Here is a 112,801-nt window from a genome sequence, read left to right on the forward strand (position 1 = left end):
GCGCAGCCGACCACCAACAAGAAGATCATGGTGCTGGGCGGCGGCCCGAACCGGATCGGCCAGGGTATCGAGTTCGACTACTGCTGCGTGCACGCGGCCCTCGCGATGCGCGAGGACGGTTACGAAACGATCATGGTCAACTGCAACCCGGAAACGGTGTCGACCGACTATGACACGTCCGACCGCCTGTACTTCGAGCCGCTGACGCTCGAAGACGTGCTCGAGATCGTCGACAAGGAAAAGCCGGTCGGCGTGATCGTCCAGTACGGCGGCCAGACGCCGCTGAAGCTCGCGCTCGACCTCGAGGCGCACGGCGTGCCGATCGTCGGCACGTCGCCGGACATGATCGACGCGGCGGAAGACCGCGAACGCTTCCAGAAGCTGCTGCAGGACCTCGGCCTGCGCCAGCCGCCGAACCGCACGGCGCGCGCCGAAGAAGAAGCGCTCGCGCTCGCGGCCGAAATCGGCTATCCGCTCGTCGTGCGTCCGTCGTACGTGCTGGGCGGCCGCGCGATGGAAATCGTCCACGAGCCGCGCGACCTCGAGCGCTACATGCGCGAGGCCGTGAAGGTGTCGAACGATTCGCCGGTGCTGCTCGACCGCTTCCTGAACGACGCGATCGAATGCGACGTCGACTGCATCTGCGACGGCGAAGCGGTGTTCATCGGCGGCGTGATGGAGCACATCGAGCAGGCAGGCGTCCACTCGGGCGACTCGGCGTGCTCGCTGCCGCCGTACTCCCTGTCGAAGGAAACCGTGGCCGAGCTGAAGCGCCAGACGGGCGCGATGGCGAAGGCGCTGAACGTGGTCGGCCTGATGAACGTGCAGTTCGCGATCCAGCAGGTGCCGCAGGCGGACGGTTCGAAGCAGGACATCATCTACGTGCTCGAAGTGAACCCGCGCGCGTCGCGCACGGTGCCGTACGTGTCGAAGGCGACCAGCCTGCCGCTCGCGAAGATCGCGGCGCGTGCGATGGTCGGCCAGAAGCTCGCGCAGCAAGGCGTGACGAAGGAAATCGACCCGCCGTACTTCAGCGTGAAGGAAGCGGTGTTCCCGTTCGTCAAGTTCCCGAGCGTCGATCCGGTCCTCGGGCCCGAGATGCGTTCGACTGGCGAAGTGATGGGGGTCGGCCAGACGTTCGGCGAAGCGCTGTTCAAGTCGCAGCTCGCGGCCGGTTCGCGCCTGCCGGAGTCGGGCACGGTGCTGCTGACCGTGATGGACGCGGATAAACCGAAGGCCGTCGAAGTCGCGCGCATGCTGCACGACCTCGGCTATCCGATCGTCGCGACCAAGGGCACGGCTGCCGCGATCGAGGCGGCCGGCGTGCCGGTGAAGGTCGTCAACAAGGTGAAGGACGGCCGTCCGCACATCGTCGACATGATCAAGAACGGCGAGATCGCACTCGTGTTCACGACGGTCGACGAGACGCGGCAGGCGATCGCCGATTCGCGTTCGATCCGCATGAGCGCGCAGGCGCACAAGGTCACGTACTACACGACGATGTCGGGCGCGCGCGCGGCCGTCGAAGGCTTGCGCTACCTGAAGGATCTGGAAGTCTATGATTTACAAGGTCTTCACGCTCGCCTAAACTAAGCAGTCAGTTTCCTGTCGAAGCAACACGTGCCGCGGTTAAGCGGTGTTTCCGGTTCGCCGGAAACGCGCTTAATCGCGGTGATTTTTTTTAAAGCCGTTTTTAGCGATTGAGCCGTTTATGAGCACCATTCCGTTGACAAAGCGTGGCGCAGGGCAACTGCGCGATGAATTGCAGCGCCTCAAGTCCGTCGAGCGGCCGGCCGTGATCAACGCGATCGCGGAGGCCCGCGCACAGGGCGATCTGTCCGAAAACGCCGAATACGATGCCGCGAAGGAAAAGCAGGGCTTCATCGAGGGTCGCATCGCGGAACTCGAATCGAAGCTGTCCGCCGCGCAGGTCATCGATCCGACCGTGCTCGACGCCGATGGCCGCGTGGTGTTTGCCGCGACGGTCGAACTCGAGGATCTCGAGTCGGGCGACACCGTCAAGTACCAGATCGTCGGCGACGACGAAGCCGATATCGATCACGGCCTGATCTCGGTCAGCTCGCCGATCGCCCGCGCGCTGATCGGCAAGTCCGAAGGCGACGTCGCGGCGGTGCAGGCACCGAGCGGCGTGCGCGAATACGAAATCATCTCGGTCAGCTACATCTGAAGCGGAGCGACGTGATGCCGCATCGCGTGTTCCGTCTGCTGTCGGCCGTATGGGTCGGCAGCCTGCTGACGATCGGGTATGCGGTCGCGCCGGTGCTGTTCAGGACGCTGGAGCGGATGACGGCCGGTACGGTCGCCGCCCAGCTGTTTCGCATCGAGGCGATCGTCGGTGCCGTGTGCGGCGTGCTGCTGCTCGCGTTGTCGAACCAGCAGGTGCGGCGCGGCAGCGCCGATTACCGGCGCGTGCGCTGGATCGTCGCGGCGATGGTCGCGTGCGTGCTGGTCGGGTATTTTGCGCTGCAGCCGTTCATGAACGCGCTGCGGGTGGCCGCGATGGAAGCGGGCACCAATATCGCGAACTCGCCGTATGCGAGCCGCTTCGGGATGCTGCACGGCGTCTCGAGCCTGTTCTACCTCGTCGAGAGCGTGCTGGGGCTGATGCTGATCTGGCGTCTGCCGACGCAGGACGCCTGAACGGGCTGAATGGCGTGACTACCGCACCGGCACGGCGGCACGGGCTGCCCCGTGCCGCGCGGCAGGATTACTTGCCCTGATGCGGGCGCTTCGTGCTGGCCTGGCGCTTTTTCGCCCGCTTCACGGTGCCGCCCGCCGTCACGCGCTCGTTGCCGCGCACGACGACCTTGGTCGGCTTCGGGCGACGCACCGGGCTCGCGTTCGGCGAGACCTTGATGACCTTGACGGTGCGCGGTGCACGGCCTTTCTTGTCGTCGATGGCTTCGGCCGCGCTCGGCAGAGCGCCGGCACGGCGGCCACGCGCCGGGGCGGCGGCATCAGCCTCGGGCTTCCAGATCACCAGCAGCTTGCCGATGTGCTGGATCGGCGCCGCGTTCAGGCGGTCGCAGATCTCGTCGTAAATGGCGACGCGCTCGTCGCGCTCGTCACCGAACACACGGATCTTGATCAGCTGGTGCGCGGCGAGGTGCACCTTGATTTCCTTCAGCACGGCGTCGGTGAGCCCTTCGGCGCCGATGAGCACGACGGGCTTGAGCGCATGGGCCTGGGAGCGCAGCGCGGAGCGCTCGGCGGGGGAAAGCGAAAGGGCGGGCATGGAAATGTCGAAATCTAAATAAGGGCGCACTGCGTCAGAAGCGAATCAGAAGCGAATCGCGGGAAGTTACCGCATCAGCCGCGCGCCGAAACCACGTAAAATCGCGGCTTGGGCCTCGAAAGGGGCCGCAGCCGCGCGAAGAAGACGCGTATTATCCGCCAAAAGCACGGCTTCACGAAGCAAATAGCAGCAATCTCTCTCTCGAATGGCAAAAAACCGCTTCAACCAGCACTGGCTGCACGACCACATCAACGACCCGTACGTCAAAATGGCGCAGCGGGAGGGCTATCGCGCGCGCGCCGCGTACAAGCTGAAGGAAATCGACGAACAGGACAAGCTGATCCGTCCCGGCCAGGTGATCGTCGACCTCGGCGCGACGCCGGGCAGCTGGAGCCAGTATGCCCGCAACAAGCTCGCGCAGGGCAAGAAGCGCGACGCGGAACGCGAAGGCGGCATCGACGGTACGATCGTCGCACTCGACATCCTGCCGATGGAGCCGATCGCCGACGTCCACTTCCTGCAAGGCGACTTCCGCGAGGACGCCGTCCTCCACCAGCTCGAAGAAGTGCTCGAGGGGCGCGCGGTGGACCTTGTTATTTCCGACATGGCCCCCAACCTCTCTGGCGTGGCCTCGGCGGACGCGGCGCGCATCGAGCATCTGTGCGATCTGGCGCTCGAATTCGCGCAGAACCATTTGAAGCCGGAAGGTGCGCTGCTCGTGAAATGTTTCCACGGCAGCGGCTACAGCCAGATCGTCGAGAAATTCAAGCAGCAGTTTAAGGTCGTCGCACCACGCAAGCCCAAGGCGTCCCGCGACAAATCGTCCGAAACGTTCATTTTGGGTCGGCAACTGAAGCATCCGCGGTGACGCGGAGCGAGATGCCGCAAACGGGCTCCGGCCCTTGCCAGACAAGCGAAGCGCTATCGCGGCGGTTGTCAATGCTTATGGCGGGGGTGGTCGGACTGGATTAGAATGACCGAGGAGCGCCGCAAGGAAAATGTAGGCGCTCGTCTACGAGTGAAGGAGTGGTGCTTTGAACAACAATATGTTTTCGAAGGCAGCAGTGTGGCTGGTGATCGCACTGGTGCTGTTTACGGTGTTCAAGCAGTTCGACAAGCCCCGCGTTCAGGAAGGTGTGTCCTATTCGCAGTTCATGGACGACGCCAAGAACGGCAAGGTCAAGAACGTCATCGTGCAGGGGCGCAACCTCACCGTCACTCCGGCTGATGGCCAGAAATACCAGATCGTGTCGCCCGGCGACATCTGGATGGTCGGCGATCTGATGAAGTATGGCGTGCAGGTCAGCGGCAAGGCCGACGACGAGCCGAACGCGCTGATGTCCGCGCTTTACTACCTCGGGCCGACGATCCTGATCATCGTGTTCTGGTTCTACATGATGAGGCAGATGCAGGGGGGCGGCAAAGGCGGCGCATTCTCGTTCGGGAAATCGCGCGCGCGGCTGATCGACGAGAACAACAACGCGGTGAACTTCTCCGACGTCGCGGGCTGCGACGAAGCGAAGGAAGAAGTGTCCGAGCTCGTCGACTTCCTGCGCGACCCGCAGAAATTCCAGAAGCTGGGCGGTCGCATTCCGCGCGGCGTGCTGCTCGTCGGCCCTCCGGGTACCGGCAAGACGCTGCTCGCCCGCGCGATCGCCGGTGAAGCGAAGGTGCCGTTCTTCAGCATCTCGGGTTCCGACTTCGTCGAAATGTTCGTCGGCGTCGGTGCGGCCCGTGTGCGCGACATGTTCGAGCAGGCGAAGAAGCACGCACCGTGCATCGTGTTCATCGACGAAATCGACGCGGTCGGTCGCCATCGCGGCGCCGGCATGGGCGGCGGCAACGACGAGCGCGAACAGACGCTGAACCAGATGCTGGTCGAGATGGACGGCTTCGAAGCGAACTCGGGCGTGATCGTGATCGCCGCGACCAACCGTTCCGACGTTCTCGACAAGGCGCTGCTGCGTCCGGGCCGTTTCGACCGTCAGGTCTATGTCGGCCTGCCGGACATCCGCGGCCGCGAGCAGATCATGCGCGTCCACCTGCGCAAGGTGCCGATCGCGAACGATGTCGATGCGGCAGTCATCGCACGCGGCACGCCGGGCTTCTCGGGCGCAGACCTCGCGAACCTCGTGAACGAAGCGGCGCTGTTCGCCGCCCGCCGCGGCAAGCGCATCGTCGAGATGCAGGATTTCGAGGACGCGAAGGACAAGATCTTCATGGGTCCGGAGCGCAAGTCGGCGGTGATCCGCGAAGAAGCGAAGCGCGCGACGGCGTACCACGAGTCGGGCCACGCGGTGATCGCGAAGCTGCTGCCGAAGGCCGATCCGGTGCACAAGGTCACGATCATCCCGCGCGGTCGCGCACTGGGTGTCACGTGGCAGCTGCCGGAGCATGACAACGAGACGTATTCGAAGGACTACCTGCTCGATCGCCTGGCGATCCTGTTCGGCGGCCGCGTGGCCGAGGAACTGTTCCTGAACCTGATCAGCACCGGCGCATCGGACGACTTCAACAAGGCGACGCAGACGGCGCGCGCGATGGTGGCCCGTTTCGGCATGACGGACGCGCTCGGGCCGATGGTCTACGTCGACGACGAGAGCGACAACGGTCCGTTCGGCCGCGGCTTCACGCGCACGATCTCGGAAGCGACGCAGCAGAAGGTCGACGGCGAGATCCGCCGCGTGCTCGACGAACAGTACGGCCTTGCGCGCCGGCTGCTCGAGGAGAACCGCGACAAGGTCGAAGCGATGACGGCCGCGCTGATGGAGTGGGAAACGATCGACGCCGATCAGATCAACGACATCATGGAAGGGCGCCCGCCGCGCTCGCCGAAGAGCTCGCCGGCTGTCGGCGGCGACTCGTCGGGCGGTGGCACGACCGCCGAAGTGAAGCCCGGCAACGCGCCGGCGCCTGCTTCGCCGGCCGCCTGACCTCCGCTGTAGCTCAGTTCACGGGCTGGTGTGGCTTCACACCGGCCCGTTTTGCATTCCGTTTTTGCATTCATCGACGCCTCCCGCCCGTGTCCGATTCCGCTGCTTTCGCGTACACTCCCGCGCCGCTCCAGTGCGGCCGCTTCTCGCTGACGTTCGAGCGCCCGCTCGTGATGGGCATCCTCAACGCCACCCCCGATTCGTTTTCCGATGGCGGCCGCTTTCTCGCGCGCGACGATGCGCTGCGCCAGGCCGAGCGGATGATCGCCGAAGGCGTCGACCTGATCGACATCGGCGGCGAGTCGACGCGCCCGGGCGCGCCACCCGTGCCGCTCGACGAGGAGCTCGCGCGCGTGATTCCGCTGGTCGAAGCACTGCGGCCGTTGAACGTGCCGCTGTCGATCGATACCTACAAGCCGGCCGTGATGCGCGCGGCGCTCGCCGCCGGCGCGGACCTGATCAACGACATCTGGGGGTTTCGTCAGCCGGGCGCGATTGATGCTATCCGTGAAGGCAACAGCGGGCTTTGCGCGATGCACATGCTCGGCGAGCCGCAGACGATGCAGGTCGGCGAGCCCGACTACGGCGACGTCGTGACCGACGTGCGCGACTTTCTTGCCGGGCGCGTGCATGCGCTGCTCGACGCGGGCGTCGCGCCGGAACGGATCTGCGTCGATCCGGGTTTCGGGTTCGGCAAGGCGGTGGTCGACGACAACTACGCGCTGCTGGCCGCGTTGCCGGACACGGCGCCCGCGCGACCCGGCGGGCGTGCGTATCCGATTCTCGCGGGCATGTCGCGCAAGTCGATGCTGGGCGCGGTGATCGGCGGCAAGCCACCGATGGAGCGCGTCGCGGCGAGCGTGGCGGCCGCGTTGTGCGCGGTCGGCCGGGGTGCTGCGATCGTGCGCGTGCACGACGTCGCGGCGACGGTCGATGCGTTGAAGGTCTGGAATGCCGTGCGCGAAGCCGCGCGGCAACGATAAGTCAGAAGTCAGAAAGACGAAGGAGGAAGGTTCGCCATGGGACGTCGATATTTCGGCACGGACGGTATTCGCGGCACGGTGGGCGAGGGGCCCATCACGCCTGATTTCGTGTTGCGTCTCGGCTATGCGGCCGGCAAGGTACTGGCCGGTGCGGCCGACGGCGGGGCCGGTGCGCGTCCGACGGTGTTGATCGGCAAGGACACGCGCGTGTCGGGCTACATGCTCGAGGCCGCGCTCGAAGCCGGCTTCTCAGCGGCAGGCGTCGACGTGATGCTGGCCGGTCCGATGCCGACACCAGGCGTCGCGTACCTGACGCGTGCGCTGCGCCTGTCGGCCGGCGTCGTGATCAGCGCGTCGCACAACCCGTATCAGGACAACGGCATCAAGTTCTTCTCCGCGGACGGCAACAAGCTGCCCGACGAGACGGAAGCCGAGATCGAAGCGTGGCTCGACAAGCCGCTCGAATGCGCGTCGTCCGACCGGCTCGGCAAGGCGCGCCGCCTCGACGACGCGGCCGGCCGCTACATCGAGTTCTGCAAGAGCACGTTCCCGGCCGCATACGACCTGCGCGGGCTGAAGCTCGTAATCGACTGCGCGCACGGTGCCGCGTACCAGATCGCGCCGCACGTGTTCCACGAGCTCGGCGCGGAGGTGGTCTCGATCGGCGTCGCGCCGAACGGCTTCAACATCAATGACGGGGTGGGCGCGACGGCGCCCGATGCGCTGGTGCGCGCGGTGCGTGCGAACCATGCGGACCTCGGCATCGCGCTCGACGGCGATGCGGACCGCCTGCAGGTCGTCGATTCGACCGGCCGGCTGTTCAACGGCGACGAACTTCTATACGTGCTCGTGAAGGACCGGATCGCGACCGCCGGCAAGGTCGACGGCGCGGTCGGCACGCTGATGACGAACCTGGCGGTCGAGGTCGCGCTTCAGCGCGAAGGCGTGGCGTTCGTCCGCGCGGCGGTCGGCGACCGCTACGTGCTCGAACAGCTGCGCGAGCGCGGCTGGCAGCTCGGCGCGGAAGGCTCGGGCCATATCCTGTCGCTCGATCGCCATTCGACCGGCGACGGCATCGTGTCGGCGCTGCTCGTGCTCGCCGCGCTCAAGCGCAGCGGCCGCACGCTCGCGCAGATACTCGACGGCGTCACGCTGTTCCCGCAGAAGCTGATCAACGTGCGGATGAAGCCCGGCGCCGACTGGAAGGCCAACGCATCGATTCGTGCGGCAATCGACGCGGCTGAAGGCGCGCTGGCCGGCCACGGCCGCGTGCTGATCCGCGCGTCGGGCACCGAGCCCGTGCTGCGCGTGATGGTCGAGGCGCGGCATGCGGCCGACGCGACGCGTCATGCGGAAGCGATTGCCGACGCGGTACGCGTGGCGACGGCCTGAGCCGGATCGGCGACGGCGCACGACGGTCCTGTCGTGCACGCGCCGCCTTTCGGGGAAGACCACACGCGGCGCCTTCGGGCGCCGCAATTCGTCAGACGCAAAGGTTTGCGCTATTAAATAGAGCTGATCTTCGACGCAGATTTCGCCTGACCAAAGTGGCCGCCCGACGCTGAATCGCCGCGGCATGCGGAGCAGGCCTTTCGCGCCCGTTCTCGCTGAGGCACACTCACCAGCACACCCCGTCATGGGGCGCCGGGCCGCCACTCCGTACCGGCAATTCTTGCCGACATCCGCCCGGGCAGCGCCTGCGCCGGCCGCCCGCAGCGGGCCCGATATACCCTTTCAACCAGTCATGTTACTGTCACGCCAGTTTCATCGATTGTCACATTATCGTCATGAGGAGCCCCTAACCTTCGCGGTGCCGTAGTCATCCGCTCACACACTGGAGGTCTCATGAAATTGATGCAAACCGCGATTGCCGGCCTGGCTGGCGCGCTTTTCGCCGTCGCCGCTCACGCAGCCGACATCACGGGCGCAGGCAGCACGTTCGCTATGCCGATCTATACGAAATGGGCCGCTGACTACCAGCAGGCCGGCGGCGCGAAGGTGAACTATCAAGGTATCGGTTCGTCGGGCGGCCTGAAGCAGATCAATGCGAAGACGGTCGATTTTGCCGGTTCGGACGCTCCGCTGAAGGACGACGAACTCGCGAAGGAAGGCCTGTTCCAGTTCCCGACGGTCGTCGGCGGCGTGGTGCCGGTCGTCAACGTGCCGGGCGTGAAGGCCGGCGAACTGACGCTGTCGGGCCCGGTGCTCGGCGACATCTACCTCGGCAAGATCAAGAAGTGGAACGACCCGGCGATCGCCGCGCTGAACCCGAAGGTCAAGCTGCCGGATACGGACATCGCGGTCGTTCGCCGCGCTGACGGCTCGGGCACGAGCTTCATCTGGACGAACTACCTGTCGAAGGTCAGCGACGAGTGGAAGTCGAAGATCGGCGAAGGCACGACGGTCAACTGGCCGACGGGCACGGGCGGCAAGGGCAACGACGGCGTCGCGGCCTTCGTGCAGCGCCTGCCGGGCGCGATCGGCTACGTCGAATGGGCGTACGCCAAGAAGAACAACATGGTCTACACGGCCCTGAAGAACTCGACGGGCACGGTGGTCGAGCCGAAGACCGAAACGTTCAAGGCCGCTGCCGCGGGCGCGAACTGGTCGAAGTCGTTCTACCAGATCCTGACGAACCAGCCGGGCAAGGAAGCATGGCCGGTCGTCGGCGCGACGTTCGTGCTGCTGCACGCGAAGCAGGACAAGCCGGAGCAGGGCGCCGAAACGCTGAAGTTCTTCAGCTGGGCGTTCAAGAACGGCGAAAAGGCTGCCGACAGCCTCGACTACATCTCGCTGCCGCCGGCAGTCGAGGCGGAAATCCGCAAGCAGTGGAAGGTCAAGGTGACGGACGCATCGGGCAAGCCGGTCGCCGCGGAGTAAGCAACACAGCGGTTCGCTGCCCGGCCGTGCCGGTCGGGCAGTGTGTGCGGTAAGGCCGGGCGTCACGGCGCCCGGCGATCCAGAACAGGCACCCATGTCTGAAATTTCCTATACGTCCTCCCGGTCCGACGCCGCGTCGCAACGCGCGCCGAGCCGCATCGGCGACGTTGTCTTCGGCGGCCTCGCACGGCTTGCCGCGATCGTGACCCTGCTGCTGCTGGGCGGGATCATCGTTTCCCTGATCATTGCGTCGCTGCCGACCATCCAGAAGTTCGGCCTCGGCTTTTTCTGGCAATCCGAGTGGGATCCGAACTCGGATGTCTACGGCGCACTCGTGCCGATCTACGGCACGCTCGTGACGTCGATCATCGCACTCGCCATCGCGGTGCCGGTCAGCTTCGGCATCGCACTGTTTCTCACCGAGCTGTCGCCCGTGTGGCTGCGCCGCCCGCTCGGCATCGCGATCGAACTGCTCGCCGCGATTCCGTCGATCGTCTACGGGATGTGGGGCCTGCTCGTGTTCGCGCCGATCTTCGCCGAATACTTCCAGAAACCGATCGGCCGCCTGCTCAAGGACGTATGGGTGCTCGGTCCGCTGACGTCCGGCCCGCCGATCGGTATCGGCATCCTCGCCGCCGGCGTGATCCTCGCGATCATGATCATTCCGTACATCGCATCGGTGATGCGCGACGTGTTCGAAGTCACGCCCGTGCTGCTGAAGGAATCGGCGTACGGGATCGGCTGCACGACGTGGGAAGTGATGTGGAAGGTCGTGCTCCCCTATACCAAGACCGGCGTGATCGGCGGCGTGATGCTCGGCCTCGGCCGCGCGCTCGGCGAAACGATGGCCGTGACCTTCGTGATCGGCAACACGAACCTGCTCGACAGCGTGTCGCTGTTCGCATCGGGCAACAGCATCACGTCGGCGCTCGCGAACGAATTCGCGGAAGCGCAACCGGGCCTGCATACGTCCGCGCTGATGGAACTCGGCCTGATCCTGTTCGTGATCACGTTCATCGTGCTGTCCATCTCCAAACTGCTGCTGCTTCGTCTCGAGAAGGGAGAGGGCAAGAAATGAGCGAGCCCATCATGAATTTCCCGGGGCCGAGCGGCGCCGTCCTCGAAGCGATGCGCAACCGCCTGCAGCGCAAGCGCAAGGTGACCAACGCGATCGCGCTGACCGCATCGCTCGCCGCCATGGCATTCGGCCTGCTGTGGCTCGTGTGGATCCTGTACACGACGGTGCATCTCGGTGTCGGCGGCCTGTCGGTGCAGTTGTTCACCGAATCGACGCCGGCGCCGAACACGGAAGGCGGCGGTCTCGCGAACGCGATCGTCGGCAGCCTGCTGCTGTGCGGTTTCGGCACGCTGATCGGCACGCCGATCGGCATCCTCGCGGGCGTCTATCTCGCCGAATACGGCCAGAAGAACCTGCTGGCGAGCACGATCCGCTTCATCAACGACATCCTGCTGTCGGCACCGTCGATCGTGATCGGCCTGTTCGTGTACGCGATCGTCGTCGCGAAGTCGGGGCGCTTTTCGGGCTGGGCCGGCGTGATCGCACTCGCGCTGCTGCAGATCCCGATCGTGATCCGCACGACCGAAAACATGCTGAAGCTCGTGCCGAACGCGCTGCGCGAAGCGGCCGTCGCGCTCGGCACGCCGAAGTGGCGCATGGTGCTGAAGATCACGCTGCGCGCGTCGATCGGCGGGATCGTGACGGGCGTGCTGCTCGCGGTCGCGCGGATCGCCGGCGAAACGGCGCCGCTGCTGTTCACGGCCCTGTCGAACCAGTTCTTCTCGTGGGACATGAGCCAGCCGATGGCCAACCTGCCCGTCACGATCTACAAGTTCGCGATGAGCCCGTTTGCCGAATGGCAGTCGCTCGCATGGGCGGGCGTGTTCCTGATTACGCTCGGGGTGCTCGGACTCAACGTCCTGGCGCGCTCGATCTTCTCGAAAAAGTAACGGCGGAGCGATCCGATGAATATGGCAGAAAGCCACCTGAATCCCGTCGAGCGCGCCGCTGCGCCCGCCGGCACGCAAGACGCGGCACCTGGCCGTCCGCTGGCGCCGCTGAACGCGAAGATCGAGGTCAACAACCTCAACTTCTTCTACAACAAGTTCCACGCGCTGAAGAACATCAACCTGCGCATTCCCGAAGGCAAGGTGACGGCGTTCATCGGCCCGTCGGGCTGCGGCAAGTCGACGCTGCTGCGCACGTTCAACAAGATGTACGCGCTCTATCCGGAGCAGCGCGCCGAAGGCGAAATCCTGATGGACGGCGAGAACCTGCTGACCACCAAGCGCGACATCTCGCTGCTGCGCGCGCGAATCGGCATGGTGTTCCAGAAGCCGACTCCGTTCCCGATGTCGATCTACGACAACATCGCGTTCGGCGTGAAGATGTTCGAAAAGCTCACGCGCTCGGAGATGGACGATCGCGTCGAGTGGGCGCTGACGAAGGCCGCGCTGTGGAACGAAGTGAAGGACAAGCTGAACCAGAGCGGCTACGGGCTGTCCGGCGGCCAGCAGCAGCGTCTGTGCATCGCGCGCGGCATCGCGATCCGTCCGGAAGTGCTGCTGCTCGACGAGCCGTGCTCTGCGCTCGACCCGATCTCGACGGGCCGCATCGAAGAGCTGATCGCGGAGCTGAAGAGCGACTACACGGTCGTGATCGTCACGCACAACATGCAGCAGGCCGCGCGCTGCTCGGACTTCACGGCCTACATGTACCTGGGCGAGTTGATCGAATTCGGCGAAACCGAAAAGATCTTCATCAAGCCGGTGCGCAAGGAAACGGAAGACTACATCACCGGCCGTTTCGGCTGATGACGGAGAACAACAACCATGTCGGATAAACATCTGTCGAGCCAGTTCGATGCGGATCTCAACGCCGTGTCGTCGAAGGTGCTGGAAATGGGCGGCCTCGTCGAGTCGCAGATCGTCGGTGCGATGTACGCGCTCAACGAATTCGACCGCGAAGCGGCCGAGCGCGTGATCACGGCCGAGGAAACGCTGAACGCGATGGAAGTCGAGATCGACCAGGAGTGCGGCAACATCATCGCGCGGAGACAGCCTGCCGCGCGTGACCTGCGCCTTCTGATGTCGATTTCGAAAACGATTACGAACCTCGAGCGCGCCGGCGACGAGGCCGAGAAGATCGCGAAGCGCGTGCGCCGCCTGGTCGACGAACCGGCCGCGCGTGCGGTGAACATCGCCGAGATCAAGGTGTCGGGCGAGATGGCCGTGACGATCCTGCGCCGCGCGCTCGACGCATTCGCGCGCCTCGATACGGTGGCGGCCGCGCAGATCGTCAAGGACGACAAGGAAATCGACCTGGAATTCCGTGCGTTCGTGCGCAAGCTCGTGTCGTACATGCAGGAAGATCCGCGCACGATCTCGGTCGGCCTCGAGTACCTGTTCATCGCGAAGGCGATCGAACGGATCGGCGACCACGCGAAGAACATCGCCGAATTCATCATCTACATCGTGAAGGGCACCGACGTGCGGCATCAGCCGCGCGACACGCTCGATCGCGAAGCCAACAGTTAATCGACTCCGTAAGGAAGAACAGAGGTGCCGATGCCCAGCAACATTCTCGTCGTTGAAGACGAGCCCGCGATTTCCGAACTGATTTCGGTGAATCTCCAGCACGCCGGTCACTGCCCGATCCGCGCGTACAACGCGGAACAGGCGCAGAACCTGATCAGCGACGTGCTGCCCGATCTCGTACTGCTCGACTGGATGCTGCCGGGCAAGTCCGGCATCGCGTTCGCGCGCGACCTGCGCAACAACGAACGGACCAAGCACATCCCGATCATCATGCTGACCGCGCGCGGCGACGAGCAGGACAAGGTGCTCGGCCTCGAGATCGGCGCGGACGACTACGTGACGAAACCGTTCTCGCCGAAGGAACTGATGGCGCGCATCAAGGCCGTGCTGCGCCGTCGTGCGCCGCAGCTGACCGAGGACGTCGTGTCGATCAACGGGCTGCGCCTCGATCCGGCCACGCATCGGGTCGCCGCACACGGCGACGGCAGCGAGATCAAGCTCGATCTCGGCCCGACCGAGTTCCGCCTGCTGCATTTCTTCATGACGCATCCGGAGCGCGTGCACAGCCGCACGCAACTGCTCGACCAGGTGTGGGGCGATCACGTGTTCGTCGAAGAGCGGACCGTCGACGTGCACATCAAACGATTGCGCGCGGCCTTGAAACCGGCCGGTTGCGATGCGATGATCGAGACCGTGCGCGGCAGCGGCTATCGGCTCGCCAAGCACGCGTAACGTATCCGGGCGTGCCGTGTGCCATGGCATGCCGTTCATTCTTTCGGGCGCTGAATCATGAACATCATCTGGGCGCGCTTTCTCGTGTCGCTCATGCTGCTCGTGCTGATCAGCGTATTGGTCGGCGTGTTCGCCGGCCCGATCGCGGCCCTCGGGTTCGCGGTCGTGATGCTGGTCGCGCAGGGCTTCTTCAGCACCTTCCATACGCAACGCCTGTGGCGTCTGCTCGATGCGCCCGTCTACGGCGAGGTGCCGAGCGCACCGGGCATCTGGGGTGAAATCTACTATCGACTGCACAAGCTCGCGAAGCAGTGGCATGCGCAGGTGCGGCAGGTCGAGCAGCAGCATTCGCGCTTCATCCAGGCGATCCAGGCGTCGCCGAACGGTGTCGCGATGCTCGACGATCATGACCAGATCGAGTGGTGCAACGCGATCGCCGAGGTGCACTTCGGCCTCGATGCGAAGCGCGACCTGCGCCAGCACATCACGAACCTCGTGCGTCATCCGGATTTCGTCCGCTACCTGAACGCGCAGCATTACGACGAAACGCTCGTGATGCGCGGGATGGGCGACTCGCGGCAGAACGTTCTGGAAGTTCAGGTGTTTCCGTACGGCGAAAACCGCAAGCTGCTGCTCACGCAGGATATCACCGAGCTCGAGCGGACCGACGCGATGCGGCGCGACTTCGTCGCGAACGTGTCGCACGAACTGAAGACGCCGCTCACCGTGCTGTCGGGCTTTCTCGAGACGATGCGCGAGCTGCCTTTGAACGAGGAGGATCGCGCGCGCTATCTCGAGATGATGGAGCAGCAGGCGTCGCGGATGCGGCACATCGTCACCGACCTGCTGGTGCTCGCGAAGCTCGAAGGCGAAAGCAAGCCGCCGACGGACCACGCGGTCGACATGCGCGCGTTGTTCGACCATCTGAAGGAAGATGCGCACACGCTGTCGAACGGGCATCACGAGATCACGTTCACGATCGACGAGACGCTGGGCGTCACCGGTGCGCAGACCGAAGTGTTCAGTGCGTTCGCGAACCTTGTCACCAACGCGATCCGCTATACGCCGGACGGCGGCAAGATCGCCGTGTCGTGGCGGCGCGAGGGTGCGCAGGGCGTGTTTTCCGTCACCGACAGCGGTTTCGGGATTCCGGCCGCCGACTTGCCGCGGCTGACCGAGCGCTTTTATCGCGTCGATCGCAGCCGCTCGCGCGATACGGGCGGCACGGGGCTCGGCCTCGCGATCGTCAAGCACGTGCTGCAGCGGCACGACTCGCACCTGTACGTGCAGAGCGAGGAAGGGCGCGGCAGTACGTTTACCGCGCGTTTCCCGGCGTCGCGAGTCATCGCGATCCGGCCGGCTACGTTCGAAGCGTGATTACGTGATTGCGTGATTCGGGTCGTGTGCGCCGTTCGAGCGCACGACCTGAAATGAAAAAGCACAGCCCGCGGGCTGTGCTTTTTCATTTGCTGCACACGGCGCATGGAGACGCGTGCAGCTTGCTTTGGGCGCCTACGAACAGAACTTCGCCATCAACCCGAGCTGCGCGTTGCGAATCGTCTTGCCCGAGCGACGCCGGCGGTAGTGGCCGTCGCTGTGCATCAGCCATGCCGACTGGTTGTCGCCGAGACAGACCGACAGCCCTTCGGCGATCACGCGGCGCTTCAGCTTGCGCTCCCGGATCGGGAACGCGACTTCGACGCGGCGGAACAGGTTGCGGTCCATCCAGTCGGCGCTCGACAGATAGACGTCCTCGGCGCCGCCCGCATGGAAATAGTAGATGCGGTGGTGTTCGAGGAAGCGGCCGACGATCGAGCGCACCGTGATGTTCTCCGACAGCCCCGGCACACCGGGCTTCAGCGCGCACACGCCGCGCACGATCAGGTCGACCTTGACGCCGGCCTGCGATGCTTCGTACAACGCAGCGATCACGGACGGCTCCAGCAGCGCGTTCATCTTCGCGACCACGCGCGCGCGCTTGCCGGCGCGCGCATTGTCGATCTCCGCGCGGATCGATTCGATGATGCGCGGATGCAGCGTGAACGGCGACTGCCACAGCTCGTGCAGCGTGAGCTCGCCGCCGATCCCGGTCAGTTGCTGGAACACGTGGTGGACGTCCTCGCAGATCTTCTGGTCGGCCGTCATCAGCCCGAAGTCGGTGTAGAGGCGCGCGGTGCGCGGGTGATAGTTGCCGGTGCCGAGGTGCACGTAGCGGCGCAGTGTCGCCTTGCCGCCCTGCACGACGCGCCGCACGATCAGCATCATCTTCGCGTGGCACTTGTGGCCGACCACGCCGTACACGACGTGCGCGCCTACCGCTTCGAGCTGCGACGCCCAGTTGATGTTGGTTTCCTCGTCGAAGCGCGCGAGCAGTTCGACGACGACGGTCACTTCCTTGCCGTTGCGCGCGGCTTCCATCAGCGCGTCCATCAGCGGCGAATCGGTGCCGGTGCGGTAGATCGTCTGCTTGATCGCGACGACGCTCGGGTCCTTCGCGGCCTGCTGCAGCAGCTCGAGCACCGGCTGGAAGCTCTCGTACGGATGGTGCAGCAGGATGTCGCCGTCGTCGATCGCGTCGAACATCGTCGGCGCGTTCGCGATCGCGGGCGGGATCGAGGCGGTAAACGGGGCGAACTTCAGATCGGGGCGATCGACGAGATCGGGGATCTGCATCAGCCGCACGAGGTTCACCGAGCCGGCCACGCGATAGCAGTCCTTGTCGCCGAGCAGGCTTTCCTCGAGCAGGCGACGCACGATATGCGCCGGCGTGTCGGCCGACACTTCGAGCCGCACCGCGTTGCCGAGATGGCGCGCGGGCAGTTCGCCCTGCAGCGCGACGCGCAGGTTGGTGATTTCGTCTTCGTCGACGAACAGCTCGCTGTTGCGCGTGATGCGGAACTGGTTGCAGCTCTTCACGACCAGCTGCGGGAACAGCTCGCCGACGAAGCGCTGCATGAACGAGCTGAGCAGCACGAACCCGTGCTCGAAGCCCGACAGCGCCTGCGGCATGCGCACGACGCGCGGCAGCGCGCGCGGCGCCTGCACGATGCCCATCACCGCCTGGCGGCCGAATGCGTCGCGGCCTTCGAGCTCGACGACGAAGTTCAGGCTCTTGTTCAGCACGCGCGGGAATGGGTGCGCGGGATCGAGGCCGATCGGCGTCAGCACCGGCAGCAGTTCGTCGAGGAAGTAGCGGCGCGCCCATTCGAGCTGCTCGTCGTTCCACGATTCGCTCGCGTGGAAGTAGATGCCTTCCTGCTCGAGCGCGGGCAGCACGGTTTCGTGCAGCATCGTGTACTGGCGGTGCACGAGCCGCTGCGCGCGCTCGACGACGAGATCGTACGCGTGCTGCAGCGACATGCCGTCGGGTGTCAGCGCGCCGGGGTTGTCGCGGATCTGTTCCTGGAGCCCCGCCATCCGGACTTCGAAGAATTCGTCGAGGTTGCTGCTCGTGATGCAGATGAAGCGCAGTCGCTCGAGCAACGGAACCTGCGGGTCGGCCGCCTGGGCCAGCACGCGCTCGTTGAAATCGAGGATGCCGAGTTCACGATTGAGAAGCGGATAACGGACGGACATCGGCAGAGTAGGCGGTAATTCGGGCGGTGATTCGAAAGGACGCTCGGAAACTCTCACGGTACGATGACGTGTTGATGACAACGGTTTAGTTATATCGGGAAATTCTACGCCGGAACCGATTCGTCTCATAAATGTTTCGGCCATATACAATCTACCCGGGTACATGCCCGTGAAGCGTGGCAATGGCAAGCGTTCCACGCTTAAAATGTCGCCTTTGATTCATCGTCCAGCGCGGCCGGAGCGGTCGCCGCGGGCGAACGCGCACGGAGCCCCCTTCTGATGGTTACATCTCCCCACTTGCTGGCTGCCGTCGATCTCGGCTCGAACAGCTTCCGGCTGATCGTCGGGCGCGTCGAGGAAACGCCGGCGGGCAGCCAGATCTATCCCGTCGATGCGCTGCGCGAGCCCGTCCGACTGGCCGCGGGCCTGTCGAGCGACAAGATGCTCGATCGCGCGTCGCAGGAGCGTGGCTGGGAGGCGCTCAAGCGATTCGGCGAGCGGTTGCGCGATTTCCATCCCGATCACGTGCGCGCGGTGGCGACCAACACGCTGCGCGTCGCGAAGAACGCCGGGGAATTTCTCGGCGAAGCCGAAGCGGCGCTCGGTTTCCCGATCGAAGTGATCGCGGGCCGCGAAGAGGCGCGCCTCATCTATGCCGGTGCAGCACATTCGGTGCCTGCGAGTGCCGGCAAGCGGCTCGTCGTCGATATCGGCGGCGGCTCGACCGAATTCATCATCGGCTCGCACTACACGCCGATCGTGATGGAGAGTCTCTACATCGGTTGCGTGAGCCATAGCCGGGCGTTCTTTCCCGCCGGCAACGTCGACGAATACACGATGCGGCAGGCCGAACTCGCGGCCAAGCGCGAGATCCAGATCATTTCCAGCGAGTACAAGAAGGCCGGATGGGACCAGGCGATCGGTTCGTCGGGCACCGCACGCGCGCTCGCTGAACTCGTCGAGGCGAACGGCTTCAACGACGCGGGCATCACGCACGGCATTTCGCGCGGCGGGCTCGAGCGGTTGAAGCGCGCACTGATCAAGGCCGAGAACGTGAACCGGCTGAAGCTGATCGCGCTGAAGCCCGATCGCGTGCCGGTGCTCGCCGGCGGTCTCGCGATCATGCTCGCGGTATTCGAGGAACTCGGGGTCGACTATGTCGATACGACCGATGGCGCGCTGCGTCTCGGCGTGCTGTACGACCTGCTCGGCCGGACCCAGCACGAGGACATGCGCGCGGTGACGGTCGAGGGCTTCACGCGCCGCTACGGCGTCGATCGCGCGCAGGCCGAGCGCATCGGTGCGCTCGCCGGGCGCTTCTACGACGAACTCGGGGAAGCCGACGACGAAGAACGCGAGGAAGGCCGGATGTTCCTCGGCTGGGCCGCCGCGTTGCACGAGATCGGCCTGTCGATCTCGCACAGCTCGTATCACAAGCATTCCGCGTACATCGCGAGCAATGCCGACATGCCGGGTTTCTCACGCACCGACCAGGCGCGCCTCGCCGCGCTCGTGCTCGGGCATGCGGGCAAGCTCGGCAAGCTGTCGCAGGCACGCGACGTCGAATGGCCGCTGCTGTTCTGCCTGCGGCTCGCGTCGCTGCTGTGCCGGCGCCGGACCGATGCCGGGCTGCCGGACATTTCCGTCTCGCAGATGAAGAAGGGCGGGTATGAAGTGCGCCTGCCGGGCGCATGGGTCGAGCAGAACCCGCTGACCGACTACAGCCTCAGCCAGGAAGCGGCCGAGTGGGAGAAGGTCGGCATTCCGTATCGCGTCGTTTATACGGGCGCGTAACCGTAACGAGTCGGCACTCGCAGGGGCCGGCACTGGCGCGGCGCACTCGCGTCGCACGGCCGTTTTAAGGCGGGCTCAGTCCGAGCACACGATCGCGGTCAGGAACGGGAACGCCTGCTTGACGGTCGCGTCGCTGCCGGCATTGCGCACGGCCTGCTCGACGGCACTCTTCGTGCCGCGCACCACGACGCCGTACGCCCATTTGCCGATCGGCGTGCCGTCGCCCGGCTGGAAGATCGGGTCGTTCGCCTGGTAGCCGAGCACGACGTAGACGCCGAAGCCGTACGCCGTCAGCGGACGCTTCGTGTGGAACGCATTCACCGAATTCGCTTCGACGTGCATGGGCTCCGACTGGATGTCGCCGGCCGCGAGCAGCGGCGCGACGAACTTGTGGCCGTTCGAATGGCAGTCGAGCGCGTCGTCGAGTGACTTGGCCGAGGCTGTGCCGGAGGCGGCGAGTGCGCCGAATGCGAACAGCGCGCCGAGCAGGGCGGTCTTGAAAACGTGGTTCTTCATGCGCGGTTGCGGGTTGGTCGCGGATATTATCGCGTGGAACCGCAATTTTCGTGCGCGGGGCGCGGGCTACCGGGCGCGTCGGGGGTGACGGGGCGGCGGGTAAAGCTGAAAAGGGGCGCAAGCATAATGGTTTGTAACCCTTGTCGTGTAAGCCGTGGTCGCAGGGTAGGGACTCGAATCTTCGACCGTCTAACCCGAAATCCCAAATCCCAAATCCGGTACGCGTCCCGTTCTCTACGTCGATGACCGACAGTGAACTTGTAAGCTATCGCTTCAAATTCTTTCTCACCGCGCTTTTATTTGACCCGTATACCAAGAGCGCCCGCTGGTCTGGAATATCTTGGGCGAACTGCGGGCGCCTCATCTCGCTGGTCAATTCCGTCGTGCTGCCGCACCGGGGGGAAGTTGCGCCGCACTTGAACGCGCGTCTCTGTTCCCCTAAACGACCGGGTGTCAATTTCTGTCAAGCCGAACTATATTCCTCAGACTTTAGATAAAATCGCGCGAGCGACTTGGCTGTCGCAATGGCTGACCGTCGTCTTTGTGCCACTGCATTGACGGTCGAACCTGAGAGAAATAACAAAATGGATATCAGACCGTCCGCACTCGGGGACCTGAAGTTGCGCGACCTCTATGAGGCGATCAGCAAGGGCATTTTGCAGCAGGGGCGACTGCTGGTGCTGAATACGCCGCTCGGCAAGAATGCGCTGGTGCCATTACGGGCTCGCGGATCGGCCAGAATCGGGCGCGACTATTCGTACACGATTGACGTCGCGTCGACGCGCGATGACACTGCGCTGCTGTCGTTGATGCACCAACCCGTTACCCTGCGGATTCAGCAGGTCACGGCTCCCTTTGCGGTTCCCGTCTATCGTCCGGTCCACGGCTTCGTGCATCGGGTTGCCTATTTGGGCGGAAACGGTGGCCTTTCGACATACCAGATCGAGTTTTCATCGGCGCTGGTCTTCCTTGAGAAAACCCATAACGAAGAAGGCTGGCTCGAGAAAGACGCTCGCGAAATCATTTCCGACGTGCTCGATCGGTATCCGCAGCTACGCGGACAGTACCGTTTCACGCTGTCATCCGATCCTGCCAAGCGTTCGTGGTGCAGGCAAAGCGAATCCGATCTGCACTTTGTGAACCGCTTGGCTGAGGCCGAGGGCTGGTATTTCCACTGGATCCACGAAAACGTTAGCGAAGGCGACGCCCCAAAGACGACGCTCGTCATCGTTGACCGCGTCTCGACACTTCCCGACGCGAAGTCGGTCGAATTTATCCGGGCGAACGACAGCAACGAATCTGATGGTTTCGCCCATTGGGCAGCGGTGCAGACGATGCAGAGCACGCGGTACATGTCGCGTGCGTTTGATTACAAGCGGCCCGCGTCCGATTTTCAGGTTGAGAGTGGACTTGCCGCGACGAGCTATGTCACGGAGGAACGCCGCGAGAAAGTCGAGCATAGCGTTCCCGATGCGCCGATGACGGTCTACGAATCGACGGCTTACGGCTATTCCGGCTCAGACACTGGGGAAGCGCGAGCGCGACGGCGCGTGGAGATATGGGATGCGCGAGCAAGGCGATATTTTGGCGTCGGAGGCGTGCGGTGGCTCGATGCCGGTTCGCGATTTGTATTGAACGGACATCCCCGCCACGATGGCGGTGATGCGAAGAAGCGAGAGTTTTTAGTGGTCGAGGCGCGTTGGTTCATCGAGAACAACGTCCCGATCGGCCAGCAGACGGCCGAGTTTCCGCAAAGTCTTCGTGCAACGCTGGCCGAGCAGCAGGCGATTCACCGTGAGCGGTTCAAGACGCCTGGACATGAGGCGGATGGTTCGGCCGGATTTTTCGTGCTCGAAGTCGAAGCGCAGCCCACGGCTGTTGAATATCGGAGCCCGCTGGATCATCCGAAGCCGGTCATGTCGATCGAACACGCGCTTGTCGTGACGCCGGATGGCGCGGAAGCGTGGACGAACGACCGAAACCAGATCAGGGTGCATTTCGCATGGGATCGCAAGAATCCACCGGACGCCTTCAATTCTTCACCGTTGCTGTCGTCGCTTCAATCCGATACCGGGAACGGTTATGGAGCGGTTCACGTTCCGAGGGCGCGGGAATGGGTCATCGTCGGTTACTGGAACGGCGACTGTGACAAGCCGTTCGTGTTGGGACGTATCAATGGAGGCGCGACTCCGTCTCCATGGCATTCAAACGCGTTGTTGTCCGGGTTCAAGTCGGACGGATTCGGCAAGACCGGAGCATACAACTCGTTCGTCCACGACGATTCCACGAATCAAGGCGGAACGCGGCTGGTCAGCTATACCGGCAAGAGCTATGCGGCGCTGACGCAGGGCTACCTGATCAAGCATGACGGGAACACGCGCGGCCAGTATCTGGGTGCCGGTTTCATCCTGCACGCCGACGAGTTCGGTGCAGTTCGTGCCAGCAAGGGCCTGTCCATCAGTGCGCATTCGAAATCCTACGACGATGAGCAGATGGGCGTGGACGAGGCACGCTCGCAGTTGCAGCAGGCGGGAATGCTGGTCGAGTCGCTGTCCAGCGCAAGCACCACCGCTCAGGCGGAATCGCTGCAAACCGGCCAGGACGCGCTCAAGACGCTGTCGAAGGACATCCAGCATCCGGTGTCGGGCGATACGTCGGGCGGCGTGACGGCGGGTGGCGGTACTGGGAGTGCCAACGGATTTTCGCAGCCGAACATATTGGTATCGACGCCGAAGGACATTGCACTGGTCGCGGACAACTCGACGCATATCGTGGCCGAGAAAGAGGTCAACGTCGTCAGTAACGAGAACACTTACGTTGCGACCGGCAAGTCGTTTGTCGTGGCGGCCGCGGAAAAGGTGAGCTTCTTCGCGCAGAAACTCGGCGCGTTCTTTGTGACGGCGAAAGGTCCGATCAAGCTGTCGGCCAACACGGATGACGTGAACATCAATGCGGGTAAAGACGTGACCGTGAAGGCCAAGCGCATTGTGCTCGACGCCGATGAAATCATCATCAAGGCGGGCGGCTCGTACACCCGTTGGGTGGCGGCTGGCATTGAAGACGGTACGCAAGGCCCGCGCACGATCAAATCGGCATCGCTCAGTCGTCAGGGGCCGAGTTCGATTGCGCAGCATATGAACAGCCTGCCGCAGGCCAAGTTTAACGATCCGTATGTGCTGCGCGATCGCGTCACGGGCGAGGTGCTGAAAAACCACCCGTACGAACTCATCCGCGGGGACGGCACACGCCTGACCGGGATGACGAACGAGCTGGGGCACGTGGCCGAGCAGAAGAGCGAGGATATCGAGAAGCTGGCGGTGCGTGCATTGCGGCCGAAGCCGAACGGTCCTGCGGCATGAACCCGATAATCGATGGTCGAATCTGAAGAACGACAATGAGCGAAAACACAGATCAATCGGGCGGCGGATCGCCGTTCAGTGACGATGCCGAGAACGAAGTCGTCCGGCAAGTCGGTCGCACGGACAAGGATGGGGCGTCGGTCGGGCATTTTACGTTGACGCCGGCGAGCGACACGCGCTCCAAAGAATTGCTGTGCGACGTGCGGCCAATCATTCCGGTAATCTTCCTGCCAGGCGTGATGGGCTCGCCGTTGGTGAACGCCGAAACCGGTGACGAGATATTTTTTGCACCGGAGACGGATGGCCTATTGGGGAAGGCGGGCGCGTTACCAGCGCTGATCGGCATGTGGTTCAAGGGCGCGTCCTCGCGGGAAACGCTGTTCGACCCGACCCGGGCGGCCGTCACCCCGTTCGGGCCAGTCAGTGCCGGCAAGCACGAAAAGGATGCCGAAGCAGATCAGTACGTGGACGAGAAGGAGGCCATTCGGCGGGGGTGGGGCTCAGTGTATCGGTCGAGCTATCAGCCGATGTTGGCGTGGCTGCAGGAGCAATTGAACGAGCCCATGCATTTGGGGAAACATAAAGGGCCCTGGATTGAAGGCGACCCTGACGGCAAGAAATGGGCGCTCAAGCCACTGCTGGACACCTCGCCTTCGGACTATGGCGCGATCGATGCGGGCGCGCTAGGCCGCGGGCAGCCGATCACGAAAGACTCCGAAGTGTTCAAGCACTTCATGAAATACCAGTACCGAGTGTACGCAATCGGCTACAACTGGCTGCAATCGAATGAAAAATCGGCGAAACAGGTGATCGAAGGCTCGGATTTCGAGGACAAGAAGACCGGCAAGATTACGCGCCTGATGGGCATCAAGGAGATCATCGAGGAGAACCATAGCGGCAAGGCGATCATCCTCACGCACTCGATGGGCGGGCTAGTCGCACGGATGGCGATCGCGATGCACGGTGGAGCGGACCTGATGCATGGTGTATTCCACAACGTGCTGCCGGCGACCGGGGCGCCGATCGCGGCGAAGCGGTTCCGCACTGGTGGCGGCAGCGAGGGCGGAGTGAACGGGTTCATCAATGGCGCGCTGCTCGGGAGCGATGCCGACGAGTTCGTGGCGGTGGCCGCGAATGCGCCGGGGCCGCTCGAATTGCTGCCCATGCCGGATTACCACAACGGGGAGGCATGGTGGATCTTTTCGCGGCTCGACGGCACTCCGGTGATGAAGTTTCCGAAGGAAGGGAGTGCTTACAAGGAGATTTATGCCAATACCAAATGGTATGGATTGGTACCTGAGGAATCGGTATCGCTGCTCGATCCGACAGGAGCTGTAAAGAGGCGACTGGACGATTTAGGGCGTGGGGACACAGTTCTTAGTAATTTCCAAGCATTGATGGGGGACGTCGTTACGGTAAATCAAAACAAGATAAAAAATAAATACCATGATAAGACTTACATTTCCTATGGCGACGGGGCTTTGCTGCCTAAAGGGCAGGCTGCCTCAAGCAATGAGCCGAGCAAATCTGCGATCGAGAAGGGCAAGGACCTCGATGAGCTGTTGGCATGGGGTACGGTGATCTGGAAGGGCAACGTGCCGGCCGGCGTAACGGAGGAAGAACTGCGCGCTGCTCGGTTCCTCGGTGAGAAAAACGACGATTCCCACACAGGGACGCTGCGCGTGCACCTGGACTCGCGTAATGTCACTGTCGAGTTCGAAGTGCAGAAAGTGGCGAAGCTGCCACCGGGCTGTAAGACGCCCGATCCTGAGAAGAACGGCATCATCGCAGGCGACGGTACTGTGCCGGCCTGGTCGGCCGAAGCGCCCGCGTATGGCTTGAACGGGGGCGCAGCCCACGGTGTACAAATGGTGTTCGACCAAGGAGGGTATGTGCATCAGGAAAGCTATAACCATCCATGGGCGCGCTGGGCGCTCCTCTACAGCATTGTGCAAATCGCGCACGATGCCCCGGAGCCGAAATGCTGACCAGAATTGGCCGACTCCTATTTTTAGTGATGGGCGTGTGCGCCTGTTCGATGACCTTTTCCGTGGAATCGACGATGACGAATCCTTTGTTATCCAAGCCGCGCCCGTGGTGTATCGGGCGCTTTGTGTTCCAACGACCTGCGACCAGCGAAATCACGAATCAGCGGTACGCGTTTCGAGGAGAAAAGCTGGAGACACAACACAATGCGTCGATTGCCGCATATCGGGCAAAAGTAAGTGATTTGGAGAAGACCCTAAAGACAAATATACGCATCGATCCGAGTGACAACAACAAGCCAACGAATCGGGCCTGGCTGGAAAGAGAGGTCTCACCAAGAAGCGATTCCAAGGCTTTTGCTTATCAGATGTCATACACTGACGGGATAAGGCTGCCATTTAAATCTGAGGGATTTGTTTTTGACGGCGATGAAATATTTCATACGACGGGATCATTTGGTCCAGATGCGTTGAGCAGATTTGAAGGGTTTTATACTGATCTATATCGCCGCCTCAAGGCGCGCGATAACTGGTCCGTGCCGACCGAAGCGGGATTTTGTTTCGATGGCGGGATCGTCACGGGTTCTTCGACCTATCCCGAAGAAGCCAGCCAGTCGTTCGCTCTCATGCCGGGGCGGCCGGCGCTACTCGCCATTCAGACGCGCAAGTCGATGAGCGAGGACCAAGGGCAACCATTGACCAAAACCCTTCCCGATCTGCGCGCGAAAATGGATAAGGTTTCGAGCGGCAGCTACCGCATCCTGCGACAAGGCAAGCGCACGGTGGCCGGAATGGATGCCGAGGAAGTGTTGTTCGCGCTGAAGGAAGGCGAGATCACGTCCTATCGCTTCTACCTGCTTGCGCCGGGCGATCCGAGCACGCTGGCGAAACCACATACCGCTATTCAGTTGCTGCTCGGGGCGAGCAGTCCCGATTTGAAGCCTGACGAGGCAACGTCACCGGTGGACGAGGCCGGCGCCCTGCAAACGTGGGACACACTGCTGAACAGCCTGCGACTGCGGCCTGGCGCAGTCTGAGCGGGGGCGACATGCGACGCTACGACATCGTGAAGGGTGACACGACGACAGTCGGAGGCATCGTGCAGGGTGGCGACGGACAAGACATTCTGCACGACCGCGAACAAGCGTATGAGCACGATCCGGTGTGGTGCCCGGTGTGCAAGACACTCGGCGTGATCGAGTGCGACGGCCCACGTCATTCGAGCACCGGACCGGACGGTCGGCAGGCAGCGTTGAGTGACGACCTCTGTCGGTGCGCATGTCCCATGCCGCCGAAACTGGTGGCGTCCCAGTCGGTATCGTATATCGAGGTCTGAGCGACCGAGAACGACACGCTCCGAACGATCGCCGGTCGGGGTAGACGGCGAGTCCGCTTGCCGTACGGATGCATTATGACAGGGGATGTACCCTGACGACATATCAATGCACCGCCGATGGCAGTTGGGAAGTTTGCGCTGATATGCCGCCAGAACAGGATGCTGAATATGATCTTTACAATCGAGCGCTGCAGTTAAACGGAAAATACTCTCAAGGAACACCTCCGTCAACCAGCGTAATCTTCGAGGTTTTACGTTTCGGGCGATGTATCAATGAACAAGCTAATGCGAATTTTAACCATTGGCGAAAGGTGAATACTCCTGCCGGTCAGGGATGGGTCAACCTGTCTGGCCAGGCCGTTCAGGCATATAGTGACGCTGATTTTCCAGAATGGGCGGGATGGAATTTTATTCAAGACGATTCGACGAAAACTAATCTCTGTGACTCGTCAACGTTAAAGAAATGGCTGCTGGATGCTTCTGGTGAGACGCAAATTGATCATGCCGGAATGGTAGGCGCACTGCAGAACGCAGCTCTCAGAAAACGTCTTGCACAGGTGGTGTGCCGATTTTCTACAGAATGGTCTGCTAGCAATTTGGATGAGCTCTATGGTTGGTTAAAGACCGAACATGAGGCATTAAGCGCTCCGCTCTCCGATGATGATTTCAAGTTGTTTGAAGGGCATGTGCGGGCTTTGGCATTTTGGGAGAAAATTCAAGGCGAGAAGCCAGCGGCTGATGATTGCTGGCATTGGCCGCCTACAGCATTTATTCGACACTTTATGAAGTGTAAGTGGTTTAGTGAGGATGAGTTTAAGCAAATTTATCCATCTGCTTCTGCGAGTTCGGTCCAGAAATATCGAACAAGCATCAACAAGACGGTAAATAAATATTGCTTGACCACAACCCTCAGGCTGTCGCATTTTTTTGGTCAAGCCTCCGTCGAGTCGGGTCAACTTCGCTGGATGGCCGAGCTTTACAATGGTGATCCATACGAATATTTTAGAAAGTACGAGAAGGCTAAGAACTATGCAGGATGGCTCGGGAATGTAGAGTGGAATGATGGCGGAAAATTCCGGGGTAGAGGTTTCAAGCAGCTAACTGGACGGGCAAATTATTCAAAATATTTTGTCTATCGGGGTTGGTTGCAAAAATCTTCCTTCGCAGAGGTGTGGTGGAACGATGCGCGCTGGTGGGGTTTTACTCCTCCCTATCATTCGGCCCAGCATAAGGATTTGACACCGATTCAAAATTCAACAACTGTTGCTCAACTCATTTCGACCTTGAGACCGCCAATTATTTCGAATCCTGATATTGTGTCAGACGATGCCTATGTGTCTATTGATACGGCAGGATTTTTCTGGGCGAAGAATTTGCTGCTTGGTATTGCTGATAGGGACGATGCAATAAATTTGACAAATAAGATCAGAGGGGATCATGCTTCTACGGCGGCGGATTTTCCTGCCGATGCTCATTTCCCTCAGAGATTGTCGGAGGCGGGAAGAATTAAGGGGATTTTATCTTGAGATCGAAATTTTGGTTTTTCGCTATTCTTTTTTTTGCGGGATTGCGCGGGGTTTGGGCTGCGAGTCCATCTGATGTTACTTTTTTGGCTAAGTCGGGTGGTAAGTCTTTCACATTTGTTTGCGAAGTCGGTCAGCCCGAAATTAAGGTGTTTGCAGGTGATAAGACCGGCGGGGAGGCGGGTGTATTAATTGATCAGAAGTTGGACGACTCGGACAATTGTGTTGAGGCGGAATGGATCGTAAATCAGCTGACTGAATCAGATGTCACGCTGGTTATGATAAATCCTGGAAGATTGGGAGCCAATGTCCAAATGAATGTATACGCGTTGCATGGCGGTAAGGCGACATTTGCCGGATATTTGCCCGTCGGAGCAGATTATGTTGGGAAAGCACGGTACTTCTATGATTTCGACCAGGCCGACGGATTGTGGAGAAGGGTTTATGAGGTGGTTGGCGGGAAAATAATTTTGGATAGAGAAATTCAGCTTATGCAATCTGGGAGCGTGTGTGTTGATAAGGGTGGGATCGTAGGTGCTGATTCTGCGTGTGGCGGCAGGAGATTAAAGGCCAGTGCAAAGAAGCCACTGTGTATAGTATATGAGGGGCGCGTTGGGAAGATTTCGCCGACCAAGAATTGTTCTGGATTGACTGGCCGTTCTGGGTAATTGCATCGAAATAAGGCTGTGTTATGGATGTTTTTTGATTGCCTCAATTGTGATGTTTTTTAGGCCGAGGTGTGATGGTATGCTGAACGCTATTCGAATGGGCGATTCGACTGATCACGGTGGTGAGGTTGTTGAGGCGTCACGAATTATGAAGATAAATGGGCGAGGGGTTGCGAGAAAAGGGGATAAAATAAAGTGTCCAATTCACCCAAATGTTAATCCGAATGTGATCGAAGAGGGTGATCCGAATATCAAGGATCACGGTGTTCCGATTGCACGGCAAGGCCATCTTGGCACATGTGGTTGTCGTTTAATTTCTAGCCTTGCATGACATGGCGCGAGGCATGCTGCCGTGGTTTGGATTCCCGTTAAGTGCATCACGTTGACCCGCAATAAATCATCTTGGTGCATGTGGTGCTTCATTATCGTTGAATGGAAGCTGGAAACGATCGTATCTTAAATATTTGCGAGTACCTTGCAGTTGCAGGGTTCACGCTGTCAACTCGTGCGTGACAGGGTGCGCTTAATCAGTACCGGTTCCCCTGCAAGAACAATCACGTCTCCTCTCGGTCACGAGCGAGTCTTTGGTGTTCCATCCGCCTTCCGCTCGGGTTCTGGTGGGCCGGACTTCGGAATAGGAAAGCGCGGGGTCGACAGGGGAATTGAGCTCCCAGTGCACACGCAGATGGTCATTGATGGAACGAATGGAGTGGTGGGGCGCTTCCTGGAAATGCTCTTCGTATGCGGTATGACGCCCGGAAGCGGGTGCACAGGTAACTGATCAGATGCGCCATCGGCGTGAGCGGGGGGAGTCTGTGAAGGCCCGACGTCACCGGTCGAAGTCAAGTTGGTAGGCGTGGTTACGTCGCAGGAAATTCCCAAGCCCATGCCGACGCGCCGGTCATGTCGTCGGGCGGATAATTGCTATCGCCTCTCCATTACAGCGCGGCCGACGAATTCGGGTGGTGGGCGGCCGAGTCGCGAGGGACTGCCATCTCGCGATTCCTTATGGAAGTCGCGCAGATGGTAGCAGTAGCAATAGCTCTACGGCGCACCAAAGAAAAAGGGGTTAGCATCAGCTAACCCCTTGATTCCTTTGGTCGGAGCGATAGGATTCGAACCTACGACCCTCTGATCCCAAATCAGATGCGCTACCAGGCTGCGCTACGCTCCGACGAGCCAAAGATTCTATCGCGCAATCGGTGTCGGGGTCAATCACGTTATTCATACGGCGCATGTCATCACGAATCGCTCACGATTGGCGACAATTCGGATCATGACCGTCCGGCACGCAAGATGCGCGTTCGGATCGTTCGCCCACGCATGGAGAGACATCATGATGAACCTGATCCTGTGGCGCCACGCCGAAGCCGAAGACCACGCGGCAAACGACCTCGCGCGCCAACTGACGACCCGCGGGCGCAAGGAGGCGCAGGCGATGGCCAAATGGCTGCGCGGCCGGCTCGAATCGAGCAGCGTGATCCTCGCGAGCCCGGCGGCGCGCACCGTGCAGACCGTCGAGGCGCTGACGGACCAATACCGGACGATCGATGCGCTCGCGCCGGGCGGCAGCGTCGACGACGTACTCACGGCGGCCGGCTGGCCCGATGGCATTGCCCCCACGGTCATGATCGTCGGGCACCAGCCGACGCTCGGCAGCGTCGCCGCGCAATTGATTGCCGGCAACGGCGACAGCTGGAGCATCAAGAAGGGCGGCATCGTGTGGCTTGCAAGCCGCACGCGAGACGGCAGCCGTCAGGCTGTGCTGCGCGCGCTATTGCCGCCGGACCTTGTGTAAAAAGGGTTGAAGGCATTGGTCATACGTTTTTGCAGGCTTTCTGCTAAAGTCAATTCGGCGACACGTCATTGAAAGGACACGGTCGTGCCACAGAATGGTAACGGCCGGTTACTACATTGGCTGGCATGTCGTCCTATTCCTTACGACCAGGAAAGCCTAATGCGAGAACTGCCGACGCCTACGCTCCCTTTTGCCTCGCTGCCCCTCGACACCACGCGGCGTCATCTGCCGCGCGCTGCTGAAACCGTCACATCCGAGTACCGTCTGCGTGCCGCGTGGGCGCGCACGGAAGACGAACTGCGCGAGGCCCAGCGCCTGCGTTACACCGTATTCGCCGAAGAGATGGGCGCGCAGGTCAGCGGCCCGTCCGGTCTCGACGTCGATCCGTTCGATGCCTACTGCGACCACCTGCTGGTGCGCGATCTCGATACGCTGAAGGTGGTCGGCACGTACCGCGTGCTGCCGCCGCACCAGGCAGCGCGAGTCGGCCGTCTGTATGCGGAAGGCGAATTCGACCTGTCGCGCCTCACGCACCTGCGCGGCAAGATGGTCGAAGTCGGCCGCTCGTGTGTACACAGCGACTACCGCAGCGGCGCCGTGATCATGGCGCTGTGGGGCGGTCTCGGCGCCTACATGACGCAGAACGGCTACGAGACGATGCTCGGCTGCGCGAGCGTGTCGATGGCCGACGGCGGCCACTATGCGGCGAACCTGTATCAGTCGCTGTCGGCCAATTCGCTGACGGCGCCGGAATACCGCGCGTTCCCGCACACGGCGCTGCCGGTCGACGAACTGCAGACGGGCACCGTCGTTGCGCCGCCGCCGCTGATCAAGGGTTATTTGCGCCTCGGCGCGAAGATTTGCGGTGCGCCGGCGTGGGATCCCGACTTCAACTGCGCGGATTTCCTGACCCTGTTCCGACTGTCGGACATCAACGCCCGCTACGCTCGCCACTTCCTGGGCTGAGCCCACGCGATAACTGCGCGGCCCACACGGCGCGCACGCGTGCGAACGCCGTCGCGCGGCAACTGCCACGCGACGGCGTTCGGTCATTCGGACTATGCTGGTCTATCCGGCCCTGTTAATTCGAACGGTACGCAACGACCACCGTGCGGTACGCACGTCATGCTGGACCGCGCGTGCAGCGGCCCGGCGTCAGGGCGGCTTGCCTGGTGTGCTTGCTAGTGCTTGCGCCGCCAGTCGAGCAGGTGGTGTTCCGCCATCCAGTGATGGATCATCCCTTCGCCGCTATGGCTGCGCTTGTATTCGCGCGCCTCGAAATAGGAGAGGGCGACGAGCACCATCAAACCGATGACCAGGCCGATCAAGCCGGCGATCTCTTCAGACGTCATGGCAGCCTCCTTTCAACGGCACAACGCCATGCGTACATAGTAGAACATGCGCGGGACGACCCCTAACCCGGAATTCCGCTAGACTCGGCGCGGTCCTGGCGCGCGATGGGCGCGCCGCTTTCCGGAGCCTTCCCGATGACGCGTTTCATGCTGGCCGTACTGGCCGCATCCATTCTTGCCGGCTGTTCCGGCGATCCCCGCGCGGCCCGTCGCGGCCATCCGCCGCAAGATCCGGCCGATTACCACGGCGTGCCGACCGACATGACGCCGCCGTCGATGCTCGGCCAGCCGGCGCCGTCGGCGCCCCCCGCGCAGTAACCGAAACGACGGTTAGCGTCGGCCCGCGCGACGCTCAAGCGCCGGCCGCGGGCGCGTCGGCGCCGATCCGCCGGATCAGCGCCGGCAGGTAGCGTGCGAGAGTCGCGCCGCGCGCGACCATGAACAGCAGCAGCGCGAACCACAGCCCGTGATTGCCGAACGGGCCGACGACGGCGAGCGTCGCGGCAATGAAGATCGCGAACGATGCGATCATCGCGCGCATCAGCGATTGCGTCTGCGTCGCGCCGATGAACACGCCATCGAGCAGGAATCCCCACACCGACACGATCGGCGAGACCGCCGCCCACGGCAGGTAGCGCAGCGCGAGCGCGCGGATCTCGGCCTGGTCGGTCAGCCGCGCGACGATCCAGCCGCCGGCTGCCCAATAGACGAGCGTGAACAGCAGCGCGCCGAGCGCGGACCACAGCAGCGTGACGCGCACGGCCTGCCGGAAGGCGCTGCGGTCGCGCGCGCCGGCTGCCGCGCCGACGAGCGCCTCGGCCGCATGCGCGAAGCCGTCGAGCCCGTACGCCATGAAAGTCTGGAAATTCAGCAGCAACGCATTGGCCGCAAGTGTCGCGTCGCCTTGTTTCGCGCCGAGATGCGCGAACCAGCCGAATGCGCCGAGCAGGCACAGCGTGCGCAGGAAAATGTCGCGATTGAGCGCGATCAGCCGCTTGAGTGCTGCACGGTCGGCCAGCGCACGCGCGGCGAGCGGCGCCAGGCCGCGCGGTCGCAGCCGCCACAGCATCCACGCGCCGAGAGCGAAGCCGCACGCGTCGGCGGTTGCCGTCGCGGCGCCGATTCCCGCGATGCCCCAGCCGAAGCCGTACACGTACAGCAGCACGGCGCCGATGTTCACCGCGTTGATGAAGATCTGCGCGACCAGCGCGAGCCGCACGCGCTGCACGCCGAGCAGGTAGCCGAGCACGACGTAGTTCGCGAGCGCGAACGGCGCGCTCCAGATCCGGGCATGGCCGTAGGAGAGGGCCGTCGCACGGACGGCGTCGCTGCCGCCCAGCGCGCTCAGCGTGAACGACAGCAGCGGCACTTGCAGCGCAAGCACGGCGGCGCCGAGCGCGAACGCGACGATCAGCGCACGCAGCACGTTCAGGCGGATGCCGGCGGCGTCGCCGGCGCCGTGCGCCTGCGCGACGAGGCCGGTCGTGCCCATGCGCAGGAAGCCGAAGCCCCAGAACACGAAGTTGAAGAACAGTCCACCGAGCGCGACGCCGCCGAGATACTGCGCACCGTCGAGGTGGCCGGCGACGGCGGTGTCGACCGCACCGAGGATCGGCTGGGTCAGGTTCGCGAGGACGATCGGGAACGCGAGCGCGAGGACGCGCCGGTGCGTGACGGTGGCCAACCCGGCGGCCGACCCGGCGGCCGACCCCGCGCCGTCCGCGTGCGGTAATGCGGATTCGGACATGGCGGACGCGTCAGGCGCGTTCCTGCACGCAGACCCACGGCGACACGACGACCGCCCACAGCTCCGGATTGCGTGCCGCGAAGTCGGCGGCCGTTTCGGCCGGCATGCGTGCGACGAGGCCGGACGACAGCCAGCGCGTGACCTGTTCCGCATCGTCGCCGGCGATCGCTTCCGCGACGCTGACGAGATCGAGATCGCGCGCGACCGACAGCAGCTTGCCCTGCGCGAAGAAGCGTTCGAGGTCGCACCAGTCGATCTTGGCGGTTTCGCCGAGGAGTTTGGCGTAGAGCGGGCTGTGCGACGCGCCCGTGGCGGATTCGTGTTGGTCGGAGGACATCGTTGGTGTACTGAAAAGACTACGTGGGCGCCACTATAAACCATCCGGGTGCGCGGCCGGCCGCCCGCGCCCGGGTCACGCGTTGCGCAACGCGCGGCGCACGATCTTGCCGGTGGCCGTCATCGGCAGGCCGTCGACGAACGCGATCGCGCGCGGGTACTCGTGCGCGGCGAGGCGCGTGCGCACGTGCGCTTGCAGCGCCTGGACGAGCGCATCGTCGCCGGCGTGGCCGGGGTTCAGCACGACGAACGCCTTCACGATCTCGGTGCGCGTCGGGTCCGGCACGCCGACCACGGCGGCCATCCGCACCGCCGGATGCGTGAGCAGGCAGTCCTCGATCGGCCCCGGGCCGATCCGGTAGCCGGCGCTCGTGATCACGTCGTCGTCGCGGCCGACGAAGCGCACGAAGCCGTCGGCGTCGATCGTGCCGGTGTCGCCCGTGAGCAGGTAGTCGCCCGCGAACTTCTCGCGCGTCGCTTCAGGATCGCGCCAGTATTCGATGAACATCACCGGATCGGGGCGGCGCACCGCAATGCGGCCTTCGACGCCGGGCGGCAGCGGCGTGCCGTGCGCGTCGACGATCGCGACCGTGTGGCCGGGCACGGCCTTGCCGATCGCGCCGGGCTGCGCATCGAAGAGCGCCGCGCACGACGACAGCACCATGTTGCATTCGGTCTGCCCGTAGAACTCGTTGATCGTCACGCCCAGTGCGTCGCGCCCCCAGGCCGTGAGTTCGGTGCCGAGAGATTCCCCGCCGCTCGCGACCGACTTCAGCGCCAGCTTGTGGCGCTCGCGCGGTGCCGGCACCGTGCGCATCAGCTTCAGCGCGGTGGGCGGCAGAAACGCATGGGTCACGCCGTGCCGCGCCATCAGCGCGAACGCGGCCTCGCCGTCGAACTTCTCGAAGCGGCGCGCGAGCACCGGCACACCGTGATGCCACGACGGCAGCAACACGTCGAGCAGGCCGCCGATCCACGCCCAGTCGGCCGGTGTCCAGAACAGACGCGCATCGCGTGGAAAGCACTGCTGCGACATCTCGACGCCGGGCAGATGGCCGGGCAGCACGCGATGGGCATGCAGCGCGCCTTTCGGCTTGCCGGTCGTGCCGGACGTATAGATGATCACGGCGGGATCGTCGGCGGCGGTGTCGGCCGGCACGAACTCCGGCGATTCGCCGGCGAGCGCGGCGTCGTAGCCCAGTACACCGCGCGCGTCGGGCACCTCGTCGCCGATGCAGTAGCACGTACGCAGCGTCGGCAGTCGGGAGCGCAGCGGCGCGATCTTCGCATAGCCGGCCGCGTCGGTGACGAGCGCGGCGGCTTCGCTGTTCGCGAGCCGGTATGTGAGCGCGTCGGCGCCGAACAGGGTGAACAGCGGCACCGCGATCGCGCCGAGCTTGTACGCGGCGAGATGCGCGATCGCCGTTTCGGGGCCCTGCGCGAGGAAGATCGCGATCCGGTCGCCGCGTTGCAAACCGGCACGCGCGAAGCTGTTCGCGAGCCGGTTAGAAGCATTCTTCAAGTCGTCGAACGTGATGCGCGACACGTCGCCTTGCGCGGTTTCGTGGATCAACGCGAGGCGTCCGCTGCCGTCGGCCCACTTGTCGCAGACGTCCACGCCGATGTTGTAGCGAGCCGGAACGTCCCACGCGAAGCGGGAGAGCAGGTCATCGTAGCGATCGCCGGCGGGTAGCATCGCGTGTCTCCTTGGCGTCGATCGTCGCTGCGGTCGATGGATTACATCGGTATTTCACGCGACCAAAACCACAATAGCGTCTGATGGATAAGGGAATGTTCGAACTCGTCTAATCGCGACGGCTCAGTGCACGATTCCATAATGACGCATAAGATCACGACAAAACAGTGATGTGACCATGGATTTGCTTTTGATAGCTGCGGGGTTCAGCCTGTTCGGAATCGGGGCGTTGGTGGCGTTTGCCAGCCGCGTCGATCCGTTGTCCGGCCGGTTCACCGGCCGTCTGCGCAAGCGCTGACACGACCTTCCCGATATTTCTCGCGACGACATGCGATGCATGCCGGCATCGCGTGTCGTCTGTCGTCACCCGTGGCGCGTTCAGCGCGCCGGCAGGTAGCGAGCCGGATCGATCGAGCGGCCGCCGTAGCGCAGCTCGAAGTGCAGCGCGACGCGATCGCTGTCGCTGTTGCCCATCTCCGCGATCGTTTGCCCCTGCGTGACCGACTGGCCTTCCTTCACGAGCAGCGCGCGATTGTGCGCGTAGGCCGTCAGGTAATCGGCGTTGTGCTTCAGGATGATCAGGTTGCCGTAGCCGCGCAAACCGTTACCCGCATAGACGACCGTGCCGGGCGCAGCGGCCAGCACCGGCGTGCCCGACGCGTTCGCGATGTCGATGCCCTTGGATTTCGAACCGTCGAACGTGCGCACCACGTTGCCGGCCGCCGGCCAGATCAAAGCGATGCTGCTGGCCGGCTTGACGGCCGACTCGACCGGCGCGGAAGGCGCCGGACGGCTGCGGCCGGCGGTGCCCGTGCCGGTGGTTGATGCGGTCGTCGTGCCGGGCGGCGGCGCGATGCGCAGCACCTGGCCGACCTCGATCGCGTCGGGGTTCGTGATCTGGTTCCAGCGCACGATGTTCGCCGTCGACGTGCGATTCTCGCGCGCGATCTTGTAGAGCGTGTCCCCACGCTCGACGCGGTAGTAACCGGGGCCGACGGGTGCGGAGCCGCACGCGACCAGCAGTGCGGCGCAGGCGGCCGCGAAGAGCCGCTTCGTTGTTGTTCCGAACATTGAACCTCGCAAAACCCTGCCGCGGGTGACGCGGCAGGCAATACAAAACGTCAGATTTTAACGGGTTCGACCTGAGCACCGCAGTTTCGAGCCGCAAGCGCGGCTGGCGCGCACCGGTTCGATGCGTTCGATATCAGCCTGCGAGCGGCAGCACGCGGATCCGCAGCGTGGCCGTTTCGGTCGCGCCCGGTGCGAGCGTGCGCAGCCCGAGACCGTTGTGGATCGCGTCCGGCAGGCCCAGCCACGGCTCGACGCAGTAGAAGTCCGATTCCGGCTTCTCGGTCCACGTCGTGACTGCATACCACGGGATCGAGCCCGGGACGTCGAGCGCGATCTCGATCGTGCGGCCGCGGCCCGGCATCACGATGCGGACCGGCGTGGGCGGCACGCCGTCGAGGCAGTGGAAGCGGTCGAGGATGTCCGCGTCGCCGAGGCTGTACGTCGCTTCGCCGGGTTCGGGCGTGCTGATCGAGCCGTCGGCGAGTTGCATGCAGCGGCGCGTCGGAGGCAGTTCGAGCGTGGTCTGCGCGCGTTCGCCGTGCGGCAGCGCGAAGTAGAAGTGGTGGCCCGCGTAGTAGGGCAGCGGCGTGTCGCCGCGATTGGTCGTGACGAACGCGACGTCGAGCGTGTGCGCGTCGGCGAGCCGGTAAGTCGTTTCGAAGCGGAAATCGAACGGGTAGCTGTCGCGCAGCGCGTCAGTCGCGTCGAGCGTCATCGACAGCGCGGCGCCGTCGGCCGAAGGCTGGGCGGCGAACGGCAGGTCGCGCGCGAAACCGTGCATCGGCAGGTCGCGGACCACGCCGGCGGCATCGCGCCAGCGACCCAGTTCGCCGTCGACGCGATGGCGACCGAGGAACGGGAACAGCAGCGGATTGCCGCCGCGCACGCGCGCGAGGTTGCTCCAGTCGGCCGATTCCGGCCAGAAGATGACCGGTTCGCCGTCGACATGCCACGACAGCAGGCGACCGCCGAATTGCGGGGCGACCCGAACGAGCGACGGGCCGGCGTGAAGTTCATGAATATCGTGCTGCTGGAAGATCGGCATGGCGAATCGGTATGAACGGGTGGGTGGGGTGCACGGTGGCGCGCTCCATTATCGGGCCGCGCGGCGCTCGGGGAAAACCCTTCTCGGGAAATTGCGAGTTTTTCAGATTGCCGACGGTCCGGATAATGCATCCAAACCGGTGATGTTGCCGGGTCATGACACTTTGTGGAGAGGCCATGGATCTGGCAATGGCAATGGGAATCGCACTGTTCGGCATGTTCACCGGCAGCACGGTACTATTTTTCTACCAGCTCGGCCGCTGACTGCAATTTGTGCCGGATTCGAAAGGCCCGCCATGCAAATGGCGGGCTTTTTGCTTTCTGACGGCTTACATATTGCAAGCGTTTGTGTGCATTGCCGCAATAACCAGTCAAATGCCTTGGCGCCGTAATCCTGGCTGTGCATAATCGGGGCGCGTTTTTTCGGACGCGCGCTGCGTCGTCCGCTTTCCTTCCCGATTGATCACCACTAAAAGGACCGACGCGTGAGTCTCTGGTTTCTGGTATTCCTGAGCGTCCTGCAGGGCGTCACCGAACTCTTCCCCGTCAGCAGTCTTGGCCACACGCTGCTCGTTCCCGCGCTGTTCGGCATGCATATCGACAAGCATGCGCCGCAGTTGCTGCCGTTCCTCGTCGCGCTGCACCTCGGCACCGCGCTCGCGCTGCTGTGGTATTTCCGCGCGCGCTGGATCGCGCTGATCAGCGGCTTCTTCGCGCAGCTCGGCGGCCGCAAGAACGATGACGGGCATCTGATGTGGGCGCTTATCATCGGCACGATTCCGACCGGGATCGTTGGCCTGCTGCTCGAGAAGCGCATCGAGCGCGTGTTTCACGACCTGCGGATCGTCGCGATCGCGCTGATCATCAACGGCGTGCTGCTGTGGGTCGGCGATCGGATTCAGCGCAGCCGTGCGCACCAGCCGCCCGAGAAGATGACGTTCAAGCAGGCGTTCTTCGTCGGTCTCGCGCAGATCGGGGCGCTGATTCCGGGTTTCTCGCGCAGCGGGCTGACGATGATCGCCGGTAACGTAGCGGGCCTGACCGCGGAGAAGGCGGCGGAGTTTTCGTTCCTGCTCGGCACGCCGATCATTTTTGCGGCGGGCGTGCTCGAGCTGCCGAAGCTGTTCCATGCGCGGGATCAGCTCGCGGACGCGCTGCTCGGCGGTGTGTTGACGGCGATTGCGGCTTATCTGAGCGTGCGGTTTTTGATGCGCTATTTCGAAGGGCGCGGGCGGCTGGCTTCGTTCGGCGTGTATTGCGTGATTGCCGGGGTGTTCTGTCTCGGGTGGTTCATGCTGCATCCGCAGCCGGTTTGATGGCTGTGGCGCCGGTCGCGCGTCGCGCGTGATGTGACGCGATGATCGGGTATAATTTCGGGCTCGGCTTCATGCCGGGCCCGTTTTGTTTTCGGGGCTTTGCGTTTCGCGATCTTGGTCGCGTTGCTCGAAGCCTCGTGTGGCGAATCGCGGTCCGGGTCGTGTGGCCGTGTCTCTTCTCCGCGACCGCCCTTAGCTCAGTTGGATAGAGCAACGGCCTTCTAAGCCGTAGGCCGCAGGTTCGAATCCTGCAGGGCGGGCCAACAATCTCCCTTGTGCACCAAGCCATAGGCGGCTTTCGAAAGCTTCCGACGTCTGATGCTGATCCACCAATATTGACCAAACCTTGACCGCATCCAGCATGCGCGGCCAGGTGGCTTGCCGAGCGGTGGTTCGGCGGTCGTGCGCGGGGCCAGGTGAGTGGCCAAGTGAGTGGCCCGGCGTGTGCACCGGTTTCCGGCACCCCCGCACGATGTCGCACGTGATCGGCTGCGTCCGACACCGAATGGCGGCGATCCGCGCGATCACAGCATTCGAAGCATTTGAGAGCATTGTCGTTTGCGAACGACCGTGCTAAATTCCCCGCCAGCACTTGCAGTCACCGACCGAATTATCCGGTTCCGAAAACCGGAGCCAACCGGCGCACCGACGCGCGGCCGGACAGGAGACAGACGTGATGGAGCATGCATCGATCGAGCAACCGTGGATCGACCGGACCGCGCATGAGCGGCAGCCGGTGATGCGGCAAAGGCCCGCCACGCGGAGGGCGTCCCGATGAGCCTGTTGATGTCGCGACGGGATCTCGCGTTCCTGCTGTACGACTGGCTCGATGCCGATGCGCTCGCGACCTTGCCGCGTTATGCGGAGCACAGCCGCGAGACGTTCGATGCAGTGCTCGACACCAGCGAGCGGATCGCGGCCGACCTGTTCGCGCCGCATGCGGCGCGCGCCGATCGCGAGGAGCCGCAGTTCGACGGCGAGCGCGTGACACTGATCCCCGAAGTCGAGCCAGCCGTGCGCGCCTTCGCGGAAGCCGGCCTGATCGCCGCAGGCCAGGACGAAGCGTTCGGCGGGATGCAACTGCCGAAACTGATCGAAGCCGCGTCGTTCCTGTTCTTCCAGGCCGCCAACATCGCGACGGCCGCGTATCCGTTCCTGACCGTCGCGAACGCGAACCTGCTGCTCGCGCACGGCAGCCCCGCGCAGATCGATGCGTTCGCGCGTCCCGAGCTCGAAGGGCGCTTCTTCGGCACGATGTGCCTGTCCGAGCCGCAAGCCGGGTCATCGCTGTCCGACATCGTCACGCGCGCCGATTTCGACGGCGAATCGCAGTTCGGCCTGCGCTACCGGATCACCGGCAACAAGATGTGGATTTCCGGCGGCGAGCACGAACTGACGGAGAACATCGTTCACCTCGTGCTCGCGAAAATTCCCGACGAACACGGGAGGCTTCAGCCCGGCACGCGCGGCATCTCGCTGTTCATCGTCCCCAAGTATTTGCCATCCGACGACGGCACTCCTCGCGGCGAGCACAACGACGTGGTGCTCGCGGGCCTGAACCACAAGATGGGCTATCGCGGCACGACCAACTGCCTGCTGAACTTCGGCGAAGGCACGCGCCATCGTCCGCATGGACGCGCCGGCGCGATCGGCTATTTGGTCGGCAAGCCGAATCATGGCCTCGCGTACATGTTCCACATGATGAACGAGGCCCGCATCGGCGTCGGCGCGGGTGCGGTGGCGCTCGGCTACACCGGTTACCTGCACGCGCTCGACTATGCACGCAACCGGCCGCAGGGCCGTCCGCTCGGGCCGACCGGCAAGGACGCCGCCGCGCCGCAGGCGCCGATCGTCGCGCATCCGGACGTGCGGCGCATGCTGCTCGCGCAGAAGGCGTACGTCGAGGGCGGGCTCGCGCTGATCCTGTACTGCGCGAAGCTGGTCGACGAAGCGCGCGCGCACGTCGATGCAGCGGTGCGCGCCGAATCCGCGCAATTGCTCGACATCCTGACGCCGATCGCGAAGAGCTGGCCGTCGCAGTGGTGTCTCGCGGCCAACGATCTCGCGATCCAGGTGCATGGCGGCTACGGCTACACGCGCGACTATCCGGTCGAGCGGCTCTATCGCGACAATCGTCTCAACCCGATTCACGAAGGCACGCACGGCATTCAGGCGCTCGACCTGCTGGGCCGCAAGGTCGGGCAGGACGACGGCGCGCTGCTGAGAACGCTCGATGCGCGCGTCGGCGCAACGGTCGAACGCGCGCGCGCCACGGACGGCGACACACGCACGCAGGCCGACGCGCTCGCGCAGCGCTGGGCGCGGCTCGTCGACGTCACGCGCGCACTGGCCGCGCTCGGCGATCCGCAGGTGCGGCTCGCGAACGCGAGCGTCTACCTGGAGGCGTTCGGGCATCTGGTGGTCGCGTGGCTGTGGCTCGACGTGACGCTCGCCGCGCACGGGCGCGACGACGATTTCCACGACGGCAAGCGTGCGGCCGCGCGTTATTTCTTTCGCTGGGAGCTGCCGAAGGTGGATGCGCAGCTCGATCTGCTGGCGAGCGTCGATACGACGACGCTCGAGATGCGCGACGCATGGTTCTGAGCGTCGCGTTGCACGGATGAAGGGCGGTGCGCGAGCAGGCCGGTACGTGTCTGCATCGTGCACCGATCGCGCGGGCGAGTCCCGCTGCGGTATCGATGCGCGGCGATGTCGCGCAAGGAGAGACGAGAACATGAAAGCCCTGCTGTGTACCGCATTCGGTCCGATCGACAGCTTGCGTATCGAGGACGTCGCGATTCCCGAACCGGCTGCCGGACAGGTGCGGATTCGCGTGAAGGCGGCCTCGCTCAATTTCCCCGATGCATTGATCGTCCAAGGGTTGTATCAGGTGAAGCCGGCGCTGCCGTTCTCGCCCGGCGCGGAATTCGCCGGCGTGATCGACGCGGTCGGTGATGGCGTGAGCGCGTGGCAGCCGGGCGACGAGGTGGTCGCGTTCACCGGCCACGGCGGTTTCGCCGAGCACTGCGTGGCCGACGCGCAGCAGATCGCGGCGCTGCCGCCGGGGATGACGTTCGAGCAGGGCGCGGCCCTCGTGCTGGCCTACGGCACGTCGCTGCACGCGCTGCAGCAGCGCGCGCGCCTGCAGCAGGGTGAGACGCTGCTGGTGCTGGGGGCGGCAGGCGGCGTCGGGCTGGCGGCGATCGAGATCGCGAAGGCGTTGGGCGCGCGGGTGATCGCGGCCGCGTCGAGTGCCGAGAAACTCGCGCTGTGCCGCGAAGCCGGCGCCGACGACACCATCGACTATGCGACCGAAGACCTGCGGCGCCGTATCGACGAACTGACCGGCGGACGCGGCGCGGACGTCGTCTACGATCCGGTCGGCGGTGCATACACCGAGGCGGCGCTGCGCGCGACCGCGTGGCGCGGCCGCTTCCTCGTGGTCGGCTTCGCGGCCGGCGAGATTCCGAAGATCGCGCTGAACCTCGCGCTGCTCAAGGAGCGCGACATCCTCGGCGTGTTCTGGGGCGACGCGGTGCGGCGCGATCCCGCGCAGCATGCGGCGAACATGCGCCAGCTCGCGCAGTGGTTCGCAGCCGGCAAGGTGCGGCCCGCGATCACCGAGCGCGTGCCGCTGTCGGGTGCGGCCGACGCGATCGCGCGGATGGCGAACCGGCAGGTCAAGGGCAAGGTCGTGATCCTGCCGGACGCGTGATTATGCCGGCGCTGGACGACGCGGCAGCGGGCCAACCGGGCGCCGGTCTTCGATCGTCGAGCGCCGTTTCCATGACGTTATCGGAGTCGTTGAGCATGCAACCTTTGTCGAATCTGAACCCCGCCGTCGCGACATCGCTCGATGCGTGGCACACGATGCTCGCGCGCAAGGATTTCAGCGAGCTCGACACGATCGTCCACCCGGACGCCGTGTTCCGCTCGCCGATGGCGTTCAAGCCGTACGGCCCGGCGCCCGCGCTGCTGCTCGCGCTGCGCACGGTCGTCACGATCCTCGAGAACTTCGAATATCACCGCCAGTTCGCGGACGACGACGGCACGAGCGTCGTGCTCGAATTCAGCGCGACGATCGGCGACAAGCGGCTGAAGGGAATCGACATGATCCGCTTCGACGTGGAGGGGCGGATCGTCGAATTCGAGGTGATGATCCGGCCGTTCAACGCGCTGCAGGCGCTCGGCGCGGAAATGGGCGCGCGACTCGGACAGCAGTTGCCGGCGTTCAAGGTGGGTGGGTGAGCGATGGCGGCGCGGACGATGCCGTCTGCGCGCGTCGGTCAGTGTTCCTAATCCTGACGTTGTAGGCTGCATCCTGGAATGGTGCCGGCGAAGCGGCGGAAAAGTGAAGCGCATCGCCTCGAGTACCGGGCCCGCGTATTGCATTGTCGGCGGACTCCGGGAGCAAACACCGTTCCGCCCGGCAAACCCGAGGCCGCGAGCCGTCGCGCATCAGACATTCATCCGAGCGGCGTGACCGCGACCGTGCGGTCGCTCCGATCATGCATCATGTGAGCCGGCGCGTCGCCAAGAAAGTCCGGCAACGTACGCGCCGGCAGCGACATCACGAAGCGGGCGCCGCCGAGCGGCGAATCCTCGAGCCGCACGTTGCCGCCATGCACGAGTGCGACGCGCCGCACGATCGCGAGCCCCAGGCCGAAGCCGCCGGTCTGCCGGTCGCGGCTCGAGTCGAGCCGCTGGAACGGTTCGAACACGCGCGCACGGTCGGCCGCCGGAATGCCGGGCCCGTCGTCGTCGACGCTCAGCACCAGCGCGCCGGCCGCATCGCGCGTCGCCGCCAGCAGCACCGTGCGCGACGCATAGCGCGTGCCGTTGCGGATCAGGTTCAGCAGCGCGCGGGCAACCAGCTTCGGATCGCATACGTGAGCGGCGGGCGCGCCGGTCGTCGACACGTCGAGCGTGAGGCCGCGATCGGCGATATCGTTCGCGACATTGCCGGCCACGCTGTCGATCAGCGCATCGACGACGACGTCCATCGGCGCGAGTTCGCTGGCACCTTGTTCCAGCCGCCCGATGGTCAGCAACTCGGTCACCAGCTCGTCGAGTTCGCGCACATCGCGCCGCAGTTCGTCGCGGCGTTCACGCATCCGGCCGCTGTCGTCGGCGTCGGCGAGCAGCGCGAGCCCGAACTCCAGGCGCGCGAGCGGCGTCTTCAGCTCGTGCGAGATGCCGTGCATCATCTCGCGCTGCTGCTTGATCGACGCCTCGATTCGCTCGGCCATGTCGTTGAATTGCTGCGACAGCTCGTAGATGTTCGAGCGCCCGGACAGCTTCACGCGCGTCGATAGCCTGCCCGCGCCGAACGAGTGGGCTGCGGCCTGCAGCTTGCGCAGGTCGCGCCAGTGATACGAGATCCACAACACGACCGCTAGCAGCGCGGCAAGCGCGAGCAGGAGATACGCGTAGATCTTGATGTCGAGGTCGAACGGCTGGTTCGGGCGCGCGTGCAGCACGGAGCCATCCGCGAGCGGCATGTAGTAATCCTTGCCGTCGTGGCTGATCGCGATCCTGCCGCCTTCGAGGTCGCGCAGCGGCGCACCGCTCAACTGGGCGCGCGCATTTGCCATCGACATGAAGTCCAAGCGTTCGTAGCCGTGCTTCGCGAGTTCGCGCAGCGCGAGCGTGCGCTGCGGACCGGGATGGCGTTCGAGATAGTCGTTCAGCACGAATGCATAGGTCGTCAGCGAGTCGCGCTGCGCCTGCGCCGCGCGCTCGTAGAAGATCCGGTCGAACGAGATCTGGATGAACGCGATCGATCCGGCCACGCACAGGATCACGATGAGGTACAGCCTGATCAACGGGCGCAGCATTTATTCGTCCCACGCGGAAGGGCTGAACAGGTAACCGCGGCCCCAGATCGTCTTGATCTTGTGCGGCTCCGACGACGCGTCCTCGAAGCGGCGGCGCAGCTTCGAGATGCCGGAATCGACCGAGCGGTCGAGCCCGTCGAACTCGATTCCGCGCAACTGCTTCAGGATGTCGTCGCGGCTCAGCACCGTGCCGGCCGCGCGCGCGAGGATCAGCAGCAGGTTGAATTCGGCCGTCTTCAGGTCGACCGGCTCGCCGCGCCACGTGACGGTGCGGTTCGGCGGCGAAATAGTCAGTTCACCGAACACCAGCGCTTCGGCCGGGGCGGCGGCCGCTACCGGCACGGCCGGCTGCGCGCGGCGCAGCAGTGCGCGGGCGCGTGCCACCAGCACGCGCGGCTCGATCGGTTTCGTCACGTAGTCGTCGGCGCCGGTTTCGAGGCCGGCGACCTGGTCGTACACGTCCGCACGCGCGGTGAGAATCAGCACCGGGACGTTGGTGAACGCGCGAATGCGGCGGCACACTTCCATCCCGTCGAGATTCGGCAGCATCAGGTCGAGTATCACCAGCGCGGGCTGGTGCTCGCGCACTGCCGCGACGGCCAGGTCGCCGCGCCGCACGACGGTCACCGCAAATTCATAGCTGTCGAGGTATTCGCGCACGAGCTGCGCGAGACGGTCGTCGTCCTCGATCAGCAGCACGCGGTATTTGAGCGGATTGTCGTTCATGGTCTCTTCGAAACGCGCGCGTCGTCCCACACCCGGACAAGCGGGCGCGCGGCGCGGCACGCGAATTTTATCCGGCGTTCCGGCGGCCCGGCCAGCAGCACGACAATCGCGAACAATCGAACACAATTGAGCACAGATTCTCCGCAGATTCGGGACAGTCTCCGCGCACGGCGGCACCTAGACTTCGGGCTTCCGTCACTCTTATCTCACTATTGTGCGCTCAACCCTTCGCCGCTCCCGTTATTGCGTGCCACTCGCCGGCCTGACTCTCGCCGCCGCCGCTCACGCGGAAAACCAGTATTCGATTTCGCTTGGCGGCGGGGTTGCGCCGCGTTACCCGGGGAGCAGCCAGTATCGCGGCGTCGTCGCGCCGGGGCTTGCCGCGAAGTTCGGCAACGGCTTCTTCATCGACAGCACCGAGGGCGCCGGCTACCGGCTGGACCTGCCGCACGGCGTGTTCGTGTCGGCGGCGGTGAACTACGATCCGGGCCGCGCGGACGAGAACCGTTTCGACCTGCCCGGTTCCGACTACCTGAAGGGGATGGGCCGGATTCCCGGCTCGGTGCTCGTCGGCGTGCGGGCAGGGGTCACGCTGTTCAATGCGGCCGAACTGAGCGTCGCGGTCGATACGCCGGTCACGCATACGTCGCGCGGCGTGTCGGGCCATGTCGACCTCGCGGTGCCCGTGTTCAAGACGGCGCAGCACGAGATCATCGTGACCGGCAGCGTGCATGCGGGCACCGGACGCTATACGCAGACCTTCTACGGCGTGACCGACGCACAGTCGATGACGAGCCGCTTCCGGCCCTATTCGACGAGCGGCGGGATCGACAGCGCGACGATGTCGGTCGCGTGGAACTGGAACGTATCGCGGCACTGGTCGGTGCTCGCGACGGGCGGCGTCACGCGCTTGCTCGGTCGCTATGGCGACAGCCCGATCGTCCAGACGCGCAGCAACTACTACGGGATGGCCGGCGCGACGTACAAGTTTTGAGCGGGTTGCCGGCGCACGGATGTCGCGCGCTTCGCTGCACGCTTTGCTCCGCGATCGCAGCCGTCGCGGCGAATCGTGTGCGGTAACATGCAGGCGGGCCCGGCAGCACGCCGGGCCGCGACCGGGAGAATTCGATGAAGAACACGATCGCGCTGCTCGCCGTACTCGTTGCGAGCGCAACCTTTGCGGGATGTGCGGACATGAACACGAAACACCCGAACGCCACTGCCGGCGGAGCCGCGCCGATCGGCGTTCCGCCGGGTGCCGCGAATGCGTGCAAGGCGGACGCCGCGCCGGACGACGCGCTGATCGGCAAGACCGAGGCCGTGCGGCCGCGCTGCTCGACGGCTGCCTGTGGCGCGTGCTCGAGCGCGACGGCCAGTCGCTGCCGGGCACGATGGACTATCGCATGGAGCGCCGCGACCTCGGTATTCGCGACGGGAAGGTGATCTGGGTGCGGCGCGGGTGAGGGGTGGTGGGTGCGGACGAGTAATGGATGACGTTGCGGCCGTCACGGCCGCAATTGCCGGGGTGGCGCACAAGCGGGTTTGCATGCCGGGCGCGCATCGGCCCGCGCGTTACTTCGAGATGTACCAGAGCGCGTCGGTGCTGACGCGTGCGGCCGGCTTCGTCGCGGCCGGGGTCTGAGACGTCTGAGGCGTCTGTGGCGTCGCAACGGCCGGCGGCGTATTCGACGTCACCGCGGTGGGCCACGTTGCCGGCGCGGTCGATGCCGTCGAGGCATTCGACGTGCTCGAGGTCGCTGCCGAACCCGACGTCGATGCCGTGTCGATATACCAGAGCGCATCGGACGATGCGGTGCGCTTGGCCGACGCATTCGCCGCCGGTTGTTTCGTTGCGGGCGCCGTGGCCGCGGCTGCCGCCGTCGCGCCCGAACGCGACGTTCCCGCTGCCGCTCCAGCGCCTGCCTGCGCGCTCGTCCCGGCGCCGCCTCGCTGCGCGCGCGCTTCGAACGGCCCGAGCTGGAAGATCAACGTTTGCGCGGGACGCGTCAGAACGGCATACGGGAATTGCAGCTCCCATGACATCAGCACGCGCCCCGACGACGTTTCGGTGAAGATCGCCGGCACGTGCTTCATGTCGCTGAACTGCACGTAGATCCGCGCGCCATCGTCGAACACCTGGGTCGGCTTGGCCTGGTCGGCGCCGGTGACGGTCCAGCCGAAGTTGTACGTGCCGGCCGGCCCGGCGGGCCCGCCTTGCGGTTGCGGCGGCGGCGCGGCGGGTGCGAGCGTGCGCGCCCGCGCGACCGGCGGCGCCGACACGCTCAGGCTCGCGAACGGGTTGTACGCCTGCGCCTGCTGCGGCGGCGTGAAGGAGGGCGGAAGGATGGGCATGGGAGTATCCGGCGAATCCGGCATGGTCCGGATTGCATCATAGACCTTGCGGGCATACGCGAGGCGCTTGTCGGGCGACGCGGCGTTGTACGCGCCGATCGCGTTCCAGTTGGCGCCCAGCTGGCGGATGTTCTGCGACAGGATCCACGCGCCGACGTACGCGTTGGTGCATGCATCGAACAGGCTTTCCCGTGTGATGCCTTCGCGTGCGAGCGTCGGCAGCCAGGTGCTGTTGATCTGCATCAGGCCGATGTCGACGGTGCCGTTCGTGTTGGTGTTGACGGCGTTCGGATTCATCCCCGACTCGACTTGCGCGATGCCGCGCAGCAGGCTCACGCTCACCTTCTGGAACGTGGCCGCGTCGTCGAGGCAGTCGGCCCGCGCGAACCCGTGCAGCGCGCACGACAGTGCGATCGTCGCGGCGATTTTCGGCGTGGCGTGGCTGATCGAACGGGCAGTCTGACGCGGCATGGCAGGATGGGGCGGAATCCGGGCGCCCGGTGCAAGGAAATTACGCAGACGCGAAGTGTGCCATAGCGCGCGGTCAAATGGCTCGCGTCAAGCTTTCCTTTGCATTTGCCGGCGCGTTTACGGCCGATTTTCGGGGTTTTTTGGGGCGCGGGCAGCGCTGTACGGCGCAATGAAATCGGTAAAAAGGCCGCAATTGCGCGCAGGCCGGCGGGCGGCTGCTATCGCAATCCTGACGCAACGCGTCAGTTGCGCCGCAAATACGGTATTGAATAGCGCGGCGATTCGGACGGAAAACGGCGAGGGCGCTTTGGAGGGCAGATTGGAAATGTACACGGCGGCCGTAGCCGCCGTGTCGCTGCAATCGCAACATGCGATCCGCGATCCGCGATCCGCGGTCAGCGGTCAGCGATCAGCGATCAGCAATCGGCGATCCGATTCCATCGACCCGCCGACCGCGCGCCACCTAACGCAGCCGGCCGCTCGTCGATCAGAAGCGGTGACGCAGCCCGAGATTGACCATCGTCTGCGAGCTCGTGCCCGCATAGCCGTACGACCCGATCGATGCCTGCGCGGCCATCGACCCGCCGTTGCCGTCGCCGGTCTGGCCGCTCGCGTGCTGATATGCAGCGGTCAGATACACGTCGGTGCGCTTCGACAGCGTGTAGTCCGCGCCGGCCGATACCTGGTGATAGGTCGCCGACGTATCGCCGCCCGAGCGCGTATAGCTGTAGCCGACGCCGACGAGCAGCGCATTGGTCGCCTGGTAGTTCACGAAGCCTTGCCCGGTGTTGTAGTGTTCGTTCGAGTTGAACACCGAGCTCGCGTCGCGGCGGTACTGCGCGTTGCTGTAGCCGACGCCGAACGTGAACGGCCCGGCGACGTACTGACCGGCGACGCGCGCGATGCCGATCGAATGCGCGCTCGCATAGCCGTTGTTGATCGGGCCGTCGAAGGTGCCATCCGACGAGCTGGTCCAGCCGTTGCGCAGCCCGTTCGACGCCGGGCTGTTGGTCGCGTGGAAGTAGCCGCCCGCGACGCTGAACGGCCCGTTGTTGTACGACACGGCGGCCGAATACGACTGCGCGGCGCCGGTGCTGCCGGCGATCCCGCCGAACGAGTACATCGCCGAGAACTGCAGGCCCGAATAGACGGCCGACGTGTACTTCACCGCGTTGTCGACGCGGAAGCTGTTGTCGTAGTTGTCGACGTCGCCCGGCGTCGCGAACACGCTCCCCAGATAGTTGTCGGCGGTGATGCCTTGCACGAGGTCGACGAGCGGATCGTACTGGCGGCCGAACGTCAGCGTGCCGTAACGGTCGCTGGACAGCCCGACGAACGCCTGCCGGCCGAACAGGCGGCCGCCCTGGCCCTGGCGGCCGTTGCTCGGGTCGAAGCCGTTCTCGAGCTGGAACAGCGCCTTCAGCCCGCCGCCGAGATCCTCGGTGCCTTTCACACCCCAGCGGCTGCCGGCGAGGTTGCCCGCGCTGCTGTTGCCGAGCATCCACGCGTTGTCCTTGCCCTGTGCATGATTCACGTACGTGATCGACGTGTCGACCACGCCGTACAGCGTGACGCTCGACTGCGCGTGCGCCGCGGGCATCGCCGCGAACCACGCGAGCGAAATCAGCGAGAGGGTCGTGCGTTTCATGTCATCTCCTTGCGTATTGGCTGTATTGGCTTGCTTGAATCGGAATGGCAGGAGACTACCGAGCCGCCGTCGAACGGCAAAAATGAAATTCTTCGATGTGACCTAAAGCAGACAGGCGCATGCTGCGGCAAGGTCCATTGAGAGATTCGAATTATTGAGAATCGCGCAGCAATCGATTTGAATTTTGAGATTGCGGGAGGCGCGCATTGCCGGATTCGTGATAATTCCACGCGGTTTTCCGTCGAAATTCGATGACGACACCTTCATCGTCGATTCATCAATGGACTATTTAACGGATTGAATCGCGCGATGTGGCGCGACTGTGGTATTGCGCGCGTCGCGCGGGTGTCGTGCGTGTCGTCTATCGTCTATCGACGACTGAGCGCCGCCGAGGTCACGATGCACCGATATCGCAGCGGCCGCGAGCGCGCAGCACGTGACGGCGATCGCGCGGCGCCGGCCGCGCGACCGCCGCACCGTCAGCAGCGCTCGGCATTGAGTGCGAGAATGCGGGCTCCGGCCGGCGCGCGCCGCGCCGCTCATCAGGGAATCCGCATGGACAGTCATATCGCTCCGGTCGAGCTGAAGAAAGCCTACCGTCTCCTCAACCACGGCCCGACCGTGCTGGTGTCGGCCCGCCATGACGGCGTCGACAACGTGATGGCTGCGGCGTGGGCCTGCGCACTCGATTTCCTGCCGCCGAAGTTGACGGTCGTGCTCGACAAGTCCGCGAAGACGCGCGAGCTCGTCGAGCGCAGCGGGTCGTTCGTGATCCAGGTGCCGACGGCCGCCCAACTGCAGCTCACGCATGCGGTCGGCAGCCACAGCTTGGCCGACCGGCCCGACAAGCTGCGCGACGCGGGCGTCACGTTGTTCGAGTTCGACGGTCATGACGTGCCGTTCGTTGCCGGCTGCTCGGGCTGGCTCGCGTGCAAGCTGATTCCGGAGCCGCACAACCAGCAGACCTATGACCTGTTCATCGGCGAAGTGGTCGGCGCATGGTCCGACACGCGGGTGTTCCGCGACGGTCACTGGTATTTCGAATCGGCCGATCCGGCGCTGCGCAGCCTGCACTACATCGCGGGCGGCAACTTCTATGCGATCGGCGAATCGCTGCACGTCGATCCGGGCCAGCCGGATCCGCAGTAAGGGCAGCGCCGGCCACCGGCCTGCCATTCCAGCGCGCGGCTCACGCGCGCTTTTTCAATTCCGCGAGCATCAGGTCGGCGAACGCCTGCGCGACGCGCGGCAACGTGCGCCCGCGCTTCGCGACGAGCGCGATCGGCCGCACGAATGCCGGGATCGTCGATCGGCTTCACGACGAGCTCGGGTTCGGCGCGCACCTCGCGCGCGGTTGCCGGCAGGATCGTCACGCCGAGCCCGCCGCGCACCATCGCGACGGCCGTCATCATGTAGGTCGGTTCGCACGCGATGTCCGGGGTGCAGCCGGCTGCCTCGAGCGCGGCATCGACGACGCTGCGCACGCTCGTGCCCTGCGCGGTCAGCACGAGCGGCACGGCGGCGACGTCCGCGGTGCGCACGCGCCGCTTGCGTGCAAGCGGATGATCCTTCGGGCACACGGCGACGAGCCGGTCGGCGCCCGCATACAGCACGTCCAGCGACGCGTCGAACGCATCGCCGCCGGTCAGCCCGAGATCGGCTTCCTCGTTGCGCACCAGCGCGGTGACGAGGCTCGCGACGCCGTCGCGAATGTCGAAGCCCGCGCGCGGCACGTCGCGCCGGAACGACTGGATCAGCTCCGGCAGCACGCTCGATGCGAAGGTCGGCAGGCACGCGAGCCGCACCGTGCCGCTCGTGCCTTCGCCGAGCGCACGCGCATCGCGCAGCACGCGCTCCATGTCGTCGAGCGAGCGCTGCAGCAACGGCAGCAGTTCGCGCCCGGTCTGCGTGAGCGCGACGCTTCGGCTGTTGCGGTCGAACAGCCGCGCGCCGACGATTTCCTCGAGCCGCCGGATCTGCACGGTCAGCGCCGGCTGCGACAGATGCAGCCGCGCGGCGGCGCGCGTGAAGTTGCCGGCGTGCGCGACGGTGACGAATGCGCGGATGTCGCGAAGGTTCAGATCCATAACGATTCGTGATTACTGCGATCAAATCATTTCAATTGTGCTATCGCTGCGCCGACCTTACGCTCGACTCCAATAAAAGACAAGGTAGGAGACACCGATGCTGCCGTTACTCGGGCTGGGCACGATCGTCGTGCTGCTGGCCGCGATTCTGTCCAAACGCATGTCGCCGCTCGTCGCGCTGATCGTCGTGCCGATCGCGGCGTCGCTGCTCGGCGGCTTCGGGCTGCATACCAGCAAATTCGTGATCGACGGGTTGAAGGGCCTCGCGCCCGTGGTCGGGATGTTCGTGTTCGCGATTCTCTATTTCGGGACGATCACCGACGCCGGCACGCTCGATCCGATCATCGACCGCATCCTGCGCGCGGTCGGCACGCGACCCACGCGGATCGTGATGGGCACGACGTTGCTCGCGCTGCTGATCCACCTCGACGGCTCGGGCGCCGTGTGCTTTCTCGTGACGATTCCCGCGGTGCTGCCGCTGTACGACCGGCTGAAGATGGACCGGCGCGTGCTGGCCGCCGCGGTGTCGATGGCCGCCGGGATCAACTTCCTGCCGTGGACGGGGCCGATGATCCGCGCGTCGGCGTCGTTGCACCTGCCGGTGTCGGCGCTGTTCAATCCGCTGATTCCGGTGCAGGCGATCGGGCTCGTGTTCGTGTTCGGCGTCGCGTACTGGCTCGGCCGGCGCGAGGAGAAGCGGCTCGGGCTGTCGCGCGACGATGCGTCGATCCCGCTGCCCAAGCGCGAGCTGACCGCCGACGAGCAGGCGCTGCGCCGCCCGCATCTGTTCTGGTTCAACCTGGTGCTGACGCTCGTCGTGCTCGGCACGATGGTCGTGATGGGCGAGAAGATCCCGCCCGCGATCATGTTCATGGTCGGGTTGTGCGTCGCGCTGATGGTGAACTATCCGGACGTCGACATGCAGAGAAAGCGCATCGACGCGCATGCGCGCGCGGCGCTAATGATGGCCGGCATCCTGCTCGCGGCCGGCGTGTTCACCGGGATCATGCAGGGCAGCGGGATGCTGAAGGCGATGGCGCAGGCGGCTGTCGGCTTCGTGCCGCCGTCGATGGCCGGCCACATCCCGGTCGCGCTTGGCCTTGCGTCGATGCCGCTCAGCATGCTGTTCGATCCCGATTCGTTCTACTTCGGCGTGCTGCCGGTGATCGCGGAAGTGGCCGGCCAGCTCGGCGTTCCGGCCGTGCATGTCGGGCAGGCCGCGTTGCTCGGCCAGATGACGACCGGCTTTCCGGTCAGCCCGCTGACGCCCGCGACGTTCCTCGTCGTCGGGTTGTGCGGGATCGAGCTGGCCGAGCACCAGAAGTTCACGTTCCCGCTGCTGTTCGGCGCGTCGATCGTGATGACGATCGCGTGCGTCGTGCTCGGCGTTTTCTGATTCTTGCCGGCGATGCGCTCGCCGGATGACGGTACGGACATGACAGCAAAGCCATCACACGAACGGCGCGTGCGCATCGGCGCGGGCGCGGGCTACTCCGGCGACCGGATCGAGCCTGCGGTCGAACTGGCCGAGCACGGGCAGCTCGACTATCTCGTCTTCGAATGCCTGGCCGAGCGCACGATCGCGATCGCGCAGCAGGCGCGGCGCAACGATCCGTCGCTCGGCTACGATCCGCTGCTCGACGCGCGCATGCATGCCGTGCTGCCGGTGGCGGCGGCAAAACGCGTGCGCATCGTGTCGAACATGGGCGCGGCGAACCCGCGCGCGGCCGCGCGGCGCACCGCGCAGATCGCGCAGTCGCTCGGCCTCGCGGGGCTGAAGGTCGCGGCGGTCGAAGGCGACGACGTGCTCGACGTCGTGCTGCGCGGCGCGTTCCGCTTCGAGGAGTCGGGCGACGAAGTGGCCGCGTATCGCGAGCGCATCGTGTCCGCGAACGCGTATCTCGGCGCCGCGCCGATCGTCGATGCGCTCGCGGCCGGTGCGGACGTCGTGCTGACCGGGCGCGTTGCCGATCCGTCGCTGTTCGCCGCGCCGCTGATCCACGCGTTCGGCTGGCGGATGGACGACTGGAACACGCTTGGGGCTGCGACGGTCGTCGGCCATCTGCTCGAATGCGCGGGGCAAGTGACGGGCGGCTATTTCGCGGATCCCGGCTACAAGGACGTGCCGAATCTCGCGCGGCTCGGTTTTCCGATCGGCGAGGTCGCGGCCGACGGCTCGGTCGTGATCACCAAGGTGCCGCACGCGGGCGGCCGCGTGAGCGCGGCGACCTGCAAGGAGCAGCTGCTGTATGAGATCCACGATCCGGCGCGCTATCTGCAACCCGACGTGGTCGCGGATTTCACGCGCGTGGCCGTCACCGAGGAAGCGCCGGACCGCGTGCGCGTGACGGGCGGGTGCGGCACCGAGCGCACCGGGACGCTCAAGGTGTCGGTCGCGTACGTCGACGGATATATCGGCGAAGGGCAGATCTCGTACGGCGGGCCCGGCGCGCTGGCGCGCGCGCGCCTTGCGCTCGACATCGTCCGCGAGCGGCTCGCGCTGACCGGCGTGGCCGCGACCGAATTGCGCTTCGACCTGATCGGCGTTGATGCTCTGTACGGCGACGCGACGCCCGCCGTGCGCGGCGAGCCGGCTGAAGTCCGCGTGCGGGTGGCCGGTCGTGCGGCGAGCGCGGCCGAGGCCGCGCGGATCGGCAACGAAGTCGAGACGCTCTATACGAACGGGCCGGCCGGCGGCGGCGGCGCGTTCAAGTCGACGCGCGAGGTGATCGCGGTGCAGTCGGTGCTGCTGCCGCGTGCGGCCGTGACGCCGTCGTTTTCATTCGTGGAGGCGTGATGCAACTGCGTGAACTGGCGCATGCGCGCACCGGCGACAAGGGCAATACGCTGAACGTGTCGGTCATCTGCCGCGATCCGCGGCACTACGAACACCTGCGCGCGCATCTCGATGCGCCGGCGGTGAAGGCGTGGCTGGCGGGCATCGTGCACGGCGACGTCGTGCGCTACGAGCTGCCGGCGCTGGCCGCGTTCAACTTCGTGCTGCGCGATGCGCTCGGCGGCGGCGTCACGCGCTCGCTCGCGCTCGATGCGCACGGCAAGTCGGTCAGCTCGGCGCTGCTGGCGATCGACGTGCCCGACCCGGCGTGACGACGTGGCCTCGTGCGCTGCCGCTCCGGACGCGCGCTCATGGCCACGTTCTCGCTCACGGAATCAGCAGCTCACGGCGCCCGTCCGCGTGCTCGATGCGCTCGCCCGCGATGTGCAGCCGCTGATCCGAACGATAGTCGTAGACCGCGCGCGACGCGGCGACCTGGTCGAGATCGAGTGCGACCGTGTGGCGCGATTCGCCGTTGCCGGCTTCGAAGATCAGGTTGCCGAACGGATCGGCCGCGAGGCTGCCGCCCGCGAACACGACGCCGTGCGTGCCACTGCCGACGCGGTTCGCGACGACCGCGAACACCTGGTTTTCCATCGCGCGCGCCGACACCGACGTGCGGTGCACCGGACGGTACGGTTCCATGTTGCCGTCGGTGACGAGGATCAACTCCGCGCCGAGCGCCGCGAGCGCGCGGCCGCTTTCCGGGAACTCGCTGTCGTAGCAGATCAGCAGGCCGATCCGCACGCCGCGCCATTCGACCGTCGCGTAGCGATCGCCGGGCAGTACGACGCCACGCTCGGACACCCACAGATGCGTCTTGCGATAGCGCAGCGCGATGCCGTCCGGCGTGACGAACACGGTCGTGTTGTAGAAGCGGCCGCCATCGTTCTCGATCAGTCCGACCGCCACGGCCACATTGCGCGCGCGGGCGGCCGCGATCACCGCGCCGACGCTCGGGCCGTCGAGCGGCTCGGCCACGCGCTCGAGCTCGGACGCGTCGAGAAAGCCGGTGAGCTGCACCTCGGGAAACATCACGATGTCGGTGCCGGGCGCGCAGGTCGCGATGGCGTCGAGCGTGCGTTGCAGGTTGTACGGCGTGTCGCCGTCGCGACCGGCGAGCTGGATGATGTCGAGCTTCAGTTTCATGGGCGGAGTCGGTGGCAGTGGCCCGTCGCAGGACGCGGCGCACGAGTGGGGATGAGCGCCAGTATGCGCCGAATGTACGGGTTTCCGATCCCGACTGCCTGGTTCGAACGGCCGCTCAGGATCAGCCGGATCGCGCGATCTGGCTGCCGCTCGGCGACGCGCTGGTGCTGGCGGCGCCGCGCATCAACGAGGCACTCGACAACAAGGAGTCGAACGAATGCGCGAACGCGCCCGTGCGGTGCGAGGAGCGTCGCTTCGACATCGTGCCGGACACGACCGATGCCGGCCCCGTCTATCCATTGATCGTGACTGAAACCGGCACGCGCGGCGATCGCGCGATTCATGTGCGCCATACGGTGAAGTTCGACGCGTCGCGCGCACGCTACATCGTGCCGAAGGCATTGCGCGACGCGTACTGAGCCGCCGGGCGCAGCAACGGGCGGCATGGCGCCGTCCTCATGTCGCGCAGCCGGATTACACGTACAGGTACCGCACGAGGTGGAAGAACACCGGCGCCGCGAAGCAGACCGAGTCGACGCGATCGAGCATCCCGCCGTGGCCGGCGATCATCGAACCCCAGTCCTTGGTGCCGAGCGAGCGCTTCACGGCCGACAGCACGAGGCCGCCGACGAAGCCCGCGATCACGATCGCGAGCGAGATCCCGAACGCGGCGCCGAAGCTGAACGGAGTCACGCGATACAGCGAGGCGCCGCACAGCGTCGCGAGCAGCCCGCCGCCGACGAAGCCTTCGACCGTCTTCGACGGCGACAGGCGCGGCGCGATCTTGCGGCGCCCGCACAGCTTGCCGACCACGTACTGCAGCACGTCGCTGATCTGCACGACGAACAGGAAGAAGAACAGCAGCAGCGCGTTCTGCCCCGCGTAGCGCGGAATGTCGAGGATCAGCACGGCAGGCGCGTGGCTCAATCCGTACACGCACACCATCAGCGCCCAGTTGATCTTCGCGTTGCGGCTCAGGAATTCGCGCGTGTCCTGCGTGAGCGCCGATACCAGCGACATCGCGAAGAACAGATGCACCGGCACGAAGATCGAGTACATCCCGTACCAGTTGATCCCGAGCAGCAGGTACTGCACCGGAATCGCGACGAAGAACGCGATGAAGAGCGTCGTATGGTCGCTCGCGGTGGTCGGCGTGAGCGTGATGAACTCGCGTAGCGTCAGGTACGACAGCAGCGCGAACACCAGATACGTGACGTTGTTGCCCAGGCCGATCGCGATGACCATGATCGCGATCATCGCCCACCACGCGCGGATGCGCTGGTTCAGGTTGACGACGGTCGCGCTGGTGCCGCCGCTGCGCGCGCCGAGGATCGCGCCGATCACGGTCGCGAGCACCAGCACGCCGGTGACGCCCGCGACCAGTTCCCAGAAGAGAGTTCGCATGAAGAAGTCCGGAAAAGGAAAAGGAGGGCGCCGCGTTCAGCCGGCCGGCCGCTGCGGCGGCGCGAGCGCGACGATCGCGTCGCGCATGCGGGTGAGGAAGGTCGGCTTGTCTTCGCCGGCGCCGAGCGCGTCGTTCGCGCCGAAGTGCACCTTGCAGATCAGCGGCACGGGCCAGATCGCACCCTTCGGCATGATGCGCTGCAGGTTCTCGAGATAGACCGGCGCGAGCGCGACGTCCGGGAATTCGGTCGCGAGATGGAACAGGCCGCTCTTGAACGGCTGCGGCAACACGTCGGCGCCGCGCGTGCCTTCCGGGAAAATGATGATCGAGTGGCCTTGCCGCAGTGCGTCGCGCACGGGTTCCAACGGGTCGCCGCCGTTTTCGCGGTGACGGTCGATCAGCACGACGTTCAGCAGCTTCTGCGCGATGTGGCGCTTCAGGTCGCTGCTGTCCCAGTAGTCGCGCGCCGCGACGGGCCGCACGACCGCGCGCACGTCGCGCGGCAGCGCGGCGAGGATCGCGAGCGTGTCGATATGGCTCGTGTGGTTGGAGAAGTAGATCTTCTGCGTCGGCGACGGCGGCGCCTGATGCCAGACCGGATACGCGCCGGCGACGAGCCGCACGATCGACAGCAGGAAGTCGCGCTGCCACACGTTGAGAATGTTCATCGGCGCGGCGCCTCCTGCATGCAGCCCCACGCGGCCGCGCAGGCGCGGCGGGCGGGATCCCGGAATGCCGGCGCGACAGGATGCGCGCCGGACGGCCATTGTTTAAGTTTTTTCAAATTCGTGGCTGCCTGTCGCAGGGCCGCGATAATCGGACGCTGCGCCGCGTACGTTGCGTCGCGGCGCATCGCCGGTCGACGGCGTGATAATCGGCTGTTGCACGAGCGCCCGTTTGCAGTTCGAATGGATTGCTGCGCTCGCGGGCCAGCGGATTATCGCGAGTTTCCTCCGAAAACGCCAGATTGCCCGGCGCTGCCGACGCGCGGCGCGGCTTGACGCGTTGGGGCCGCTCGGCGACGATTACGGCCACCTGTCGACCGCCGCTGCCGGCGGTTGCGCCGCCCGGGGCATGGCGGCTGGAAACGTGTCCGAACGTGCCGAACCAATAAAACGATGAGCCTCTACGCACTCAAACCGAAATTCCAGAACTATCTGCGCCCGTTCGCGGATTCGCTGGCCGAACGCGGCGTCACCGCCAACCAGGTCACGCTGTTCGCGGCCGGCGGCTCGATCGTCGTGGGCGCGCTCGCGGGGCTCGGCGTGTTCGCCCGCGTGCTGTTCCTGCTGATCCCGATCTGGCTGTTTGCACGGATGGCGCTCAACGCGATCGACGGGATGCTCGCGCGCGAGCACGGGCAGAAGAGCACGCTCGGCGCGTACCTGAACGAGCTCGGCGACGTCGTGTCCGATATCGCGCTCGTGCTGCCGTTCCTCGCGATTCCCGCGTTCGCTCCGGCAGAAGTCTGGCTGTTCGCGCTGACGGCGGCCATCGTCGAATGTGCGGGACTGATCGGCCCGCTCGCCGGTGCGACGCGCCGCTACGACGGTCCGTTCGGCAAGAGCGACCGCGCGCTCGCGCTCGGTGCATTCGCGCTGTGGATCGGCTTGGGCCTGCCGGTCGGCAGCGTCGCCGCATGGCTGTGGCGCGTGCTGATCGTGCTGTCGATCGTGACGGCGGTGCGGCGCGTGCAGGCCGGTGTCGCCGAAGCGGGCGGCTGACGGTCTGACGATGGCGCAGACCTAGCAGGACCGGTGCCGGAGGGCGGCGCCGCATGATTCGAATAACGAAACGAGAGAGATCGCATGAGCACACGCACGGGCCGTGAGGCCGACTTCGCCACGCACGACGGCGAGACACTGTTCTATCGTCACTGGCCCGCGACGGCACCGCGTTGCCGCGGCGCGATCGTGCTGCTGCACCGCGGCCATGAACATTCGGCGCGTGTCGCGCACCTCGTCGACGAGCTCGACCTGCCGGACTTCGCGTTCTTCGCATGGGATGCGCGCGGCCACGGCCGCTCGCCCGGCGCACGGGGCTACAGCCCGAGCGCGGCCGCGTCGGTGCGCGACCTGCAGTGCTTCGTCGAGCATATCCGCGACACGCACGGCATCGCGATCGAGGACATGGCCGTGGTCGGGCAGAGCGTCGGCGCGGTGCTCGCCGCGACTTGGGTGCACGATTACGCACCGCCGATCCGCTGCCTCGTGGTCGCGTCGCCCGCGTTCCACATCAAGCTCTACGTGCCGTTCGCGCGGCCGGGGCTGCGGCTGATGCACAAGCTGCGCGGGCTGTTCTACGTGAACAGCTACGTGAAGCCGAAATTCCTCACGCACGATCCCGAGCGGATCGCGAGCTATGCGGCCGATCCGCTGATCACGCGGCCGATCGCCGTCAACATGCTGCTCGACCTGCACGACACCGCGCAGCGGATCGTCGCCGATGCGGCCGCGATCACCGTGCCGACGCAGCTGTTGATCTCCGGCGCCGACTGGGTCGTGCATCGCGGCCCGCAGGACCGTTTCTTCGAGCGGCTCGGGTCGGCGCGCAAGGAGCGCATCGTGCTGCCGGGCTTCTATCACGACACGCTTGGCGAGCGCGATCGCGCGCAGGCGCTCGCACCGCTGCGCACCTTCGTGCTGCGCGAGTTCGATGCGCCGAGCCCGCGCGTGTCGCTGGCCGACGCCGACCGGCGCGGCCCGTTCCATGACGAATACGCGGCGCTCGGCCGGCCGCCCGCGAACCCGCTCACCCGCGCGTACTGGGCGATCACGCGCGCCGGCCTGAAGGCCGGCGGCGCGCTGTCCGACGGCATCGCGCTCGGGCTGCGGCTCGGCTTCGATTCGGGATCGACGCTCGACTACGTGTACCGCAACCGCGCGCAGGGCCGGCTCGGCATCGGTGGGCTGATCGACCGCACCTATCTCGATTCGCCGGGCTGGGTCGGCATCCGTCAGCGCAAGATCCATCTGCAGGAGCTGATCGGTGCGGCAATCGGCCGGCTGCGCAGCCGCGACGAACCGGTGCGGATCGTCGACATCGCGGCCGGGCACGGGCGCTACGTGCTCGATGCGATCGCGACGGCCGCCGAGCGCGACGGCGCGGCGCCCGACGACATCACGCTGCGCGACTACAGCCCGCCGAACGTCGAGGCCGGGCGCGTGCTGATCGCGCAGCGCGGCCTCGAGCCGATCGCGCGCTTCGAGCGCGGCGACGCATTCGACGAGGCGTCGCTCGCGACGCTCGAGCCGCGCCCGACGCTCGCGATCGTGTCGGGGCTGTACGAGCTGTTCGGCGAGAACGCGCTGATCGAGCGTTCGCTGCGCGGGCTCGCGCAGGCGGTGCCGCCCGGCGGCTATCTCGTCTATACGGGGCAGCCGTGGCATCCGCAGCTCGAATTCATCGCTCGGGCGCTGAACAACCATCGCGGCGATGCGACCTGGGTGATGCGGCGCCGCTCGCAGGCCGAGATGGACGAACTCGTCGCGCGGGCCGGGTTCCGCAAGCTCGAGCAGCGGATCGACGAGATGGGCATCTTCACGGTGAGTCTCGCGCAGCGGGTGGACGCGTCATGAGCGCGTTGGGCGGCGGCGCGGGCACGGGCGGCAGTGTCGCGGAGCCGGCGGCCGGCGGCGCGTGCGACGCTTCGTTCGCGTTGCGCGTCGGCTCGCTCGCGGCGATGGGCGCGGTGTTCTTTTCCACCTACGGCTTCGCGAACTGGCTCGCCGCGCGCCGCGCCGCGGTGCCGACCTTCGCGTTCGGCTGGGAGCACGCGATTCCGTTCGTGCCGTGGACCATCGTGCCGTACTGGTCGATCGACCTGCTGTATGCGCTGTCGTTCTTCTTCTGGACCCGCCGCGACGATCTGCTCGATCACGTGAAGCGGCTGCTGACCGTGCAGTTGATCTCGGTCGCGTGCTTCATCGCGTGGCCGCTGCGCTTCGGCTTCGAGCGGCCCGACGCGGGCGGCGTGGCCGGCGCGCTGTTCACGCTGCTGATGGGGTTCGACAAGCCGTTCAACCAGGCGCCGTCGCTGCACATCGGCCTGCTCGTCGTGCTGTGGGCCGTCTATGCGAAGCATCTGCGCGGCACGCTCGCGCGCGTCGTGCTGCATCTGTGGTTCGCGGCGATCGGCGTGTCGGTGCTGACGACCTACCAGCATCATGCGATCGACGTGCCGACCGGCGCGGCGGTCGGCTGTCTGGCGCTGTTCCTGTTTCCGTTGCGCGACGCCGCGGGCCGGCTGCCGGGGGCGACCGGCTCGCCGTCCGCCGCCGGCCGCGCACTGGCGCGCCGCTATGCGCTCGGCGCGGCGCTGGGTGCGCTCGTCGCGCTGGCCTGGGTGTCGCGTGCGCCGGGCTGGGCGCTGGCGGCCGGATGGGGCGCGCTGGCGCTCGCGTGCGTCGCATGGATCTATTGGCGCGGCGCCCCCGGTGCGTTCCAGAAGGAAGACGCGGGGCGCTTTCCGGTGGTCATCCGCTGGCTGCTCGCGCCGACCATTGCCGGCGCGTTCGTCAATTCACGGCTATGGACGTTCCGGCAGCCGGCGCCGGTTCGGATCGACGAACGCGTGTCGATCGGCCGCACGCCGACCACGCGCGACGTGCGGCGCCACGGCTTCACCGCGCTCGTCGACCTGACCGCCGAAATGCCGCGCTGGGTCGCGGCCGACGCATCGCTCGCGTATGTGGCGGTGCCGCAGCTCGACCTCGTCGCGCCGACAGCCGCGCAACTCGCAGAGGCGGTCGCGGCGCTCGAACGCCTGCACGCCGACGGGCGCGATGTGCTGGTCTGCTGCGCGCTCGGCTACGGGCGCAGCGTGTTGTGCGCGGCCGCGTGGCTCGCCGCGCGACGCGGGCTCGATGACGCGCGCGACGCGCTCGCGGCGGTGCGCGCCATGCGGCCGCGCGCGGTCTGGTCCGACGACGGCGTGGCCGTGCTGCAGGCGTGGATCGACCGCCGACGCGCGACGGGCGCCGCATGATGCGCGATCCGTCCGCACCGTTTCGGATTGCCGCCGCGCGCGGTGCGCTCGATGCGGGCGCATGGGCGATCGCGGCCGCGCTGGCCGCGGCCGGTGCGGGCTGGTGGATTGCCGCCGGTTGGGCGCCCGCGACGATCGCGCGCGTGCTGCTGGCCGCGATCAGCACGGGGGCGGGGATCGCCGCGCTGTGGTACGCGGTGCGCATCGAGATCGACCGGCGGCTGTTCGCCGCATTGGCACGCACGGCATCGCACGACGCGTCGGTCGACGACGCGCTCGCCGCGCTCGATCGCGCGCTCGCCGATCTCGGCTGGATCGATGAAGGGAAGGCTGGCCGCGCGCTCGATGCGCGCGTGCGCGGCGCGATAGGGCTGTGCCGGGCCGGTGTGCTGGTCGCGATCGTCCAGTGGATCGTGGTCGGGATCGCGATCGCGGTGCCGCGGATCGGTTAGTCGTGCGGTGGTGTTCGGGTGTGAGCGGGTGTGCGCATCCGCTTCGCGATCTGGGTCTGCAAGGCAATGATGCGCAGCAGCGTAGCGGGGGACAGGGTGGTGGGGTCGGAGAATTGATCCAAATCAGTTTTCCGTGAAGAAAGCGCGGCGCGCGGCGCCGGCTTGCGGTACGATACGCGCCGCCCACGCGGCAGCGTTGCCTCGGGCGGCCCGCAATGGGCCGCAGCCGGTATCCGGTCCATTTCCGGTACGACGCGCCGGTCAGGCAGCGCCGGCAGTACGCCGGTGGACCCGGCCGGCAGCAACGGCGTAATTCTTGCCATTCGATCGTCGCGCGCGGCATTTCCGACGGAATTGAGTTGTTTTTCGCTTCGTCAGGGCGAATCAGGGCGAGTTTTGTCCTGATTTTGAGATAGTGTGACGAATGTGCGAGCGCCGCTGCCGTGCGCGCGCAACCTGTCCGCCGGCGACAGCAAATTTTGCCGCGTCGTTTCGATAAATGCTTTCAGGCCAGACTTTGAGGGGAAGCAGTGGGGATGTGCATTCACGGGCATGACTGCTTTGCGCGCGCCGGTTGCGGCGCGCTGGATCACCGGATGACCACGACGATGCGGAGCCGCGCATGAAGCCGGCCATGTCGTTGTTCGTTTTGTCCATCGCCACGTTCGGCGCGTTGCATGCGGCCGCGCTGTCGGCCGCGCCGATCCCGGCCGTGCCGGCGACCGCCAGCGCTACGGCCGTGCCGCCGTTCGCCGCCGCGCCCAGCGCCGCCAGCGCGACATCGGGCGGCTTGCCGGCGACGACCGTGCGCCTGCCGTTCGCGTCGCTCGGCGCGTTCGATCCGGTGCGCCTGCGCGGCGCCGACGACGCGCGCACGATCAATGCGGGCGTGCGGCTCGATCGCGTGATCACCGGCGCGCGGCTGCGCCTGACCTACGCGTATTCGCCGTCGCTGGTGTTTCCGATGTCGCACCTGAAGGTGTCGATGAACGGCGAGGTGGTCGCGACCGTCCCGTTCGACGCGGCGCACGCGGGCCGCACGGTCACGCAGGACATCCCGATCGATCCCCGCTATTTCTCCGATTTCAACCAGATCGGCCTGCGCCTGATCGCGCATTACACGCTCGATCACTGCGAGGACCCGTCGAATTCGGCGCTGTGGGCCGACGTGAGCCCGACGAGCGAGCTGATTCTCGACGAATCGCCGGTGCGGCTGCCGAACGATCTCGCACTGCTGCCCGCGCCGTTCTTCGACCGGCGCGACAACGGGCTGCTGCGGCTGCCGTTCGTGCTGCCGGCGTCGCCCGACTCGGCGACGCTGCGCAGCGCCGGCGTGCTCGCGTCGTGGTTCGGCGCGCAGGCCGACTACCGGCAGGCGCGCTTCCCGGTCGCCGCGACGCTGCCGACCGACGACCAGGCCGTCGTGGTCGGCACCGCGGCGACGCTGCCGGCCGGTCTTGCGCTGCCGTCGGTGAACGGTCCGCTGCTCGCCGTGGCCGACAACCCGGCCGCCCCCGGCCGCAAGCTGCTGGTCGTCACGGGCCGCACGGCGGCGGAGGTCGACGACGCGGTCGCCGCGCTCGTGCTCGGCCGCGCCGCGCTGTCCGGCCCGGCGACGACGGTCGCGCACGTCGATCTCGGCGCGCCGCGCCAACCGTACGACGCGCCGCGCTGGCTGCCGGTGAACCGGCCGATCACGTTCCGCGAGCTGGTGCCGGACCCGCGCGACCTCGAAGTGCGCGGCACGTCGCCGGACGCGATCCGGCTGAACCTGCGCGTGCCGGCCGATCTCCATTCGTGGAACGGCTCAGGCGTGCCGATCACGCTGCGCTACCGCTATACGGCGCCGACCGTGCAGGACAACTCGACGCTCGCCGTCGAAATCAACGACCAGCTCGTGAAGTCGTACCGGCTCGGGCCGGCCCATGCGGAAGACGCGCGCGGACGCATGCAGCTGCCGCTGCTGGCGGTGCCGGAAGGGCGCGTGACGAGCGATGTCGACATCCCGGCGTTCCGCGTCGGCAGCGGCAACCAGCTGCAGTTCCGCTTCACGCTCGACTCGCAGAAGACGGGGCTCTGCTCGAGCACCGCGACCGAGCCGCAGCGCGCGGCGATCGATCCCGATTCGACGATCGACTTCTCGCACTTCGTCCACTACGCGCAATTGCCGAATCTCGCGTTCTTCGCGAACAGTGGCTTCCCGTTCACGCGCTTCGCGGACCTGTCGCAGACGGCCGTCGTGATCCCCGACCGGCCGTCGCCGCAGGAGCTCGAGGCGTACCTGACGATGCTCGGCCACATGGGCCAGTGGACCGGCTTCCCGGCGCTGCGCGTGCAGATCGCGCGACCCGGCGAGGTCGCCGCGCTCGCGGGCCGCAAGGACCTGCTCGTGATCGACGGCTCGCCCGCGTCGCCGCTGCTGTCGCGCTGGCGCGCGGCGCTGCCGCTGACGATCGACCAGCAGGGCGGCACCGGCGCGACGCGGGTCGCGTTCTCGGTGAAGGAGCGCTGGCGCAACGGCGTCGGCATGGCCGACGGCGGCGCGCACCTGGAGCAGACGGGTTCGCTCGCCGCGCTCGCCGGGTTCGAACTGCCGGGCAGCCATGGCCGCAGCGTCGTCGCGTTGACTGCGACCGATCAGTCGCGCCTGGCCGACCTGCTCGACGTGTTCCAGAAACCCGGTCTCGTGTCGCAACTGCAGGGCGACCTCGCGCTGGTGCGGCCGGGGCAGGTCGACAGCCTGCGGGTCGGCGATCCGTACGTGGTCGGTTTCGTGCCGTGGTATGCGCGCGTCTGGACGCACGCGGCGCGGCACCCGGTCGCGCTCGGCGTGGTCGGCGTCGTCGCGGGGCTGTTGCTCGCGCTCGGCGTGTTCAGCGTGCTGCAGAGAATCGCCGCGCGCCGACGGGGGATGTAACGGATGGCGTGGGCATTCGGAAGGCGACGGGCAACGCAGCCGGCGCGGCGCGTCGGCGCGACGCTCGTGCTGGCCGCCGCGGCGGCCTGCGTGTCGCTCGGGGCGGCCGGCCCCGCGCAGGCCGCGCAGGCTGCTCAGGGCGGCGGGGCCGATAGGGCCGACGGGCAGTGCGGCGCGGCGTGGCCGCGCTGGGACGCGTTCAAGCGCGATTTCGTGTCGGGCGACGGCCGGGTGATCGACGTCGGCTCGGCCGATTCGCGCACGGTATCGGAGGGGCAGGCCTATGGACTGTTCTTCGCGCTCGTCGCGAACGATCGGCGCACGTTCGACACGATCCTCGCATGGACCGAGAACAACCTCGCGCAGGGCGACCTGAGCGCCCGTCTGCCCGCGTGGCTGTGGGGCCGCGCGCCGGACGGCGCATGGCGCGTGCTCGACGCGAACGCGGCGTCGGATGCCGACCTGTGGATCGCGTACACGCTCGTCGAGGCCGGACGGCTGTGGCACGAGCGCAGCTATACCGCGCGTGGCGCGCTGCTGGCGAAGCGCGTGCTCGACGACGAGACGGCCAGCGTGCCGGGCCTCGGCCTCACGCTGCTGCCCGGGCCGACCGGCTTCAAGCTGGCCGGCGACGTGTATCGCGTGAACCCGAGCTATTCGCCGCCGCAGGTGATCCGCGGGCTCGCCGCGCGCCTGCCCGACGATCGCCGCTGGGCCGCGCTCGCGGCCAGCATGGGCCGCGTGCTGCTCGACACCGCACCGAAGGGCTTCTCGCCGGACTGGGCGCTGTATCGCGCGGGCGCCGGCTTCGGGCCCGATCCGCAGACCCACGCGGAAAGCGCGTACAACGCGATCCGCGTGTACCTGTGGGCCGGCATGCTCGATCGCGCCGACCCGCTCGCCGCGCCGCTGCTCGCACGCTTCGCGCCGTTCGCCGAATACATCGCCGCGCATGGTGCGCCGCCGGAAAAGATCGACACGACGACCGGCGTGGCCGGGCCGAACGACGGCAACGGCGGCTTCTCCGCCGCGGCCGTGCCGTTCCTCGACGCACGCGGCCAGCATGCGCTCGCCGACGCACAGGCGGCCCGGGTCGATACGCTCGCGCGCCAGTCGGCGCCTGGCTATTACTCGAGCGTGCTGACGCTGTTCGGCCTCGGCTGGCGCGACGGCCGCTACCGGTTCGCCGCGGACGGGACGCTCGACGCGCGCTGGGAGGGCCGTTCATGCGCGGCCCGATGAAGCGCACCGCACCGCGCGTCGCGGGGGTCGCGTGGCTCGCGTCGTCGGTCTGTGCGGCGGCGCCGGCCGCCGCCGCTGCCGCTGCCGTTGCGGTGGCCCCGGGCGCGCCGTCGGAAACCGTCGTGCCGAAGGCCGTGGCGGCATCGCCATCGTCACCGGTCACCGCCACGGCCGATCTGTCCGACGCGCGGCGCCAGCTTGCGACGGCCCGCATGTGGGGCGCGAAGCATCGCGACGACCTCGCGCGCGACGCGTTGCGCAAGGGGCTGCTGATCGCGCCGGACGATCCCGCACTGCTCGCCGAACAGATGCGCGTGCTGCTGCGGGTCGGCGATGCGCAAGGCGCGCAGGCCGCGCTGGCCCGCCTGCAGGCACGCGCGCCCGCGGCGCCCGACACGCGGCGCGCGGCCGACGAATACCGCGTGGCGACGAGCGGGCGCGGCGACATGGCGCAGATCCGCCTGCTCGCACGCAGCGGCCGCGCCGACGAAGCGGCCCGCCGGATCGTCGCGCTGTTTCCGAACGGCGCGCCGTCCGGCGCACTCGGCGCCGAGTACTACCAGATTGTCGCGAATGCGCCGGGCAGCCGCGAGCCGGCGATCGCCGCGCTGCGCCGCTCGGTCGCGGCCGACCCGCAGGACTCGAGCGCGGCGCTGGCGCTCGCGCGGCTCCTGAACCAGCGCGACGACACGCGCGCGGAAGCGAACCGCATCGCGTGGTCGCTCGCGAAGCGCGCCGACGCCGACCACACGGAAGCGATGGCCGTGTGGCGCCGCGTGCTGCAGTCCGCCGGCAGCAATCCCGCGTATCTCGATGCGCTGCAAGCGTATCTCGAGCTCGTACCGGACGACACCGAATTCCGCGATCGCATTGCCGAACTCGACCGGCAGCGCGACGCGCAGCGCCGGCTCGAGCGCAATCCCGCTTACATCGCGCAGCAGCGCGGCCTGCAGGCCCTCGCGCGCGGCGACCTCACCGGCGCCGATCCGCTGCTCGCGCGCGCCGCGCAGGCACGCGCCGACGACGCCGATGCGGTCGGCGGCCTCGGCCTGCTGCGCCTGCGCGAAGGCCGGCACGACGAGGCGCGCGCGCTGTTTGCACGCGCCGCGGCGCTGTCGAGCGATCAGCGCGGCAAATGGCAAAGCCTCGCGCGCACCGCGCAGTTCTGGGGGCTGGTCGCGCAGGGTCGCGCGGCGGCATCGGCCGGACGGCCGCAGGAGGCCGAGCGCGCGGCACGTGCCGCGCTCGCGATGCAGCCCGACAGCCCGGATGCGAAGCTGCAACTCGCCGACGCATTGCTCGCGCAGCACGACTGGGCGCGCGCGGAACCGTTGCTGCGCGAACTGCTGGCCGCGCGTGCGCCGAACGTGTCGGCGGTGCGCGACACGGCGCTGCTGTATGAAAACACCGGCCGCGCGGATCGCATCGGCCCGCTGCTCGACGCGCTGCAAGGCCGCGTGACGGGCCGCGACGATCGCCGCGCGCTCGACGGGCTGCGCGCCGACCTGCTTGCGAACCAGGCGCGCGCGCTCGCGGACAAGGGCGAACGCGGGCCGGCCGCGCAACGCTACGAGGCGGCCGTTCGCGCGGCGCCCGATGCGCCGTGGACGCGCTTCGCGCTCGCGCGGCTGTACCGCGACATGGGGCTGCCGCAGCTCGGCCGCACGGTGATGGACGAAGGGCTCGCGCAGAGCGACACGCCCGAGATGCGTTACGCGACCGCGCTGTATCGCAACTCGCTGGACGATATCGCCGGCGCGCAGACCGCACTTGCCGGTGTCGACGATGCGCATCGTTCGGACGGCATGCGCGCGCTCGCCCGCAAACTCGACGCGGAAAGTTCGCTCGCCGATGCGCGCGGCGCACTCGGCCGCGGCGATCGCGCGGCGTTCGAAGCGTCGCTCGCGCATGCGCAGGCGAGCGCACCGGACGATCCCGACATGCTGGCCGCGATCGGCGCGCAGTGGATCGACGCAGGGCAAGCCGAACGCGGCCTCGCGCCGTTGCGCGACTGGATCGCCGCCCATCCGCGCGAGGCTGACACCGATGTGCGGCTGCGCTACGGCGACCTCCTCGGCAGCGCCGGGCGCGACGACGCGCTCGCCGCGTGGCTCGACACGCTGCGCGGCGAACCGGCGCTGACGCCGGCCCAGACGGCGCGCATCGAGGATCAGTCGCTGCGGCTCGTGCTGCGGCAGACGGACGACGCGATCGCGCAGCAGGACTATGCGCGGGCCCGCGCACTGCTCGATCGGGCGAGCCCGGCCGGCCGCGCGGACAAGCGCCATGCGCTCGAACTGGCCGATCTCGAACGCGTGCAAGGGCACTACGACGCCGCACGCGACGCGCTGGCGCCGGTCGTCGCGCGTGCGCCCGACGACGCCGATACGCAGCTCGCGCTCGCGCGCATCGACGAGGACAGCGGCCATCGCGCGGCGGCGCTCGCGCGCGTGCAGGCCGTGCTCGCGCGCACGCCGGCCGACGACGTCGATACGCGGCTGTCGATCGTGCGCCGCCTCAACGCGCTGCGCCGCCCGGACGAGGCGGCACAGGTGACGGATCCGCTGCAGGCCGCGTATCCGGCCCGCGCCGACGTGACGGTCGCGGCCGGACGCGTGGCCGAGGCGCAGGGCCGCTACGACGATGCCGCGTCGCTGTACCGGCTGTCGCGGTCGCAGGAACGCACGGCCGGCGTGAGCCCGGGCCGCGACGGCCGCACGCCTGCGCAGGCCGCGTTCGCGGATCTCGAACAGCGGCGCGATCCGGAGATCGAGACCGGCTGGCTGCCCGCGTACAAGTCGGGCGACGAAGGGATTTCCGCATACCGCGCGCAGCAGGTGCCGATCTACATGCAGGTGCCGGTGCGCTACGACGGGCATGCGTTCCTGCAGCTCGACACCGTGCATCTGGATGCGGGCACGCTCGATACGAGCGATCCGAACGCGTATTCGCTGAAGACCTTCGGGACCTACGGCGCGCTCAACGCGCTGGCCGGATCGTCGCTGTTTCCGCTGAATCAGCAGGCCGCTGCGTTGATCGCGCATCCGCAGGGCGACCTGCACCAGCCGATGACGGGCGTGGCGCTCGGCGCCGGCTATCGCACGGACGCGTGGCGCGTCGATCTCGGCACGTCGCCGCTCGGCTTCCCGGTGCATTACCTGGTCGGCGGCGTGCGCTATCGCTTCGACGCGGGCCCGGCGAGCTTCACCATGAACGCGTCGCGCCGGCCGGAAACGAGCAGCGTGCTGTCGTATGCGGGGATGCGCGACCCGTGGACGGGCGCGGTATGGGGCGGCGTGCGCCGCGACGGCGTGAACCTGCGCGCGGCGGTCGATGTCGGCCGCGTGAACCTGTTCGCCGAACTCGGCGCGGGCGTGCTGTCGGGCCGCAACGTCGAGCGCAACGCGGAAGTCACGCTGCGTTCGGGCTTCACCGTGCCCGTGTACGAACGCGCGACGATGAAGGTGAGCACCGGGCTCGTCGGCAATGCGTGGCACTACGCGCAGAACCTGCGCTACTACACGTACGGGCAGGGCGGTTACTACAGCCCGCAGCGCTACCTGTCGCTCGGCGTGCCGATCGAATGGGCGGGGCGGCGCGACGCGCTGTCGTGGGACCTGACCGTCACGGGCGGAATCTCGAACAGCTACGAGAAGGATTCGCTGTTCTATCCGACCTTCGCCGGCCAGCGTGCCGCGCAGGAAGCGGCGGGGCTCGTCTACACGGGCAGTTCGACGCGCGGCGTGTCGTTCTCGTACGGCGTGAACGGCATCGTCGAGTATCGCGTGAATCCGCACCTGAGCGTCGGCGCGCAATTGCACGTCGACCGGTCGCACGACTACGCGCCGAGCTCGGCGCTCGTATACCTGCGCTATGCGTTCGACGCACGCGCGGAGCGCAGCTGGCTCGTCACGCCGACGCCGGTGCGGCTTTATTCGGATTACTAGGGGAACGCGTGAATACGGAATTCGATGCCACCCGTCCCGCGTTCGGCGCCGCCGGCCTGCTCGGCCGCCTGCGCGCGCTGCGGCGCACGGGGCCGACCGGCGGCCGCGCCGGCCCGCTGAGCCGGCTCGCGATCGACGGGCTGCCCGATACGTGGACGCAACTGGAAGCGGGTGGCCTGTACGCCGTCTATGCGGCCACCGGTACGCCGGCATGCGACGCGCTCCTCTGGGAAAGCGCGCGGCAGTCGCGCACGCGCGACGTGACGGTCGTGCTGTCGCGCGACGCGGCGCGCGTTGCCGCGCAGATGCAGGCGCGCGGTTTCGCGGGCGGCGCGCAGCCGGCCGGCTGGCCGCGCAACCTGAACGTGCTGGCGATGCCGCCGGCATCGGCAGCGGTCGACGCCGCCGCCGCCGCCGAGCTGACGTCGGATGCGCCGCACCGCGCGGCGCCCGCCGCGTTCGCGCGGCTCACCGGCGGCCTGCGCGCGATGAAGCGCTACGGCTTTCGCGCGCGTTCTGTGTATTTCATCGAAGGCGCGCAGCGCTGGTTCAGCTGGGACGATCCGGCCGCGCTGTCGGAAGAAGGGCATGCGCTCGTCGACTGGTGCCGCACGCACCGGATCGCGCTGGTGCTGCTGCTCGATCCGGAAGTCGCCCGGTCCGGCACCGACCTGCGGACCGACGATCCGCCGTTCGTGCGCGACGCCAATCGCGCGCCGCGCGCCGGCTTCCACGGCGTGTGCGCGGGCGTCGCCCAGTTGCAGCGCACGCACGGCGAACTGCTGTGGGTCGTCGATTTCTGGCGCGCGGGCGACACGCTCGCGGCCGGCGAAGTGCGGCCGCTGCGCTTCGCGCCCGGAGGCCGGCTTGCGGCGATCGTCGACGGCGACGCAACCGAGCCCGCACGCCGGATGAAGCTCGCCACCGACGAGGATCGCGTGGTCGTCAGCCGCGCGGCGCTCGAGGAAGGCGCCCGCGTGCCCGCCGGCTGGGAAATGGTCGACGACAACGCGGCGGTCGTCGCGGCCTGCACGCATGCGCAGGCCGCGACCGCCGTGCTGGCGTTCCGGTCGCACGCGCAACTGGAGGCGCTGTGCGCGGCGGTCCACTCGCTGCGCCGGCAGTGCGGCGGCGCGCTGAAGATCGCCGTCGTCGAACGCGGCGAGGTGCTGCGCCAGCAGTTCGAGATGCTGGTGCTGAGCGTCGGCGCGAACCGCGTCGTCGCCCGCGACCTGCCGGTGTCGCGGATGCAGGCCGCCGTGAGCGCGCTGCGCGGCCAGCTCTATGCACGGCCCGTCGCGCCCGACTATCGCGCGGCGCTCGCGGCCGCGCTCGGTGATGCGGTGCTCGGCTACCTGCCGGTCGGCGCGTTCTGCCTGCGGATTCGCGCGGTGCTCGACCGCGGCGCCGTGCTCGCGCTGCCGCACACGCTCGCGAAGATCGCGCTGCTGCCCGGCGTGTCGCACGTCGATGCGCTGCGACACTGCCGGCCGCGCCGCGCGGGCGACGTCGTGACGGCCGATGCCGGGCACCTGTACGTATTCCTGTTCGCATGCGAGCCGGTCGATGCCGACGATGCGCTCGCGCGGATCTTCGACGTGCCGGTCGATACGTTGTCCGACCGCGTCGTGTGTCTCGGGCAGGGCAGCATCGCGACGGAACTCGACGTGCTGAAGGCCGAGAACCGGCGCGCGCCGATTGCCGACTACAGCGACCTGTTCGCGAGCACGCCGCCGACGGTCGCGGCGCGCGCGCCGGCCGGCGGCGCGGTGGATGTCGCGGCGCTCGCCGAACCGGGCAGCGCACGCGTGCCGGCCGGTGCGACCGATGGGCATGCCGATGCGGCGACGCGTCATGCCGACACCCACGCCGACGACGCAACGCCCGCTGCCGATGCACGCGCGCAGCTTCCCGAATTTCCCGCCGCGCAAGCGCGCGGCGCCATCCGCAGCGCGATGCCGTTGCGCAAGCAGGAGGGCGCATGATCGCCGAACTCGTCATCGGTTTCATCGGCGGCATCGCGATCGCGGTGCCGGTGTGGATCGTCGCGCAGCATCTCGGCATCGGCCGCGGCTTTCAGGCGCCGCGCGGGCTGCATCGACGGGACGCAGTGCCGTGCGAGCTGGTGCCGGTCGCGCTGCGCGGGCGCTTGCTGCCCGAAGCCGCACCCACCGGCGAGGCGCCGCAATGAAGACGATCGCCATCACGTCGACGACGGGCGGCGCGGGCCGCACGACGCTCGCCGCCGCGCTCGCGGTGCTGCTTGCCCGGCGCGGCCGATCGGTCGTGGCCGTCGAGTTCGACGCGCAGAACCTGATGGGCGCGATGCTCGGCCTCGACACGCTGGCCGAACACGGGCTCGCGCACAGCCTGCTCGGTGGCGCGGGTGACGCCGAACCATGGCACGCGCATACGTGGCGCAATGCCGACGGCGTACTGTTCGTGCCGTACGGGCAGGTCGATGCGGCCGGCGCCGCCGCGTGCGACGCGCGGCTCGCGGCCGATCCGGCGTGGCTGTCGCGTGCGCTCGACGAGATCGCGCTGCCGGCCGGCGGCGTCGTGCTGGTCGACACCGCGCGCTATCCGTCTCCGCAGGCCGAGCAGGCGATTCGCCGCGCGGACCTGACGCTCGTCGTCGTGCCGCCCGAACCGGCCGCGTGCGCGACCGTCGCTGCACGCCTCGCCGCATTGCGCGCCGGCGGCGGCGATCTGCAGATCGTCGTGAACCGGCTGAATCCGGCGCGCGACATGCAGCGCGATGCGCTCGGCATGCTGCGCGAGGTCGCGGGGCCGGGCTCGATGCTCGAGCAGCGCATCCACATCGACGCGGCCGTGCCCGAAACGCTCGCGCGCGGCAGCTGGATCTTCGACGACGCGCCGTATTCGCAGGCATCGCACGACCTGAACGGCGTCGCGAACTGGGTCGATACGTGGCTCGCGGCGGCCACTGCAGGCCGCGCGGGAGCGCGGCGATGAAGGCCGCATTCGCGTCGCGCTGGCGCGCCGCGACCCGTCGCGCGACCGACTGGTGCGCGCGCGGGATCGGGCTGCCGGCCGAGCGCACGCTGCTCGACTGGCTCGTGCGGGTGTTCTTCCATGCGCCGCCCGCCGGCAGGCCGGACCGCGTGCGTCGCTGGGCGCGTGTCGCATTCCTGGGCCTCGCGCGGGAGTGGGGCGTGCTGCAGCCGCTGAGCGTGCGCGAATGGCTGTGGCGCGCGATCGTGCGTGCGCCGCGCGCGGCCGACAGCCGGCCCGCGCGCGATCCGCTCGCATGGTTCGACACGTTCGTCGTGCCGGTCTACGTCGTGCTGCGCGCGCTCGGCGCACGCGTGAACGCGCAGCTCGAGCGCCTGCCGTGGATGCGCTGGGGCGGCTGGCTCGACGCACGCGCGAACGGCGTCGGCCGGCATCGCTGGCTGGCGCCGCTGCTGCTGGTCGGCGGCGGGCTGTTGTGGGCCGCCGCCGGGATGTCGCCGCTGATGCCCGGCGCACAGTTCGCGTTCTTTGCGATCGTCGCAGTGCTGGCGCTCCTGCTGCGCCGCCTGCCGGGCCATCTGCCGACGCTTGCGCTCGCGTCGCTCGCGCTGCTCGCCACGGTTCGCTACGTGTGGTGGCGCACGACCCAGACACTCGATTTCCGCAGCCCCGTCGAGACGGTCGCGGGCTACCTGCTGTACGGCGCCGAAGCCTATACGTGGATGATCCTGCTGCTAGGCTTCGTGCAGACCGCGTGGCCGCTCGACCGGCCGATCGTGCCGCTGCCCGACGATCCCGACAACTGGCCGAGCGTCGACATCTACATCCCGACCTACAACGAACCGCTGTCGGTCGTGAAGCCGACCGTGTTCGCGTCGCAGAGCATCGACTGGCCGACGGCCAAGCTGCGCGTGTACCTGCTCGACGACGGCCGGCGCCCCGAGTTCGAGGCGTTCGCACGGGAAGCCGGCATCGGCTACCTGACGCGCGACGACAACCGCCACGCGAAGGCCGGCAACATCAACCGTGCGCTGCCGAAGACGCACGGTGAATACATCGCGATCTTCGACTGCGATCACGTGCCGACGCGCTCGTTCTTGCAGACCACGATGGGCGTGTTCCTGCGCGATCCGAAATGCGCGCTGGTGCAGACGCCGCACCATTTCTTCTCGCCTGATCCGTTCGAGCGCAACCTCGGCACGTTTCGCGAGATCCCGAACGAGGGCAACCTGTTCTACGGGCTCGTGCAGTCGGGCAACGACCTGTGGAACGCGACGTTCTTCTGCGGATCGTGCGCGGTGCTCAAGCGCACCGCACTCGAGGAAGTGGGCGGCGTCGCGGTCGAGACCGTGACCGAGGACGCGCACACCGCGCTCAAGCTGCATCGGCGCGGCTATACGTCGGCGTACCTGCCGACCGTGCAGGCGGCCGGCCTCGCGACCGAAAGCCTCGCGGGCCACGTGAAGCAGCGCACGCGCTGGGCACGCGGGATGGCGCAGATCTTCCGCATCGACAACCCGTTCCTCGGGCGCGGGCTCGGCTTCATCCAGCGGATCTGCTACGGCAACGCGATGCTGCACTTCTTTTACGGGATCCCAAGGCTCGTGTTCCTCACGATTCCGCTCGCGTACCTGTTCTTCCATCTGTATTTCATCAACGCATCGTCGGTCGCACTGGCCAGCTACGTGATCCCGTACCTGGTGCTCGCGAACGTCGCGAACTCGCGGATGCAGGGGCGCTACCGCCACTCGTTCTGGGCCGAGGTCTACGAGTCGGTGCTCGCGTGGTACATCGCGCTGCCGACCACCGTCGCGTTCTTCAGCCCGAAGCACGGCAAGTTCAACGTGACCGACAAGGGCGGCAAGATCGACGAAGGCTACGTCGACTGGTCGACGTCGAAGCCGTATCTCGTGCTGTTCGGCGTCAACGTGCTCGCGATCATCGCCGGCCTGTGGCGGCTCGTGGTCGATCAGGGCGACGAGGCGTCGACGATCCTGATCACGCTCGGCTGGACCGTCTACAACCTCGCGATGCTCGGCGCGGCGCTGGCCGTCGCACGCGAGACCAAGCAGGTGCGCGTCACGCACCGGATCGCGATGCGCGTGCCGGCGACGCTGCTGCTCGCCGACGGCTCGACGGCCGCGTGCTTCACGAGCGACTACTCGACCGGCGGCCTCGGCCTCGAAGCCGTGCCGGGGCTGCCGCTCGCGATCGGCGACACGCTGACGGTGTGCGTGACGCGCGGCGACCGGCCGTTCCCGTTCCCGGTGCGCGTGAGCCGCGTGACGCCGACCCACGTCGGCGTGAGTTTCGACGCGCTGACGCTCGAGCAGGAGCGCCAGCTCGTGCAATGCACGTTCGGCCGCGCCGACGCGTGGCTCGACTGGCATGCCAGCGCGCGTACGGACACGCCGCTGCGCGGCCTCAAGGAAGTGCTCCGCGTGGGCCTGGACGGTTACGTACGAATGTGGAAGGGTGCGGCGCGCGGCGTGCAGTCGATGCTGGCACCGAAGCTCGATCGGGCGCGCGACTGACGCGACGCCCATCACGGAGTGGTTTAGATGACGTTCTGGAATCTGTATTTCATCCTGAAGTTCGCGCTGTTCGCGACCGGCCAGTTGCAGCCGCTGTGGCTCGCGAACCTCGCGTTCGCGCTGGCACTCGCGGCGAGTGCGCCGATCCGGCAGCGCGTGTGGCGCATCGTGCGGCTGGTCGTCGGGATCGCGATCGCCGTGCCGCTCCTCGCGCACGAGCTGCATGCGCCGCCGCTCGCGCGCCTCGCCGAAGCCGCGCGCGAAGTCAGCACGTTCCGCCTCGACTACTGGATGGAACTGCTGCCGCGTCTGTTGCCGCCGGTGCTGGTGCTGACGGTGGTCGGCGCGCTGATCGTGTATTTCATCGTCAACCGGTGGGTGCGCGTCGCGACCTTCGTGCTCGCCGTGCTGATCGTGATGCCGCTGTGGCAGGCCGGCAGCGGCTTGATGGCGCGCGTCGCCGCGCCGCTCCCGCAGCAGGCCAATGCCGCCGCCGTTCGTTCGGACCAGCCGGAGGATCACAACGCGGCGCTCGCAGCGTTTCGCACGCAGGAGTCGCAGCGGCAGGTCGCGTTCGGTCGTCCGGGCAACGATCCGTCCGCGCAGTTCGACGTGATCGTGCTGCACATCTGCTCGCTGGCGTGGGACGACCTCGACGCAGCGAAGGTGCGCAATCATCCGATGCTGAGCCACTTCGACTACCTGTTCAACAACTTCAGCACGGCCGCGAGCTACAGCGGCCCGGCCGCGATCCGCGTGCTGCGCGCGAGCTGCGGGCAGGAAGCGCATGCGGACCTGTACAAGAGCGCGCCGCAGCAGTGCTACCTGTTCTCGCAGCTCGCGTCGGCCGGCTACACGGTGCAGTCGCTGCTGAACCACGACGGCCACTTCGACAATTTCCTGCAGGTGATTCACGACAACATCGGCGTGCCCGACGCGCCGATGATCTCGAACGCAGCCGCGCCGGTCGCGATGCACGCGTTCGACGGCTCGGCGATCAAGGACGATTACCAGACGCTCGCGAACTGGTATGCACAGCGCGCGTCGGTGCCCGGCCCGGTCGCGCTGTACTACAACACGATCAGCATGCACGACGGCAACCGCGTGGTAGGCAGCGCGCTGACGAGCATCGATTCGTATCCGCAGCGCGCGACCAAGCTGATGACCGACTTCGACCGGCTCGCCGACCTGATCGCGCAGTCCGGCCGGCGCGCGGTGATCGTGTTCGTGCCCGAGCACGGCGCCGCGCTGCGCGGCGACAAGAACCAGGTGGCCGGCCTGCGCGAGATCCCGACGCCGCGCATCGTGCACGGGCCGGTCGGCGTGCGGCTCGTCGGCTTCACCGGCAACCACGGCACGACGACCGTGATCGACCAGCCGACCAGCTTCCTCGCGCTCGCGCAGCTGCTGTCGAACCTCGTGTCGAACAGCCCGTTCAAGCCCGGCGTGACGCTCGCGCAATATGCGGCGGATCTGCCGCGCACGCGGATGGTCGGCGAGAACGAAGGCACGGTGACGATGCAGACCAACACCGGCTACGCGGTGAAGACTCCGGATGGCGTATGGATCGACGAACAGTAATCAACGTCGGCGAAGGCGACGACGATCGCCTGTCGCAACCGAACGACGTGCTCGGCCTTGCGCGGCACCTGCCCGCGCTGGACCCGACCCGCTATGTCGACGAGCAGGCGCGCCGGGCATTCGTCGAATCGCTCGACCGCTGGCCGGTGCTTGCGAAGCTGATGGGTCTGAAGCGGTAAACGCACGGCGGCCGGCGTGAACGCCGGCCGCTCGTCGTGTGTCGATGGACCTCGATCGATCGCAGCGTTACTGCGCTTTATTGCGCCTTGCGCTCCGGCTGGCGCGTCCACTCGTTTTCTTCGCCCGGCACCTTGCCGAAGGTCTGCGCGGCCCACGCGTGGCGCGCCGCGTCGATCTTCGCGCGCTCGCTCGACACGAAATTCCATTCGATGAATCGCTCGCCCGGCAGGTGCGCACCGCCGAGCAGCATCACGCGTGCGCCGTTCGCGCTCGCGAGCGCCACGCTCGCGGCGGGTTCGAGCACGGCCATCGTCGCGGGCGCGAGCGGCGTGCCGTCGATCGTGAGGTCGCCGTCGACGAGATACACGCCGCGCTCGTCGTGTTCCGCATTGAGCGCGAGCTGGCCGCCCGCCACGAATTCCGCGTACGCATAGAGCGTCGGCGAGAACACTTCGACCGGCGACGTGAGACCGAACGCGGTGCCCGCGATCACGCGCACGGTCGCGCCGTCGCGCGTGAACGACGGCAGCGTGTCGGCCGCGTGGTGCGCGAACGCGGGCGCGGTGTCCTCGTGCTCGACCGGCAGCGCGACCCAGGTCTGGATCCCGTGCACCGGCTGGTCACGCGGACGATCCTCGTCGGGCGAACGCTCCGAGTGGACGATGCCGCGCCCGGCCGTCATCCAGTTCACGTCGCCGGGCACGATCTTCTGGCGAAAGCCGAGGCTGTCGTGGTGCATCAGCGTGCCGTCGAACAGGTAGGTGACGGTCGCGAGACCGATGTGCGGATGCGGCAGCACGTCGATGCCGCTGCCGGCCGGCAGCACGGCAGGGCCCATCTCGTCGAAGAAGATGAACGGGCCGACCAGGCGCGCGGCGCGCGCGGGCAGCACGCGGCGCACGACGAGGTTGCCGATGTCGCTCTCGCGCGGCGTGAGCAGGGTCTTGATCGAAGCGGACATGGTGAGGCTCTCGGGTTCGGTGGGCGATGCGTCAGACGACTGCCGTATCGATCGTGATCGGGTGCGTGAGGATCTTGTGTACCGGGCATGCGTTCGCGATCTGCAGCAGGCGCTCGCGCTGCTCGTCGGTCAGGTCGCCGTCGAGCGTGATGCGGCGCACGATCGTGCTGCCCGCGCTGCCCGATTCGTGCGCGAGCTTCACGTGCACTTCGGCGAGCGGCCAGCCCTTGCGTTGCGCGTACATCTTCAGCGTGATCGCGGTGCACGCGCCGAGGCTCGACAGCAGCAGGGCGACCGGCGTCGGTGCGGCGTCGCCGCCACCGAGCGATGCCGGCTCGTCGGCGCGCCACTGATGCACGCCGTCGGTGAAATGGACCAGGTAATCGACCGAGCCGATGCTCGCTTCGACGGACAGTTCGCTCATTGGAATTCCAGTTGGGGAAACGGGATGGGCCGGCGGCCGGCGCGTCAGGGTTCGAGCAGGCGCTGCAGCCGCAGCTCCTCGAAATCCAGCTCGGATTCTATGCGGTGCAGCACCGCGTCGTCGACCCGGCCGTCGCGATGCAGGTCGAGCAGCGCGTCGCGCGACACGCCGACCAGTTCCAGCTCGACGCGCAGCATCCGCGCGCGCACGTCGGCGGGCTCGGCGCCGTCGCGATGCGCGCGTTCGTTGAACGCGACGCGGCTTCGGTATTCGGCCAGCAGCCGGTCGAGCGACGCGCGTTCGAGGTTCGAGCCGCGCTGCTCGCGCGCATCGAGCTCGGCAAGCGCCGCGCCGAACGTATGCGCGCGCACCGCGTGCTCGGACATCGTGTGCCGCGCGGCCGGGCGCAGCTTCAGCAGGCGGATCAGCGGCGCGAGCGTGCCGCCTTGCACGACCAGCGTCGCGATGATCAGCAGAAACGTGCTGAACAGGATCAGGTCGCGGCCGGGGAAGTTGGCAGGCAGCGCGATCGCGGCCGCGAGGCTCACGACGCCGCGCATGCCGGACCAGCCGAGCACGACGGCCTCGCGCCACGACCACGGTGCATGGCCCGCGCGCCGAGCACGCAGGCGCCCCGGCAGCCACATCGCGACGAACACCCACACGAGCCGTGCGGCGATCGCGGCGGCGGTGGCCGGCAGAGCGACGCGCAGCCCGGCCATCAGCACCGCGCCTTCATGGTTCACGCCGGCGAGGATCGCGTGCAGCGCGAGGCCGATCAGGATGAACACGAGCGCGTCGAGGACGAACACGATCGCTTCCCAGGTCGCCTTGGCCTTGATCCGCATGTCGGCGCCGAACACGCGATGCTGGCGCACGCCGAGCACGAGGCCGCAGGTCACGACCGACAGCACGCCGGAACCATGCACGGCTTCCGCGATCCCGTAGCTGCCCCATGCCATCGCGAAGGTCACGACGATCCCGAGCATCGGCTCGCGCAGGCGCTGCAGCACCCAGCACATCGCATGGCCGCACGCGAGGCCGACCGCGATGCCGATCAGCGTGAGCGAGAAGAACAGGCCGGTGGCGCTCGCGGTCGTGATCGTGACCGCCAGCGCCGCCGACACGGCCATCTGATACAGCAGCAGGCCGGACGCATCGTTCACGAGGCTTTCGCCTTCGAGCACCGCGACGAGCCGCGCGGGCAACGGATGGCGCTGCAGGATCGCCTTCGCGGCGACCGCGTCGGGCGGCGACACGATCGCGCCGAGCGTGAAGCACGCGGCCCACGGCAACGTGGGATTGACCGCATGCACGGCGAGCGCGACCGCCACCGTCGTGAACACCACCGCGCCGAGCGCGAGCGATGCGATCGCGCCGAGCTCGTGCCGGAATTCCTTCCATGCGGTGTAGAAGCCGCTCGACATCAGCAGCGGCGGTAGCACGGCGGCGAGCAGCAGCGCCGGGTCCATGTCGGGCACGCGCTTGCCGGCGACGGCCACCACGCAGCCGCCGAGCAGCAGCACGACGGCCGGCGGAATCGAGATCCGTTCGGCGAGCCACGTGAGCGCACCCGCGCCGCAGATCAACAGCAGCAGGTAATGAAACAGCTCGACGTTGGTCATGCGCGGCGCAGGGTGGTGCGGCGCATCACGACGGCTTGCGTTCGTTGGTGCTACCGCCCGGCAACGCGCCGAACATGTGCTGGCTGCACTTCGCATCGCGCCATGCGGCGTTCAGCCGGTGGCCGGCGAGCATGCGCCGCGCGACGGGCAGGATCTGTTCGCCGGCGAGCATCCCGAGCAGGCCGGTGAGCGCGATGATCGGCGGCGCCGGCGAGTTCACGCCGATCGCGCCGTAGATGACGCCGGCGAGGATGCCGGCGAGCAGCGAGAAGACATGGGCTTTCATGATGGGCGTCTCGTGGTCTCGTGATCGGACGATGGGCGGCGACGCGTGCATCGCCGAGGTCCTGGAAGCGTATCGGGTTTACGTGAAGAAAAAAAGGGCGGATTGCCCTTGATCGACCGCCTATTCTGGAATCCCAGTGATTCCATTTGTTGGATGTTCTCGCCAGAGGATTGCGGTTTTAATGAATCGAGACGGACGACGCTGACCCGACGTAGTACCTGCTCGAAGCCTCTCGCGTTTGCGGCGAGGCAAGACCCCCTTTCCATTCCAAGGATGATCACGCCATGAGCAACCCGAAACTTGAAGTACTGACGCCGCACAACAGCCAGCTGATCTTCATCGACCAGCAGCCGCAGATGGCGTTCGGCGTGCAGTCGATCGATCGCCAGACGCTGAAGAACAACGTCGTCGGGCTCGCGAAGGCCGCGAAGGTGTTCAACATCCCGACCACGATCACGACGGTCGAGACCGAGGCTTTCTCCGGTCACACTTACCCCGAACTGCTCGACGTGTTCCCGAACCAGAAGACGCTCGAACGCACGTCGATGAACTCGTGGGACGACCAGAAGGTGCGCGACGCGCTGGCCGCGAACGGCCGCAAGAAGGTGGTCGTGTCGGGCCTGTGGACCGAAGTCTGCAATACGACGTTCGCGCTGTGCGCGATGCTCGAAGGCGAATACGAGATCTACATGGTGGCCGACGCATCGGGCGGCACGTCGCAGGCCGCGCACGATTTCGCGATGCAGCGGATGGTGCAGGCCGGCGTGGTGCCGGTCACGTGGCAGCAGGTCCTGCTCGAATGGCAGCGCGACTGGGCGCGACGCGACTCGTACGACGCGGTGATGGCGATCGCGAAGGAGCATTCGGGCGCATACGGGATGGGCGTGGACTACGCATACACGATGGTCCACAAGGCACCGCAGCGTACCGCGACGCCGCACGAGTCGATCCCGGCCGTCCCGGCGAAGTAACGGGCGACGGGCAACCGGCATACGGGCATCCGGCATACGGGCATCCGGCGTACGGGCATCCGGCGTACGGCGACCGGCGGCGGGCGACGGGCAACCGGCAACGGGCATCCGGCCGCGATACGCGCCGGCCGTCGCCCGCTCAGTCCGCCGGCACCGCCCACGGCGCGCGCGAGAAATGTTCGGCGAGAAACTCCAGCAGCACCGTCACGCGCGCGGCGCGCAGCATGCCGGGCGGCGTGACGAGGTTGACGTTGATGTCGGCGATTCTCCAGTCGCACATCACTTCCTCGAGTTCCCCGCGCTGCAGCTCGTCCCACACCAGGAACTCGGGCTGCAGCGCGAGCCCGTGCCCGGCGACGAGCGCGGGGACGATCACGTCGGCGTTGTTGGTGCGGATGCGTCCGTGCACGTTCACGCCGAAGTCGTCGCCCGATGCCGCGTGATGAAAGCGCCAGTACTCGGGCGTCGGCAGGTTCGTGTAGGTGAGGCACACGTGCTGTTCGATGTCGCGCGGATGCTCGGGCCGGCCATGCCGGTCGAGGTACGCGGGCGATGCGACGAGCGGCCGGCGCACCGCGCACAGCCGGCGCGAGCGCAGCGACGAATCGCTCAATTCGGCGATCCGGACCGCGACGTCGAAGCCGCCGGACACGATGTCGACGATGTGGTCGGTGAGCACGAGGTCGACGTCGACGCGCGGGTAGCGTTCAAGAAACGCCGGCAGCACCGGCGACAGATGGTGCAACCCGAACGACATCGGCGCGTTCACGCGCACGAGGCCGTGCGGCTCGAGCGCCTGCGCGGTGGCCTCGCTCTCGATCAGTTCCGCATCGGCGAGCAGCCGGATCGCGCGGTCGCGCAGCAGTTCGCCGGTCGGCGTGAGCGACAGCTTGCGCGACGTGCGGTACAGCAGCATTGCGCCGAGGCGCTTTTCGAGGCGCGCGATCGCCTTCGACACAGTCGGTTGCGACACGCCGAGCAGTTCCGCGGCTTTCGCGAACGAGCCCGTCTCCGCGACGCGCGCGAAGATGGCCCAGGCTTCGAGATCAGGAAGGTGTTGCATGGTCGGACAGGGTGGCAGCGAAGCGAAGTGGATGCGGCGACAGCACAGGATGCGGGCGGCGCGAAGCGGCTCATTCTAATCCGGCCGGGAGAATAAATCGTTATGGAATCTTATCTATTGTCGTTGGGGGCCGGCGTGCTGATCGGCGTCGTGTACAGCGTGATCAAGGTGCGCTCGCCCGCGCCGCCGCTGATCGCGCTGATTGGGCTGGCCGGCATGCTGATCGGCACGCAGGCAATCGGCGCCATTCGCCACTGGCTCGGCTTCTGATCGCATCGAGGACATATCAATGAGCGCAACCGATACTCAACCGGATCTGATCCTGCACAACGGGCGCATCACGACGCTCGATCGTGCAAACCCCGTCGCGACCGCGGTCGCGATCAAGGACGGCCGCTTCGTCGCGGTCGGCAGCAACACCGACGTGATGCCGCTCGCGGGCCGTGCAACGAAGGTGGTCGACCTCGACGGCCGCACGGTGCTGCCGGGCCTGACCGACAACCACACGCACGTGATTCGCGGCGGCCTGAACTACAACATGGAACTGCGCTGGGACGGCGTGCGCTCGCTCGCCGTCGCGATGGAGATGCTCAAGCAGCAGGTCGCGATCACGCCGGCGCCGCAATGGGTGCGCGTGGTCGGCGGCTTCACCGAGCACCAGTTCGCGGAGAAGCGCCTGCCGACGATCGCCGAACTCAATGCGGTCGCGCCCGATACGCCGGTGTTCATCCTGCACCTGTACGATCGCGCGCTGCTGAACGCGGCGGCGCTGCGCGTCGTCGGCTATACGAAGGACACGCCGGAGCCGCCGGGCGGCACGATCCTGCGCGACGCCGCGGGCAACCCGACGGGCCTGCTGCTCGCGAACCCGAACGCGACGATCCTGTACGCGACGCTCGCGAAGGGGCCGAAGCTGCCGTTCGACTATCAGTACAACTCGACGCGTCACTTCATGCGCGAGCTGAACCGGCTCGGCGTGACGGGCGTGATCGACGCGGGCGGCGGCTCGCAGAATTATCCCGACGATTACGAAGTGATCCGCAAGCTGCACGACGCGGGCGAGATGACGATCCGGATCGCGTACAACCTGTTCACGCAGAAGCCGAACGCGGAGAAGGAGGACTTCGTCAACTGGACGAAGACCAGCAAGTACCACGACGGTACCGATTACTTCCGTCACAACGGCGCGGGCGAGATGCTGGTGTTCTCGGCGGCCGACTTCGAGGACTTCCGCGTTGCGCGTCCGGACCTGCCGGCGCAGATGGAAGACGATCTCGAAGGCGTCGTGCGCGTACTCGCGCAGAACCGCTGGCCGTGGCGCATGCACGCGACCTACGACGAAACCATCAGCCGCGCGCTCGACGTGTTCGAGAAGGTGAACGAAGACATTCCGCTCGAAGGGCTGAACTGGTTCTTCGATCACGCGGAAACGATCTCGGAGAAGTCGATGGACCGGATCGCCGCGCTCGGCGGCGGCATCGCGGTGCAGCACCGGATGACGTACCAGGGCGAGTACTTCGTCGAGCGCTACGGCGCGCAAGCCGCCGAGGCGACGCCGCCGGTCGCGAAGATGCTCGGCAAGGGGCTCAAGGTATCGGCCGGCACGGACGCGACGCGTGTCGCGTCGTACAACCCGTGGGTGTCGCTCGCGTGGCTCGTGACCGGCAAGACGGTTGGCGGCATGCGCATGTATCCGCAGCGCAACCTGCTCGATCGCGAAACCGCGCTGCGGATGTGGACCGAGTACGTGACGTGGTTCTCGAACGAGGAAGGCAAGAAAGGTCGGATCGCGGTCGGGCAGCTTGCCGACCTGATGGTCCCGGATCGCGATTTCTTCACCTGCGCGGAGGATGATATTGCCGATACGACCGCATTGCTGACGGTGGTCGGCGGGAAGATCGTGTGGGGCGCGGGGCCGTTCGCGTCGCACGATGCGCCGATTCCGCCTGCGATGCCGGACTGGTCGCCGGTGCGTGCATACGGCGGCTATGGCGGCTGGGGCGCGACGCAGCGCGAGGGCGCGCCGCTGCAGCGCGCGGCAGCCGCCGCTGCCGCGTGCGGTTGTTCGACCGCGTGCGGCATGCACGGCCACGCGCATGCGCGTGCGTGGGGCCGCGCGTTGCCGACCACGGACGCGAAGGGCTTCTGGGGCGCGTTCGGCTGTTCGTGCTGGGCGGTCTGACATGACGACGCGCCCCGTCTACGGCAATCCGGTGTGGATCCGCGCGCTGCTGTCGCAGCCGTGGGTCCTGCCGCTCGTGCGTCTCGCACTGGTGTCCGCCTTTCTGCTCGGCGGCGTCGCGAAGGCGCTCGACTTCAACGGCGCGGTTGCCGAACAGGCGCATTTCGGCCTGCATCCGGCCGCGCTGTGGGCGGCACTGGCGATCGCGGTCGAGATCCTCGGCTCGCTGTGCGTGGTGTTTCGCCGCTTCACGTGGCTCGGCGCCGGCGCGCTCGGCATGCTGACGCTCGTCGCGATGGTCGTGGCGAACGATTTCTGGAACCGTTCGGGCGCCGAACATTTCATGGCGCTCAACAGCTTTTTCGAGCATCTTGGGCTGATCGCGGCCCTCGTGCTCGCCACCGTGCTCGACGATGCCCGGCAACCGGCCGACGACGGCCGCTCCATTCGATGACAATGCAACAACCAGGAAATCCCGTGATGAAATCCATTCGTTCCGTGCTGCTGGCCGCGATGCTCGCGGGCGGTCTTGCCGTCGCGCCGGTGGCGTTCGCGAAACCGCCGGTGCCGGCGGCGGCCACGCCGACGGTGGCCGTCGGTCCGCAGTACGACACGACGCACGTGTGCGTCGCGCCCGAAGACTTCGACCGCTTCACCGACAGTCTGGTCGCGACGTTCGGCGGCACCCGATCGAAGCAGGGCGTGTTCCAGGTCACGCCGACGCCGAGCCAGACGATGTCGCAACTCGTGCTGACGCCGGTCGGCACGGTCTCCGTGTTCGGCTTCAAGACGCCGATCCCGTATCCGTTCTGCGCGGAGCGCACCGGTTACCTGGTGACCGACATGGACGTTGCCGTGAAGTCGGCGCGCGAGCATGGGGCCGACGTGATCGTCGACACGTTCCCCGATCCGATCGGCCGCGACGCGATCATCGCGTGGACGGGCGGCGTGAAGATGCAGCTCTACTGGCATACCCGGGCGCCGCACTACGACGCGCTGCAGACCGTGCCCGAAAATCGCGTGTACGTGTCGTCGCAAAGCGTACGCAAGTTCGTGCACGATTTCGTCAAGTTCTCGAATGGCAAGGTGGTGTCCGACAACCTGAAGGCGCCGGGCATCGAGATCGGCCGGCCGAACGACACGTATCGCCGGGTCCGGATCCAGTCGGGCTTCGGCAAGATGACCGTGCTCGTGACGGACGGCCATCTGCCGTATCCGTTCGGGCGCGAGATGACGGGCTACGAAGTGCCGGATCTCGCCGCGACGCTGAAGAAGGCCGAAGCCGCGGGCGTGACCGTGCTCGTGCCGTCGTTCGCATCGGACGGCCGCGATGCGGCGCTCGTGCAGTTCCCGGGCGGCTACGTCGCCGAAATCCACGCGAGCGCGGCGCAATGAAACACGAGGACACCATCCTTGCCGCGGTCGCCGGCTTCGTCGATACGCTGAGCTTCGTCGCGCTGTTCGGGCTGTTCACCGCGCACGTGACGGGCAACTTCGTGCTGATCGGCGCGGGCATCGCGGGCTTCGGCCAGGGCGTCGTGCTGAAGCTCAGCGTGTTTCCCGCGTTCGTGTGCGGCGTGATCGCGGCCAGCCTGATCGCGCGGTCGATGTCCGGGCGGCCGGCGTGGCAGGGCACGCGCACGCTGCACACCGTGCAGGCCGTGCTGCTGCTCGGCTTCTGCGCGGCCGGCGTGTGGGCGACACCCGTCACGCAGCCCGACAGCCTGCCGGCGCTCGTGGCCGGCATCGTCGGCACGTTCGCGATGGGCGTGCAGAACGCGCATCCGCGCGTGATCGTGCGCGCGGGCGGCGTGCCGAACACGGTGATGACGGGCAACGTGACGCAGGCGATCCTCGATGTCGTCGACATGCTGTCGCCCGGTACCGCCGAGAGCGCGCGTGCTGCCGCACGGGCACGCTTCGGCAAGATGCTGCCGGCGATCGTCGCGTTCGCGCTCGGCGCGGCATGCGGTGCGCTCGGGTTCCGCTACGTCGGGTTCCTGGCGTTGCTGGTGCCGGTCGGCGCGCTTGCTGCGCTTGCCCTGTGTGCGGCGCAAGCGGCCGGTACGACCACGCAGGAGCGCGCATGATTGAGCGGGGACGGAGGAGACACCACAGCCGCCGGTTCGAACGGGCCGCGCGTGTGACGATCGCCGCGGGGCTGCTGTTCGCGGGCGCCGACGCGGCGTTCGCGGAAACGGCGGCGCCATCGACGTCGGCTTCGACGCCGGCGCAAGGACCGGCGCAAGAACCAGCGCAAGAACCGGCGCCGGCTTCGGCTGCGTCATCGGCAACCACACCGGCAACCGCACCCGCCACCGCATCGACCTGCACCGCCAAGCGCCCCACGGTGCTGTTCAACCGCTGGCAGGAAGACTGGTCGGTGCTCGCGAATCCCTGCGTGCCGCGCGCGCGGCTCGACGGGCTGAAATACATCCCGCTCGGCAACGATCCGCAATCCTATCTGTCGCTCGGCGTGAACCTGCGCGAGCGGCTCGAGACCAACGACGCGCCGCTGTTCGGGATCGGCTCCGCGCAATCGGATACGTACGTGATCCAGCGCATCGAAGTGCATGCCGATGCACATCTCGGCCAGCACTGGCAGTTCTTCGTGCAGTTGGAGGACGCACGCGCGTTCGGCAAGAACACGGTGTCGCCGGTGGACAGGAACCCGCTCGATCTCGAACAGGCGTTCGTGACCTATACGGGCGCGCTCGGCGGCGGCACGTTCAAGTTCCGCGTCGGCCGTCAGGAGATGGCGTTCGACCTGCAGCGTTTCGTCGCCGTGCGCGACGGCCCGAACGTGCGGCAGGCGTTCGATGCGGTGTGGGCCGACTACGAATACGGGAAGTGGCGCTTCATCGGCTATGCGACGCAGCCGGTGCAGAACCGCAACGCATCCGATTTCGACGACGTGTCGAATCGCGACCTCACGTTCAGCGGCGTGCGTTTCGAGCGGAAGTCGGTCGGTCTAGGCGACCTGTCCGGCTACTGGTCGCGCTACAACCGCAGCAACGCGCGTTTCCTCGATGCGAGCGGCCCCGAGCATCGCGACGTGTGGGACGTTCGCTACACGGGCACGCAGGGGCGCTTCGACTGGGATCTCGAAACGATGCTGCAGACCGGCACGGTCGGCAATGCCACGATCGGGGCGTGGGCCGTCGGTTCGATCGCCGGCTACAAGCTCGACGCGCCGTGGTCGCCGCGCATCGCGCTGCAGGTCGATGCGGCATCGGGCGACCGGCATCCGCATGACGGCCGCGTCGGCACCTTCAACCCGCTGTTTCCGAACGGCTATTACTTCACGCTCGCCGGCTATACGAGTTACGCGAACCTGATTCACGTGAAGCCGTCCGTGACGCTGAAACCGTCGGCGAACCTGTCGCTGCTCGGCGCGCTCGGTTTCCAGTGGCGCGAGACGACGGGCGACGCCGTCTATCAGCAGCCGAACATCCCGGTGCCGGGCACGGCAGGCAAGGGCAGCCTGTGGACGGGCATGTACGTGCAGCTGCGCGCGGACTGGACGATCGCCGCCAACCTGATCGGCTCGATCGAGGCCGTGCATTTCCAGGTGGGCGACACGATCCGGCAGGCAGGCGGGCACAACGCGGACTATGCGGGCGTCGAGCTGAAGTACGGCTGGTGACGGCGGCGCGCGGCAACGTGCACGCGGCATGAAAAAGGGCAGCCCCGTGGGGCTGCCCTTCGTTCGTCCGGGCCGACAGCGTGGCCGGCCCGTTCGCGGTGAGGGTGATGCCGTTACAGGTTCGGCGACAGCACGAGCGCGTTCGTCAGGTCGCCCATCGGCTGCGAGCCGTTCGCCTTCAGCGCGTCGTCGCGCTGCTGCAGGCCCGCGAGACGCGGCAGCGAGAAGCGGCGCGTGATGAGGCGCAGGATCGAACCCGTGTCGTACTGCGTGTGGTCGACGAAGCCCTTCTTCGCATACGGCGACACGATCAGCGCCGGAATGCGGGTGCCCGGGCCCCAGCGATCGGCATTCGGCGGCGTCGCATGATCCCAGAAGCCGCCGTTTTCGTCGTACGTGACGACCACGACCATGTTCTTCCACTGCGGGCTGGCCTGCAGGTGCGCGATCACGTCGGCGATGTGCTGGTCGCCTGACGTGACGTCCGTGTAGCCCGGGTGCTCGTTCAGGTTGCCTTGAGGCTTGTAGAACGTGACCTGCGGCAGCGCGCCCGCATCGATCGCCTTGATGAACTCGGCGCCGTTCGCGCCGCCGTCGAGCAGGTGCTGCGCGCGGCTCGCGGTGCCCGGCGCCTGGTTCGCGAAGTAGTTGAACGGCTGGTGGTGCGGCTGGAAGTTCGGCGTCGACAGGTCGGCGCCGTAGATCACGTTCGACGTGCCGTTCTGGCTCGCCTGCAGCGCCTGGCCCCATGCGCCGCTATACCACGCCCACGACACGCCTGCGTTGGTCATCAGGTCGCCGATGTTGGTCGCCGTCTGCGGCGGCATCGTCGACGGATTGGCCGGATCGGCGAGCAGCGGGTCGCCGCCCGCGGCCGCCTTGTTGCCGCTCGGCTGATACGCCGGCTGCATCGTGTTGATGCCGTAGAAGTCCGGCGTGAGCGCGCCGTCGTTGACGAACTTCGGCGGGCCGCTCAGCGCGGAGGCCGGCGAGTTCGTCGCGACCTTCAGCGACTTGCCGTCGGCGTTCAGCACGGCGATCTTGCCGGCTGCCGGGCTCTTGTCGGCGTTCGGGTAGAACGGTGCGCACGCGCAGACCAGGTACTGGTGGTTCAGGAACGAACCGCCGAACGCGCCCATGAAGAAGTTGTCGGCGAGTACGTACTGCTGCGCGATCTTCCACAGCGGCAGCTTCGACGGATCCGGCGTGTAGTGGCCCATCGTCAGGCCGCCCGCATCGGTCCACGCGGCGTACATGTCGTTCTTGCCGCCGTTGATCTGCATCTGGTCCTGGTAGAAGCGGTGCACGATGTCGCGCGTCGCGATGCTCATCGACTGGTTGAAGCCGTTCGGATCGTCGATCGCGAACGGCGCGTTCGGCAGGTTCGCCGTCATCGCCTCGGTCACCGCCAGCGTGATGCCGGTCGCCGTCAGGCCGCCCCAGATCTTCGGCAGCGTCGCCAACGTCGAGCCGTCGCGATCCTTCTGCACCGAGTTCGCGGCCGTCGCGTTCTGCAGACCGTTCGCGCCCGGGAAGTTGCCGTACAGGTTGTCGAAGCTGCGGTTTTCGGCGTAGATCACGACGACGTTCTTGACGGCCGACAGGCCCTGCTGCGTGACATCGTCGCCGCCGCAGGCAGTCAGGCTGAGCGCGGCCGCAAGGGCGATCGGCGTGTAGCGAATCCAGGCGTGCTTCTTCATGCGATGTTCTCTCTCATTCGGCGGTGGTCGCGTGTGGGAACCGGGTGGCGGGAGGGCCGGCGCACCAACCTCGCGGTACCGCCCGGCTGCGCGCATTATCTGGAACCGATTTGACAGCCGGGTGTAGGGGCGCTTTCAATTGACTGTCGGTCGAACGTCATCCAGCGGTCACGGAACTGACATAAGCTCCGGCCGATTGCCCACCGCTACAAGAAGAACGACGATGCACAGCCTCCTGAAGTCCTTCGCGTCCGCTCGAACGCTGATCCCCGCCGCCGCCACGCTGGCACTTGTGGGCGCACTCGTGGGCACACTCGCGGCGCTCGCCGCTTGCGATGCGCGGCCCGGCGCGAATGCGGCGGTCGCGTCCGTCGTGCCGGCGGCTCAGGCAGCGCCGGCCGCGCTTGCCGCCCCGGCGGTCGCGCCGGCCGGCCAGCCGCAGACACGCGCGCAGGTGTTCGAAGGCGTGAAGCAGATGACGGCACTCGGCAAGCAACTGTTTTTCGATCCGTCGCTGTCCGGGTCCGGCAAGCTCGCGTGCGCGTCGTGCCATAGCGCCGAACATGCGTTCGGTCCGCCGAACGCGCTGTCGGTGCAGCTCGGCGGCGACGACATGCACCGTACCGGCTTTCGCGCGGTGCCGTCGCTGAAGTACCTGCGCGGCATTCCGCCGTTCAGCGAGCACTTCCACGATTCGCCGGACGAAGGCGACGAAAGCATCGACGCGGGTCCGACCGGCGGCCTGACCTGGGACGGTCGCGTCGACACGCGCGATGCGCAGGCGCGCATTCCGCTCACGTCGCCGTTCGAGATGAGCAGCTCGCCGGCACGGGTCGCGAAGGCGGTTCGCGCCGCACCGTATGCCGCTGCGTTCCGCAAGGCTTTCGGCGACCAGGTGCTCGGCGACGACCAGGCGACGTTCGGCGCGGTGCTGCGCGCGCTCGACGCATTCCAGCAACAGCCGGCGCTGTTCGATCCGTACACGAGCAAGTACGACGCGTATCTGGCCGGCCGCGCGCAGCTCACGCCTGCCGAGCTGCACGGGCTGCAGCTGTTCAACGACGAAAAGAAGGGCAATTGCGCGAGCTGCCACATCAGCCAGCGCACCCTCGAAGGCGGCCCGCCGCAGTTCAGCGATTTCGGGCTGATCGCGATCGCGGTGCCGCGCAATCGCGCACTGCCGGTCAATCGCGATCCGCGCTTTCACGATCTCGGCGCGTGCGGCCCCGAGCGCACCGACCTGAAGGGCCGCGACGAATTCTGCGGGCTGTTCCGCACGCCGTCGCTGCGCAACGTCGCGCTGCGCAAGACCTTCTTCCACAACGGCGTGTATCACTCGCTGGAAGACGTGATGCGCTTCTACGCCGAGCGCGACATTCATCCGGAGAAGTTCTATCCGGTCGTGCACGGCAAGGTGCAGGTGTACGACGACCTGCCGAAGCGCTATTGGCCGAACATCAACCGGGAGCCGCCGTTCGACCGCAAGCGCGGCGATGCGCCCGCGCTGAACGCGGCCGAGATCAAGGACGTGATCGCGTTCCTGAACACGCTGACTGACGGCTATCAACCGGCGGCCACGTCGGCGGCGCGCTAGAAGACGTTCGTTGCGGCACGCATGCTATGCTCGCTCGCTGACAGGCGTGGCGCGTGCCGATTCACCGGCCGCGCGCCGCGCCGTTCGATCGAACATCCAAGGAGAACAAACACATGTCGATGCGTGCATCCCTTTCCGTCGTCACGCGCGTGCTGGCCGGCGCCGCGTGCGCAGCCGCGATGCTGCCCGCCCACGCACAGAGCAACCTGGGCTTCCTGAACGACACGCCGCTGGCCTACTTCAGCAAGACCGATCGCGCGTCGCTGGCCAAGGCCGTCGCGCAGGCGCGCGACGAAGGCAAGGACGGCGAGACCACGACGTGGCAGAGCAGCGGCCGCGGCACGCAGATCGATGCGAAGCTCACGCCGTCGACGTCCGAGAACGACGGCAAGACCTGCCGCGAGATCGCGACCGAAATCGCCGCGAAGGGCCAGACGATGACGCTCAAGCCGGTCTTCTGCAAGACGGCCGCGGGCAAGTGGCAGCTGCAGAAGCGCTGAGCACGCGTGCGATGAAGCGTAGCGGTGCGACCCGCACGGTATCGTGCGGCGTCGTGATCCTCGACGGGGCCGGCCGCGTGTTCCTTGCGCATGCAACCGATACCACGCACTGGGACATCCCGAAGGGGCAGGGCGAGCCAGGCGAGACGCCGTCCGATGCGGCGTTGCGCGAGCTGCGCGAGGAAACCGGCATCGAGTTCGACGCCGCGCGGCTGGTGGATCTCGGCCGCTTCGCCTACCGTCACGACAAGGACCTGCACCTGTTCGCGGTGCAGGTCGCGGACGACGAGATCGATCCCGCGCACTGCACGTGCACGTCGCTGTTTCCGAGCCGCCGCGATGGCTCGCTGATTCCCGAGATGGACGCGTATCGCTGGACCGCGCCTGCCGACGTCGATGCGTATGCGAGCCGCAGCCTCGCCCGGCTGTTTCGCACGACGCTGTCGCTCGCGGATCTGCATCGGCGGCTGGCGGGAGAGTGAGCGTAGCCAGCCTGAGCCTGAGCGGCCCGCAACGTTTTCCGCACACGCAATAAAAAACGGCCCGAAGGCCGTTTTTTTATCGCCGCGCGACGCGCGCCTCACGGCCGCCGTCGCGCGGAGCGAGCCGTCAGGCCGGCTTGCCCCAGCTGTCGCGCAGCCCGACGATCCGGTTGAACACGGGCTTGCCCGGCTTCGAATCGACACGGTCTGCAACGAAATAGCCGTGGCGCTCGAACTGCAGGCGCGTTTCCGGTGCGACGTCGCCGGCGCCCGGTTCGACGAAGGCTTGCGTGACCTTCTTCGAATCCGGATTCAGCGCCTCGAGGAAGTTCGCGCCGCCCGCGTCCGGGTGCGGCTCCTTGAACAGCCGGTCGTAGATCCGCACCTCAGCCGCCTGTGCATGCTTCGCGCTGACCCAGTGGATGTTGCCCTTGACCTTGTACGTGTTCGCGCCTTCGGTGCCCGACTTGCTGTCCGGGAAGTAGTTGCAGTGCACGGCCGTCACGTTGCCGTCGGCGTCCTTGTCGAAGCCCGTGCATTCGATCACGTAGCCGTAGCGCAGGCGCACCTTGTTGCCCGGGAACAGGCGGAAATAGCCCTTCGGCGGGTTCTCGACGAAGTCCTCGCGTTCGATCCACAGCTCGCGCGAGATCGGGAACGTGCGCACGCCGCGGTCCGGATGATGCGGATGCACGGGGGCCGTGCATGCTTCCTCGAGGTCTTCCGGATAGTTGTCGATCACGAGCTTCAGCGGATCGAGCACGGCGACCGAGCGCGGCGCCTTGTCGTCGAGGTCGTCGCGCAGCGCGCCTTCGAACACGCTCATGTCGATCCACGAATCGACTTTCGTCACGCCGATCCGTTCGCAGAACAGGTGAATGCTCTCCGGCGTGAAGCCGCGGCGGCGGATCCCGACGATCGTCGGCATGCGCGGGTCGTCCCAGCCTTCTACGTGGCCCTCGGTGACGAGCTGCAGCAGCTTGCGCTTGCTGGTGATCGCGTACGTGAGGTTCAGGCGCGAGAATTCGATCTGCTGCGGCAGCGGCCGCGCGAACACGCCGGCTTCCGCGAGCTCGTTCAGCACCCAGTCGTACAGCGGGCGGTGATCCTCGAACTCGAGCGTGCACAGCGAGTGCGTGATGCCTTCGAGCGCATCCGAGATGCAGTGCGTGTAGTCGTACATCGGATACACGCACCATGCGTCGCCGGTGCGGTAGTGGTGCGCATAGCGGATCCGGTAGATCACCGGGTCGCGCATGTTCATGTTCGGCGACGCCATGTCGATCTTCGCGCGCAGCACGTGCTCGCCTTCCTTGAACTCGCCAGCCTTCATCCGGCGGAACAGGTCGAGGTTTTCCTCCGGCGAGCGGTCGCGGAACGGCGACGGCTTGCCGCCTTCGGTCAGCGAGCCGCGGTTCGCGCGCATCTCTTCCGCGCTCTGGCTGTCGACGTACGCCTTGCCGCGCTGGATCAGCAGTTCGGCGAATTCATACAGCTTGTCGTAGTAGTCGCTCGCGAAATACTGGTGATCGACCGCATCCTTGCGCCAGTCGAAGCCGAGCCAGCGCACCGCATCGACGATCGAATCGACGTACTCGATGCTTTCCTTTTCCGGGTTCGTGTCGTCGAAGCGCAGGTGGCACACGCCGCCGTAGTCGCGCGCGACGCTGAAGTTCAGGCAGATGCTCTTCGCGTGACCGATGTGCAGATAGCCGTTCGGCTCGGGCGGGAAGCGCGTCTCGACGCGGCCGCTCCATTTGCCGGTGCGGTTGTCGTCGTCGATGATGTTGCGGATGAAGTTGGAAGCCGCGGGGGCGTCGTTACGTTCGGTGCTCATGCGGTTGGCGTCAGGTTGTGGCGGCGCAGCGCGCCGGTTTAATCCCGTAATTCTACCTGACCGGGGTCGGTACCGCGCGGGTTGCGGCGCTGCAACGCGACGGTGCGCGCTGCGTACCGCAATATCTCCAGTGTGTGTCGGCTGTAACACGACGTAAATCGGATTGCCCGCCGCATTCGGCTTTTCCTATGATGCCTTCACCGAATCAATGCCGCCATTCACACTTTTGCGTGGCGGGAGGAAGCCAATAATCATGATGAAGAAGACCACTTTTCTCGTTCGTACCGCGGTAATCGTCGCGGCCCTGTCGCAACTCGGCGCCTGCGCGATGACGCATACGCAGCGTAATGCCGGTATCGGCGCAGCCGCGGGCGGCGCGCTCGGCTACCTGATCACGGGTGGCCCGGTCGGCACCGTTGCCGGCGCGGCAGCAGGCGGCCTGGTCGGCGCCGGCGTGCGCTGATCGAAGCCGGCGCGCATGAGCGCCGACCGGTCGTGACCGCGCAGGTCGCGCGTCACGACCGAACCATCCTCCGCACATCCATTCCGCGATTCGACAGGCAGCGACAGGCAACATCAGGGAGGAGCGGGTGTGCGACACTTCGTCGACGTCATATAACGACTTCATTCGCCGACGAACCTTCCATGAGTGACTCTCACGTTTTCGTGTTGCCGGGTTACGGCAACTCCGGTCCGCTTCACTGGCAAAGCCGCTGGGAGCGTGCCGATGCGCGTTTCGTACGCATTGCGATGCCCGACTGGGACCGCGCGTTCCGCAACGGCTGGTGTCTCGCGCTCGACCGGGCGGTGGAAGCCGCGCCGGGGCCGGTACTGCTGGCCGCCCACAGTCTCGGCACGCTGACCACCGCATGGTGGGCGACCCGCTACGCACGGCCGGCCGCGCTCGAGAAAGTGCGCGGCGCGCTGCTCGTCGCATTGCCGGACCCGGCCGGGCCGGCGTTTCCCGTCGACGCACACGGCTTCGGGCCGGTGCCGCACGAACGGCTGCCGTTTCCGACCTGCGTGGTCGCGAGCGGCGACGATCCGTACGGCTCGATCGCATTCGCGCGCGGTTGCGCGAACGCGTGGGGCAGCACCTTCCATGATCTCGGCCCGCGCGGCCATATCAACGCGGACAGCGGGCTCGGTGACTGGCCGCAGGCGCGCGGCTGGCTCGACGCGCTGGCGGTCGCAGGCTGACCGTGGCGTGCGGGCAGCGCAGGGCCGCCGGATCGCCTGCTTCGCCTTCAACGCCGCGATCCGTTCGCCGTCGTAGCCGAGCCGCCGCGGGGCCGCGCGCGCTACTGACTGGCGGGTGCGACACGCTTGCGCAGCGCTGACCCCCGATATACGCGGCCGACGCCGCTTGCATGGGCAGTCGGGCCGCGTGTCACGTCGTTCAAATTGCCTGTTTCGCCTTCAGCGCCGCGATGCGCGCATCGTCGTAGCCGAGCATGTCGCGCAGCACATCCTCCGTCTGCGCGCCGAGCAGCGGCGGCGCGGTGCGTGCATCGGGCGGCGTCGCGCTCATCCGGATCGGATTGCGCACGAGCTTCACGTCGGCGCCGCACGGATGCGGCAGCGACACCTGCATCCCGCGCGCAACGACCTGCTCGTTGTCGAACACCTCGTCGAGTTCGTTGATCGGCCCGCACGGCACGCCGGCCGCTTCCAGCGCGCCGATCCAGTCGGCCTTGTCGCGCGTCTTCACCATTTCCGCGAGGATCGGCACCAGCGTGTCGCGATGGCGCACGCGCGACGGGTTGGTCGCGAACCGTTCGTCGTCGGCCAGCTCGGCGCGGCCACCGACCTCGACGAACTTGCGGAACTGCCCGTCGTTGCCGACCGCGACGATGATCCAGCCGTCGCGCGTCTGGAACGTCTGGTACGGCACGATGTTCGGATGCGCGTTGCCCCAGCGCACCGGCGGCTTGCCGCTCGCGAGGAAGTTGGTGTTCATGTTCGCGAGCAGCGCGACCTGCACGTCGAGCAGCGCCATGTCGATGTACTGGCCTTCGCCCGTGCGGTCGCGATGCGCGAGCGCGGCGAGCACCGCGATCGTCGAATAGAGGCCGGTCGCGAGATCGGCGATCGCGACGCCGGCCTTTTGCGGGCCGCCGCCCGGCTCGCTGTCGCGCTCGCCGGTGATGCTCATGAAGCCGCCGATTCCCTGCACGATGAAGTCGTAGCCCGCGCGGTGCGCGTACGGGCCGGTCTGGCCGAAACCCGTGACCGAGCAGTAGACGAGATCGGGCTTCACCGCGCGCAGGGATTCATAGTCGAGCCCGTATTTCTTCAGCTGCCCGACCTTGTAGTTCTCGAGCACGACGTCGCTCTGCGCGGCCAGCTCGCGCACGATCTGCTGGCCTTCCGGCGTCGCGATGTCGACCGTCACCGAGCGCTTGTTGCGGTTCGCCGCGAGGTAGTACGCGGCCTCGGCCGTATCGGCGCCGGCCGCGTCCTTCAGGTACGGCGGCCCCCAGTGGCGCGTGTCGTCGCCGGCGCCGGGGCGCTCGACCTTGATGACGTCCGCGCCGAAGTCGGCAAGCGTCTGCGCGCACCACGGGCCCGCGAGCACGCGGGTGAGGTCCAGCACGCGGATATGGCTCAGGGCACCCATGGTCGATTCGTCTCCTGTCGTGGCTCGCCCGGGCGGGGCCGGGCGGATTGGCATGCCGAGCATCTTAAGGCGAATCGGCCGCGCGGGTGGCCCAGCCCGGTCGTCCGGCACGGCGGGCCGCTGCCGGCTGGGCCGATGATCTGTATCGTATAATCGTTCGTTTACGATATTTGCCCGCCGTGCGTCCGCGAGGACGGCCGGCGTTTGAAGCCGTCTCAGCCAGACATTCCCCGCACGCCATGAAAGCTGCCGAAATCCGCGAGAAATTCCTCAAATTCTTCGAATCGAAGGGCCACACGATCGTCCGCTCGTCGAGCCTCGTGCCCGGTAACGACCCCACGCTGATGTTCACGAACTCGGGCATGGTCCAGTTCAAGGACGTGTTCCTCGGCACGGACCCGCGTCCGTACACGCGCGCCACGACGGCGCAGCGCAGCGTGCGCGCGGGCGGCAAGCACAACGACCTCGAGAACGTCGGCTACACGGCGCGCCACCACACGTTCTTCGAGATGCTCGGCAATTTCTCGTTCGGCGACTACTTCAAGCACGACGCGATCCGCTTCGCGTGGGAGCTGCTGACGACCGTCTACCAGCTGCCGAAGGAAAAGCTGTGGGTGACTGTCTACCAGGAAGACGACGAAGCCTACGACATCTGGGCGAAGGAAGTCGGCGTGCCGACCGAGCGGATCATCCGGATCGGCGACAACAAGGGCGCGCGCTATGCGTCGGACAACTTCTGGACGATGGGCGACACCGGCCCGTGCGGCCCGTGTACCGAAATCTTCTACGACCACGGCCCGGACGTGTGGGGCGGGCCGCCGGGGTCGCCTGAAGAAGACGGCGACCGCTACATCGAGATCTGGAACCTCGTGTTCATGCAGTTCAACCGCGACGCGCAGGGCAACATGACGCGCCTGCCGAAGCAGTCGGTCGACACCGGCATGGGCCTCGAGCGTCTCGCCGCGGTGCTGCAGCACGTGCACAGCAACTACGAGATCGACCTGTTCCAGAACCTGATCAAGGCCGCCGCGCGCGTGACCGAGATCAGCGACCTCACGAACAATTCGCTGAAGGTGATCGCCGATCACATCCGCGCGTGCTCGTTCCTGATCGTCGACGGCGTGATTCCCGGTAACGAAGGCCGCGGCTACGTGCTGCGCCGGATCGTGCGCCGCGCAATCCGCCACGGCTACAAGCTCGGCCGCAAGGGTTCGTTCTTCCACAAGCTGGTGGCCGACCTCGTCGCCGAGATGGGCGCAGCCTACCCGGAGCTGAAGGAAGCCGAACAGCGCGTGACCGATGTGCTGCGCCAGGAAGAAGAACGCTTCTTCGAGACGATCGAGCACGGGATGTCGATCCTCGAAGCGGCGCTCGCCGACGTCGAAGCGAAGGGCGGCAAGGTGCTCGACGGCGAACTCGCGTTCAAGCTGCACGACACCTACGGCTTCCCGCTGGATCTGACGGCCGACGTGTGCCGCGAGCGCGGGATGACGGTCGACGAGCCGGCATTCGACGACGCGATGGCGCGCCAGCGCGAGCAGGCGCGCGCGGCCGGCAAGTTCAAGGCCGCGCAGGGCCTCGAATACACGGGCGCGAAAACCACGTTCCACGGCTACGAGGAAATCGCGTTCGACGACGCGAAGGTCGTCGCGCTGTACGTCGACGGTTCGGCCGTCAACGAAGTGAAGGTCGGCCAGGATGCGGTCGTCGTGCTCGACCACACGCCGTTCTACGCGGAATCGGGCGGCCAGGTCGGCGACCAGGGCGTGCTCGCGAACGCCGCGACGCGCTTCGCGGTGGCCGACACGCTGAAGGTGCAGGCCGACGTGATCGGCCATCACGGCACGCTGGAGCAGGGCACGCTGAAGATCGGCGACGTGCTGCGTGCGGAAATCGATGCGCATCGTCGCGCGCGCACGCAGCGCAACCACTCGGCCACCCACCTGATGCACAAGGCGCTGCGTGAAGTGCTCGGCGCGCACGTGCAGCAGAAGGGTTCGCTCGTCGACGCGGAGAAGACCCGTTTCGACTTCGCGCACAACGCACCGATGACCGACGACGAAATCCGTCGCGTCGAGCAGATCGTCAACAACGAAATTCTGGCCAACGCGCCGGGCATCGTGCGCGTGATGCCGTACGACGAAGCGGTGAAGGGCGGCGCGATGGCGCTGTTCGGCGAGAAGTACGGCGACGAAGTGCGCGTGCTCGACCTCGGCTTCTCGCGCGAGCTGTGCGGCGGTACGCACGTGCATCGCACCGGCGACATCGGCCTGTTCAAGATCGTCGTCGAAGGCGGCGTCGCGGCCGGCATCCGCCGGGTCGAGGCGATCACCGGCGACAACGCGGTGCGCTACGTGCAGGAGCTCGACGCACGCGTGAACGAAGCAGCCGCTGCGCTGAAGGCGCAGCCGTCGGAGCTTACGCAGCGGATCGCGCAGGTGCAGGAGCAGGTGAAGTCGCTCGAGAAGGAACTGGGCGCCCTGAAGTCGAAACTCGCCTCGAGCCAGGGCGACGAGCTCGCGCAGCAGGCCATCGAAATCGGCGGCGTGTACGTGCTGGCCGCGACGCTCGACGGTGCGGACGCGAAGACGCTGCGCGAAACGGTCGACAAGCTGAAGGACAAGCTGAAGAACGCGGCGATCGTGCTGGCGGCCGTCGAAGGCGGCAAGGTCAGCCTGATCGCCGGCGTGACGCCGGATGCGAGCAAGAAGGTCAAGGCCGGCGAACTCGTGAACTTCGTCGCGCAGCAGGTCGGCGGCAAGGGCGGCGGCCGTCCGGACATGGCACAGGCAGGCGGTACGGAACCGGCGAACCTGCCGGGCGCGCTCGCTGGCGTCAAGGGCTGGGTCGAAGAGCGTCTTTGATCGTCACGGTTGATGAGGTGCGGTCGCGCTGAGCGGATCGCATCTCATGTAAAAAACGACCCGATCGGCGGTGGCCGGTCGGGTCGTTTCGTTTTTGCGGGCGTGAATGGCGGATCGGCGCCGGCGGCCTCCCGGGGCTGTCGACTCAGGCCGACTCAAGCCGTCTCAGGGTCACTCAGGCCGACACGGGCACCGCCACGGCCTTCGCCGCAGCGCCCGATTTCTCCGCCGCCTCGCCAAGCGCTTCACGCAGCGCGGCAAGCGCCGCCGACGCGTAACCGTGCCGCCACGCGAGCAGCGTGTCGATTCCTTCGAGTTCGGCGATCGTGTGGGCCGCGACGTTGCCTGTTTCCGGCTGCAGGTCGAGCACCGACCTCGGTGCGACCGCGATGCCGGCGCCCGCCGCGACGCACGCGACGATCGCGTGATACGAGCCGAGCTCGAGCACGCGCGCGGGTTTCATCCCGTACGCCGCATACCATTGCTCGACGTACTTCCGGTACGTACAGCCACGCTCGAACGCGATCAGCGTCGGCAGGATCACGTCGCGCGGCGTGCGCACCGGCGGATGGCCGCGCGGGGTCAGCAGCACCAGCTCCTCGCGGTAGATCGGCACCGTCTCGAACGTGTCGGGCAGCGTGTCCGGCGCGGGCGGGCGCGCGAACAGCGCCGCGTCGATCTCGAAGTCGCGCACCTTGTCGATCAGCCAGCCGGTCGTGCCGGTCACGAGCTCCAGCGACACGTCGGGCCACGCATGGTGATAGCGCGCGAGCACGGTCGGCAGCCGGCTCGCGGCCGTGCTTTCCATCGTGCCGAGCCGCAGCCGCCCGCGCGGTGTGTCCTCGCGCACCGCATCGCGCGCCTCGTCGGCAAGCGCGAGCAGCCGCTCCGCGTACGGCAGGAGCGTGTGCCCGGCCGGCGTCAGCACGAGCCGACGGCCGTCGCGCACGAACAGCGCCGCGCCGAGTTCCTCCTCGAGCTGCTTGATGCGCGTCGTCACGTTCGACTGCACGCGATTGAGCTTCGCCGCCGCGCGCGTCACGCCGTTTTCGCGCACGACGGCCCGGAAAATCGCCAGCGCCGCCAGATCCATGATTCTCTCCGGGAGATAAGTGGATTCTTGATTATTCATTTTTTGAGAATATTCAGTCAAGCTACGATACAAACATTCCGAATCGTTCCGGCCCGCGCGTACCGCGCGCGGCCCATACCGCCATGTCCCGTTCCGATGCTCCGGGCGCCGTCGCCGGCGCCCGCTTGTCCGATGACACCGATCGCCACGCCCGCGCGGCCGCGCTCGCCTGCATGATCGGGCTGGCGGTCGCGCTCGGCGTCGGCCGCTTCGCGTTCACGCCGCTGCTGCCGCTGATGCTCGCCGACGGCTCGATCGGCCTGAAGGCCGGCAGCTGGCTCGCTTCCGCGAACTACGCCGGCTATTTCGTCGGCGCGGTGAGCTGCGCGGCGGTGCGCGTCGCGCCCGCGCGGATGGTGCGCTTCGGGCTGGCCGCCACCGTGCTGCTGACCGCCGCGATGGGCGTCGGCCATCTGCTGTCCGTGTGGCTTGTGGTGCGCTTCGTCGCGGGGGTCGTCAGCGCATGGACGTTCGTGTTCGTGTCGCAATGGGGGCTGCGGCGCCTCACCGAGCTGCACGCGCCCGAGTGGAGCGGGGTGATCTACGCGGGGCCCGGTGTCGGCATCGTGCTGACGGGGCTGATCGGGAGCGCGCTGGCCGGCCATCGCGCGGCGCCCGGCTGGCTCGGCTTCGCGACGTTGTCGGCGGTGCTGTCGGTCGCGATCTGGCGCACATTCGGCGGCGCGCCGGCATCGGCATCGCCTCCGGCACGGGCCCCGGCATCAGCATCAGCATCAGCATCAGCACCGGCACCGGCACCGGCACCGGCATCAGCCCCAGCCCCAGCCCCAGCCCCAGCCCCAACCCCAACCCCAACCCCAACCCCAGCCGCCGCGTCGACGACCGCACCGTCCCGGCATACGGCGACTGCCGTGCCCGCGGCTTCGCACGACACCCGCCACCATCGCGCCGATGCCGCGTGGCTCGTCGTGCTGTACGGGATGCCGGGGTTCGGCTACATCATCACCGCGACGTTCCTGCCGGTGATCGCGCGCGCCGCGCTGCCGACCGGCTCGCCGTGGCCGGACCTGTTCTGGCCGATGTTCGGTGCGGCGCTGATCGTCGGCGCGATCGGCGCGTCGCGTCTGCCGGGCCGCTGGGACAACCGGCTGCTGCTCGCGGCCGGCTGCGCGACGCAGGCGCTCGGGATCGCGGCGGGGATCGTCTGGCCGAACGCGGCCGGTTTCTCGGCCGGCAGCGCGCTGCTCGGCCTGCCGTTCACGGCGATCACGCTGTTTGCGATGCGCGAGGCGCGCCGGCTGCATGGCGAGCGGGCAGCAGGATTGATGGGCTATGCGACCGCGTCGTACGGGGTCGGGCAGATTCTGGGCCCGCTCGTCGCGGCGCCGCTGACCGCGCGCTTCGGGTCGTTCTCGCCGGCGTTGTGGGTCGCGGCGGGCGCCTTGCTCGTCGGGGCCGCCGGCTTCGCGGCGACCGCCGCACGCGGGCGCACGGCACCCCGCACGCAACCCTGACATCAGCGGGGCCGGATCGTCTGCGGCGCGGGCAAACTCGCTAGAATGAAGCCTTTCCCGCGCCGAGCGGGCGCGCGACGCGGCCAGCCGGCCGGTGCCGGGCGCCCGCCAGATCCTCATCGATGACCACCGCCGACTACCGTTTTTGCCCGCGCTGCGCGCGTCCGCTGACCGAGCGCGCCGATCCCGAACACGAGGGCGGCCGCGTCCGCCAGGCCTGCCCGGACGACGCGTGCGGCTACGTGCACTGGAACAACCCGCTGCCGGTGGTGGCCGCGATCGTCGAGCTCGACGGCAAGATCCTGCTCGCGCGCAACGCGGCCTGGCCGGAAGGGATGTTCGCGCTGATCACCGGCTTCCTCGAGAACGGCGAGACGCCCGAGGACGGCATCGCGCGCGAGGTGTTCGAGGAAACCGCGCTGAAGGCCGAGCAGGTCACGCTCGTCGGCGTCTATGAATTCATGCGCAAGAACGAGCTGATCATCGCGTATCACGTGCGTGCGTCGGGCACCGTCGCGCTGTCGCCGGAACTGCTCGAATACCGGCTCGTCGATCCGCCGCTGCTGCGCCCGTGGCGTGCCGGCACGGGCGTCGCGCTCGCCGACTGGATGCGCGCGCGCGGCCTCGATTTCGAATTCGTCGACCGGCCGGGGCAGTGACGGGCCGCGCCGCTTCCCGCATGTCATTCGCCGCGCCGCCCACGGTCGCGACGCGGCCGTGCGCCGTTCGCCGGCGTGCCGTCCGGTACGGCGGCCGCGCAGCGTGCGGTTCGTCTGCTTCGCCCTCTACGTCCTCGACGTCCTTTTCGTCCTCCTGACCGCCATCGCCATGTCCGACAAGCCGCAGCCGCGTACGCGCGACGCCTATCGCCACTTCCTGCCGATCACGACCCGCTGGATGGACAACGACGTCTACGGGCACGTGAACAACGTCGTCTATTACAGCTACTTCGACACCGTCGTGAACGAGTACCTGATCCGCGCGGGCGTGCTGGACGTCGAGCACGGGCAGACGATCGGCCTCGTGGTGGAGACGCAGTGCAACTACTTCGCGCCGCTCGTGTTCCCGCAGTCGGTCGATGCGGGGCTGCGCGTCGCGAAGCTCGGCACGTCGAGCGTGCGCTACGAGATCGGGCTGTTCGCGGCCGGAGAAGTCACACCTGCCGCGCAGGGCCATTTCGTTCACGTGTACGTCGATCGCGGCACGCGTCGTCCGGTGCCGCTGCCGGATGCGCTGCGCGCGGCGCTCGAGCCGCTCGCCGGCTGACAGGCCGCGGCGGTGGCGGTGCACGCGTTCGCGCTCCAGGCGTTCAACGGCCTCAGCTACGGGTTGCTGCTGTTCATGCTGTCGGCCGGCCTCACGCTGATCTTCAGCGTGCAGGGCGTGCTTAACTTCGCGCATGCGAGCTTCTACATGCTCGGCGCGTATGTGGGCTACAGCATCGCGGCGCGCGCGGGGTTCTGGCCCGCGCTCGTGCTCGCGCCGCTCGCGGTCGGGCTGCTCGGCGCCGGTTGCGAGCGTGTTCTGCTGCGCCGCGTGCAGGCGCGCGGCGGCCACACGAGCGAGCTGCTGCTGACTTTCGGCCTCGCGTACCTGATCGGCGAGGGCGCGAAACTCCTGTGGGGCCTCGCGCCGCTGCCGGCACCGGTGCCGGCGCTGTTCGACGGCGCGCCCGTGACCGTGTTCGGCCTCGCGCTGCCGCGCTACCGGCTCTTCATGATGACGATGTCCGCGGCGATGCTCGTCGCGCTCGGCGTGCTGCTGCGCGCGTCGCGCATCGGGCTCGTCGTGCGCGCCGCGCTCACGCACCGCGCAGCGGTCGAAGCGCTCGGCTACGACGTGCCGCGCGTGATGACCGGGCTGTTCGGCGCGGGCACCGCGCTCGCGGCGCTGGCCGGCGTGATCGGCGCGCCGCTCGCGGTGATCGAACCGGCGCTCGCCGAGACGGTCGGGTCGGTGGTGTTCGCGATCGTCGTGATCGGCGGGCTCGGGTCGCTCGGCGGCGCGTTCGTCGCGTCGCTCGCGGTCGGCTTCGCACAGACCTTCGCCGCATCGAGCGACACGTCGCTGCGCGATCTCGCGCAATGGGCGGGCGTCGCGCTGCCCGACAGCGTCGCGGCCGTGTCGGTCGCGCAACTCGCGCCGCTGGTTCCGTACCTGCTGCTCGTCGCGGTACTGGTCGCCCGTCCGCGCGGGCTGTTCGGCGAGCGTGTCGATGGCTAGCCGCGCGTCGGCCGGCGCGCTGCGCTGGGGGCTGTTCGCCGCGTGCGTCGCGCTGCCGGCATGGCTGTGGCCGCATGGCGCGGTGCTCGGCTATCTCGCGCAGACGGCGGCGCTCGTCGTGCTCGCGCTGTCGTACAACCTGCAGCTCGGCACGACCGGGCTGCTGTCTTTCGGCCATGCGGCGTTCGCGGGCCTCGGCGCGTTCGCCGCCGCACACTGGTTCAATCATCTCGGCGGGCCGCTGCCGCTGTTGCCGCTCGTCGGCGGCGTGGCCGGCGCGGGCTTCGGGTTCGTCGCCGGCCTGCTCGCGACACGCCGCGCGGGCACCGTGTTCGCGATGATCACGCTCGGTCTCGGCGAATGCGTCGCGGCCGCCGCGTGGAGCGTGCCCGCGTGGTTCGGCGGTCTCGGCGGCGTGCCGATCGACCGCGCGAGCGGCACGCCGTTGGGCGGCTGGAATTTCGGCGCGCAGACGCAGGCCTACGCGGTGATCGCCGCATGGTGCGTCGTGTCGGCGCTGGCGATGCACGCGCTGACGCGCACGCCGCTCGCGCGGCTCGCGAACGCGGTGCGCGACAACCCCGCGCGCGTCGCCGCGCTCGGCACCGAGCCGCGCCACGTGCGGCTCGCGATGGTCACCTGCGCGTCGTTCTTCGCGGGCATTGCCGGCACGCTGACGCTGATCGACGTCGAGATCGCGACGCCCGACAGCGTGTCGATGGCGCGTTCGGCGACCGTGCTGATCGCCGCGGTGATCGGCGGCACCGGCACGTTCTTCGGGCCGGCAGCCGGGGCGGTGGTGCTGACCGCGCTGAGCGTCGTCGTCGCGGGTGTGTCGCGCGCGTGGGCGCTGTATCTCGGCGTGCTGTTCGTCGCGGTCGTCGTCGCTGCGCCGCGCGGCATCGCCGGCATCGCGCAGACGCTCGCGCACGCGTTGCGCCGCGACGCGCCGTCCGCCGAGCGCTGGTGCGTGCTGTGCGGCGTCGGCGCGTGCGTGTTCTGGTGCGTCGCGATCGTCTGCGCGGCCGAGCTTGGTTATGCGTGGCGCTTCGCGCATGACGACGGCGCGGGCGTCGCGTTCGGCGCGTGGGCGATCGACGCCGATGCGCCGGCCGGATGGGTCGTCGCGTGCTCGGCGGCCGGCATCGGCGCGCTGCTGTGGAGCTGGCGCGCGCGGCTCGCGCACCACGGGCGCGACAAGCACGGAGGCGGACGATGAACGGCAATGCAATCGCGCTCCACGGAATCGTGCAGCGCTTCGGCGCACAAACGGTGCTCGACGGTATCGACCTGAGCGTGTCGGCCGGCGAGCGCCACGCGCTGATCGGGCCGAACGGCGCGGGCAAGTCGACGCTGTTCGGCGTGATCGCCGGCGCGATGCGGCCGACGCGCGGGCGCGTCGTGCTGCACGGCGTCGAGCTGCGCGGACGCGGGCCTGTGGTCGCGAGCCGGCTCGGCATCGGCCGCAGTTTCCAGCAGACGAGCGCGTTCGCGCGACTGAGCGTGTTCGACAACCTGCGTTGCGCGGCGCTGCATGCGCCGGCCGAGCGGCGCCGCTGGTGGAACCGGCTGCGCGAGTCGGCGTCGGTCGATCGCGCGGCCGCGCGCGTGCTGCACGACATCGGCCTCGATGCGCGCCGCGACGCACTGGCCGGCGAACTCGGCTATGCGGAACAGCGCGCGCTCGATCTCGGCATCGCGCTCGCGAGCGGCGCACGCACGCTGTTGCTCGACGAGCCGACGGCCGGCATGAACCGCGACCAGGCGGCGCGGATGATCGCGCTGATCCGCGCGACGACCCAGGGCCGCACGGTGCTGATGATCGAACACGACATGGATGCGGTGTTCGGTTTCGCCGAGCGCATCACGGTGCTGGTGCGCGGCGCGGTGGTCGCGACTGGTGCGCCCGACGCGATCCGCGCGGATCCGGCCGTGCGCGCCGCCTATCTCGGCGAGGGCGCATGAGCGCGCTGCTCGACATTCGCGGTCTGCGCGCGTGGTACGGGATGCAGCCCGTGCTCGACGGCGTCGATCTCGCGCTGGCGCCGGGCGAGACGCTCGCGCTGCTCGGCCGCAACGGTTCCGGCCGCTCGACGCTCGCGAAGGCCGTGATGGGGCTCGTGCGCACCGCGGGCTCGGTGCGCATCGCCGGCGCCGAGTGCGTGGGCGCGCGCACGTTCGAGATCGCGCGGTGCGGCGTGGCTTACGTCGCCGAAAGCCGCGACGTGTTTCCGCTGCTGAGCGTGCGCGACAACCTGCGGCTCGGGCTGCGCGGCGTCAGCGGCGCGGCCGAACGCACGGCGCTCGACCGGCTGTTCGCGCGCTTTCCGCTGCTCGCCGCGCGAGCCGACGTGAAAGCAGGGCGGCTGTCGGGCGGCGAACAGCAGGTGCTCGCGCTGGTGCGCGCGCTCGCGGGCGGCCCGCGCGTGCTGATCGTCGACGAACCGGCCGAAGGGCTCGCGCCGCTCGCGGTCGACGAGGTCGGTGCGTGCCTCGCGGCGCTGCAGGCCGACGGCGTCGCGATCCTGCTGATCGAGCAGCGGCTGCAGCTCGCGCCGCGCGTCGCGCAGCGCGTCGCGGTAATGGGGCGCGGGCGGATCGTCTACGACGGTGCGCGCGAGCAGTTGGGGCGCGACGTCGTCAGCGCATGGCTGAGTGCCGGTTGAGCGCACGTCCGCCTCGCCGATTGTTCGGCAAAGCCCGCCAGTCAATTCGTGTCGAGCCGCTTTATCGCGGCCGCGCGAACCGCGAAGATTGCCAGCAAGGCCGGTGCAGCGCGCGACGAGACGCAATGCAACGCAACGCGCAACCGGCGCCCATCCATCGAAGTCTTCCGACTGAGGAATGCAATCATGAGCAAGCTGGCAAACAAGGTAGCGATCGTCACGGGCGGTTCCAAGGGCATCGGCGCCGCGATCGCGAAGGCGCTCGCCGCCGAAGGCGCGGCGGTCGTCGTCAACTACGCGAGCAGCAAGGCGGGTGCCGACGCGGTCGTCGGTGCGATCGTCGAAGCGGGCGGCCGGGCGGTCGCGGTGGGCGGCGACGTGTCGAAGGCAGCGGACGCGCAGCGCATCGTCGACACCGCGATCGACACCTATGGCCGTCTCGACGTGCTGGTGAACAACTCCGGCGTGTACGAATTCGCGCCGATCGAGGCGATCACCGAAGAGCACTATCGCCGCCAGTTCGACACGAACGTGTTCGGCGTGCTGCTGACGACGCAGGCCGCCGTCAAGCATCTCGGCGAAGGCGCGAGCATCATCAACATCAGCTCGGTCGTGACGAGCATCACGCCGCCCGCGAGTGCCGTGTACAGCGGCACCAAGGGCGCCGTGGACGCGATCACCGGCGTGCTCGCGCTCGAACTCGGCCCGCGCAAGATTCGCGTGAACGCGATCAACCCGGGGATGGTCGTGACCGAAGGCACGCACAGCGCGGGCATCATCGGCTCGGATCTCGACAAGCAGGTGCAAAGCCAGACGCCGCTCGGCCGCCTCGGCGAGCCGGACGACATCGCGTCGGTCGCCGTGTTCCTCGCGTCGGACGACGCGCGCTGGCTGACCGGCGAGCACCTCGTCGCGAGCGGCGGGCTGCACTGAGCACGCGCCGGCGCGCACCGCTACGCGATCATCGCGAGCGCGTTCGCGCCGACGTGCCAGCGCAGGCTTTCGACGACGAGCGCGTGATCGCGTGCGTCGTCGAGCCCCGCGATCGTCATCGCACCGACGATCGCGCCGCCGGCCACCCGCAACGGCACGCCGCCGCCGTCGAGCGCATAGTCGGCGTCCGACAATCCCTGCGACTGCAACGACCAGCCGGCGCGGCGAAAGCGCGCGCCGACCTCGAGCGAACTGACACCGAAGCGCAACACCGTGTTCTGCCGGCGGCGGATCGCGTCGCTGTCGGCCGCGCGGCTGCCGTCGAGTGCGCAGTAGAACAGCGGTGCCGCTTCGCCGACGATGCCGACCGCGATCGGCAGTCCGCGCCGCGACGCGAGATTGACCGCGATGTCGCCGAGCCGGCGCGCGACGTCGGCATCGAAGTGCGGCAGCGTCGGAATCGACGCGATGTCGCCGGAGGGCGCGGGTGCGAAGCGCGGGAAGGTAGTCGCCATGGCTGCTCCGTGTCGTCGCAAGTGCGGTTCGTGTGAGCGTCGGACGCTGGACGTCGGACGCTGGACGTCGCGCGCCGGCCGCCGAGCGCTCGGCGCATCAACGCATCAATGCCTCAACGTTTCGGCGCCGCGTCGAGCATCCACTCGTGCGCAGGGTCGTTCTTGAACGCCCATGCGCGGCTCGGCCCGGCCATCACGTTCAGGTAGTACAGGTTGTAGCCGTGCGGCGCGACCACCGGGTGATAGCCTCGCGGCACCATCACGACGTCGTGGTTCTCGATCGCGCACGCTTCGTCGAGGCTGCGATCGTCCGTGTACACGCGCTGGAACGCGAAACCCTGCGGCGGATCGATCCGGTGGTAATAGGTTTCCTCGAGCGACGTTTCGTCGGGCGCCGCGTCGCGATCGTGCTTGTGCGGCGGATAGCTGCTCGAATGGCTCGCGGGCGTGACCACTTCGACGACCAGCAGCCGGTCCGCGGCCGGGTTGTCGCCCATCAGGATGTCGCACACGTAGCGCGTGTTGGTGCCTTGCCCGCGCACCGCGCGGCGCATCCGTTCGCCGTCGAGGCGCTGCACGCGCTTGTCGCCGCTCACGTACGGCGCCGTGCACAGCGCGACTTCCGCGTCGCGCGTCGCGACCAGCGTGACGGTCTTGCCGCCCGGCACGTACAGCGCGTCCGGCGACACGTCCTCGAACACGCTGTCGCGCTTGCCGAGCGCATCGTAGTTCTCGCCGTCGACTTCGGCGCGCACCGTGCCCGTGAGCAGGACCACGCACAGCTCGCGCGTACCCGTATCGACCGTTTCGGTGTCGCCCGCCTTCAGGCGCAGCGCACGAAAGCCGACATGTTTCCAGCCGGCGGATTCCGGCGTGACGTTGCAGATTTCGCGCTCAGGCGATGCCTTGACCAGCAGGGGAGAAATCGTCATGGAGTGGGTTCCTCGATGAGGTGACGGCGCTCAAGCATTCATGCACTCAGGCGCTCAACCGGTCGACGATCGCGCGCAGCGAATCGTAGCCCTTCTTCGCATACTGATAGCTCGGCGCGACGGCCGGATCCTGCTCGGCCTCGACGACGAGCCAGCCTTCGTAGCCGGCATCCTTCAGCGTGCGCAGCGTCGCTTCGTAATCGAGCGCGCCGTCGCCCGGTACGGTGAAGGTGCCGTTGATCACGCCGTTCAGGAAGCTCCAGCCGCCGTTGCGCGCCTGCGTGACGACCTGCGGCCGCACGTCCTTGCAGTGCACGTGCACGACCCGCGATACGTGCTTCTTCAGCAGCGCGACCGGATCGGCCGCGCCGCCGAAATACGCATGGCCGGTGTCGAACAGCAGGAACACCTTCGCGGGATCGGTCAGCGCCATCAGCCGGTCGACATCGTCAGGCGATTCGACGTACGCACCCATGTGGTGATGGTAGGCGAGCTTGATCCCGTAGGCGTCGAGCAGATGCGCGCCGAACGCGTCGAGGCGCGCCGCGTAGCGCCGCCAGGTTGCGTCGTCGACGAAACGCGGCCGCTTTGCGACCGGCGTGTCGATGCTGCCCTGGATCGTGCCCGCGCATTCGCCGTACACGACGACCTTCACGTCGTTGAATTGCAGCTTCGTCATGTGTGCACGGCAGCGCTCGATCTCGGCGGCAACCGCATCGGCATCGCTCATGCCCGGCGCGACTTCCGCGAGGAAGCCCGAATACCAGCCCGACACGCACACGAGCCCGAACTCGGCGAGCTTCGCCTTCAGCTCGGGGCCCGTCTTCGGAAACTTGTTGCCGAGCTCGAAGCCCGCATAGCCGATCTCGGCACCTTCCTTCAGCGCCGTCTCGAGCGGCGTCTCGCCGCCGAGCGACGGCAGGTCGTCGTTCATCCACGACAGGGGATTGATACCGATGCGAACGTTCCAGCTCATGACGTGCGTCCTTGATTCGAATGTTGTTTTTACCGGTGCGGCAGATGGACAGGGCAGGTGCATCAACGCCGCTGCCGGGTTTTCTCGTCGAGATACGTCTGGTGCGCGCGTTCGACGCCGGCGCGCGCGGACACTTGCGGCACCGCGACTTCCCACCATGCGCCGCCGTCCTCCGTCGTGCGCTCGTGCGTCGTGTCGATCACCAGCACCTGGCTCGTTTTCGCCGCACGCGCACGCTTCATCTCGTGGCGCAGCTCGGCCACGTCGCGCACGTGCACGGCTTCTGCGCCCATCGAGCGCGCATGCATCGCGAAGTCGATCGTCGAGCGTTCGCCGCCTTCCGGCACGCAGTCGTCGAGCATGTTGTTGAAGCTCGCGCCGCCGCAATTCAGCTGCAGCCGCTCGATGCAG

General features: G+C 67.1%; 100 protein-coding genes, 2 tRNA genes and 3 pseudogenes (2 of these 105 cut by a window edge). 72 read left to right on the top strand and 33 right to left on the bottom strand.

Annotated features, from left to right (window positions below; genetic code table 11):
* The 3 genes from carB to C7H84_RS16500 form a co-directional block, all read left to right on the top strand.
* A protein-coding gene (gene carB, locus C7H84_RS16490; protein ID WP_121859781.1) for a carbamoyl-phosphate synthase large subunit crosses the window boundary here: on the top strand, window positions 1-1,593 show its 3' portion. 1,662 nt of this gene lie to the left of the window's left edge; only the last 1,593 of its 3,255 coding nucleotides appear in the window; its start codon lies beyond the left edge, outside the window; its stop codon occupies window positions 1,591-1,593.
* Window positions 1,594-1,711: 118 nt separating this feature from the next.
* On the top strand, window positions 1,712-2,188 hold the full coding sequence (gene greA, locus C7H84_RS16495) for a transcription elongation factor GreA (RefSeq protein ID WP_014897431.1): 477 nt from the start codon (window positions 1,712-1,714) through the stop codon (window positions 2,186-2,188).
* 14 nt (window positions 2,189-2,202) lie between these two features.
* On the top strand, window positions 2,203-2,661 hold the full coding sequence (locus C7H84_RS16500; RefSeq protein ID WP_121859782.1) for a DUF4149 domain-containing protein: 459 nt from the start codon (window positions 2,203-2,205) through the stop codon (window positions 2,659-2,661).
* A 67-nt stretch (window positions 2,662-2,728) separates the two neighbouring features.
* Here C7H84_RS16500 and C7H84_RS16505 read toward each other — a convergent pair whose 3' ends face one another.
* Complete coding sequence (locus C7H84_RS16505; protein ID WP_121859783.1) at window positions 2,729-3,256, bottom strand: YhbY family RNA-binding protein; 528 nt, start codon at window positions 3,254-3,256, stop codon at window positions 2,729-2,731.
* Between the two features lie 205 nt (window positions 3,257-3,461).
* Between C7H84_RS16505 and C7H84_RS16510 the strand changes: the two genes are divergently transcribed.
* The 11 genes from C7H84_RS16510 to phoR all read left to right on the top strand — a co-directional run bounded on the left by C7H84_RS16510 (window position 3,462) and on the right by phoR (window position 15,716).
* On the top strand, window positions 3,462-4,124 hold the full coding sequence (locus tag C7H84_RS16510) for an RlmE family RNA methyltransferase (protein WP_121859784.1): 663 nt from the start codon (window positions 3,462-3,464) through the stop codon (window positions 4,122-4,124).
* A 166-nt stretch (window positions 4,125-4,290) separates the two neighbouring features.
* Complete coding sequence (gene ftsH, locus C7H84_RS16515) at window positions 4,291-6,189, top strand: ATP-dependent zinc metalloprotease FtsH (protein WP_121859785.1); 1,899 nt, start codon at window positions 4,291-4,293, stop codon at window positions 6,187-6,189.
* An 89-nt stretch (window positions 6,190-6,278) separates the two neighbouring features.
* Window positions 6,279-7,172, top strand: coding sequence for a dihydropteroate synthase (gene folP / locus C7H84_RS16520; protein ID WP_121859786.1), 894 nt, complete (start codon window positions 6,279-6,281; stop codon window positions 7,170-7,172).
* 36 nt (window positions 7,173-7,208) lie between these two features.
* Window positions 7,209-8,564, top strand: a complete 1,356-nt coding sequence (glmM, locus tag C7H84_RS16525; protein ID WP_121859787.1) for a phosphoglucosamine mutase — start codon at window positions 7,209-7,211, stop codon at window positions 8,562-8,564.
* Window positions 8,565-9,017: 453 nt separating this feature from the next.
* Complete coding sequence (gene pstS / locus C7H84_RS16530; RefSeq protein WP_121859788.1) at window positions 9,018-10,052, top strand: phosphate ABC transporter substrate-binding protein PstS; 1,035 nt, start codon at window positions 9,018-9,020, stop codon at window positions 10,050-10,052.
* Window positions 10,053-10,146: 94 nt separating this feature from the next.
* Complete coding sequence (pstC, locus tag C7H84_RS16535; RefSeq protein ID WP_121859789.1) at window positions 10,147-11,130, top strand: phosphate ABC transporter permease PstC; 984 nt, start codon at window positions 10,147-10,149, stop codon at window positions 11,128-11,130.
* Window positions 11,127-12,020: a phosphate ABC transporter permease PstA gene (gene pstA / locus C7H84_RS16540; RefSeq protein WP_121859790.1), complete on the top strand. Its 894-nt coding sequence runs from the start codon at window positions 11,127-11,129 to the stop codon at window positions 12,018-12,020. Before pstC ends, pstA begins: the two co-directional genes overlap by 4 nt.
* A 15-nt stretch (window positions 12,021-12,035) precedes the next feature.
* Window positions 12,036-12,884 (top strand): phosphate ABC transporter ATP-binding protein PstB, encoded by an 849-nt coding sequence (gene pstB / locus C7H84_RS16545; RefSeq protein ID WP_121859791.1) that lies wholly within the window; start codon window positions 12,036-12,038, stop codon window positions 12,882-12,884.
* Between the two features lie 18 nt (window positions 12,885-12,902).
* Complete coding sequence (gene phoU, locus C7H84_RS16550) at window positions 12,903-13,607, top strand: phosphate signaling complex protein PhoU (RefSeq protein ID WP_121859792.1); 705 nt, start codon at window positions 12,903-12,905, stop codon at window positions 13,605-13,607.
* A 30-nt stretch (window positions 13,608-13,637) separates the two neighbouring features.
* Window positions 13,638-14,339 carry a phosphate regulon transcriptional regulator PhoB gene (gene phoB / locus C7H84_RS16555; RefSeq protein ID WP_006750313.1) on the top strand — a complete coding sequence of 234 codons (702 nt, stop codon included), beginning with the start codon at window positions 13,638-13,640 and terminating at the stop codon, window positions 14,337-14,339.
* Between the two features lie 57 nt (window positions 14,340-14,396).
* Entirely contained in the window at window positions 14,397-15,716 is a 1,320-nt protein-coding gene (gene phoR / locus C7H84_RS16560; protein ID WP_121859793.1) for a phosphate regulon sensor histidine kinase PhoR, read from the top strand.
* Between the two features lie 135 nt (window positions 15,717-15,851).
* Here the strand turns inward: phoR and ppk1 are convergent, their stop codons facing one another.
* Window positions 15,852-17,915: a polyphosphate kinase 1 gene (gene ppk1, locus C7H84_RS16565; protein ID WP_121859794.1), complete on the bottom strand. Its 2,064-nt coding sequence runs from the start codon at window positions 17,913-17,915 to the stop codon at window positions 15,852-15,854.
* A gap of 279 nt (window positions 17,916-18,194) precedes the next feature.
* Between ppk1 and ppx the strand changes: the two genes are divergently transcribed.
* Window positions 18,195-19,709, top strand: coding sequence for an exopolyphosphatase (gene ppx, locus C7H84_RS16570; protein WP_121859795.1), 1,515 nt, complete (start codon window positions 18,195-18,197; stop codon window positions 19,707-19,709).
* Window positions 19,710-19,784: 75 nt separating this feature from the next.
* Here ppx and C7H84_RS16575 read toward each other — a convergent pair whose 3' ends face one another.
* Window positions 19,785-20,225, bottom strand: a complete 441-nt coding sequence (locus tag C7H84_RS16575; protein ID WP_121859796.1) for a hypothetical protein — start codon at window positions 20,223-20,225, stop codon at window positions 19,785-19,787.
* A gap of 584 nt (window positions 20,226-20,809) precedes the next feature.
* On the opposite strand from C7H84_RS16575, the gene tssI reads away from it, so the two are divergent.
* The 7 genes from tssI (at window position 20,810) to C7H84_RS16600 (ending at window position 29,427) form a co-directional block, all read left to right on the top strand.
* Window positions 20,810-23,584 carry a type VI secretion system tip protein TssI/VgrG gene (gene tssI, locus C7H84_RS16580; protein ID WP_121859797.1) on the top strand — a complete coding sequence of 925 codons (2,775 nt, stop codon included), beginning with the start codon at window positions 20,810-20,812 and terminating at the stop codon, window positions 23,582-23,584.
* Between the two features lie 35 nt (window positions 23,585-23,619).
* On the top strand, window positions 23,620-25,572 hold the full coding sequence (locus C7H84_RS16585) for an alpha/beta hydrolase (protein ID WP_121859798.1): 1,953 nt from the start codon (window positions 23,620-23,622) through the stop codon (window positions 25,570-25,572).
* A complete protein-coding gene (locus tag C7H84_RS36385; RefSeq protein WP_240462038.1) occupies window positions 25,566-26,606 on the top strand; it encodes a T6SS immunity protein Tli4 family protein in 1,041 nt (346 codons plus the stop codon). Before C7H84_RS16585 ends, C7H84_RS36385 begins: the two co-directional genes overlap by 7 nt.
* Window positions 26,607-26,617: 11 nt before the next feature.
* On the top strand, window positions 26,618-26,905 hold the full coding sequence (locus C7H84_RS16595; protein ID WP_121859799.1) for a PAAR domain-containing protein: 288 nt from the start codon (window positions 26,618-26,620) through the stop codon (window positions 26,903-26,905).
* Window positions 26,906-27,048: 143 nt separating this feature from the next.
* Window positions 27,049-28,431, top strand: a complete 1,383-nt coding sequence (locus C7H84_RS36390) for a hypothetical protein (RefSeq protein WP_162999291.1) — start codon at window positions 27,049-27,051, stop codon at window positions 28,429-28,431.
* Window positions 28,428-29,096, top strand: coding sequence for a hypothetical protein (locus tag C7H84_RS36395; RefSeq protein ID WP_162999292.1), 669 nt, complete (start codon window positions 28,428-28,430; stop codon window positions 29,094-29,096). Before C7H84_RS36390 ends, C7H84_RS36395 begins: the two co-directional genes overlap by 4 nt.
* Window positions 29,097-29,175: 79 nt before the next feature.
* Complete coding sequence (locus tag C7H84_RS16600) at window positions 29,176-29,427, top strand: PAAR domain-containing protein (RefSeq protein ID WP_121859975.1); 252 nt, start codon at window positions 29,176-29,178, stop codon at window positions 29,425-29,427.
* A 766-nt stretch (window positions 29,428-30,193) separates the two neighbouring features.
* On the opposite strand, the gene C7H84_RS16605 is transcribed toward C7H84_RS16600, so the two are convergent.
* Window positions 30,194-30,270, bottom strand: a tRNA-Pro gene (locus C7H84_RS16605).
* Window positions 30,271-30,432: 162 nt separating this feature from the next.
* On the opposite strand from C7H84_RS16605, the gene sixA reads away from it, so the two are divergent.
* Window positions 30,433-30,894: a phosphohistidine phosphatase SixA gene (gene sixA, locus C7H84_RS16610; RefSeq protein WP_121859800.1), complete on the top strand. Its 462-nt coding sequence runs from the start codon at window positions 30,433-30,435 to the stop codon at window positions 30,892-30,894.
* A gap of 159 nt (window positions 30,895-31,053) precedes the next feature.
* Window positions 31,054-31,860, top strand: a complete 807-nt coding sequence (locus C7H84_RS16615; protein ID WP_121859801.1) for a GNAT family N-acyltransferase — start codon at window positions 31,054-31,056, stop codon at window positions 31,858-31,860.
* 215 nt (window positions 31,861-32,075) lie between these two features.
* On the opposite strand, the gene C7H84_RS36400 is transcribed toward C7H84_RS16615, so the two are convergent.
* Window positions 32,076-32,246: a hypothetical protein gene (locus C7H84_RS36400; protein ID WP_162999293.1), complete on the bottom strand. Its 171-nt coding sequence runs from the start codon at window positions 32,244-32,246 to the stop codon at window positions 32,076-32,078.
* Between the two features lie 135 nt (window positions 32,247-32,381).
* Here C7H84_RS36400 and C7H84_RS16620 point away from each other — a divergent pair, with 135 nt between their 5' ends.
* On the top strand, window positions 32,382-32,564 hold the full coding sequence (locus C7H84_RS16620; RefSeq protein WP_121859802.1) for a hypothetical protein: 183 nt from the start codon (window positions 32,382-32,384) through the stop codon (window positions 32,562-32,564).
* 34 nt (window positions 32,565-32,598) lie between these two features.
* On the opposite strand, the gene C7H84_RS16625 is transcribed toward C7H84_RS16620, so the two are convergent.
* From C7H84_RS16625 to C7H84_RS16645, 5 genes are all read right to left on the bottom strand, one after another.
* Window positions 32,599-33,993 (bottom strand): MATE family efflux transporter, encoded by a 1,395-nt coding sequence (locus C7H84_RS16625; RefSeq protein ID WP_121859803.1) that lies wholly within the window; start codon window positions 33,991-33,993, stop codon window positions 32,599-32,601.
* A 10-nt stretch (window positions 33,994-34,003) separates the two neighbouring features.
* Complete coding sequence (locus C7H84_RS16630) at window positions 34,004-34,330, bottom strand: DUF2288 domain-containing protein (protein ID WP_121859804.1); 327 nt, start codon at window positions 34,328-34,330, stop codon at window positions 34,004-34,006.
* A gap of 75 nt (window positions 34,331-34,405) precedes the next feature.
* On the bottom strand, window positions 34,406-36,025 hold the full coding sequence (locus C7H84_RS16635; RefSeq protein ID WP_121859805.1) for an acyl-CoA synthetase: 1,620 nt from the start codon (window positions 36,023-36,025) through the stop codon (window positions 34,406-34,408).
* A 378-nt stretch (window positions 36,026-36,403) separates the two neighbouring features.
* Window positions 36,404-37,096, bottom strand: coding sequence for a peptidoglycan DD-metalloendopeptidase family protein (locus C7H84_RS16640; RefSeq protein ID WP_121859806.1), 693 nt, complete (start codon window positions 37,094-37,096; stop codon window positions 36,404-36,406).
* A gap of 133 nt (window positions 37,097-37,229) precedes the next feature.
* Window positions 37,230-38,141, bottom strand: a complete 912-nt coding sequence (locus C7H84_RS16645; protein ID WP_121859807.1) for an aldose epimerase — start codon at window positions 38,139-38,141, stop codon at window positions 37,230-37,232.
* Between the two features lie 484 nt (window positions 38,142-38,625).
* Here C7H84_RS16645 and C7H84_RS16650 point away from each other — a divergent pair, with 484 nt between their 5' ends.
* The 5 genes from C7H84_RS16650 (at window position 38,626) to C7H84_RS16670 (ending at window position 43,704) form a co-directional block, all read left to right on the top strand.
* A complete protein-coding gene (locus C7H84_RS16650) occupies window positions 38,626-39,456 on the top strand; it encodes an undecaprenyl-diphosphate phosphatase (RefSeq protein ID WP_121859808.1) in 831 nt (276 codons plus the stop codon).
* A gap of 186 nt (window positions 39,457-39,642) precedes the next feature.
* Window positions 39,643-39,719: transfer RNA gene (locus C7H84_RS16655), tRNA-Arg, on the top strand.
* 511 nt (window positions 39,720-40,230) lie between these two features.
* Window positions 40,231-42,060 (top strand): acyl-CoA dehydrogenase, encoded by a 1,830-nt coding sequence (locus C7H84_RS16660; RefSeq protein ID WP_121859809.1) that lies wholly within the window; start codon window positions 40,231-40,233, stop codon window positions 42,058-42,060.
* Between the two features lie 130 nt (window positions 42,061-42,190).
* Window positions 42,191-43,171, top strand: coding sequence for an NADPH:quinone oxidoreductase family protein (locus tag C7H84_RS16665; protein ID WP_121859810.1), 981 nt, complete (start codon window positions 42,191-42,193; stop codon window positions 43,169-43,171).
* 89 nt (window positions 43,172-43,260) lie between these two features.
* Window positions 43,261-43,704 (top strand): nuclear transport factor 2 family protein, encoded by a 444-nt coding sequence (locus tag C7H84_RS16670; RefSeq protein ID WP_205611431.1) that lies wholly within the window; start codon window positions 43,261-43,263, stop codon window positions 43,702-43,704.
* 218 nt (window positions 43,705-43,922) lie between these two features.
* Here C7H84_RS16670 and C7H84_RS16675 read toward each other — a convergent pair whose 3' ends face one another.
* Together C7H84_RS16675 and C7H84_RS16680 are read right to left on the bottom strand one after the other, a co-directional pair.
* A complete protein-coding gene (locus C7H84_RS16675) occupies window positions 43,923-45,293 on the bottom strand; it encodes an ATP-binding protein (RefSeq protein WP_121859811.1) in 1,371 nt (456 codons plus the stop codon).
* Window positions 45,294-46,019 carry a response regulator gene (locus C7H84_RS16680; protein ID WP_121859812.1) on the bottom strand — a complete coding sequence of 242 codons (726 nt, stop codon included), beginning with the start codon at window positions 46,017-46,019 and terminating at the stop codon, window positions 45,294-45,296. It lies immediately after the preceding gene.
* 247 nt (window positions 46,020-46,266) lie between these two features.
* Between C7H84_RS16680 and C7H84_RS16685 the strand changes: the two genes are divergently transcribed.
* On the top strand, window positions 46,267-47,013 hold the full coding sequence (locus tag C7H84_RS16685) for a MipA/OmpV family protein (RefSeq protein ID WP_121859813.1): 747 nt from the start codon (window positions 46,267-46,269) through the stop codon (window positions 47,011-47,013).
* A gap of 134 nt (window positions 47,014-47,147) precedes the next feature.
* Window positions 47,148-47,482 (top strand): annotated as a pseudogene (locus C7H84_RS16690) (hypothetical protein).
* Between the two features lie 109 nt (window positions 47,483-47,591).
* Here C7H84_RS16690 and C7H84_RS16695 read toward each other — a convergent pair.
* Window positions 47,592-48,842 (bottom strand): transglycosylase SLT domain-containing protein, encoded by a 1,251-nt coding sequence (locus C7H84_RS16695; protein WP_121859814.1) that lies wholly within the window; start codon window positions 48,840-48,842, stop codon window positions 47,592-47,594.
* Between the two features lie 487 nt (window positions 48,843-49,329).
* Complete coding sequence (locus tag C7H84_RS16700; protein WP_121859815.1) at window positions 49,330-50,490, bottom strand: porin; 1,161 nt, start codon at window positions 50,488-50,490, stop codon at window positions 49,330-49,332.
* Between the two features lie 555 nt (window positions 50,491-51,045).
* On the opposite strand from C7H84_RS16700, the gene C7H84_RS16705 reads away from it, so the two are divergent.
* Window positions 51,046-51,639: a flavin reductase family protein gene (locus tag C7H84_RS16705; RefSeq protein WP_121859977.1), complete on the top strand. Its 594-nt coding sequence runs from the start codon at window positions 51,046-51,048 to the stop codon at window positions 51,637-51,639.
* A 40-nt stretch (window positions 51,640-51,679) separates the two neighbouring features.
* Here the strand turns inward: C7H84_RS16705 and C7H84_RS16710 are convergent.
* A pseudogene (locus tag C7H84_RS16710) lies at window positions 51,680-52,577 on the bottom strand (LysR family transcriptional regulator).
* A gap of 97 nt (window positions 52,578-52,674) precedes the next feature.
* Here C7H84_RS16710 and C7H84_RS16715 point away from each other — a divergent pair.
* The 3 genes from C7H84_RS16715 to C7H84_RS16725 are packed head-to-tail and all read left to right on the top strand — an operon-like array spanning window position 52,675 to window position 55,685.
* Window positions 52,675-53,973, top strand: a complete 1,299-nt coding sequence (locus C7H84_RS16715) for a citrate:proton symporter (RefSeq protein WP_121859816.1) — start codon at window positions 52,675-52,677, stop codon at window positions 53,971-53,973.
* A gap of 39 nt (window positions 53,974-54,012) precedes the next feature.
* On the top strand, window positions 54,013-55,374 hold the full coding sequence (locus tag C7H84_RS16720; RefSeq protein WP_121859978.1) for an acyclic terpene utilization AtuA family protein: 1,362 nt from the start codon (window positions 54,013-54,015) through the stop codon (window positions 55,372-55,374).
* On the top strand, window positions 55,374-55,685 hold the full coding sequence (locus C7H84_RS16725; RefSeq protein WP_121859817.1) for a hypothetical protein: 312 nt from the start codon (window positions 55,374-55,376) through the stop codon (window positions 55,683-55,685). The genes C7H84_RS16720 and C7H84_RS16725 overlap by 1 nt, the downstream gene beginning before the upstream one ends.
* Before the next feature lie 55 nt (window positions 55,686-55,740).
* On the opposite strand, the gene C7H84_RS16730 is transcribed toward C7H84_RS16725, so the two are convergent.
* The gene (locus tag C7H84_RS16730; RefSeq protein ID WP_121859818.1) at window positions 55,741-56,562 is read right to left on the bottom strand and encodes a carbon-nitrogen hydrolase family protein; all 822 of its coding nucleotides are present in this window, start codon (window positions 56,560-56,562) and stop codon (window positions 55,741-55,743) included.
* Between the two features lie 131 nt (window positions 56,563-56,693).
* On the opposite strand from C7H84_RS16730, the pseudogene C7H84_RS16735 reads away from it, so the two are divergent.
* Window positions 56,694-56,981 (top strand): annotated as a pseudogene (locus C7H84_RS16735) (topoisomerase IV); the annotation flags it as partial.
* 55 nt (window positions 56,982-57,036) lie between these two features.
* Here C7H84_RS16735 and C7H84_RS16740 read toward each other — a convergent pair.
* Both C7H84_RS16740 and C7H84_RS16745 read right to left on the bottom strand, forming a co-directional pair.
* Window positions 57,037-57,966, bottom strand: coding sequence for a phosphatidate cytidylyltransferase (locus tag C7H84_RS16740; protein WP_121859819.1), 930 nt, complete (start codon window positions 57,964-57,966; stop codon window positions 57,037-57,039).
* Between the two features lie 36 nt (window positions 57,967-58,002).
* Window positions 58,003-58,635 (bottom strand): lysophospholipid acyltransferase family protein, encoded by a 633-nt coding sequence (locus C7H84_RS16745; protein ID WP_121859820.1) that lies wholly within the window; start codon window positions 58,633-58,635, stop codon window positions 58,003-58,005.
* Window positions 58,636-58,864: 229 nt separating this feature from the next.
* Between C7H84_RS16745 and C7H84_RS36405 the strand changes: the two genes are divergently transcribed.
* The 5 genes from C7H84_RS36405 to C7H84_RS16770 all read left to right on the top strand — a co-directional run bounded on the left by C7H84_RS36405 (window position 58,865) and on the right by C7H84_RS16770 (window position 63,406).
* Window positions 58,865-59,089, top strand: a complete 225-nt coding sequence (locus C7H84_RS36405; protein WP_162999294.1) for a hypothetical protein — start codon at window positions 58,865-58,867, stop codon at window positions 59,087-59,089.
* Window positions 59,086-59,691, top strand: coding sequence for a CDP-alcohol phosphatidyltransferase family protein (locus tag C7H84_RS16755; RefSeq protein WP_121859821.1), 606 nt, complete (start codon window positions 59,086-59,088; stop codon window positions 59,689-59,691). The genes C7H84_RS36405 and C7H84_RS16755 overlap by 4 nt, the downstream gene beginning before the upstream one ends.
* An 84-nt stretch (window positions 59,692-59,775) precedes the next feature.
* Window positions 59,776-61,545: a bifunctional alpha/beta hydrolase/class I SAM-dependent methyltransferase gene (locus C7H84_RS16760; RefSeq protein ID WP_121859822.1), complete on the top strand. Its 1,770-nt coding sequence runs from the start codon at window positions 59,776-59,778 to the stop codon at window positions 61,543-61,545.
* Window positions 61,542-62,954 (top strand): phosphatase PAP2/dual specificity phosphatase family protein, encoded by a 1,413-nt coding sequence (locus tag C7H84_RS16765; protein WP_121859823.1) that lies wholly within the window; start codon window positions 61,542-61,544, stop codon window positions 62,952-62,954. Before C7H84_RS16760 ends, C7H84_RS16765 begins: the two co-directional genes overlap by 4 nt.
* The gene (locus C7H84_RS16770; RefSeq protein WP_121859979.1) at window positions 62,954-63,406 is read left to right on the top strand and encodes a hypothetical protein; all 453 of its coding nucleotides are present in this window, start codon (window positions 62,954-62,956) and stop codon (window positions 63,404-63,406) included. Before C7H84_RS16765 ends, C7H84_RS16770 begins: the two co-directional genes overlap by 1 nt.
* On the opposite strand, the gene C7H84_RS36945 is transcribed toward C7H84_RS16770, so the two are convergent.
* Entirely contained in the window at window positions 63,403-63,729 is a 327-nt protein-coding gene (locus C7H84_RS36945) for a hypothetical protein (RefSeq protein WP_205611432.1), read from the bottom strand. The genes C7H84_RS16770 and C7H84_RS36945 overlap by 4 nt on opposite strands.
* Window positions 63,730-63,790: 61 nt before the next feature.
* Window positions 63,791-64,063, bottom strand: coding sequence for a hypothetical protein (locus C7H84_RS36410; protein WP_162999289.1), 273 nt, complete (start codon window positions 64,061-64,063; stop codon window positions 63,791-63,793).
* On the opposite strand from C7H84_RS36410, the gene bcsB reads away from it, so the two are divergent.
* The 9 genes from bcsB to C7H84_RS16820 are packed head-to-tail and all read left to right on the top strand — an operon-like array spanning window position 64,029 to window position 78,782.
* Window positions 64,029-66,323 (top strand): cellulose biosynthesis cyclic di-GMP-binding regulatory protein BcsB, encoded by a 2,295-nt coding sequence (gene bcsB / locus C7H84_RS16780; protein ID WP_121859824.1) that lies wholly within the window; start codon window positions 64,029-64,031, stop codon window positions 66,321-66,323. The genes C7H84_RS36410 and bcsB overlap by 35 nt on opposite strands.
* A 3-nt stretch (window positions 66,324-66,326) precedes the next feature.
* Window positions 66,327-67,565: a cellulose synthase complex periplasmic endoglucanase BcsZ gene (gene bcsZ / locus C7H84_RS16785; protein ID WP_121859825.1), complete on the top strand. Its 1,239-nt coding sequence runs from the start codon at window positions 66,327-66,329 to the stop codon at window positions 67,563-67,565.
* On the top strand, window positions 67,550-71,512 hold the full coding sequence (locus C7H84_RS16790; RefSeq protein ID WP_121859826.1) for a cellulose synthase subunit BcsC-related outer membrane protein: 3,963 nt from the start codon (window positions 67,550-67,552) through the stop codon (window positions 71,510-71,512). The genes bcsZ and C7H84_RS16790 overlap by 16 nt, the downstream gene beginning before the upstream one ends.
* 8 nt (window positions 71,513-71,520) lie before the next feature.
* Entirely contained in the window at window positions 71,521-73,497 is a 1,977-nt protein-coding gene (gene bcsE, locus C7H84_RS16795) for a cellulose biosynthesis protein BcsE (RefSeq protein ID WP_121859827.1), read from the top strand.
* The gene (locus C7H84_RS16800; RefSeq protein WP_121859828.1) at window positions 73,494-73,703 is read left to right on the top strand and encodes a hypothetical protein; all 210 of its coding nucleotides are present in this window, start codon (window positions 73,494-73,496) and stop codon (window positions 73,701-73,703) included. Before bcsE ends, C7H84_RS16800 begins: the two co-directional genes overlap by 4 nt.
* Complete coding sequence (bcsQ, locus tag C7H84_RS16805) at window positions 73,700-74,488, top strand: cellulose biosynthesis protein BcsQ (protein WP_121859829.1); 789 nt, start codon at window positions 73,700-73,702, stop codon at window positions 74,486-74,488. Before C7H84_RS16800 ends, bcsQ begins: the two co-directional genes overlap by 4 nt.
* Window positions 74,485-77,022 (top strand): UDP-forming cellulose synthase catalytic subunit, encoded by a 2,538-nt coding sequence (bcsA, locus tag C7H84_RS16810; RefSeq protein WP_121859980.1) that lies wholly within the window; start codon window positions 74,485-74,487, stop codon window positions 77,020-77,022. Before bcsQ ends, bcsA begins: the two co-directional genes overlap by 4 nt.
* Before the next feature lie 27 nt (window positions 77,023-77,049).
* Window positions 77,050-78,603: a cellulose biosynthesis protein BcsG gene (bcsG, locus tag C7H84_RS16815; RefSeq protein ID WP_121859830.1), complete on the top strand. Its 1,554-nt coding sequence runs from the start codon at window positions 77,050-77,052 to the stop codon at window positions 78,601-78,603.
* Entirely contained in the window at window positions 78,585-78,782 is a 198-nt protein-coding gene (locus C7H84_RS16820; RefSeq protein WP_121859831.1) for a hypothetical protein, read from the top strand. The genes bcsG and C7H84_RS16820 overlap by 19 nt, the downstream gene beginning before the upstream one ends.
* A gap of 77 nt (window positions 78,783-78,859) precedes the next feature.
* Here the strand turns inward: C7H84_RS16820 and C7H84_RS16825 are convergent, their stop codons facing one another.
* From C7H84_RS16825 to C7H84_RS16840, 4 genes are read right to left on the bottom strand one after another with little or no spacing between them, the layout of a single operon-like run.
* Window positions 78,860-79,744: a pirin family protein gene (locus tag C7H84_RS16825; RefSeq protein ID WP_121859832.1), complete on the bottom strand. Its 885-nt coding sequence runs from the start codon at window positions 79,742-79,744 to the stop codon at window positions 78,860-78,862.
* A gap of 31 nt (window positions 79,745-79,775) precedes the next feature.
* Entirely contained in the window at window positions 79,776-80,168 is a 393-nt protein-coding gene (locus C7H84_RS16830) for an OsmC family protein (protein ID WP_121859833.1), read from the bottom strand.
* 44 nt (window positions 80,169-80,212) lie between these two features.
* On the bottom strand, window positions 80,213-81,793 hold the full coding sequence (locus C7H84_RS16835; protein WP_121859834.1) for a sodium:proton antiporter: 1,581 nt from the start codon (window positions 81,791-81,793) through the stop codon (window positions 80,213-80,215).
* 25 nt (window positions 81,794-81,818) lie between these two features.
* Entirely contained in the window at window positions 81,819-82,079 is a 261-nt protein-coding gene (locus tag C7H84_RS16840; RefSeq protein ID WP_121859835.1) for a XapX domain-containing protein, read from the bottom strand.
* A 284-nt stretch (window positions 82,080-82,363) separates the two neighbouring features.
* Between C7H84_RS16840 and C7H84_RS16845 the strand changes: the two genes are divergently transcribed.
* Entirely contained in the window at window positions 82,364-83,050 is a 687-nt protein-coding gene (locus C7H84_RS16845; protein WP_121859836.1) for a hydrolase, read from the top strand.
* A gap of 139 nt (window positions 83,051-83,189) precedes the next feature.
* Here C7H84_RS16845 and C7H84_RS16850 read toward each other — a convergent pair whose 3' ends face one another.
* Entirely contained in the window at window positions 83,190-84,113 is a 924-nt protein-coding gene (locus tag C7H84_RS16850; RefSeq protein WP_121859837.1) for a LysR family transcriptional regulator, read from the bottom strand.
* Between the two features lie 102 nt (window positions 84,114-84,215).
* On the opposite strand from C7H84_RS16850, the gene C7H84_RS16855 reads away from it, so the two are divergent.
* From C7H84_RS16855 to C7H84_RS16880, 6 genes are read left to right on the top strand one after another with little or no spacing between them, the layout of a single operon-like run.
* The gene (locus C7H84_RS16855; RefSeq protein ID WP_121859838.1) at window positions 84,216-84,383 is read left to right on the top strand and encodes a DUF1427 family protein; all 168 of its coding nucleotides are present in this window, start codon (window positions 84,216-84,218) and stop codon (window positions 84,381-84,383) included.
* A 19-nt stretch (window positions 84,384-84,402) separates the two neighbouring features.
* Complete coding sequence (locus C7H84_RS16860) at window positions 84,403-86,295, top strand: amidohydrolase (RefSeq protein WP_121859839.1); 1,893 nt, start codon at window positions 84,403-84,405, stop codon at window positions 86,293-86,295.
* A 1-nt stretch (window position 86,296) separates the two neighbouring features.
* Window positions 86,297-86,749 carry a DoxX family protein gene (locus C7H84_RS16865; RefSeq protein WP_121859840.1) on the top strand — a complete coding sequence of 151 codons (453 nt, stop codon included), beginning with the start codon at window positions 86,297-86,299 and terminating at the stop codon, window positions 86,747-86,749.
* 26 nt (window positions 86,750-86,775) lie between these two features.
* Window positions 86,776-87,690 (top strand): glyoxalase, encoded by a 915-nt coding sequence (locus C7H84_RS16870; protein ID WP_121859841.1) that lies wholly within the window; start codon window positions 86,776-86,778, stop codon window positions 87,688-87,690.
* Window positions 87,687-88,385, top strand: a complete 699-nt coding sequence (locus tag C7H84_RS16875; RefSeq protein ID WP_121859842.1) for a YoaK family protein — start codon at window positions 87,687-87,689, stop codon at window positions 88,383-88,385. Before C7H84_RS16870 ends, C7H84_RS16875 begins: the two co-directional genes overlap by 4 nt.
* On the top strand, window positions 88,382-89,941 hold the full coding sequence (locus C7H84_RS16880; RefSeq protein ID WP_121859843.1) for an alginate export family protein: 1,560 nt from the start codon (window positions 88,382-88,384) through the stop codon (window positions 89,939-89,941). Before C7H84_RS16875 ends, C7H84_RS16880 begins: the two co-directional genes overlap by 4 nt.
* A 113-nt stretch (window positions 89,942-90,054) precedes the next feature.
* On the opposite strand, the gene C7H84_RS16885 is transcribed toward C7H84_RS16880, so the two are convergent.
* On the bottom strand, window positions 90,055-91,641 hold the full coding sequence (locus tag C7H84_RS16885; protein WP_121859844.1) for an acid phosphatase: 1,587 nt from the start codon (window positions 91,639-91,641) through the stop codon (window positions 90,055-90,057).
* Between the two features lie 223 nt (window positions 91,642-91,864).
* On the opposite strand from C7H84_RS16885, the gene C7H84_RS16890 reads away from it, so the two are divergent.
* From C7H84_RS16890 to C7H84_RS16900, 3 genes are all read left to right on the top strand, one after another.
* Window positions 91,865-93,235, top strand: a complete 1,371-nt coding sequence (locus C7H84_RS16890) for a cytochrome c peroxidase (RefSeq protein ID WP_121859845.1) — start codon at window positions 91,865-91,867, stop codon at window positions 93,233-93,235.
* A gap of 113 nt (window positions 93,236-93,348) precedes the next feature.
* On the top strand, window positions 93,349-93,735 hold the full coding sequence (locus tag C7H84_RS16895) for a hypothetical protein (RefSeq protein ID WP_121859846.1): 387 nt from the start codon (window positions 93,349-93,351) through the stop codon (window positions 93,733-93,735).
* Between the two features lie 11 nt (window positions 93,736-93,746).
* A complete protein-coding gene (locus C7H84_RS16900) occupies window positions 93,747-94,217 on the top strand; it encodes an NUDIX hydrolase (protein WP_121859847.1) in 471 nt (156 codons plus the stop codon).
* A gap of 127 nt (window positions 94,218-94,344) precedes the next feature.
* Here C7H84_RS16900 and C7H84_RS16905 read toward each other — a convergent pair whose 3' ends face one another.
* Window positions 94,345-96,054 carry a glutamine--tRNA ligase/YqeY domain fusion protein gene (locus C7H84_RS16905; protein WP_121859848.1) on the bottom strand — a complete coding sequence of 570 codons (1,710 nt, stop codon included), beginning with the start codon at window positions 96,052-96,054 and terminating at the stop codon, window positions 94,345-94,347.
* 253 nt (window positions 96,055-96,307) lie between these two features.
* On the opposite strand from C7H84_RS16905, the gene C7H84_RS16910 reads away from it, so the two are divergent.
* Window positions 96,308-96,517: an ornithine acetyltransferase gene (locus C7H84_RS16910; protein WP_006497729.1), complete on the top strand. Its 210-nt coding sequence runs from the start codon at window positions 96,308-96,310 to the stop codon at window positions 96,515-96,517.
* A gap of 182 nt (window positions 96,518-96,699) precedes the next feature.
* Window positions 96,700-97,254, top strand: coding sequence for an alpha/beta hydrolase (locus C7H84_RS16915; protein ID WP_121859849.1), 555 nt, complete (start codon window positions 96,700-96,702; stop codon window positions 97,252-97,254).
* A 199-nt stretch (window positions 97,255-97,453) separates the two neighbouring features.
* Here the strand turns inward: C7H84_RS16915 and C7H84_RS16920 are convergent, their stop codons facing one another.
* Entirely contained in the window at window positions 97,454-98,674 is a 1,221-nt protein-coding gene (locus C7H84_RS16920; RefSeq protein WP_121859850.1) for a CaiB/BaiF CoA-transferase family protein, read from the bottom strand.
* 239 nt (window positions 98,675-98,913) lie between these two features.
* Between C7H84_RS16920 and alaS the strand changes: the two genes are divergently transcribed.
* Entirely contained in the window at window positions 98,914-101,538 is a 2,625-nt protein-coding gene (gene alaS / locus C7H84_RS16930) for an alanine--tRNA ligase (protein ID WP_121859981.1), read from the top strand.
* Between the two features lie 175 nt (window positions 101,539-101,713).
* On the opposite strand, the gene C7H84_RS16935 is transcribed toward alaS, so the two are convergent.
* Complete coding sequence (locus C7H84_RS16935; protein WP_121859851.1) at window positions 101,714-102,631, bottom strand: LysR family transcriptional regulator; 918 nt, start codon at window positions 102,629-102,631, stop codon at window positions 101,714-101,716.
* A gap of 122 nt (window positions 102,632-102,753) precedes the next feature.
* Here C7H84_RS16935 and C7H84_RS16940 point away from each other — a divergent pair, with 122 nt between their 5' ends.
* The 8 genes from C7H84_RS16940 to C7H84_RS16975 all read left to right on the top strand — a co-directional run bounded on the left by C7H84_RS16940 (window position 102,754) and on the right by C7H84_RS16975 (window position 109,967).
* Window positions 102,754-104,145 carry a YbfB/YjiJ family MFS transporter gene (locus C7H84_RS16940; protein ID WP_121859852.1) on the top strand — a complete coding sequence of 464 codons (1,392 nt, stop codon included), beginning with the start codon at window positions 102,754-102,756 and terminating at the stop codon, window positions 104,143-104,145.
* 122 nt (window positions 104,146-104,267) lie between these two features.
* Window positions 104,268-104,804, top strand: coding sequence for an NUDIX domain-containing protein (locus tag C7H84_RS16945; protein ID WP_121859853.1), 537 nt, complete (start codon window positions 104,268-104,270; stop codon window positions 104,802-104,804).
* A gap of 169 nt (window positions 104,805-104,973) precedes the next feature.
* A complete protein-coding gene (locus tag C7H84_RS16950; RefSeq protein ID WP_121859982.1) occupies window positions 104,974-105,411 on the top strand; it encodes a thioesterase family protein in 438 nt (145 codons plus the stop codon).
* Window positions 105,412-105,429: 18 nt separating this feature from the next.
* Complete coding sequence (locus C7H84_RS16955) at window positions 105,430-106,368, top strand: branched-chain amino acid ABC transporter permease (RefSeq protein ID WP_121859983.1); 939 nt, start codon at window positions 105,430-105,432, stop codon at window positions 106,366-106,368.
* Complete coding sequence (locus tag C7H84_RS16960) at window positions 106,361-107,587, top strand: branched-chain amino acid ABC transporter permease (protein ID WP_121859854.1); 1,227 nt, start codon at window positions 106,361-106,363, stop codon at window positions 107,585-107,587. Before C7H84_RS16955 ends, C7H84_RS16960 begins: the two co-directional genes overlap by 8 nt.
* Window positions 107,584-108,333, top strand: coding sequence for an ABC transporter ATP-binding protein (locus C7H84_RS16965; RefSeq protein ID WP_121859855.1), 750 nt, complete (start codon window positions 107,584-107,586; stop codon window positions 108,331-108,333). Before C7H84_RS16960 ends, C7H84_RS16965 begins: the two co-directional genes overlap by 4 nt.
* On the top strand, window positions 108,330-109,034 hold the full coding sequence (locus C7H84_RS16970; RefSeq protein WP_121859856.1) for an ABC transporter ATP-binding protein: 705 nt from the start codon (window positions 108,330-108,332) through the stop codon (window positions 109,032-109,034). The genes C7H84_RS16965 and C7H84_RS16970 overlap by 4 nt, the downstream gene beginning before the upstream one ends.
* A gap of 186 nt (window positions 109,035-109,220) precedes the next feature.
* On the top strand, window positions 109,221-109,967 hold the full coding sequence (locus C7H84_RS16975; protein ID WP_121859984.1) for a glucose 1-dehydrogenase: 747 nt from the start codon (window positions 109,221-109,223) through the stop codon (window positions 109,965-109,967).
* Window positions 109,968-109,987: 20 nt separating this feature from the next.
* Here the strand turns inward: C7H84_RS16975 and C7H84_RS16980 are convergent, their stop codons facing one another.
* The 4 genes from C7H84_RS16980 to iolD form a co-directional block, all read right to left on the bottom strand.
* Window positions 109,988-110,482 carry a heme-degrading domain-containing protein gene (locus C7H84_RS16980; protein ID WP_121859857.1) on the bottom strand — a complete coding sequence of 165 codons (495 nt, stop codon included), beginning with the start codon at window positions 110,480-110,482 and terminating at the stop codon, window positions 109,988-109,990.
* Between the two features lie 113 nt (window positions 110,483-110,595).
* Window positions 110,596-111,414, bottom strand: coding sequence for a 5-deoxy-glucuronate isomerase (gene iolB / locus C7H84_RS16985; protein WP_121859858.1), 819 nt, complete (start codon window positions 111,412-111,414; stop codon window positions 110,596-110,598).
* A gap of 46 nt (window positions 111,415-111,460) precedes the next feature.
* The gene (gene iolE, locus C7H84_RS16990; RefSeq protein WP_121859859.1) at window positions 111,461-112,390 is read right to left on the bottom strand and encodes a myo-inosose-2 dehydratase; all 930 of its coding nucleotides are present in this window, start codon (window positions 112,388-112,390) and stop codon (window positions 111,461-111,463) included.
* A 62-nt stretch (window positions 112,391-112,452) separates the two neighbouring features.
* Window positions 112,453-112,801 carry the final stretch of a 3D-(3,5/4)-trihydroxycyclohexane-1,2-dione acylhydrolase (decyclizing) gene (iolD, locus tag C7H84_RS16995; RefSeq protein WP_121859860.1) on the bottom strand. It continues 1,535 nt past the right edge of the window, so 349 of the gene's 1,884 nt are visible here — the last part of the coding sequence; its start codon lies beyond the right edge, outside the window; it ends in the stop codon at window positions 112,453-112,455.

The sequence above is a fragment of the Burkholderia sp. Nafp2/4-1b genome (assembly GCF_003635165.1).
In the GTDB taxonomy this organism is placed as follows: domain Bacteria; phylum Pseudomonadota; class Gammaproteobacteria; order Burkholderiales; family Burkholderiaceae; genus Burkholderia.

Excerpts from the sequence above, each read along its gene's own strand:
- greA (WP_014897431.1), top strand. The coding sequence starts at position 1,712 with ATGAGCACCATTCCGTTGACAAAGCGTGGCGCAGGGCAACTGCGCGAT.
- C7H84_RS16500 (WP_121859782.1), top strand. The coding sequence starts at position 2,203 with ATGCCGCATCGCGTGTTCCGTCTGCTGTCGGCCGTATGGGTCGGCAGC.
- C7H84_RS16505 (WP_121859783.1), bottom strand. The coding sequence starts at position 3,256 with ATGCCCGCCCTTTCGCTTTCCCCCGCCGAGCGCTCCGCGCTGCGCTCC.
- C7H84_RS16510 (WP_121859784.1), top strand. The coding sequence starts at position 3,462 with ATGGCAAAAAACCGCTTCAACCAGCACTGGCTGCACGACCACATCAAC.
- glmM (WP_121859787.1), top strand. The coding sequence starts at position 7,209 with ATGGGACGTCGATATTTCGGCACGGACGGTATTCGCGGCACGGTGGGC.
- pstS (WP_121859788.1), top strand. The coding sequence starts at position 9,018 with ATGAAATTGATGCAAACCGCGATTGCCGGCCTGGCTGGCGCGCTTTTC.
- pstC (WP_121859789.1), top strand. The coding sequence starts at position 10,147 with ATGTCTGAAATTTCCTATACGTCCTCCCGGTCCGACGCCGCGTCGCAA.
- pstA (WP_121859790.1), top strand. The coding sequence starts at position 11,127 with ATGAGCGAGCCCATCATGAATTTCCCGGGGCCGAGCGGCGCCGTCCTC.
- pstB (WP_121859791.1), top strand. The coding sequence starts at position 12,036 with ATGAATATGGCAGAAAGCCACCTGAATCCCGTCGAGCGCGCCGCTGCG.
- phoU (WP_121859792.1), top strand. The coding sequence starts at position 12,903 with ATGTCGGATAAACATCTGTCGAGCCAGTTCGATGCGGATCTCAACGCC.
- phoB (WP_006750313.1), top strand. The coding sequence starts at position 13,638 with ATGCCCAGCAACATTCTCGTCGTTGAAGACGAGCCCGCGATTTCCGAA.
- phoR (WP_121859793.1), top strand. The coding sequence starts at position 14,397 with ATGAACATCATCTGGGCGCGCTTTCTCGTGTCGCTCATGCTGCTCGTG.
- ppk1 (WP_121859794.1), bottom strand. The coding sequence starts at position 17,915 with ATGTCCGTCCGTTATCCGCTTCTCAATCGTGAACTCGGCATCCTCGAT.
- ppx (WP_121859795.1), top strand. The coding sequence starts at position 18,195 with ATGGTTACATCTCCCCACTTGCTGGCTGCCGTCGATCTCGGCTCGAAC.
- C7H84_RS16575 (WP_121859796.1), bottom strand. The coding sequence starts at position 20,225 with ATGAAGAACCACGTTTTCAAGACCGCCCTGCTCGGCGCGCTGTTCGCA.
- tssI (WP_121859797.1), top strand. The coding sequence starts at position 20,810 with ATGGATATCAGACCGTCCGCACTCGGGGACCTGAAGTTGCGCGACCTC.
- C7H84_RS16585 (WP_121859798.1), top strand. The coding sequence starts at position 23,620 with ATGAGCGAAAACACAGATCAATCGGGCGGCGGATCGCCGTTCAGTGAC.
- C7H84_RS36385 (WP_240462038.1), top strand. The coding sequence starts at position 25,566 with ATGCTGACCAGAATTGGCCGACTCCTATTTTTAGTGATGGGCGTGTGC.
- C7H84_RS16595 (WP_121859799.1), top strand. The coding sequence starts at position 26,618 with ATGCGACGCTACGACATCGTGAAGGGTGACACGACGACAGTCGGAGGC.
- C7H84_RS36390 (WP_162999291.1), top strand. The coding sequence starts at position 27,049 with ATGCCGCCAGAACAGGATGCTGAATATGATCTTTACAATCGAGCGCTG.
- C7H84_RS16600 (WP_121859975.1), top strand. The coding sequence starts at position 29,176 with ATGCTGAACGCTATTCGAATGGGCGATTCGACTGATCACGGTGGTGAG.
- sixA (WP_121859800.1), top strand. The coding sequence starts at position 30,433 with ATGATGAACCTGATCCTGTGGCGCCACGCCGAAGCCGAAGACCACGCG.
- C7H84_RS16615 (WP_121859801.1), top strand. The coding sequence starts at position 31,054 with ATGCGAGAACTGCCGACGCCTACGCTCCCTTTTGCCTCGCTGCCCCTC.
- C7H84_RS36400 (WP_162999293.1), bottom strand. The coding sequence starts at position 32,246 with ATGACGTCTGAAGAGATCGCCGGCTTGATCGGCCTGGTCATCGGTTTG.
- C7H84_RS16620 (WP_121859802.1), top strand. The coding sequence starts at position 32,382 with ATGACGCGTTTCATGCTGGCCGTACTGGCCGCATCCATTCTTGCCGGC.
- C7H84_RS16625 (WP_121859803.1), bottom strand. The coding sequence starts at position 33,993 with ATGTCCGAATCCGCATTACCGCACGCGGACGGCGCGGGGTCGGCCGCC.
- C7H84_RS16630 (WP_121859804.1), bottom strand. The coding sequence starts at position 34,330 with ATGTCCTCCGACCAACACGAATCCGCCACGGGCGCGTCGCACAGCCCG.
- C7H84_RS16635 (WP_121859805.1), bottom strand. The coding sequence starts at position 36,025 with ATGCTACCCGCCGGCGATCGCTACGATGACCTGCTCTCCCGCTTCGCG.
- C7H84_RS16640 (WP_121859806.1), bottom strand. The coding sequence starts at position 37,096 with ATGTTCGGAACAACAACGAAGCGGCTCTTCGCGGCCGCCTGCGCCGCA.
- C7H84_RS16645 (WP_121859807.1), bottom strand. The coding sequence starts at position 38,141 with ATGCCGATCTTCCAGCAGCACGATATTCATGAACTTCACGCCGGCCCG.
- C7H84_RS16660 (WP_121859809.1), top strand. The coding sequence starts at position 40,231 with ATGAGCCTGTTGATGTCGCGACGGGATCTCGCGTTCCTGCTGTACGAC.
- C7H84_RS16665 (WP_121859810.1), top strand. The coding sequence starts at position 42,191 with ATGAAAGCCCTGCTGTGTACCGCATTCGGTCCGATCGACAGCTTGCGT.
- C7H84_RS16675 (WP_121859811.1), bottom strand. The coding sequence starts at position 45,293 with ATGCTGCGCCCGTTGATCAGGCTGTACCTCATCGTGATCCTGTGCGTG.
- C7H84_RS16680 (WP_121859812.1), bottom strand. The coding sequence starts at position 46,019 with ATGAACGACAATCCGCTCAAATACCGCGTGCTGCTGATCGAGGACGAC.
- C7H84_RS16695 (WP_121859814.1), bottom strand. The coding sequence starts at position 48,842 with ATGCCGCGTCAGACTGCCCGTTCGATCAGCCACGCCACGCCGAAAATC.
- C7H84_RS16700 (WP_121859815.1), bottom strand. The coding sequence starts at position 50,490 with ATGAAACGCACGACCCTCTCGCTGATTTCGCTCGCGTGGTTCGCGGCG.
- C7H84_RS16705 (WP_121859977.1), top strand. The coding sequence starts at position 51,046 with ATGGACAGTCATATCGCTCCGGTCGAGCTGAAGAAAGCCTACCGTCTC.
- C7H84_RS16715 (WP_121859816.1), top strand. The coding sequence starts at position 52,675 with ATGCTGCCGTTACTCGGGCTGGGCACGATCGTCGTGCTGCTGGCCGCG.
- C7H84_RS16720 (WP_121859978.1), top strand. The coding sequence starts at position 54,013 with ATGACAGCAAAGCCATCACACGAACGGCGCGTGCGCATCGGCGCGGGC.
- C7H84_RS16725 (WP_121859817.1), top strand. The coding sequence starts at position 55,374 with ATGCAACTGCGTGAACTGGCGCATGCGCGCACCGGCGACAAGGGCAAT.
- C7H84_RS16730 (WP_121859818.1), bottom strand. The coding sequence starts at position 56,562 with ATGAAACTGAAGCTCGACATCATCCAGCTCGCCGGTCGCGACGGCGAC.
- C7H84_RS16740 (WP_121859819.1), bottom strand. The coding sequence starts at position 57,966 with ATGCGAACTCTCTTCTGGGAACTGGTCGCGGGCGTCACCGGCGTGCTG.
- C7H84_RS16745 (WP_121859820.1), bottom strand. The coding sequence starts at position 58,635 with ATGAACATTCTCAACGTGTGGCAGCGCGACTTCCTGCTGTCGATCGTG.
- C7H84_RS16755 (WP_121859821.1), top strand. The coding sequence starts at position 59,086 with ATGAGCCTCTACGCACTCAAACCGAAATTCCAGAACTATCTGCGCCCG.
- C7H84_RS16760 (WP_121859822.1), top strand. The coding sequence starts at position 59,776 with ATGAGCACACGCACGGGCCGTGAGGCCGACTTCGCCACGCACGACGGC.
- C7H84_RS16765 (WP_121859823.1), top strand. The coding sequence starts at position 61,542 with ATGAGCGCGTTGGGCGGCGGCGCGGGCACGGGCGGCAGTGTCGCGGAG.
- C7H84_RS16770 (WP_121859979.1), top strand. The coding sequence starts at position 62,954 with ATGCGCGATCCGTCCGCACCGTTTCGGATTGCCGCCGCGCGCGGTGCG.
- C7H84_RS36945 (WP_205611432.1), bottom strand. The coding sequence starts at position 63,729 with ATGGCAAGAATTACGCCGTTGCTGCCGGCCGGGTCCACCGGCGTACTG.
- bcsB (WP_121859824.1), top strand. The coding sequence starts at position 64,029 with ATGAAGCCGGCCATGTCGTTGTTCGTTTTGTCCATCGCCACGTTCGGC.
- C7H84_RS36410 (WP_162999289.1), bottom strand. The coding sequence starts at position 64,063 with ATGGACAAAACGAACAACGACATGGCCGGCTTCATGCGCGGCTCCGCA.
- bcsZ (WP_121859825.1), top strand. The coding sequence starts at position 66,327 with ATGGCGTGGGCATTCGGAAGGCGACGGGCAACGCAGCCGGCGCGGCGC.
- C7H84_RS16790 (WP_121859826.1), top strand. The coding sequence starts at position 67,550 with ATGCGCGGCCCGATGAAGCGCACCGCACCGCGCGTCGCGGGGGTCGCG.
- C7H84_RS16800 (WP_121859828.1), top strand. The coding sequence starts at position 73,494 with ATGATCGCCGAACTCGTCATCGGTTTCATCGGCGGCATCGCGATCGCG.
- bcsQ (WP_121859829.1), top strand. The coding sequence starts at position 73,700 with ATGAAGACGATCGCCATCACGTCGACGACGGGCGGCGCGGGCCGCACG.
- bcsA (WP_121859980.1), top strand. The coding sequence starts at position 74,485 with ATGAAGGCCGCATTCGCGTCGCGCTGGCGCGCCGCGACCCGTCGCGCG.
- bcsG (WP_121859830.1), top strand. The coding sequence starts at position 77,050 with ATGACGTTCTGGAATCTGTATTTCATCCTGAAGTTCGCGCTGTTCGCG.
- C7H84_RS16820 (WP_121859831.1), top strand. The coding sequence starts at position 78,585 with ATGGATCGACGAACAGTAATCAACGTCGGCGAAGGCGACGACGATCGC.
- C7H84_RS16825 (WP_121859832.1), bottom strand. The coding sequence starts at position 79,744 with ATGTCCGCTTCGATCAAGACCCTGCTCACGCCGCGCGAGAGCGACATC.
- C7H84_RS16830 (WP_121859833.1), bottom strand. The coding sequence starts at position 80,168 with ATGAGCGAACTGTCCGTCGAAGCGAGCATCGGCTCGGTCGATTACCTG.
- C7H84_RS16835 (WP_121859834.1), bottom strand. The coding sequence starts at position 81,793 with ATGACCAACGTCGAGCTGTTTCATTACCTGCTGCTGTTGATCTGCGGC.
- C7H84_RS16840 (WP_121859835.1), bottom strand. The coding sequence starts at position 82,079 with ATGAAAGCCCATGTCTTCTCGCTGCTCGCCGGCATCCTCGCCGGCGTC.
- C7H84_RS16845 (WP_121859836.1), top strand. The coding sequence starts at position 82,364 with ATGAGCAACCCGAAACTTGAAGTACTGACGCCGCACAACAGCCAGCTG.
- C7H84_RS16850 (WP_121859837.1), bottom strand. The coding sequence starts at position 84,113 with ATGCAACACCTTCCTGATCTCGAAGCCTGGGCCATCTTCGCGCGCGTC.
- C7H84_RS16855 (WP_121859838.1), top strand. The coding sequence starts at position 84,216 with ATGGAATCTTATCTATTGTCGTTGGGGGCCGGCGTGCTGATCGGCGTC.
- C7H84_RS16860 (WP_121859839.1), top strand. The coding sequence starts at position 84,403 with ATGAGCGCAACCGATACTCAACCGGATCTGATCCTGCACAACGGGCGC.
- C7H84_RS16865 (WP_121859840.1), top strand. The coding sequence starts at position 86,297 with ATGACGACGCGCCCCGTCTACGGCAATCCGGTGTGGATCCGCGCGCTG.
- C7H84_RS16870 (WP_121859841.1), top strand. The coding sequence starts at position 86,776 with ATGAAATCCATTCGTTCCGTGCTGCTGGCCGCGATGCTCGCGGGCGGT.
- C7H84_RS16875 (WP_121859842.1), top strand. The coding sequence starts at position 87,687 with ATGAAACACGAGGACACCATCCTTGCCGCGGTCGCCGGCTTCGTCGAT.
- C7H84_RS16880 (WP_121859843.1), top strand. The coding sequence starts at position 88,382 with ATGATTGAGCGGGGACGGAGGAGACACCACAGCCGCCGGTTCGAACGG.
- C7H84_RS16885 (WP_121859844.1), bottom strand. The coding sequence starts at position 91,641 with ATGAAGAAGCACGCCTGGATTCGCTACACGCCGATCGCCCTTGCGGCC.
- C7H84_RS16890 (WP_121859845.1), top strand. The coding sequence starts at position 91,865 with ATGCACAGCCTCCTGAAGTCCTTCGCGTCCGCTCGAACGCTGATCCCC.
- C7H84_RS16895 (WP_121859846.1), top strand. The coding sequence starts at position 93,349 with ATGTCGATGCGTGCATCCCTTTCCGTCGTCACGCGCGTGCTGGCCGGC.
- C7H84_RS16900 (WP_121859847.1), top strand. The coding sequence starts at position 93,747 with ATGAAGCGTAGCGGTGCGACCCGCACGGTATCGTGCGGCGTCGTGATC.
- C7H84_RS16905 (WP_121859848.1), bottom strand. The coding sequence starts at position 96,054 with ATGAGCACCGAACGTAACGACGCCCCCGCGGCTTCCAACTTCATCCGC.
- C7H84_RS16910 (WP_006497729.1), top strand. The coding sequence starts at position 96,308 with ATGATGAAGAAGACCACTTTTCTCGTTCGTACCGCGGTAATCGTCGCG.
- C7H84_RS16915 (WP_121859849.1), top strand. The coding sequence starts at position 96,700 with ATGAGTGACTCTCACGTTTTCGTGTTGCCGGGTTACGGCAACTCCGGT.
- C7H84_RS16920 (WP_121859850.1), bottom strand. The coding sequence starts at position 98,674 with ATGGGTGCCCTGAGCCATATCCGCGTGCTGGACCTCACCCGCGTGCTC.
- alaS (WP_121859981.1), top strand. The coding sequence starts at position 98,914 with ATGAAAGCTGCCGAAATCCGCGAGAAATTCCTCAAATTCTTCGAATCG.
- C7H84_RS16935 (WP_121859851.1), bottom strand. The coding sequence starts at position 102,631 with ATGGATCTGGCGGCGCTGGCGATTTTCCGGGCCGTCGTGCGCGAAAAC.
- C7H84_RS16940 (WP_121859852.1), top strand. The coding sequence starts at position 102,754 with ATGTCCCGTTCCGATGCTCCGGGCGCCGTCGCCGGCGCCCGCTTGTCC.
- C7H84_RS16945 (WP_121859853.1), top strand. The coding sequence starts at position 104,268 with ATGACCACCGCCGACTACCGTTTTTGCCCGCGCTGCGCGCGTCCGCTG.
- C7H84_RS16950 (WP_121859982.1), top strand. The coding sequence starts at position 104,974 with ATGTCCGACAAGCCGCAGCCGCGTACGCGCGACGCCTATCGCCACTTC.
- C7H84_RS16960 (WP_121859854.1), top strand. The coding sequence starts at position 106,361 with ATGGCTAGCCGCGCGTCGGCCGGCGCGCTGCGCTGGGGGCTGTTCGCC.
- C7H84_RS16965 (WP_121859855.1), top strand. The coding sequence starts at position 107,584 with ATGAACGGCAATGCAATCGCGCTCCACGGAATCGTGCAGCGCTTCGGC.
- C7H84_RS16970 (WP_121859856.1), top strand. The coding sequence starts at position 108,330 with ATGAGCGCGCTGCTCGACATTCGCGGTCTGCGCGCGTGGTACGGGATG.
- C7H84_RS16975 (WP_121859984.1), top strand. The coding sequence starts at position 109,221 with ATGAGCAAGCTGGCAAACAAGGTAGCGATCGTCACGGGCGGTTCCAAG.
- C7H84_RS16980 (WP_121859857.1), bottom strand. The coding sequence starts at position 110,482 with ATGGCGACTACCTTCCCGCGCTTCGCACCCGCGCCCTCCGGCGACATC.
- iolB (WP_121859858.1), bottom strand. The coding sequence starts at position 111,414 with ATGACGATTTCTCCCCTGCTGGTCAAGGCATCGCCTGAGCGCGAAATC.
- iolE (WP_121859859.1), bottom strand. The coding sequence starts at position 112,390 with ATGAGCTGGAACGTTCGCATCGGTATCAATCCCCTGTCGTGGATGAAC.